Below are 115,343 nucleotides of genomic sequence, written 5' to 3'. Positions count from 1 at the left end.
CTGGAGCAGCATCAAAAGTATAAGTCACTTCAACTTGACCCCATGAAGCAGAGTCGATGATATTTGTAAATTCTGCACTACCACCAGGTACGATGTTAGTAAAAGAACTTGAAGCAGAAATAGCAAAAGTAAAATCTACTGCTGATGTGAAAGCAGAAAAATCAGCTACTGTAATAGTACCAGCTTGAAACTCAGTTAATTGACCGTAATCAAAAACTTCATTTGCTTGATGATCTAGATCAGTTTCAGTGAATACATTACCAAAACCAGCAAATTGATAATCGCCAACTGTAGAAGAAACATCCCAAGCACCATTTAGGTTAAATTGAAATTGGCTTTGTCCATTTTGACCACTGTCATTTGTTGATTGACCTGCAGTATCAATTTGGCTGTAAACATTAATTGAAACACCCGTTAAGTTACCTAAAGAAGAATCAAAAGGGTTAATAGTAACTGTTTCATTAAGACCAAAGCCAATAGCTAAGTCAGTAGTGCTTCCTTGTACGCCATAAGAAGCTGTTTCTACTATTACACCAGCAAATGCTTGTGAGCTAGCAAGTAATAAAGCGCCAGCTGTTAAAAAAGTTTTCATTTTTCGTCCTTTATATTAATAAAGCAGCTCTTTTATGAACCACTAAAATTCATTAATCTTTTGCTTAATTGCAAATGTATATGGTTATTAATAATTAGCGCATATTAAGTAAAAATGTAGCGCCAACCTATCTATAACATGACAAAACAAGCAAGAAACACACCATAAATATTAAGCACCTGATTATAAAGAACATAATTCATATGTTAACCAAAGGTTAATATACTGTTAACCTAGAGTGTAAATATTTACGACACATAAAAGGCTTTTAAATCAGCATATTGTATACATTACCAGCACAATATTAATGTATAAACAGCTTTAATATGATAAATATGAAATAGGTAAACTCATACGATTAGATCAATATTGTGTTTAAAAAAAGAATATTTACATATTTTATTTCATGCTTTTATAAGTAAAAATCAAAGCCTATTTTTGAGTATTATTAACTTTATAATTCATTGAACAAAACATCCCTTTATAATTCATCTAGACGCATTCCATCACTATGGTAAACTTGTGGGGCAATTTACCTATAACAATGAAAAATATGCTTACTGACGATTTATTAGAACAAGCAAAACATGTCTGCCAAACTCGCGGAGCAAGGTTCACAACAGCTCGCGAAGAAGTATTTAAAATACTCGCTGAGCATGAAGGTGCAATAGGCGCTTACGACTTGTTAGATCAACTCAAAAAAATTGATTCATCAGCTAAGCCAGCCACTATTTATAGAGCTTTAGACTTTTTAGGTAAGCAAGGTTTTGTTCACAAAATAGAATCGATTAACGCTTTTGTTATGTGTCACCACTTCAGCGAATGCAGTCATCCTGTTCAGCTACTTATCTGCGATGTTTGTGATTATGTAGAAGAAATACAATCGAATGATCTAGATTCTTCTTTAAGAACAATGGCCGATACTCATGGTTTTTCAATAAGCCACCAAATTGTTGAAGCACACGGCACGTGCAAAAGCTGCCAATAAAACCTGAATAATCCTTTGGGCTTTCGCCTACGTTAAGCTATTATTAGCTATCACCTTATTTTTATCCTTTAATATCATGTATTAAAGGCTTAAAAATGAGGTAAACATATTACGTTCTACTCTGTAAACACTTCATAGGTATATTATGAAATTCACACCCTCTTTGTCACTCCGCTCTATAGTATTGTGTTTGACCATAGCAACATCCCACAACGTTATCGCTCAAAACACGATTGATGACCAAAAGTTTCGCCAGCTAGAAGAAATACTACCAACGCCAAATACTTATAGAACAGCTTCAGGTGCGCCTGGCCACGAATACTGGCAGCAAGAAGTAGATTACGAAATTGAAATTAAATTAAACGATGAGACCCAAGAGTTAACAGGTAGCGAAACGTTAAATTATACTAACAATTCACCTGATACTCTTCGCTACATTTGGATACAGCTTGATCAAAATAGAATGGGCAAAGCCTCAGACTACAAGTTAACTAGTACAGCCCCTGCTAAAAAAATCACTTATAAAGGCTTACGAAGTGCTATTGAAACAGAGAAATTCGATGGCGGTAACCGTATATTAAAAGTTACAGATAAAAGCAATAAAGCATTACCGTATACCATTAACGGTACTATGATGCGCATTGATTTACCTAAGCCATTAAAATCTGGTGCTGACATAGAGTTTAATATTGATTGGACTTATGCCTTACAAGAACAAAAAGTATTAGGTGGTCGTTCAGGCTATGAATACTTTAAAGAAGACGACAATTATTTATATGAAGTAGCAAGTTGGTTTCCAAGAGCCGTTGCTTACTACGATGCAGTTGGCTGGCAAAACAAACAGTTTTTAGGTAACGGTGAGTTCGCATTAGAATTTGGTGATTACGATGTAAAAATTACAGTGCCAGCTGATCATGTTGTTGCTTCTACAGGTGAATTACAAAACCCTAAGAAAGTATTAACGAGCAAGCAAAGAAGCCGTTTAGATAAAGCGAAAACAGCTAAAAAGCCTGTTTTAATCATCACACCAGATGAAGCTTTAGAAAACGAAAAATCTCGTTCTACTAAAGAAAAAACATGGCACTTCAAAGCTAAAAACGTAAGAGATTTTGCGTTTGCATCAAGTCGTAAGTTTATCTGGGATGCTCAAGGCTATAAAGCGGGTGGTACAGATACCATGGCAATGTCTTACTATCCAAATGAAGGTAATCCTTTATGGGAAAAGTATTCAACTGAAGCCATTATCCATACTATGGAACAATATAATAAATACACATTTGCTTATCCTTACCCTGTATCTATTTCTGTAAATGGTCCTGTTGGCGGTATGGAATATCCGATGATCACGTTTAATGGTCCTCGTCCGACACTTGATAAGAAAACAGGTGAAAAAACCTATTCACGTGCAACTAAGTACGGTTTAATTGGCGTTATCATTCATGAAGTAGGACATAACTACTTTCCTATGATTGTTAACTCTGATGAACGTCAATGGACTTGGATGGATGAAGGTTTAAATACGTTTTTACAATTTTTAGCTGAGCAATCTTGGGAAGAAAACTACCCTTCTCGACGTGGCCATGCTGCCAATATGACGTCTTACATGAAAAGCAGTAACCAAGTGCCTATCATGACAAACTCAGAGTCTATTCTACAGTTTGGTAATAATGCTTATGGCAAGCCAGCAGTAGCTTTAAACATATTACGTGAAACTATTATGGGTCGTGAATTATTTGATTTTTCTTTTAAGGAATATGCACAACGTTGGAAATTCAAACGTCCTATGCCTGCAGACTTCTTCAGAACAATGGAAGATGCATCAGCCGTAGATCTTGATTGGTTCTGGCGTGGTTGGTTTTACACAACAGATCACGTTGATATTGCTTTAGGCGACATTCATTTATACCGTCCAAATAGTCAAAACCCAGATACTGAAGAAGCATGGGAACGTGCTTTAGAAAATGAAAAGCCAACGTTTATTTCAGACCTTCGTAACAAAGGTCATTGGTTACGCAGTGATGATAAGCCTGAACTTCTAGATTTTTATAACGAGCACGACAAGTTCACAGCAACAAATGCTGCGCGTAATAAATACAATGCAATGCACAATAAATTAGAAGACTGGGAAAAAGAATTACTGACGAATGAAAGTAACTTCTACATTTTCGACTTTGAAAACATTGGTGGCTTAGTTATGCCAATATTATTAGAAGTTACTTATGCTGATAGCACAAAAGAAAACATTAGAATTCCAGCTGAAATTTGGCGTAAAAATAATGACAAAGTATCTAAGCTCATTATTACTGAGAAAGAAATTACAGGTATAGCGATAGATCCTAACTGGGAAACAGCAGATGTAAATGTGAATAACAATTACTGGCCTGCGCGTCCTATCAAATCTCGTTTCGATTTATATAAACGCAAGAAGAGCGACATGATGCGTGACTATAATAAAGAATTAAAATCGAGTGACGATATAGAAGAAGCTGAAAAAGAATCTAGTAAGTAATGATAAAAAACTTACTGAAATTAGTATCAGTAGTTCTATTATGGGCAGTTGCGTCAATCGCTTCTGCTCATACTTATTTCTTTGGAATGACTGATCTAACCTTAAACGGTTCAACTAAAACAATCGAAATTATTCATCAATTTACAACACACGATGTTGAAAATTCGATTGCAGAACAGCAACAAATTAACTTTTCTCCTGAACATAAAAACTATGAGAGCTTTATTCAATCTTATGTTGAAGCACACTTTTCATTACAACATTTAGATAAGCAAGTGAAGCTCAACTGGATAGGAATAGAAGTTAAAAGTGGCAATATTTATATCTATCAAGAAGCACCATTTGAAAGTTTATTAACGGGTTTATTGGTAAAAAATGACTTACTCGTCAATACTTACCCTAAGCAAATCAACATACTTAACTTTCAAGGTATAAAAATTAAAGGCAGTATCACCTTTAATGCCACTGAAACAACAGCTGTTTTCGAATAAATATAATTGTAAGTACTGATTTACATTTTCTGATTTTCCGTGCAAAATCAGTACTAAAGATTAATAAAGGTCGTGGAAATATTTAATGAATGTAGAGTTTATCAACCCATTTCTATCGTCAATGCTAAACGTGATGTCAACGATGGCGCAGATGGAATTAACCCCAGAAAAACCGAGACTTAAAAAAAGTGAAGTTGCTATGGGTGACGTTTCAGGACTTATTGGAATGGTAAGTGAACAAACTAAAGGCTCTCTTTCTATTACTTTTGAAGGCGCTTTAGCTATTGCTACCATGAAAAAAATGGTGGGCGAAGGTCCAGACGAAGTTAATGAAGAAATTACCGATTTAGTCGGTGAAATCACTAACATGGTTACTGGTGGCGCTAAACGTATGTTAAGCGAGAAAGGCTTTGAATTTGATATGGCAACACCTGTTGTAGTATCAGGTAAAAACCACACAATCAGCCATAAAGCTGATGGTCCTATCGTTATTATTCCATTGTCATGTGATCTTGGTAAAGCTTATATCGAGTTTAGCTTTAACAAATAATCCTAAAAAACCTTTATTAAACGCCTAAAAACCTCATTGATTTCACTGGGGTTTTTTAATATCTGGCTTTTGTAACATTTTAAAACTGAATAACACTTTTATACCAAACGGATTAATTTATTGAGCAACTTAGAGCTACATTAGCAAGCTTAGAACAAGTAAAATTGATTAAACATAGTTATTCTATATTTTTTTAATTTTGTGATGTTATCAGTTTGCTAATGAGCTCCCGAAGGGCGAGAATTTAATCCGTTTGGTATTACACTTATGGTAGATACATTTACTCAAACACTAAGTGTAAATTAACGAAAATAAAAGGAGTCGATATGTGGCAACAAGTTGAGTTTTCATTGCGTGCGAAAAAACGAGGTTTCCATTTAGTCACTCATGACATTATTAACCATTTACCTGAAGTAGCACAGATAAAGGTTGGGGTACTTCATTTATTTATTAAACATTCTTCTGCGTCATTAACGATTAACGAGAATGCTGATCCTACCGTCCGTACAGATATGGAAAAACACTTTAATGTTATGGTGCCAGAGAATGCGCCTTATTATGATCACACTTATGAAGGCAGTGATGATATGCCTGCTCATATCAAAACCAGCTTACTTGGTAATAACATTACTATTCCCATTACTAATGGCGAGTTAAATTTAGGTATTTGGCAAGGAATTTATCTAGGTGAACATAGAAATCATGCTAGCTCGAGAACATTAGTGGCAACAATTAATGGTGAGTAGTTAATCTGAGTAATATCCGAATTCAATAAAGCTAGTATTAAAGATAGTCATGCTATTTTTTAATAGTGATATGGACTCTTCGACTGATATTACATAAAAGCTCATACGGGATCGTGGTAGCGCGCATGGCAATTTGCTCAATTGGTAGTTCAACACCCCATAAGGTTGCTTCGTCTCCAACCTTATCGTTAATTTTTCCAGCTGCGCCCTCACCTAAATCAACAGTTATCATATCCATCGATACTCGGCCAATGATAGGTACGATCCTGCCATTAATATAAATAGGTGTACCATTTTCAGCATGGCGAGGATAACCGTCACCATAACCTATAGCAATAACGCCAATGTAGGTGTCTTTAGCACTTGTCCAAAAACTTCCATAGCCAACAGAATCGCCTTCATTTATACGTCGTATGGAAATAAGACTCGATTTCAGTGTCATCACTGGTTGCAGAGCTTTCTTCTGATCGCTTGGCTGTAACATAGGTGAAACGCCATATAACATTAAGCCAGGTCTTACCCAGTCAAAATGCGTTTCAGGCCAACCACATATACCCGCAGAATTAGCTAACGAGCATTCATGCTTCGAGCTTGTTAATTGTTTAAATACATTAAGCTGAATTGCCGTTGTACTATCATTTAAGTCATCAGCACAACCCAAGTGACTCATTAATATAATGTCACTCTGAACATTTTTACTCTGCTCTAACGCATGATAAAAAGAGGTAAAGTCTGCAGGCGAAATACCTAAGCGATGCATACCTGTATCAATTTTCAGCCAAACTTTAATTGGCGAATCTAGATGAGCTTTATCAATAGCTGCAAGTTGTTCTTTGCTATGAATAATAGTTTCTAAATTATATTCAGACAGTAAGGTGAGCTCATCAGGAGAGAAGAAGCCTTCTAATAAAACGATAGGCTGAAAAATTCCAGCCTTACGCAAAGCAATAGCTTCATCAAGCCTAGCTACACCAAAAGCATCCGCTTGAGGTAAAGCTTTAGCAATACGTTCTAGACCATGACCATAAGCATTCGCTTTTAATACCGCTAATACTTTACTGTTAGGCGCGTAAGATTTAATGATTTTGTAATTATGGGCTAACGCTTGGAAATCAATAATCGCAGTAGCTGTACGTATACTCATTGTTCAACATTCAACATCTAAGGGTTAATCTTCTTCAAGCACATGCGAACCCGCATAGTTATCGAAGCGAGAAAATTGACCTTGGAAAGTTAATGGCACACGCCCGATAGGACCGTTACGTTGTTTACCAAGAATAATTTCAGCCATGCCTTTAAACTCAGAATCATCGTTGTATACCTCATCACGATAAATAAACATGATTAAATCGGCATCCTGCTCTATCGAACCTGATTCACGTAAGTCTGAGTTAATTGGACGTTTATCTGCACGTTGCTCCAAACTACGGTTTAACTGAGAAAGAGCAACAACAGGTACTTCTAATTCTTTCGCTAAAGCTTTAAGAGAGCGCGATATTTCTGCAATTTCTAAGGTACGATTATCAGAGAATTGAGGCGCACGCATCAGTTGAAGATAATCAATCATGATCATACTAATACCACCATGATCTCGATGAATACGTCTTGCTCTTGAACGAACTTCTGTAGGTGTTAAACCGGCAGCATCATCAATAAACATTTTACCTTTTTCCATGAGTAATCCCATGGTTGAAGAAAGGCGTGCCCAATCTTCATCTTGTAATTGACCGGTACGAATTTTAGTTTGATCGATACGACCTAACGAGGCAAGCATCCTCATCATGATCTGATCTGCAGGCATCTCTAAACTAAATATTAAAGCAGGTTTATCTGAGGTCATCGCTGCATTTTCTGCCAAGTTCATCGCGAATGTGGTTTTACCCATAGATGGACGTGCTGCAATAATGATCAAGTCAGATTTTTGTAAACCTGCAGTCATTTTATCTAAGTCAGTAAAGCCTGTAGAAACGCCAGTAACACCATTGGTTGGAGACGAACACAGCTTTTCGATACGGTCGACTGTTTTCTCTAACACTGAGTTAAGTGAAGCTGGACCTTCAGATTTGTTTGTTCTTTTTTCGGCTATCGCAAAAACTTTAGTTTCAGCAAAATCGAGTAAATCTGCACTTGAACGACCTTGAGTATCGTAGCCCGCTTCAGCAATTTCGTTAGCTACGCTGATCATTTCGCGGGTAACCGCTCTTTCTCTTACAATTTCAGCATAAGCAACAATGTTGGCAGCACTTGGCGTGTTTTTCATCATCTCAGCGAGATAAACAAAACCGCCAGCAGAGTCTAGCTTTTGATCGTTCTCTAAACTCTCAGAAAGTGTGATTAAATCTACCGGTTCGCCTAATTCAATTAAAGCCCCAATACATTCAAAAACAATACGATGTGAACGGCTATAAAAGTCGGCAGCAACCACTTTTTCACTCACACGGTCCCATGTTTCATTATCAAGTAACAAGCCACCTAAAACAGATTGCTCGGCTTCTAATGAATGTGGTGGAACCTTAAGCTCATCCATTTGGCTATCGGTTTTAAATTTTCTGTCTTTAAAAAATTTATCGGGCTTACGGTCTGCCATTTACTTACCTTGATGAATGAGGGAATGGGGAAAATTGAATGGTGACTAATGTAGCAGAAATACCTAAAAAGAAGAATATAAGTTATTCGAAATCAGATGATATTTCAGTGCTAAATTTAACTAATACCAAACCTGATGTTATGAATATCATAAATAGCAGACATAAAAAAAGCGCCTAGGGCGCTTTTTTCTAATAATGTTACCTTTATAAGAAAGCTTACTTCTTAGAAAGAGCACCAAAACGTTTGTTGAATTTATCAACACGACCACCAGTCTCAGCAGCTTTTTGCTTACCAGTGTAGAATGGGTGACACTCTGAACATACGTCTAGGTGAAGATCTTTACCTACTGTAGAACGAGTTGTTATAACATTACCACAAGAACAAGTTGCCTTGAACTCTGCATAATTTGGATGAATACCGTCTTTCATGGGGTTTACCTCTGTAAGGCCGTATCGCCACTTGATCAGTCAAATTGCTGCCAAGCACCATACGAGTTAAATAATTTGGATGCGCATAATAATTTAATTATGACTATTACGCAATATATAATGCCGTAAAAACACACAAAAGTAACAAGTTATTATTAATTAAATCTTTTATTCGTTTCAAACTTGGCAATCGTGATTTTAAACGTCAAAATAAAGCATTATTCAATGATAAGTAGTAACTCGTGACACAATCAGGAACTCCATGTTTTGTACAAATAGCTATACCCGTTCCGTTGCGCCAGTTATTTACCTATATTGTACCGCCTAATCTAACCGATACGCCTATCAATATTGGCGAGCGTGTTGCTGTTTCATTTGGTCCTAGGCAAGTTATAGGTGTGGTTTTATCGGTAAGTGAGCACACTGAACAACCAATAGAGAAGCTTAAAAGTATCACCAGTCGTGTTGTTGATAATTTTCACTTTGATGCGCCTTTATTACAATTCTTACAACGTTGTTCTGATTATTATCACCACCCTATTGGTGATGTATTACAGCAAGCTCTGCCTGTACTGTTAAGACAAATCAAACAACCTGATGTATCACTTCCTTTAGTTTGGGCTGCTTCTGAACAAGCTGATAAAAACGTATTAGAAAAGCTAAAAACCAAAGCCGCGAAACAATATTCTCTGTTTCAACTCATCGATAAACATCTCTCTATTACATGGGCAGAGTTACGTACTCTAGGTTATATAAAGTCACAATTAACCTCACTCGAAAAGAAAGGTTTAATTGAACAGCATGAACGCCAACCGACTATTTTTGAATGGATAGATTCAGCCTTAAATACAGACAACAAGCTCACTCTATCAACAGAGCAAGCGATAGTTCTTTCGGCCATTGAACAAACAAATACGCAATTCTCTTGTCATCTTATTGATGGCATTACAGGTAGTGGTAAAACTGAAGTTTACCTACAAGCAATGGAAAATGTACTAGCCGCTAATAAACAAGTGTTAGTACTTGTACCTGAAATTGGTTTAACACCACAAACACTTAACCGTTTTGAACAGCGCTTTAATGTGCCTATTTATTTACATCATTCAGGGTTAAACAATAATGAAAGATTACAAACCTGGCTTGAAGCACAACGAGGTAGCTCAGCCATTGTTATAGGCACACGTTCTGCTATTTTTACTCCCTTGCATCAGCTAGGCATGATCATTATTGATGAAGAACACGACGGTTCTTTCAAACAGCAAGACAGCTTTAGATATAACGCACGTGACATGGCAATTTTAAGAGCGCGTCAGTTAGATATTCCAATTATATTAGGCAGTGCAACACCCAGTTTAGAGTCATTACATAACGCCCTTTCAGGTAAATATCATTATCATCAATTACTCAATCGTGCGGGAAATAGTAGTGCCTCTCAAATTCAGTTAATTAATATTGCTCAGCATCAAATGGAGCATGGCTTATCAGACACATTAAAAAGCGAAATTAAAAAAACGATTGCGAGAGGCGAACAAGTTCTCATATTTTTAAATAGACGAGGATTCGCGCCAGCGATTAACTGCCAAGAGTGTCATTGGATTGCTGATTGTAAACGCTGTAATAAGCCTTACACCTTGCATCAAAGTAAACAGTTATTGATGTGTCACCATTGCGGCAGTCAACGACGTGTACCCGCTCAGTGTGACAGTTGCGGCAGTGTTCGTATAAAACCGTTAGGACAAGGCACTGAACAGCTAGAGCAGCGTATTAGTGATTTATTTCCTGATGTGAGTAGCGTAAGAATAGACAGAGACAGCACACGTAAAAAAGGTGAGTTAGCTAAACTCTTACAAGAAGTAACTGAAAAGAAACATCAAATATTATTAGGCACTCAAATGCTCGCTAAAGGGCATCATTTTCCTGATGTGACGCTGGTTGCGATGTTGGATATTGATGGTGCATTATTTAGTTTCGATTTCAGAGCCGCTGAACACATGGCACAATTACTTGTACAAGTTGCAGGTCGGGCTGGTCGTGAAAGTAAGCCAGGTAAAGTGCTTGTACAAACAGGTTACCCTGAACATCCTCTATTACAAGATTTAGTGAATAATGGTTATAAGCATTTCGCTGAATATGCACTCACGGAACGCAAGCAAGCTTACTTACCACCTTTTGGTTTTCAAGCCTTGTTTAGAGCCGAAGCTAACTACCCTTCTTATCCTGATAAATTTCTTCGTGAAATATGTGCTGTTCGTTATGAAGGATGTGAACTTGCAGGTCCTTTACCTGCAGCAATGGAGAAGCGTGGCGGTAAATATCGTTTCCATCTTATTGTACAATCCAAAAACCGTAAGCATTTACATATGGCTATTAATCAAATGTTACAATTAATACCCAACAACGAATGGCAGTCAAAAGTACGTTGGTCGGTTGATATAGATCCTATTGATTTAAGCTGGTAACAAGTGCCCTTTGGGTTAAAATCCACCTTACATGTAGTTGTTACAATTCATATGAATAAAAGTAGTATCATTTATTCATAAGTCCGTTAAAATTACTTATTATTTTTTCCTGTAAATTATTCTTTCATGGCGCATCAAGATTACGTTTCTCGTCCTAGAAACCCCAAAAAAAGTCCTTATAAAAAGCCTGCGGCTAAACAACAACCACAAGGCGTACCACTAAAGGTTAAACTTATTGGTTTAGTCACACTGATTGTTCTATGTGGGTTTATCTATTTGTTATGGAGCATTAAAGGTGACGACACCGCAGCACCTGTAGTGCAAGAAACGCAAACAGCAGTAACGCCAAAAGCTGAAGAAGTAGTAAAAGATAAAGCCACCTTACCTACTCCACCAAAAGAGAAGTGGGCATATCGCAAAGAATTAGAAGATAAAAAAATTGAAGTTGGCGAATATGATGTTAAGCAAGGTGGTCCATATAAAATGCAATGTGGTTCATTTAAAAGCCTCAAACAAGCGGAAGTATTAAAGGCTAATATTGCCTTTGCAGGTCTTTCTGCACAAATAGGTGCACCCGTTGGCGCTAACTCAACTTATTACAGAGTTTACTTAGGTCCATACGAGAAAAAACGTGATGCAGAAAAAGACAAACACAAACTAAAAAGAAACAAAATTAATTACTGTCAAATTTGGTTATGGAATTAATTCCTCGTCTATACTTGAAATCATCGCCTCACACCCCTACCTCTTGAACATACATAAACATTAAAGATCAGCATACTAGTTACAATAGTATGCTGATTTATAGATTGGATTTAATATGACTACTATCGTTTCAGTACGACGCAATGGCAAAGTAGCTATTGGTGGTGACGGCCAAGTGTCTCTTGGAAATACCGTTATGAAAGGCAATGCACGTAAAGTTCGCCGTTTATATAACAATAAAGTTTTAGCTGGCTTTGCAGGCGGCACAGCAGACGCATTTACCCTATTCGAACGTTTTGAAAGTAAATTAGAACAACATCAAGGCCATTTAACTAAAGCCGCTGTTGAGCTTGCCAAAGATTGGCGTAGTGACCGTGCTTTAAGAAAGCTTGAAGCTTTACTTGTAGTAGCAGACGAAACTGCGTCATTAATTATTACAGGTAACGGCGATGTTGTTCAGCCAGAACACGATTTAATTGCGATTGGTAGCGGCGGAAACTTCGCTCAATCAGCAGCAACGGCACTATTTGAAAATACCGAATTATCAGCGAGAGAGATTGTAGAGAAATCTTTAAAAATTGCTGGCGACATTTGTGTATTTACCAATCATCAACACACCATTGATGAGCTATAAATTTAAGCTTTAAGGAATTAACATGTCGAATATGACACCTCGCGAAATTGTTTCCGAATTAGATAGCCATATTGTTGGTCAAAGCGATGCTAAAAGAGCCGTTGCTATTGCCCTTCGTAACCGCTGGCGTCGTATGCAACTTAATGAAGAGTTGCGTAACGAAGTAACACCAAAAAATATTTTAATGATAGGTCCTACAGGTGTAGGTAAAACTGAAATTGCGCGTCGTCTTGCTAAGTTAGCAAATGCTCCTTTCATCAAAGTTGAAGCAACTAAATTTACTGAAGTAGGTTATGTAGGTAAAGAAGTTGAAACCATCATTCGTGATCTTGCTGATATGGCGATTAAATTAACGAAAGAGCAAGAAATGGCTCGCGTTAAACATTTAGCTGAAGAAGCTGCTGAAGAACGTATTTTAGACATTCTTATTCCTAACCCACGCGATTCATTTGGAAACGATGAAGAAGCTGATAATTCAAGTACTCGTCAAGTTTTCCGTAAGAAATTACGTGAAGGTCAGTTAGACGACAAAGAAATTGAATTAGATTTAGCCGCTCCTCAAGTAGGTGTTGAAATCATGGCTCCTCCTGGTATGGAAGAGATGACTTCACAGCTACAAAACATGTTCCAAGGCATGTCTAACGACAAAACAAGCAAGCGTAAATTAACCATCAAAAAAGCCTTAAAAGCACTTCAAGAAGAAGAAGCGGCTAAGATTGTTAATCAAGACGATATCAAGCAAAAAGCGATTGAATCTGTTGAGCAAAACGGCATCGTATTTATTGATGAAATAGATAAAATTTGTAAGCGTGGTGACTCTTCAGGACCTGACGTTTCTCGCGAAGGTGTACAACGTGACTTATTACCTTTAGTTGAAGGTTCAACGGTAAGCACTAAGCACGGTATGATCAAAACAGATCATATCTTATTTATTGCTTCTGGTGCTTTCCAAATGGCTAAGCCTTCAGACTTAATTCCTGAGTTACAAGGTCGCTTACCTATTCGTGTTGAGTTACAACCTTTAACAACAGAAGATTTTGTCCGTATATTAACAGAGCCAAATGCTTCACTTACTGAACAATATATTGCCTTAATGAATACTGAAGGTTTAACTATCGAGTTCACTGAAGATGGTATAAGCGCTTTGGCTAATGCTGCTTGGCAAGTGAATGAAAGTACTGAAAACATTGGTGCACGTCGTTTACATACTATGATGGAACGCTTGGTTGAAGAAGTATCTTTTAACGCTGATGAACGTTCTGGTGAAGTGATTAAAATTGATAGTGCTTACGTAGATAAAACATTAACTGAGTTAGTTAAGAATGAAGATTTAAGTCGCTTTATTTTATAATTGCTCTTAACTTCTAAATTAAGTACTTTAGATTAATTGAAAATGAGAGAAGCTGCTTTAACTTCTCTCATTTTTTTTACTTTAAGATTCATGAGGCGCCCAAATGACAAACGTATCAAAATTCACCCTTAATGCGGATCAAGATATTTTAGAGATAAGCCTTAAAGACTCTTCAACTGAACAGAGCAACCCACTTTCATTGAGCTGTGAATATTTACGAATATTTTCACCAAGCGAATGTCAAAAAGCTCACTCAGCAAAAGCACCAACACCTAACAACATCCCTCAAGTATTCCACAAAAAAAATGTACAGCTTTCTCATATCGAACCTTTAGGTAAACATGGTCACAGATTTATTTTTAATGATGGTTTTAATGATATTTATTCGACCACTCATCTACTCGAATTATCAGAAACATTTGAAGCTAATTGGTCGTTATATCTTGATGCTTTATCCAGTACCAACAGCAGAGAAGAATCTATTAATTTCAAAGCGGTAACATAGCACTTTACTACAACTAAAAAATAGACAGTTGAACCTAATCTCAAGCCAGTTATACTAAAACTTCTTAGGAACAGCCTCAACCACGCTAGGAAACACCCATGGAATACAATACTACCGAGTTATGCTCTATTTATACTGATTTAGTTGATGTAGTCGAACCCATTTTTAGTAATTATGGCGGACGACACTCTTTTGGCGGAAAAGTAGTAACAATCAAGTGTTTCGAAAATAATGGCTTAATATTACAGCTAGCTTCTACCGACGGTGTTGGACAAGTGATGGTGATTGATGGCGGTGGCTCTACTCGCAGAGCATTATTGAATAGCGATATAGTTGAAACTGCAGCTGAAAATGGCTGGGAAGGTATCGTGTGTTACGGCAGTGTATGTAACGTAGATGCTTTAGAAGAGATTGATATTGGTATTCAAAGCTTAGTGCCTATTCCTGTAGGTGCATCTCCTAGTGAAGCGGGTGAAAGCGACTTAGCCATAAACTTTGGCGGTGTAACTTTCTTACCTGACGATTACTTATATGCTGACAATACCGGGATTATTTTATCACCTGAGCCTTTAGACATAAGTTAAAGCTAGAGTCATTAATTAGGCTTATCTAGCTTTTACCGTTCTTATATTTATATAACCCTATCAAACGGGGTTATATAAATTATTCCACGTAGTGACCCAAGTACTTATATTATCGCTCGTAACGCCAATATCTACTATTTCACCTTGTACTAACTCACCGCCCATTAAAGTAAACGCTTTTTCAGTTGTTCTATTATTTATAGAGGTCCCGATTAATGGTAATTCCATTTTCTTGGTCAACTCAATTAAAGAAGTAATAATTGCATTTTCAGGATCATCCACTTCCTCAGTTATACGCTCACAATCAATTTTAACCTGATGAACTGCCATTTTTCTTATATAACGCAAAGACTCATAGCTTCCTGAAAAGTCTGAAATAGCAATGTTCACATTTAATGACTTAAGCTCATCAATAATGTTTTTTGCTCTTTCACTCGCAGAGAGCACAATTTTCTCTGGCAGTTCAATCACTAAATATTTAGCCGGTACGTTATACATCGTAATTTGTTTTTCAATAAAACTAACTAAATCCGGTTCAAGTAAATACTGACTCAATAGTTTAATTGAAACTCTTTCATAATTTGATGCACGTTGAAGTTTTAAAATTAATTTAAACGCTCTGGTGATCATCTGTTTGGTTAAAAAATAGATTTCACCGCTGTGTTCTGCAGTATCAATAAAGCCTTGAAACTCAATCGGCATATTGTTTTCATTCTGCCATTGTACTAACAATTCAAAACCGACTAATTTTTTATCTTTAAGGTTTGTTTGCGGCTGTACATACCAATATAAATTGTCGTCAACAATATCTTGCTTCAAGCGTTCCATTTGCAATAAATGCGATTCGTTATAAATCATTTCGTCTTTATTAAAATAGCTAATTAGCACTTGATTACTTTCTGCAGTAAGCAAGGCATCTTCTGCATGGGCAACAGTTTGCGATAAACTATTTACGTATTCATTAATAAATGAAATACCAAAAGTTAATTCAAAGTTTAATGAAAAACTTTTAAAACTCATCGCATCTGGAACTGCTGCAGTTAATTCCTGAGAAAGCATTTCAGCAAGAATGTCTTGATCCTTGCTTTTTTCAGGTAATTGTAAAACAACTAAAAAGTGTAAACCACGTAATCTAGCAATACGTACAGGTGCTAATTTACTGCCAAAGTTAATCAAGTTTTTATTAGATTCAACACTTTTTTGTAAACAATAAGCTAATTGTAAAAGCAAAATATCGGAATTTTTATGACCTAATATTTTGTTTACTTGCTGAAAATTAATAGGCTTAAAAACAATAATAGCGAATTTGTCTTTAGAGTGGCTCTTTAACACCTTATGTATACTTTGAAAGGCTTGTTGTTGAGAAGGGAGATTAGTGGCGGTATCACTTGAACTATTCGAGAAATCATTTGTTCCTGAAAATAAGTTGGCTTCTTGTCTTAAGTTTTTACTTTTAGTATTGTAGCGCGTACTTATTCGCCAAAAACTTGCGAAGAAAAACAGCAAGTAAGCGCTTAAACTATTAATCAAAAATAATTGTTCTTCAATATTTTTATTTACCCAGAAAAAAACAATAACTGAAAAATAAATAGCAGGTAATAAAAGAATGAACATCTTAGTCATGCAGGCTTTAACACTAGTTGTAGTGCAATGTATTCTTACTGCGATTAAAGCTAAGGTAATACCGCTGATAAACAACCACAAAATAGCGTTATTTTCTGTGACGTTAAAACTAACAAGAGCAATATATATAGCTGAAAAAGCTAAAACTACAACATGGCTAACCGTTGTCACAATAGGAATTAATTCAGCTTTATTAGACGACCAACTAAAATAAATAAACACGAGATAAAGTGCAGCAAAACTTAATACTATATTTGTATTATCTTGTTCAGAAAAGGCGACAAAATAAATCATCCCAATCAAACTTAATGTTAATAATACAAAAAAGCGTAATTGAAACGCCTCTTTAAACTTATATAACAAAGATATAACGATAACGGGAATACTTATCCCTAAAATAAAAGCGAGATTAATAACGCCATATGTAGATGTAGAAGTGGCTGAATAAGCTGAAAACGAGGTAAAACACAATATACTTAAAACAGCATATAAAGTGGTTTTTAGGTTAGATTTAACCCGATGTGGTACACAAAAATCCATGTTTGATACTCAAATATAAAAAGTGCTTACAGAAATGTTACTTAAAACTTTATTTAAGAGTAGAACTTAGATGCTCATTTGTACAGAGCTAAATAACTATACACCCTTCTTTCATCAATGATGTTAAGGGGTTAACGCCAAATTGATAGGCAAGTTCGGCTGGCTGTTCTATGTCCCAACAAGCAATATCTGCGTCATACCCAACGGCTAATTTACCTTTTGATTCATCAACACCTAAAGCTTTAGCCGCGTTAATAGTTACACCAGCTAATGCCTCTAGTGGCGTAAATCTAAATAAAGTGCACGCCATATTTAACATAAGCTGTATTGAAGTAATCGGTGATGAACCAGGATTAGAGTCGGTAGCAATCGCCATTGGCACGTTATACTTTCTTAACAATTCCATTGGAGGTAACTTAGTTTCACGTAAAAAGTAATAAGCTCCAGGTAGTAAAACGGCTGTCATATTAGCTTCATGCATTGCCTTTACACCATCTTCGCATAAGTATTCGAGATGATCTGCCGACAGCGCTTTGTATTTTGCAGCTAGCTTAGCTCCTTTCATATTAGAAAGTTGTTCAGCATGTATTTTTACAGGCAAATTTAACTTTGCTGCGGCTTCAAAAACTTGTTCAGTTTCCTTTAAAGTAAAACCAATATTTTCACAAAAAACATCTACGGCATCGGCTAAGCCTTTTGCTGCAATATCTGGGAGCATATTATTACAAACCTCATCAATATAACCTTGTGAGTTATTTTGATATTCAGTAGGAATGGCATGTGCGCCTAAAAAAGTTTTTTTAACCGTAACAGGAAGTGCATCAGCTAATTGCTTAGCTACCCTTAACATTTTAGCTTCAGACGCTAAATCTAATCCATAGCCAGACTTAATCTCAACAGTTGTTACGCCTTCATTATGTAACGCTGTTAAACGTTTCTTAGCACTTTTAAACAACTCCTGATAGGTTGCATTACGAGTTGCTGCAACCGTTGAAATAATCCCACCGCCTGCTTTAGCTATTTCTTCATAGCTTTTACCTTGCAAGCGCATCTCAAATTCATTGGCGCGATTACCACCAAAAACAATATGTGTATGGCAATCAATTAAGCCAGGCGTTAACCACTGATGTTTACCATCAATAACTTGTTTAACTGAATACTGAATACCCGCTAAGTCTTTCATGCAACCTAACCAAGCTATTTTTCCTTTTGAGATAGCGATAGCAGCATTTTTAATAATGCCATAATCCAAATAACCTAAATCTTCATCGTCTTTAGAAACGTTTTCTCTTTCAGCTTTATTCTCGCCCGCAGCCATAGTGGCAATGTTTACATTGATCCAAAGTATGTCCCAACAAGGTTTATCTATTTGAATGTTTGTCATTTTATTACTCACTACGTAGCGACTCGATAAGCTTACTTTACTTGATAGCAATAAAAGGATCAACACTTGTATATACAAGTGTTGATTTTTAGTAAATAAAATGAGATTGTATAAATAAGATAGACATTTAAAAACACAGTTTGGGATCAAGATGAAAGCAAAGACGCCAGCAAAAGCACCAATTAAAAAAAAGTCAGCAGCCAAGTTTACTGTTATCAAACAGTTTATCTGCCAGAAAATAGAATCAGGACTTTGGCAACAAAATAAAAAAGTGCCTTCTGAAAACGAACTTGCTGAACAGTTTTCTGTTAGCAGAATGACTGCAAGAAGAGCGTTACAAGAATTAACCGAACAAGGTGTACTTGTACGTTCTCAAGGTGCAGGCACTTTTGTTGCGACCTTTAAATCACAATCATCAATTTTAGAAATTAGAAGTATAGCTGACGAAATTTTTGAACGCGGTCATCAACATAGTTCTGAAACGATAACTTTAGAAAAAGTAGACGTCACCAACGAGCTCGCCATATTATTAAATGTGTCAGCTTCAGACTCTGTTTATTATTCAGAACTATTACATTTTGAGAACGATGAACCTATTCAACTCGAACAAAGATACGTAAATAGTGCTTTGGTACCTGATTATATTAAACAAGATTTTAATCAAATAACTCCGCACGAATACTTAACGCTAGAAGCGCCGCTTACAGAAGCAACACACGAAATTGAAGCCATACTTGCATCGCGATCAGTCGCTGAGCTATTAAAAATCGCAACCACAAAGCCTTGTTTACAAGTTAAACGCAGAACATGGTCAAGTAACGGCGTTGTCAGTTTAGCCATATTAACTTCACCAGGTGACAAGTATCGCTTAGGTAGCCGCTTAGTTTTTTAAAACTAGCCAATAATTTTGAAAGATGAGGATTGAAGAATGACCACGAATGAAAAAAACATCGCGGATAAACGCATTGATACAAGCCGAATTATAAAGGCTGACACTGGCACAACAATCACGACTAAAAGTTGGTTAACTGAAGCGGCTAAGCGCATGCTAATGAACAACCTTGATGCTGAAGTAGCAGAGCATCCTCAATCGCTTGTGGTATATGGCGGTATTGGCAGAGCAGCAAGAGATTGGGAATGTTTTGATAAAATAGTTGAAACCCTTGAGCAGCTTGAAAATTATGAAACCTTACTTATTCAATCAGGTAAGCCTGTAGGTGTTTTTACAACACACGAAGATGCACCACGCGTACTTATTGCTAACTCTAACCTCGTACCTCATTGGGCAACGTGGGAACACTTCAATGAGTTAGATAAGAAAGGCTTGATGATGTACGGCCAAATGACGGCTGGCTCTTGGATCTACATCGGCTCGCAAGGTATTGTTCAAGGAACATATGAAACCTTTGTTGCTATGGCAAAACAACATTTTGGTGGTAGTGCTAAAGGTAAGTGGGTACTTACAGGCGGCTTAGGCGGTATGGGTGGAGCTCAACCTTTAGCAGCAACTATGGCTGGGTTTTCAGCATTGGTTGTCGAGTGTGACGAATCACGCATCGATTTCAGATTAAAAACACGTTACGTTGATAAGAAAGCTACGTCTTTAGATGAAGCCTTAGCAATGATTAATGAAGCTACATCAAAAGGTGAAGCAGTTTCTGTTGGCTTACTTGGTAATGCCGCTGATGTATTTCCTGAATTAGTAAAACGTGGCATAACGCCAGATGTAGTAACCGATCAAACTTCCGCTCATGATCCCCTTAATGGTTACTTACCTCAAGGTTGGACGATGGAAGAAGCTGTTGAGCGTAGAAAAGAAAATGAAGCTAACGTAGTAAAAGCTGCAAAACAATCCATGGCGATACAAGTACAAGCTATGCTTGATTTACAAAAGGCAGGTGCGGCAACAACCGATTATGGTAACAACATTCGCCAAATGGCTTTAGAAGAAGGTGTTACCAATGCCTTTGATTTTCCAGGTTTTGTTCCAGCTTACGTACGTCCATTATTTTGTGAAGGCATAGGTCCATTTCGTTGGGTCGCATTATCAGGTGATCCTGAAGACATTTATAAAACAGACGCTAAAGTTAAAGAACTTATTCCTGATAACCCACATCTACATAACTGGTTAGATATGGCACGCGAGCGTATTGAATTTCAAGGGCTGCCAGCACGTATTTGTTGGGTTGGTCTAAAAGATCGTGCTCGTTTAGCGGTTGCTTTTAACGACATGGTTGCTTCAGGCGAATTATCAGCACCCGTTGTAATTGGAAGAGACCATTTAGATTCTGGCTCTGTTGCTTCACCTAACCGTGAGACAGAAAGTATGAAAGATGGTTCAGATGCCGTTTCTGACTGGCCTTTACTGAATGCTCTACTTTCAACATCAGGCGGAGCAACTTGGGTAAGCCTTCATCACGGTGGTGGCGTAGGCATGGGCTTTAGCCAACATTCAGGTGTAGTTATTGTTGCCGACGGAACGGAAGCAGCTAAAAAGCGCTTAAGTCGTGTACTTTGGAATGACCCTGCCACAGGTGTTATGCGACATGCCGATGCAGGATACGAACTAGCACAAACCTGTGCGCAAGAACAAGGTTTAAACTTACCTATGATCACTAACAATACCCAAAACACAAAACAAGCTTAGGAGATAACCATGACACAAGTAAACACCTTAAACATATCTCCAGGAAAGCTGACTTTACAACAGTTACGTACCGTACAACGTAATGGCTATGATCATTTTACACTTAATGAAAACGCTTTTGAGAACATCAATAAAAGTGCAGAAGCTGTTCAACAAGTTATTAAAGAAAATAGAGTGGTATACGGAATAAATACAGGCTTTGGTTTACTCGCCAGCACACGTATTAAAAATGATGAATTAGAGTTACTACAACGTTCCATTGTTTTATCTCATTCGGCTGGTTTTGGAAAAAACATGGACGAGTCCACCGTTAGATTAATGATGGTATTAAAAATAAATTCATTATCTCGTGGTTTTTCAGGTATTCGTTTACAAGTCATTCAAACCTTAATAACGCTGTTAAATAAAAAAGTTTACCCATGCGTACCCAAAAAAGGTTCAGTTGGCGCATCTGGCGATTTAGCCCCTTTATCTCATATGGTTTTACCTTTATTAGGTGAAGGTGAGATGACTTATCAAAACCAAGTACTTCCAGCCAAAGAAGCTTTAGCTATAGCAGGATTAGAGCCTATAACCTTAGCGGCGAAAGAAGGTTTGGCATTACTCAACGGCACACAAGCCTCTACAGCATTTGCTCTTGAAGGTTTATTTTTATCAGAAGACTTATTCTCAGCAGCAGTTGTTATTGGTTCGATGTCTGTTGAAGCAGCTTTAGGTAGCAGAGCACCTTTTGATGAAAGAGTTCATATTGTACGCGGACAAATAGGGCAAATTGATGTCGCAAAGGCTTACCGACATGTATTAAGTACAAACTCTGAGATTGGATCATCACATGAAAAATGTGAAAAAGTACAAGACCCTTACTCACTTCGTTGCCAGCCTCAAGTAATGGGTGCCTGTTTAACGCAAATAAGACAAGCAGCCGACGTGTTACATATTGAAGCCAATGGCGTTACTGATAACCCTTTAGTATTTGCTAATGAAGGTGACTTTATTTCTGCAGGTAATTTTCATGCAGAACCAGTTGCTATGGCTGCAGATAACTTAGCTTTAGCGATTGCTGAAATAGGTTCGCTCTCTGAAAGAAGAATGGCGTTACTGATAGATTCTCACTTAAGTAATTTACCTCCGTTTTTAGTGGATAATGGCGGGTTAAACTCAGGCTTCATGATTGCTCAAGTAACTTCAGCTGCATTAGCTTCTGAAAATAAATCATTAGCTCATCCCGCTTCTGTCGATAGTTTACCGACTTCAGCAAATCAAGAAGATCATGTTTCTATGGCAACCTTCGCAGGTAGACGCTTGGCAGAAATGAGTGAAAATACTAACGGCGTATTAGCCATTGAATATTTAGCATCTGCTCAAGGTTTAGATTACAGAAGCCCATTAAAAGGTTCACTAATCATAGAAAAAGCTAAACAGATTTTACGTGATCAAGTGAGTTTTTATGATAAAGATAGACACTTTTCACCTGATATTGAAAAAGCCTCAGGTATTATTTCTAATGCGGTATTTAACCAGTTCTCAACTCAAGGTTTATTACCAAGCTTGTAACTAAGTCCTGCTTAAATAACGCGTATAAAACAAAAAGCCAAATCACTATGATTTGGCTTTTTTGATGCTGATTTTTATACTAATTTATTTATAATATTAACCTACTAACTTATAGCGGTTTTACCAACATAACATTACCGTCTACGCCTGTTATAACGCATGGCTTATCAGCTTGAATAGCATCAACAGCACAATCACTTGCTAATCTAGCACTCCAATCAACACCTGAAAAACGTATTTTCCCTGCCACATGAGTAATTTCAGCAGAACTCGGTACCTGCTTACCAATCATATCGCTGCTGGTATCTGAGCCACTGCTTGAGTTTTGAAAAGACTTAAGAGGTTTCCATAACAACAATGCAATCAATGCAGTTAGAACACCAACAGATAAAAGCTCACTCTCCCAACCAGACAATATATTGAGTTGCACGAAAATCCCTGTCAACACACTAGCAATAGCGATAAATAATAAAGGTCCGCTCATTCCAAGTACGGTAAGTTCAACTATAAAACTTATACCCGCTATCAAATAAAGAAATTGAGCATGATGCTCTGAAAAGTAATTAATGAGGTCCATATATAATCCTTAAAAGTTAACTTTAAGATGCACTAACTTGAGGTAACTTTAAAGATCCTGAAACAGCAATAGCTTGCGCTACGGTGTTAGCAATATTGTCACCTGTTTTACCATCAGTTAATACAACTGTACTTTGCGAAGCAATTGCCTTATGAGCAGCAATGGCATCTTGAGCTAAGTTAAGCGTTATAGCGGCTTTACCACTATCAGTATTTGCAGCATCACCTATAGTGGCTAATGCTGCAGCTTCGGCCTCGGCAACTAAGCGAATGGCTTCGGCTTTACCTGTTGCTTCTAAAATTTGTTTTTCTTTATCTGCTTCTGCATTTAATACTTGCTCTGCTTTTGACGCTTCAGCATCTAATACTCGTGCGGCTTTTAAGCCTTCAGCTTCAGTTATCGACGCTGTTTTAACACCTTGTGCTGTTAAGATAACAGAACGTTTTTCTCGTTCTGCTGTCATTTGTTTTTCCATATCTTCACGGATACTTTGTGGTGGACTAATATCGCGAATTTCATATCGAGTAACCATTACACCCCAAGGAGATGTAGCTTCAGTCATTGCTGCTAATATGGTTGCATTAATCATGTCTCTTGATTGAAAACACTCATCAAGTTCCATTGAACCAATAGCATTACGCATAGTTGTCATCGCAAGTTGTGTTACCGACAATTTATAATCGGTAATGTTATTGGTTGCCGCACCAGCATCTATAACCTTCATAAACAAAATGCCATCAAGTTCTAATGAAATGTTATCTTTGGTAATAGCCGATTGAGATGCAATATCTAAAGATTGCTCTTTTAAGTTTCTGTCGGCTGCAACTGATTGAACAAACGGAATAATAAAGTTAAGTCCTGCTGATAAGGTTTTATCGTACTTCCCTAAGGTATAAATTACATAACCTCTGTTTTGTGGAACAAAATAAATGCCCTTCTTTAAGGTATATAATACAACAAGAGTGATCCATAAAATGGGACTTGAGATGAGAGGTAAAAGTAATTCCATGTGCCTGTATTCCTATATTAGTTTATTCTTATTAATGAACTAATATAGGTTAATTATCGGCAACATACTATTTCTTAGGGCATTTTAAAACGAAAATGATGAGCTAAGTTATAAATATTAATAAATAAAACAACGTAAATGGAATTTAGAGAAAATCTAGATAAAGTCGCGAAGAGAATAAAAGTTAAAGTTAAACAAGCTACATCTAATCATTGAACTTATTGAAGGTACTTTTTAAAACGACTCACTAGATAATTAAGTAAGTAATAAAAGCCTACACTTACGCATACAATAAGTAGATGAGTAATAATCGTTTCTAACTCTATATTCTTATCAACTAATATTTGTGCTCCTTTATAAGTGATCATTACAAGATCAAGCAAAGTGATATGCAGTAATAATACGATAAAGAGAGTGAAGCTTTTACTTTTAAACCATCTCATAGCAATTGGAACACTTTTAATTAAATTTCATTTACAAAAATTATGAATGCGATAACCAAGACAGTAAGTCATCATATTGGAAAGTATAAGACAGGAAATTTCTTATTTTATCAGCGTTGATAATTTTATTGGCAACAGATAAATCATTATTCGAGTTAGTATTTACGACCTCAACAAACTCTGGTTTAGCAAGTCCAAGTTCTAGTGCTGCTTGTTCGTAATATTTACGTTTAGCGACATAAGTATGACTTGACCCATTATAAATAGAGCTATGTGCAGGCGCATTGATAAGCCCAAACAATAAACCAACAGCGTCATGTTGGTGAATAAGGTTTGTTGTAGCATCCGGATCAGATAACAAGCGACCACTTTTTAAAAACTTACCAGGGTGTCTATCAGGTCCAACTAACCCCGAAAGTCTTAAAATAATAGTTTCACCTGAAAATTTAAGAGCAGCTTCTTCTGCTTGATGAATAATAGCTGTTTTTTCTGAAGATAAGTTTAATGCACAATCTTCTTTAATATCCCCATCCAATCCATTATATACAGCGGTTGAACTGATCATTATGAGCTGTTTTACATCACCCGATTGTGCAAGTTGAACAATATGTTTAATTTTATCTGCATAATCTTTACGCCCTTGGCGTATTCCTGGAGGTATGGCGATAATAACGCAAGACTGTTTGAATAAAGAAAGTGTAAAGTCAGTAATCGATGGAGAAGAATCAGATAAACTAAAGCATTCAACTTGAGCGCCCAATTGCGATAATTGCTCTACTTTATCTTGGTGCTGAGTAGAAACAACAACTGAATAGTGCTGACTTATTAATTTTTCAGTTAGTGCTTTACCTAACCACCCACACCCTATAATACCTACACTTGTACTCACAGCTTCGCCCATTTAATTAATTTTTCTTATGTTTTTAGATTACGATTTTAGTCACCTTTCTGATGACTTTGGTGCTAATAATTTGATGTTAACAAGTAAGTCTAAAAGTGACAGGTCCATCATTAAGTAATCGTACTTTCATATCAGCACCAAAAATGCCCGTTGGTACTCTAAAACCTAATTCTCTAAGGTTTTTACAAAAATCTTCATACAAACCTTTACTGATTTCAGGAGCAGCAGCATTGGTAAAACTCGGACGTAACCCTTTAGATGTATCTGCGGCTAAAGTGAACTGAGAAACCACTAAAATCTCACCACCAGCTTGCTCAACATTAAGGTTCATTTTTCCATTATTATCTTCAAATATGCGATACCCAGCGACTCTTTGAGCTAAACGCTTAGCTTTAGCTGCATCATCTGTTGGTTCAATAGCCACAAATACTAATAAACCTTTTTCTATTTCACCTGTTATTTCGCCATTTACAGTAACACTTGCTTCAGTGACTCTTTGTAATAATGCAATCATATAACTTTACGAACCCTTCTCGTTTAAAAATTCAGCCATAGTATCAGTCGCTTTACAAAAGGCATCTATGGTTTGTCGTTCAAAGCCACTATGACCTGCACAAGGTAAGGTATGAAGATGTGCATTGTCCCATTGATCTGTAATTTGTTGAGCAATGTATAATTGGCAAACCATGTCATATCGTCCATGGATCAAAACAGCAGGTATATCTTTAATTTTATGTAAGTTTTTCAAAATATAATTTTCAGAAAGAAAAGCATTGTTAATAAAATAATGACTCGATAATTTAGCCATACACAAAGCTTGGTGCGCATCATCTACCTGTAAACTACCAATACTAGGATGCTCTAGACTCGCGAGTCTTAGTTCCCATAAATACCATTTTTTACTGGCTGATATAGCGGCTATCTCATTCTCTGAATGTAATTTTTTATGATAATAAATCAACGGGTCACATTGTTCATCGCCAGACATATTTTTACAGAACTCTTGATAATATTCAGGGAAAAAGCGTTGAACTCCTGCAGGTCTATAGAGCCAATCAAACTCAGTTTGGGTACCTAAAAATAAACCTCTCAATATAAATCCAAGTACTTTCTCAGGATAAGCAATACCATAAACCATTGCTAATGTTGTACCCCAAGAACCTCCAGCAATGAGCCATTGTTTTATGTTTAAATGTTCTCTTATTTTTTCAATATCGGCGACTAAGTCTTTCGTAGTATTATTTTCAATACTTGGAGCAGGGTTGGATTGTCCACAACCGCGCTGATCAAATAAAATGATATGATATAAATTAGGATCAAAATAACGTCTATGATTTTCGCTAGAACCACCACCAGGTCCACCATGTAAATAAATAACAGGAATACCTTTAGGGTTTCCTGATTGTTCTAAGTACAGTTGGTGCCCATCACCTACATCTAAACATTCTTGATGGTAAGATGATATTTTAGGAAACAGTGTTCTAGACATAAATCACCTCAATTATTCATTATTATTTTCAGCAACTTGTTCATCACTAAAATCTTGTAGAGCTACTGTTAATACCGCACCAATTAAAGTAACCAACCATGACAAATACACCCATAAGAAGAGAATAGGAATGGTACCTAAGGCACCATATATAGCTTGATAAGAAGGTAGTTGAGTAACATAAAAAGCAAAACCTTTTTTCGCTATTTCAAATAATATTGCCGCAGTTACTGCACCTGTTAATGCATATTTAAAAACGACCATTTTATTCGGAACAATCATATATAAAACTAAGAACCCTCCTGCTGATGCCAATAAAGGTAATAGCCTTAAAAATATATTAGCAACACCATACACATCGTAATCACCTAATGAAACTAACGAAGCAATATATGAGGTAACAACAATACTACCACCAGCAAGGATAGGTCCTAGGGTTAATACCATCCAATACATAGAAAATGAAGTAACTATTCGTCTTGGTTTATTCACCCGCCATATCTTATTAAACGTTTTATCTATCGCAGAGATAAGAAGTAAGGCAAATACGAAAAGAAAGGAAACAGCGATAGCTGACATTTTAGAAGCGTTATCAACAAAACCAGTGAGATGATGCTGAACAACATCACCTGATGTAGGAACGAAGTTATTATAAATAACACCTTCTACTACTTCTCTAATATCTGAAAATATAGGAAAAGCGGTCATTATAGACAACATCACCACCATAAGTGGTACAAGCGACATTAAAGTTACATAAGATAAATACCCAGCAACAACATGTATTTGTTCATGCTGTACTCTTTTAAACAGATAAAGACCGAACTTTGCGATTATTTTCCAGTGTGCGTAGTTTCTTATTTTTTCGTAAAGATTCATATTTCCACAATTCGATTTTTTAAAAGTGCATTATTAATAGTATGATAGACTTATTATCAGTAACACGAAACGAAATTATACTAAGCGTACAAGATTTTAATGCTAGGTTAACAATAAATACCAATATAAATAGTCACTTCATTTAACAACATAACGTTGTTGAAAGTAATAGAAGTGTTATTAATAATCTGTTGACTAATAAGTTAATCAACTAAGCATTAAGATATTATTTCTGTATAAATAGTTATAATTTTAGTGAATCAATATTATCTATTTTAACGAGGTTTATTTATGTCAGATCAAGGTTCGGGCGGTAATGTTTTAGCTGCTATTTGTAATATTTTCATCCCTGGATTAGGGCAATTAGTACAAGGGAGAGTATTAGCCGCTATACTATTTTTTGTTTTCACTGCCATAGCTTGGGGAACAGCAATAATACTTATTGGTTGGATATTAGGACCTGTAATGCATTTATGGGCAATTATTGATGCGGCAAGATTTAAAGCTTCAAATTAGCGATGAGATAAATTATATCACTTAAGTTATGGCTATAATTTAAGTGATAATTTACATGATATTTTTTCTCGAGTTAAATGGCTCAACATTACTTACACCTTCCCTGCCCTCATCAATAAACACCTGGTAAAGCCAAGTTAACTGTTGCTGTTCATCAGCACTTGCTTTGTTTGCAACCATCTTTTCGAACAGTTGACTTAATTTTCTCATTTCTGCATCTTTCACTTATATCTCCTTATGTAACTGAAAAACAGACACCTTTGAAATTTACAAACTAAATTTAGAGTTTATAAATTTAAGTACTAATTAAAGTGTAGTTGGCTTATCGAGTTCAGCCAGTAAATATGAATAAAAATATCTTCGATAACCAATTTGAATTAGAGACAATCAATTAAACCTCATATTTATACCAAGTTGATTAATTAACGGCTCATTTTTAACGGTTAAAATTAATAATGACGGCGTTATAAAATTTATAAGTAGAATAACTACTGACTAAATTTTATGCTTTGTAATTATCTATTTTTCCTCATGAAAAAGTAGATCACTTAATTAATCAAATTGGTATTACATTTGATCGATTAGAATTTTTACCTGCATAGATACAAGTATTTTTTTGCCGAAATAAGAAATGAAAGAAAGTGATATTTTAGACAAAAAAAAGCCACTACTTTAAAAGTAATGGCTTTTCGAATTCTTAATTATACTTACTTAGGACCACGACCTTCACGTTTACGCTCATTCTCTTTCAAGAATTTCTTACGTATACGAATATTTTCAGGTGTAACTTCAACTAGTTCATCGTTATCAATGAATTCAAGAGCTTGCTCTAAAGACATGATAATTGGTGGCGTTAATGTTTGTGCTTCATCTGTACCAGAAGAACGAACGTTAGTTAATTGCTTACCTTTTAACGCGTTAACTGTTAAGTCGTTATCACGGCTATGAATACCAATGATTTGACCTTCATAAACATCAACACCATGACCGATAAATAAACGTCCACGAGATTGTAAGTTAAATAGTGCGTTTGTTAATGCTTTACCTGTAGCATTAGCAACGATTACACCATTCAAACGTTGACCAATTTCGCCACCTTTATGAGGTCCATACTCTAGGAATGTATGGTAAATCAAACCAGAACCAGACGTTAATGTCATAAATTCTGTTTGGAAACCAATTAAACCACGGCTTGGCATAATAAAGTCCATACGAATACGACCTTTACCATCTGGTGCCATATCTGTTAGTTCAGCTTTACGTACACCCATCTTCTCCATGATAGGACCTTGATGTGCTTCTTCAACATCAATAGTTACTGATTCATATGGTTCTTCAAGTTTACCATCAACTTCACGGATAATAACTTCAGGACGTGATACAGCTAATTCATAGCCTTCACGACGCATGTTTTCAATTAAAATACCTAAATGAAGTTCACCACGACCAGATACCTTAAATTTATCAGCATCATCAAGTTGTTCAACACGTAAAGCAACGTTATGAATAAGTTCTTTATCTAAACGCTCTTTAATATTACGTGAAGTAACAAATTTACCTTCTTGACCACAAAATGGTGAAGTGTTTACTTGGAACGTCATGTTAATAGTTGGTTCATCAACAGATAACGGTGGTAATGCAGCAACTTCATTTGGACAACAAATTGTGTCTGAAATTTTAAGCTCGCCTAAACCAGAAATCGCAATAATATCACCAGCATGAGCAATTTCACTTTCGTGACGCTCTAAGCCTAAGTAACCAAAAACTTTACCTACTTTGCCGTTATGTAGCTTACCGTTAGCACCTTCAATAGTAACTTGTTGATTTGGTTTAACTGAACCACGTGTAATACGACCAACACCTATTACACCTAAGTAAGAGCTGTAATCAATTTGAGATATTTGCATTTGGAATGCGCCATCTGCATCTGCATTAGGAGCTGGCACTTCGTCGATGATTGTTTGGAATAAAGGAGTCATATCTTCGCCAACAACATCTTCTTCTAAAGAAGACCAACCGTTGATAGCTGAAGCATATACAACTTTAAAATCTAACTGATCGTCAGTTGCACCTAAATTATCGAATAAATCAAAAACTTGATCCATTACCCAATCAGGACGAGCGCCTGGCTTATCAATTTTGTTGATAACAACAATTGGCTTTAAACCTTGAGCAAACGCTTTTTTAGTTACAAAACGCGTTTGTGGCATTGGGCCTTCTTGTGCATCTACTATAAGTAGCACTGAATCAACCATTGACATAACACGTTCAACTTCGCCGCCGAAATCAGCATGGCCTGGAGTATCTACGATGTTTACTCGATATTCTCCCCAGTTAATAGCTGTGTTCTTAGCTAGGATGGTGATACCGCGTTCTTTTTCGATATCGTTTGAGTCCATCGTACGTTCCTCTAGGCCGCTTCTCGCGTCTAAAGTACCTGATTGACTTAATAATTTATCGACTAGGGTAGTTTTACCATGGTCAACGTGGGCGATGATCGCAACATTACGTAATTTCTCTAACACGGGCTTCTTGCTCAATAGGCTATAATTGGGCGCGAATTATACAGCAGAGACGATCATAAATATAGTCGAATAACATTAAATATAATTTTCTATTTCTCGAATATGTAATAACGTTATGATAATGTTAATACGTTGCTTTGGACATTAGTGGTGCGTTGCACCAACTAGTTACACACATAGCACCAACACAGTGCGACAAAATACTGCATATATATATAAATCATTATATTTCAATAGCTTATTTCTGGCACGATATTAGCTTTAAATTATCTAAAACAAATACTTGGTATTTGTAAATTTCACAAACTATATTACTGGAGACTATCGATGTCACAAGCAGTTCTAGATTTAATTAAAGAAAACGATGTTAAATTTGTTGATTTACGCTTCACCGATTCAAAAGGTAAAGAACAACACGTTTCTATTCCTCATCATCAAGTAGATGCTGATTTCTTTGAAGACGGTAAAATGTTCGATGGTTCATCTATCGAAGGTTGGAAAGGCATTAACGAATCAGACATGGTTATGATGCCAGATTCTGAATCTGCAGTACTTGACCCATTCACAGAAACTCCAACATTAAATATTCGTTGTGACATTTTAGAACCTGCAACTATGCAAGGTTATAGCCGTGATCCTCGTTCAGTTGCTCACCGCGCTGAAGAGTACATGCGTTCTACAGGTATTGCTGACACAGTGTTAATTGGTCCAGAGCCTGAATTCTTCCTTTTTGATGATGTACGCTTTAGTACTGACATGAGTGGTTCATTCTACAAAATTGATGATAAAGAAGCAGCTTGGAACTCAGGTACTGAATACGAAGAAGGCAACATGGGACATCGTCCTGGTGTTAAAGGCGGTTACTTCCCAGTATCTCCAGTAGATTCATCACAAGATATTCGTTCAGCTATGTGTTTAATCATGGAAGATATGGGCTTAGTTGTTGAAGCACATCACCATGAAGTTGCTACAGCTGGTCAAAACGAAATCGCTTGTCGTTTTAACACTCTTGTTAAAAAAGCAGATGAAGTTCAAATTTATAAGTATGTTGTTCATAACGTAGCTCACGCTTACGGTAAAACAGCTACATTTATGCCTAAGCCTTTAGTAGGTGATAACGGTTCTGGTATGCACGTTCACCAATCTTTAGCTAAAGACGGTGTTAACTTATTCTCTGGCGATAAGTACGGCGGATTATCTGAACTAGCTATCTACTACATTGGTGGCATCATTAAACATGCTAAAGCACTTAATGCATTTACTAACCCAGCAACTAACTCGTACAAACGTCTTGTACCAGGTTTTGAAGCTCCAGTAATGCTTGCTTATTCTGCGCGTAACCGTAGTGCATCGATTCGTATTCCAATTGTTCCATCTCCAAAAGCTGTACGTATTGAAGCTCGCTTCCCAGATCCAGCGGCTAACCCTTACTTAGCTTTTGCTGCATTATTAATGGCTGGTCTTGACGGTATTAAAAACAAGATCCACCCTGGTGATGCTATGGATAAAGATCTTTATGACCTACCTGCAGAAGAAGCAGCACAAATTCCACAAGTTGCTACTTCATTAGGTGAAGCTTTAGACGCTCTTGAAGCTGATAAAGATTTCTTAATTGCTGGTGGCGTTATGGATGCTGACATGATTGATGCATACATTGGCTTGAAGCGTGAAGAAGTTGAATTGTTAAACATGACAACTCACCCTGTTGAATTTGATATGTATTACAGTGTTTAATTAGTTTTTTACACTAATTGATTAAAAAGCTCACTTAGGTGAGCTTTTTTTGTGGCATAAATCTGATAATTTGCTAGATTAGTACAGTAATTAAAGAACGGACTTTTTCATTGTATATATTAAAATCTTTTATCTATTTATTATTAATAATGTCATTACTCATACCGGTATATGCGACTTCAGCAAAAGTGTACGTATGGCGAGATGAATCAGGAGTATTAGTATTTTCAGATAGCCCTAAACCAGGTGCAGAAGAAATAGAAATAAACACCGAAAATCAAAATATATCTTCATCTATAGATACATCAATTCTAGATATAAAACCTAAAAAGCTTATTGATAATTTTGAAGTTGATATTATCAGGCCTACAAATAACTCAACTATTCGAGATAATAGTGGCTCTGTACATGTTTCAGGAAGAATAAAGCCAGTATTTAAACAAGGCCTAACAATTCAACTTATCTTAGACGACATTCCATATAAAGCCCCTCAAACTCACTCTATGTTTGCTTTACGTGATATAGAACGTGGTGAACACCAAATTAAATTAGTTTTATTAAACGCTACAGGCAAGGTTATTGCATCATCTAAATCAGTTACCTTTTATATGCACCGTATGTCAGTTAATAAAGCAAATTAGCTTCAATATGAAGTAATATCGCTTCAATTAAGACAAACTGATGACAGTGCGGCACCATAACAGTGCAGTCAAAGTTGGTTATAATGTTAAGTAATATTTTTGAAATAAAACAGAATAAAATAAAATTCCAACAGGTTTTGCCAAATCATATGATCACGGCAATGATGTTATTGAATAAAAATTTAGTTATTAAATATCTAAATCCCGCCGCAGAAGCAATTTTAGTAAAAAGCCTTAACAGTTTATACGACCAATCTATTGAAGACATTATAAGAAAAACATCAGTTAAGAAAGAACGTTTCTCGCAACTGTTATCATCTGGGCAAGAATTTAACGACGGTGATGTGGTGATCGAATTTATGGATCAAGCTCAAATAACCATAGATCTAACAGCATCCTCCATAGAATTTAATAATGAACCACATATTCTTCTCGAATTTAAACAAATAGATCACCAAAAACAGATCAGCGCAGAAGCTTTCCAACATCAACAATGGGAATCAGGTCGAGATTTAATTCGTGGCTTAGCCCATGAAATCAAAAACCCTTTAGGCGGTTTACGTGGTGCTGCTCAATTATTGGATAATGATTTAGATGGCGAGCAGAAAGAATACACAGCCATGATCATTGAGCAGGCTGATAGATTAACAAATCTAGTTGACCGACTTCTAGGGCCTAATCAATTACCTAAAATAGCTAAACAAAATATTCATGTTGCTTTAGAGAAAGTTATACAGCTTGTTAACTTTAATAACCCTAAAGGCATTAAGCTCTTCAGAGATTATGACCCTTCAATACCCGATATAAAGTTTGATGAAGACAAAATACAACAAGCTATTCTGAATATCGTTAACAATGCGATACAAGCGATTGAAAGTCACAACACCATCTTACTTAAAACTCGAGTTGCTAGTAACCAAATTATTAACGGAAAAAGAGTCAAGCTCGGTGTTCAAATTAGCATAATAGATGATGGACCAGGCATACCAGAAAATATTCAAGGCACACTATTTTATCCCATGGTTTCAGGCCGTAGTAACGGCACAGGACTTGGTTTATCTATTTGCCAAACTCTTATTCATCAGCACCGTGGAAAATTACTCTGTACAAGCCAACCCGGTAAAACTGAATTTACAATATTATTACCCATTTGCGGAGACAAGATATAATGACAACAGAACAGATTTGGATTGTAGATGATGATAGTTCGATACGCTGGGTACTAGAAAAAGCATTCAACAAAGCCAATATATCAGCTGCCTCATTTGAAAGTGCAAGAGACTTACTTACAGCACTAGAACATTCGCAACCTGAAATTATAATATCTGATATAAAAATGCCTGATATAGATGGCATGACGCTACTAGGTCAGATTAATTCAGAATATCCAAATATACCTGTAATTATTATGACTGCGCATTCAGATCTTGATAGTGCCGTAAATGCTTATCAAGGTGGTGCATTTGAATATCTACCTAAACCATTCGATATTGATGAGGCTATCTCATTAAGTAAGCGAGCGCTAACTCACGCTCGTGAACAAAATGCAAAAAATGCTCCCAAAGATTCATCAACGCTTAGTGTTGGAATTATTGGTGAAGCTCCTTCTATGCAAGAAGTCTTTAGAGCTATAGGTCGATTATCTAGATCAAGCATTAGTGTATTAATCAACGGAGAATCAGGTACAGGTAAAGAGCTTGTTGCTCATGCATTACATACACATAGCCCAAGAAAAAACGGACCATTTATACCATTAAACATGGCTGCAATTCCTAAAGACTTAATTGAGTCTGAATTATTTGGTCATGAAAAAGGTGCCTTTACAGGAGCTAATTCGATTCGACAAGGTCGTTTCGAACAAGCCCATAATGGTACTTTATTTTTAGATGAAATTGGTGATATGCCTCTTGATATTCAAACACGATTATTACGTGTTTTAGCTGATGGGCAATTCTATCGCGTAGGTGGTCATTCACCAATCAAGGTAGATGTAAGAATCATAGCAGCAACACATCAAAATCTAGAAAACCAAGTAACTAAAAACGAGTTCCGTGAAGATTTATTTCATCGTTTAAACGTTATAAGAATTCACTTACCAAGCTTGAGTGAAAGAAAAGAAGATATAGCTCAACTCGCTTCTCACTTCTTAATGCAAGCGGCTAACGAGTTAAGCGTAGATCCAAAATCTTTACACAAAGATGCCGAGAAGTTTTTAACGCAATGTGAATGGCCTGGCAATGTAAGACAATTAGAGAACTTATGTCGTTTTCTAACAGTAATGGCAAGTGGTCAAGAAATCTTAATTGAAGATTTACCTAATGAGCTGAAGAATAAAAAAGATGTATCAAGTACATCAGTAGCCAGCTGGCAGCATGCTTTTAGTTTATGGATAGATGAGCAGTTAAAAGCAGGCAACAGCAATATATTAGATACTGCGTTACCTGAATTTGAAAAGATAGCTTTAGAACGTGCTCTTCATTTTACACAGGGGCATAAACAAGAAGCATCTAAAAAATTAGGATGGGGACGAAATACATTAACTCGGAAATTAAAAGACTTAGATCTTAACTAGTCTGGCACTCATCATCGGCGCATTGTTTACAATTATTGCAAAGTTTTAAATTAATAACATGCGCCGCAACAATCAAAGAAGCACCTAGTATTATAAAATAGGGTTCTAAAGCCTCAGAGAAGTCATGTTTTATCCAATAAATAGCTATGCCAAGGAATAGTAAGTAGAAAGGATAAATGCGTCTGTGGTATTTTCTAAAACCTGAAAACAACGCAAAAGTTCCTAAAACAGCGGTAACCACAAGGAAAAAATGCTCCCATTGATGATCAGCTAAAAAACTTAAACCTAATAAAGGCAATGCTGGTAATAACACGGGTAATAATATGCAATGTAATGCACATAAACTCGTTGCTGTAATACCAATACGATCTAACATTTTCACAAAACCCAAATTAAAACTTCATTAATGAGATAATATCACACATGATATGTTATAACATAACTTTATTAAGCTCGATCTATAGTAAAAGTTATAACCTCCTCAATATCCTGTTTATTTAACGCTAGCATTAATAATCGGTCTATACCTAAAGCAACACCTGAACAACTTGGTAAACCCGATTCTAATGCTTGAATAAAGCGTCTATCTATTACCTTTTCTTCAAGACCAAGTTGCTTTCTCTCCAGGTTATCTTTATTGAACCTCTCAACTTGCACTATTGCATCGGTAAGCTCACAAAAGCCATTTACTAATTCAATACCTTTGAAATAACATTCGAAACGATCGGCAACCCTTTCATCACTCATATTCATTTTCGCAAGCGACGCTTGATTAATAGGAAAGTCACGAATAAATATAGGTGTATCAATCCCAACATTAGGCTCTATCAACTCTGAAAGTATAAATTGTAAAAGAGTGTCGATACTGCTTTCATCTTTTAACCAATCACTCATCTTATTATGATTGCTAATAACATCCTTTAACTCTTCTACTGATGTATCTAAAGCATCAATATTGAGATGTTCAAGAAACAGATTTTGATAGGTTATTACTTTAGGCATATCACATTTTAAAATGGCTTGAATTAAATCAGATACCTCAAGGATGAGATCGTCTTGTTGAAATCCAATTCTATACCATTCAAGTATAGTGAACTCAGGGTTATGTATATGACCTTTAGCTTCATGCCTGAAAGCTTTAGAAATTTGATAGATTGATTGATAACCCGATGCTAACAATCTCTTCATGCAAAACTCAGGTGACGTCTGTAAATACAATGTATCTGCATTATTTATCGAACTGTCAGGTAAATAATTGAAGTGAGTGTTAAAAGCCTCAAGGTGAACATCTGTCACTGTTGATCGACCTAGAAGAGGAGTTTCTACCTCAATAACATCAAGATCATAAAAAAACTGTCTTATCTGATTTAAAATATAGGCTTTCTTCTTAGCATCTTCCCAACTTAACGTTGTTTTCCAGGACATTGAATACTCAATAAAATAAATAAGTTAACTACTAAAGTAATGTTAACTTTCTTTTATTGACAAAAAAAGCCTAGGCATCATTATAATCGGTGATTAAGATAACGATGAACATCTATTGTTCAGTAATTATGTACTGTCCCTGCATAAAGAATAATCTTAGATGTATGTAATTAGAGTAATGAAGGAGCAGTTGTCGAGATGTGCAGGAGCGGCGACCTGTTAACGCACACGAATATGCTTATGTATACATGAAGAACAATAATCACTTATGACCAACCAAGTCATTAGGTCCACTTTATTTTACCCACAAAAAAAGGCTATCCGTTAGGATAGCCTTTTCTTTGAAATAGAAGCCTAGCAATGTCCTACTCTCACATGGGAACTCCCACACTACCATCGGCGCTAACACGTTTCACTTCTGAGTTCGGAATGGGATCAGGTGGGGCCATGTCGCTATTGTCGCTAGACAAAAACTGTACTTGTTAAATTAATAACAAGATTTAAAATCTTAGAAAGCTGACGTACAGGATGTACTAATATCGCAATGCCATGGATGGCAGGAGCGATGGACGTCCTATACAATGTTCAATATAAATACATTTTAATCTCTTATTCGCACATTTTATATACGCGATGGTGTATTCCTACACCTACCTCTCGGTAATTTTGTCAAACTTCATACAATTCACTTCATAGCCAAAACTATTTAGGTGTTGTATGGTTAAGCCTCACGGGCAATTAGTATCAGTTAGCTCAAGACCTCGCAGTCCTTACACACCTGACCTATCAACGTTGTAGTCTCCAACGACCCTTTAGGGAGCTTAAAGCTCCAGTGAGAACTCATCTCAAAGCCTGTTTCCCGCTTAGATGCTTTCAGCGGTTATCAGTTCCGAACGTAGCTACCGGGCAATGCTATTGGCATAACAACCCGAACACCAGCGGTTCGTCCACTCCGGTCCTCTCGTACTAGGAGCAGCCCTCTTCAATTCTCAAACGCCCACGGCAGATAGGGACCGAACTGTCTCACGACGTTCTAAACCCAGCTCGCGTACCACTTTAAATGGCGAACAGCCATACCCTTGGGACCGACTTCAGCCCCAGGATGTGATGAGCCGACATCGAGGTGCCAAACACCGCCGTCGATATGAACTCTTGGGCGGTATCAGCCTGTTATCCCCGGAGTACCTTTTATCCGTTGAGCGATGGCCCTTCCATACAGAACCACCGGATCACTATGACCTACTTTCGTACCTGCTCGACGTGTCTGTCTCGCAGTTAAGCTGGCTTATGCCATTGCACTAACCGTATGATGTCCGACCATACTTAGCCAACCTTCGTGCTCCTCCGTTACTCTTTGGGAGGAGACCGCCCCAGTCAAACTACCCACCAGACAGTGTCCCCAAGCCCGATTAGGGCCCTAGGTTAGAACATCACGCATACAAGGGTGGTATTTCAAGGTTGGCTCCAATGTATCTGGCGACACATCTTCAAAGCCTCCCACCTATCCTACACATGTAGGAGCAATGTTCACTGTCAAGCTATAGTAAAGGTTCACGGGGTCTTTCCGTCTAGCCGCGGGTATACGGCATCTTAACCGCAATTTCAATTTCACTGAGTCTCGGGTGGAGACAGTGTGGCCATGATTACGCCATTCGTGCAGGTCGGAACTTACCCGACAAGGAATTTCGCTACCTTAGGACCGTTATAGTTACGGCCGCCGTTTACCGGGGCTTCGATCATCAGCTTCGTCCGAGGACTAACCGAATCAATTAACCTTCCGGCACCGGGCAGGCGTCACACCGTATACGTCATCTTTCGATTTTGCACAGTGCTGTGTTTTTAATAAACAGTTCCAGCCACCTGGTTACTTCGACTCTCCTGTGCTTACACCGCAAGGGTTTCACACGAGAGAGCGTACCTTCTCCCGAAGTTACGGTACTATTTTGCCTAGTTCCTTCACCCGAGTTCTCTCAAGCGCCTTAGTATTCTCTACCTAACCACCTGTGTCGGTTTGGGGTACGGTTCCTATATATCTGAAGCTTAGAAGCTTTTCCTGGAAGCATGGCATCAACAACTTCAACTCCGTAGAGTCTCGTCTCGTATCTCAGTGTTTAAATGAAGTCCCGGATTTACCTAAGACAACCACCTACTTACTTTCACACGGACTACCAACGCCGTGCTTGTTTAGCCTACTCCGTCCCTCCTTCGCAATATATAGAAGTACAGAAATATTAATCTGTTTCCCATCGACTACGCGTTTCCGCCTCGCCTTAGGGGCCGACTTACCCTGCCCTGATTAACATGGGACAGGAAACCTTGGTCTTTCGGCGGGGGAGTTTTTCACTCCCCTTATCGTTACTCATGTCAGCATTCGCACTTCTGATACCTCCAGCATGCTTTACAACACACCTTCAACGGCTTACAGAACGCTCCCCTACCACTTGAACCTAAGTTCAAATCCGCAGCTTCGGTGACTAGTTTAGCCCCGTTACATCTTCCGCGCAGACCGACTCGACTAGTGAGCTATTACGCTTTCTTTAAAGGATGGCTGCTTCTAAGCCAACCTCCTAGCTGTCTATGCCTTTCCACATCGTTTCCCACTTAACTAGTACTTTGGGACCTTAGCTGGCGGTCTGGGTTGTTTCCCTCTTCACAACGGACGTTAGCACCCGTAGTGTGTCTCCCGCATATCACTCATTGGTATTCGGAGTTTGCAAAGGGTTGGTAAGTCGGGATGACCCCCTAGCCTTAACAGTGCTCTACCCCCAATGGTGTTCGTGCGAGGCTCTACCTAAATAGATTTCGGGGAGAACCAGCTATCTCCCGGCTTGATTAGCCTTTCACTCCGACCCACAAGTCATCACCGCATTTTTCAACATACGTGTGTTCGGTCCTCCAGTTGATGTTACTCAACCTTCAACCTGCCCATGGGTAGATCGCCGGGTTTCGGGTCTATACCTTGCAACTAAACGCGCAGTTAACACTCGCTTTCGCTACGGCTCCCCTATTCGGTTAACCTTGCTACAAAATATAAGTCGCTGACCCATTATACAAAAGGTACGCAATCACTAGACTAAATCTAGCTCTCACTGCTTGTACGTATGCGGTTTCAGGTTCTATTTCACTCCCCTCACAGGGGTTCTTTTCGCCTTTCCCTCACGGTACTGGTTCACTATCGGTCAGTTAGGAGTATTTAGCCTTGGAGGATGGTCCCCCCATGTTCAGTCAACGTTTCACGTGTGCCGACCTACTCGATTTCATGGTAAGTTTATTTTCGTGTACGGGGCTATCACCCTGTATCGCTCTACTTTCCAGTAGATTCCACTAACTTACAAACCACTTAAGGGCTAATTCGCGTTCGCTCGCCGCTACTAACGAAATCTCGGTTGATTTCTTTTCCTCGGGGTACTTAGATGTTTCAGTTCTCCCGGTTCGCCTCGTTAAGCTATGTATTCACTTAACGATACCCGCCTTACGACGGGTGGGTTTCCCCATTCGGACATCTCAGACTATAACGGTTTTTATCACCTTATCTGAGCTTTTCGCAGATTAACACGTCCTTCATCGCCTCTAACTGCCAAGGCATCCACCACATACGCTTAGTCACTTAACCATACAACCCTAAATAGTCTCGAAAGATATTCAGTACAAGAAGGTGACAAAACCTTCCCAATTGTAAAGTCTGACATTTTCACGCACACAAAGTGTGTCTTGAATAAGAGTTGATAAAACCTTACGGTTTTATCGGGTTGATTACATTTCCGAGGAGGAAACATAATCACCATTATTACTTCCCGATAAAAGAAGTAACAACAGCTTGGTATTTATAACGTACAAACAACAGCGCGACACCGTTGAGTGCTATATAAATACCGGTATTTATATCAGCTTTCCAGATTGTTAAAGAATCAATTTCCAGTACGCATTCGACTGAAAAATTTGGTTTAAAAAACCAAATTTAAACCATCTCATTTTACACGTTGAGATACGTTAAATTTGGTCTCTTTCTTTAAAGAAGAAGTGGTGGAGCTAAGCAGGATCGAACTGCTGACCTCCTGCGTGCAAGGCAGGCGCTCTCCCAGCTGAGCTATAGCCCCTTATATTGCTATAAGAGCTGTGCACTTCTTCAATTTCGTTATCAGGCAATTTGTGTGAACACTCAGAAAGTACATTTGCATGTAAATTCCATTAAAACGTTTTACTTCAAGATAAGGAGGTGATCCAACCCCAGGTTCCCCTAGGGTTACCTTGTTACGACTTCACCCCAGTCATGAATCACAAAGTGGTGACCGTCCTCCCCGAAGGGTTAAACTAGCCACTTCTTTTGCAACCCACTCCCATGGTGTGACGGGCGGTGTGTACAAGGCCCGGGAACGTATTCACCGTAGCATTCTGATCTACGATTACTAGCGATTCCGACTTCATGGAGTCGAGTTGCAGACTCCAATCCGGACTACGACAAGCTTTGTGGGATTCGCTCCACCTCGCGGTATTGCTGCCCTCTGTACTTGCCATTGTAGCACGTGTGTAGCCCATCCCGTAAGGGCCATGATGACTTGACGTCGTCCCCACCTTCCTCCGGTTTATCACCGGCAGTCTCCTTAGAGTTCTCGCCATTACGCGCTAGCAAATAAGGATAGGGGTTGCGCTCGTTGCGGGACTTAACCCAACATTTCACAACACGAGCTGACGACAGCCATGCAGCACCTGTCACTACTTTCCCGAAGGCACGAAACTATCTCTAGTAACTTAGTAGGATGTCAAGGGATGGTAAGGTTCTTCGCGTTGCATCGAATTAAACCACATGCTCCACCGCTTGTGCGGGCCCCCGTCAATTCATTTGAGTTTTAACCTTGCGGCCGTACTCCCCAGGCGGTCAACTTAGCGCGTTAGCTACGCCACCCACAGATCAAGTCTACAGACGGCTAGTTGACATCGTTTACGGCGTGGACTACCAGGGTATCTAATCCTGTTTGCTCCCCACGCTTTCGTGCCTCAGTGTCAGTCTCTGTCCAGGTAGCCGCCTTCGCCACTGATGTTCCTTCCAATCTCTACGCATTTCACCGCTACACTGGAAATTCCACTACCCTCTACAAAACTCTAGTTTGCCAGTTCAAAATGCAGTTCCCAGGTTGAGCCCGGGGCTTTCACATCTTGCTTAACAAACCACCTACGCACGCTTTACGCCCAGTAATTCCGATTAACGCTTGCACCCCTCGTATTACCGCGGCTGCTGGCACGAAGTTAGCCGGTGCTTCTTCTGCGAGTAACGTCACAGATATAAGTTATTAGCTTATACCCTTTCCTCCTCGCTGAAAGTGCTTTACAACCCGAAGGCCTTCTTCACACACGCGGCATGGCTGCATCAGGCTTTCGCCCATTGTGCAATATTCCCCACTGCTGCCTCCCGTAGGAGTCTGGGCCGTGTCTCAGTCCCAGTGTGGCTGATCATCCTCTCAAACCAGCTAGAGATCGTCGCCTTGGTAAGCCTTTACCTTACCAACTAGCTAATCTCACTTGGGCTAATCAAATGGCGAAAGGTTCCGAAGAATCCCCTCCTTTGGTCCGTAGACGTTATGCGGTATTAGCAGTCGTTTCCAACTGTTGTCCCCCACCATAAGGCATATTCCCAAGCATTACTCACCCGTCCGCCGCTCGTCAGCAGAATAGCAAGCTATTCTCTGTTACCGCTCGACTTGCATGTGTTAAGCCTGCCGCCAGCGTTCAATCTGAGCCATGATCAAACTCTTCAATTATAAATCGTTTGTGTAACCTCATCGCAAGCGATGTGTTACTGCTCAATGAATTCTGTCGTGTTACCTACATAAGTAGATAACTACATAAAACGTATGATTTGATATAAATATCAAATCATACTTTTTTGTGTGACATTCAACATAAGCTGTTTTACGTCTTCCTAAACACTGATATAAATACCAAGTAAAAAGGCCGACTATGTAAAATCAATCTTAATGTGAGTGTTCACACAAATTGCATGATAACTAATTGTTAAAGAAATATTCTCATTGAGAATAAAGAGGTTAATCGCATTCGTTAAGCTCTTGTTGCTGCAGGCCTTGCCTGAAGCGAGATGCGCATTCTACGCAACTCAGTTTTGATGTCAACAACTTTTTGAATTCTTTTTGATTTAATTTCAAATCAAATTCTAAGTTATCTCATGTCTAATTAATCAGTTAAGCTTAACTAAACAGTTCAAAACTCTCACTTGGCTTTCCATATTAAGTGAACTAAGTATTTCCTATACTTACCTTCTCTTGGTTCCCCTTAAGAAGTGGAGCGCATTCTAACGATCTTTTGATTCCAAGCAAGCTTTATTTCGTATTTTCTTTGATTTATTTGTTGTCTGCTCCTTTAATATACACTTTGGGTGTTTTTCTTACATAAACTCCCCGTTTTTGTTTATAACGAAAGTCTTTTATATACGTATTTCATTTAATTGAATAAAAATACCACTATATAGTTGCACATTAAAAAAAGCTGGGTAACATGGAATTGCATTTTATAAATTTAAAAAATAATAATTAGGTATTCATTATGAAATCCCCTCAAGTATCAACAGTAATTACTGCATTAGTTTTTTCAGGTTTAGCGTTCTTTATTTTTAGTTTAATAGAACCCACCCAAACAACAGTCGCTATCGCTATTTTCATTATTGCTTTAGTAAGTCCTTTAATAGGTACTACCAGCTCTTCGGAGAGTGTTGCTTCAGATGATGTTAAAACACTTTATGTAGGAAACCTTCCTTATAGAGCAAACGAAGCTGCGGTTAGAGAATTGTTTTCTACTGTTGGCCAAGTTCATTCGGTTCGTTTAATGAAAGATAAGCATACGGGTAAAAGACGTGGCTTTGGTTTTGTTGAAATGTCAGCGAGTGATACTGACAAAGCTGTTGAAACTTTAAATGACCAAGAGTTCCAACAACGTACTTTAAAAGTTAGAGAAGCTAAAGAACGTCCAGAGAAAGAAGCTGAAGGCGAAACAGAATAAGATTATTTCGCCTGCATAATCCTTGTGTAGGCGAATTACCCTCTCTCAGTATTTTCCTCATTATACTTATTTAAATTTAATTGATTCAATTTCACTTCTTCTCTTCATTCATCTATATCGCTGATTAACCATTTAACACTAGACAAAATAGTTACTCGCGCTAAAATCTGCCCTCATTTTAAAATCAGTATTAAGGTATGTCATGTTTAGTCATATAAATCCCAGTAATTATTCTCAGCAACTAGAGGATAAAAAGAATGACATTGCACAGTTATTTTCAAACTATGACTTACCTAGCTTCGATGTTTTTGAATCTGATCCTATCAATTACCGGTATAGAGCTGAATTTAGAACCTGGCACGAAGGTGACGATCTTTATTACATAATGTTTAATAGTGAAACTAAAGAGAAGTATAAAGTTGAATACTTCCCTGTTGCATCAGAACTTATTAATCAATGTATGTCTCAACTGTTAATTGAAATTAAAGATAATGAGCTGTTAAGACAACGTTTATTCCAGGTCGATTTCTTATCGAGTAAGAGTGGTGAGGTTTTAATTAGTCTTCTTTATCACAAACAATTATGTGAAGAGTGGCAAGTAGAAGCTGAGCAATTAATTGAAAGGTTATCGTCAATAGCGAAAATTAATATTATTGGTAGAGCTAGAAAACAAAAAGTGATCTTACATAAAGATTATTTGATGGAGAAGTTAACTGTAGGAGATCAGTCTTACATTTATCATCAAGTTGAAAATAGCTTTACTCAACCTAATCCCTCAGTTAATGAGAAGATGTTACTTTGGGCTCAAGAAGCAACGCTAGGTTCTACAGGTGATTTAATAGAGTTATATTGTGGTAATGGTAATTTTAGTATTGCCTTAGCAGAAAACTTTGACCGTGTATTAGGTACTGAGATTGCAAAGTCATCAGTTAAGTCAGCTCAAGTGAATATTGCAGAGAACAATATAGATAATATTAATATTGTTAGAATGTCGAGTGAAGAGTTTAGCCAAGCAATGAATAATGAACGTAAGTTCAGACGTTTAGAAGGTTTTGATTTAACCGCATACAATTATGATACGGTATTGGTCGATCCACCTCGAGCAGGTTTGGATCCAGATAGTATTGAGTTAGTAAGTCGCTTTAATAAGATTATCTATATTTCGTGTAATCCACATACGTTACATGAAAATCTATCTCACTTAGTTAAAACGCATAAAATTGAACAGTTCGCTTTATTTGATCAATTTCCTTATACCCATCATGTTGAAACAGGTGTAATTTTAACTAAACTTTAATATTAACTTTTAACAATTCTGTTCGACCATTAAATTCAGTAGCGCCTTTAGCAATAAAGCGTAGCTGCTGAATAGTTCGATTAGCTAGCTGTTGATAGTCTTTCGCATCTATATCTAAAGCATCGGATCCTGCACTGAATACAATAGTCACGGCAGCATTAGCTTGTAAATAAGCAACTTCAGCATCTAACTTATTCACTTGTTGCAAATAATCACATAACTCCATAGTGAAATAACGTATTTCTCGATTTACTGCTGCTCTAAATGCAGGTGAAGTTCCTGAACGTTCTCGTAATAATAATCTAAAGATATTGCCATTGTTCTCTATAAACTCCATAAAAGTAATTACAGATATCTGAATAACTGAACCACCTTTCTCTATTCTTTGGCGTGCTTGTCTCATTAACTGCCTAAGCGTTAGCCCAGCTTCATCTACCAAAGTAAGTCCCAATTCATCCATATCAGAGAAATGACGATAAAAAGAAGTGGGTGCTAAGCCCGCTTCTTTAGCGACTTCTCTTAAACTTAAACTAGAAAAGCTTTTGTCACTACTTAACTGACCTAATGCAGCATCAATTAACTGGCGACGAGTTTTTTCTTTTTGCTGGGCGCGAATACCACTCATTGATAAATAACCTAAATATATAGAGAATTGCAATTATAATACTATTAACTGTGTCTAATATACATATTCCACTTGACGTATGTACAGTGATGAATAAAAATAGTGTACACGCGTACGCTGAATCTTTATTACTATAGCTTGGAAAAATCCATGAATAAACCACCAATAATTTGGTTAAATGTTTTCGTTTTCATCATTACTTTTTTAGTTGCTGCAATAGCAGTGCCTTACAGAGCTATTACACATGGCTTTGATTCTGCAGAAATTATATTCACTATTCTATGCTTTATTTATTGTGGAATGTCGATTACCGCTGGATATCATAGATTATGGTCTCACAGAACTTATCAAGCGCATTGGAGCTTCCGTCTTATTTTCGCTATTGGTGGTGCTTTTGCTCTACAAAATAGTATTTTGCATTGGTCTTCTGATCACCGTGTTCATCATAAACATGTAGATAATAACGATGTGGATCCTTATTCAGCTAAGAAAGGGTTTTGGTATTCTCATATTGGCTGGATGATAAGACGCTATAATCCTGAAACTTACGCTGATTATTCTAATGTTAGAGATTTACAGAAAGATAAAATTGTAATGTGGCAACACAAAAATTATTTATTACTGTCTCTCCTTACTAATTTTGGTATCCCTATTCTATTCGGTGTTATTAACGGCGATATTTTGAATGCTATTTTACTTGTTGGCTTTCTACGTTTAGTTTTAAATCATCACACTACATTTTTTATTAATTCATTAGCTCATATTTGGGGTAAGCAAACTTACACTGATAAAAATACTGCGCGTGATAATGGCTTTTTAGCATTCTTTACCTTTGGTGAGGGTTACCATAATTATCATCACATTTTCGAAAATGATTATAGAAATGGTATTCGATGGTGGGACTTCGATCCTACAAAGTGGTTAATAAAGTCAGGTGAGTATTTAGGGTTAACATCTAACTTGAGAAAAACACCTCAGGAAAAAATTGAGAAAGCACGTATAAAAATGGTTTTACAAAAAAGCCAACGTAAGCTTAAGCATCATCCAAATGGTGATCAGTTACTTGAAGCTTTACAAACTGAATACGATGCTTTAATTTTAAAAATAAATGCGTTTTACGATGTTAGAAAAAATATTCTTACCGCTAAAAGAAATAACATGATTAAGAATGTTGAAGACTCAGATCTATTTTCACAATATAAAGAATTGAAAAACCACTTAATAACCCAACAAAAGAGTTGGCAAATGTTCTTAGCTAAATTAGCTTAATCCTTCAGGTTTAACTATCCTTAATGTTTTATTATAGTTAGCGGCACATAAGAGAGATTGATGAAATACCTATTCTTATTATTGATGTTAAGTTATCAATGTGCCGCAGCTAATACCCACCATATATTTCTAACCACTCAAGCAGAAACAGAGCATAAAAGCATTAACCCTGCCCTTTCACAATGTGGACGCTTAAGAGCTCATCAATTATCTACTTTATTAAGCTATTCGAATATAGAACGTGTATATAGTACAACTGAGCGTAGTGCGATGGAAACGGCTAACCCTTTAGCGAAACTGAATGGCATACCTGTAAAGATATTTACCGATAATCTCTTAGATAGCTTGGCTGTAACAGTAATGAAAGAGTCTAAAAATGTGTTAATAGTTGCCGAACAGGAGGCTGTAAAATTTCTTGTGGAATTTATCAGTAAGCATAAAATCCATCCCCCAGAAAATAATAATCATAAAATCTTGTATCAAATATCCATCATCGATGATCAAAAAATGATAACTATTTTAAAGCAACCTTTAGAATGTTAGCTACAGACCATCAAAATATAGTACTTTAAGCACCATACATTACTTCATTTATTTATTGTCGAGCATATTTTATGGTACGATTTAGCAAAGCCTAATTAGACTATAATCCATTGAAATTTATCTCATCTTTAAAATATATTATCCACTCTGCTTTTTATGGAGTCGTTATAGCTATTGCCTTGATTTTACTATTCCCACATTTAAGAGACAGTAGCTTTTCAGGTATCGAATTTTTTAATCCCCCGGAACCGGTAGTTCAACCTTTGTCTTATGCCAAAGCCGTTCAAAGTGCAGGACCATCAGTTGTTAATATTTATTCTGAAGAAATTCAAACATCTCAAGGATATGGCAGAAAAGCATCAAGCAGCATTAGCTTAGGATCTGGCGTTATAATGGATAGCGCGGGTTATATTTTAACTAACTATCATGTTGTTCAAAATGCTAATTCAATCATTGTATTACTTCAAACAGGTCAATCTCTTTCTGCTGAGTTAATCGGCTTTGATATCTATACCGATTTAGCTGTATTGAAAGTGAATGCGATTAATCTACCTGTGATTCCTCAGCGTGAAGGGTTGATCTCTCGTGCAGGTGATGTTGTATTAGCGATAGGTAACCCTCTTAATTTAGGGCAAACCATTACACAAGGCATTATAAGTGCTACTGGGCGTAATGGCGGAGGTTTAAGTATTACGAGTTATTTAGAGTTCTTACAAATGGATGCTGCCATTAATGATGGTAACTCTGGTGGTGCATTAATTAACACTAATGGCGAGTTAGTGGGTATTAACTCACGTAAATTTATTGATGAAAAGCATAACATTCAAGGTATCTTCTTTGCCGTACCTTATAAACTTGCTCATAAAGTTATGCAGAAGATCATTGCAACAGGAAGAGTAACGCGCGGTTGGTTAGGTGTTTCTACAAACTCAACCAAAGCGGGTGAAAAAGGTATAACGATTGCAGCAATAGATACTAACAGCCCTGCTCAAAAATCGGGTCTTCTACCAGGTGATACCATTTTAAAAATAGCTGATACAGCAATAACATCAGTTGCTCAGGCGCTTGATCTTGTTGCTGAAACTATCCCTGGAACTTCATTAGTGTTTAATGTATCTCGTAAGAAGAAATTGATGGATATATCTGTATTGATTGAAGAGAAAGTTGATACATTTAATTAGGGGCTGTTGATATAAAAAAAGGATAAGAGTTTAAAAACTCATTATCCTTTATTAAGAACTGCTTATTAAGGATCCGTAATTAACGATCCTTCATTTAAATCCGCTAACACGTTTACTCTTAGCAGCGAGTAAACGTTATTAGCTAAAGCTATTAAACACTTATACGTTTTATGTCAGCACCTAGCTTTGTTAATTTATCTTCTATTTGCTGGTAACCACGATCAATGTGATAAATTCTGTCTACTTGTGTCTCAGTAGTCGCCACTAAACCCGCAATAACCAAACTCGCAGAAGCTCTTAAATCAGTAGCCATAACTTGCGCTCCCGTTAAAGTATCAACTCCACAACTTATCGCTGTGTTACCTTCTAATGAAATGTTTGCGCCCATTCTTTGTAACTCAGGAACGTGCATAAAACGATTTTCAAAAATAGTTTCGGTTGTTGTAGCAGTACCTTCAGCAATTGCATTTAGCGTAACAAACTGTGCTTGCATGTCTGTAGGGAAAGCAGGATGAGGTGCAGTACGAATATTTACGGCTGTAGGTCTTTTATTCATCGACAGCTCAATCCAATCATCTCCTGTTTCAATCTCAGCACCCGCTTCTTGCAGTTTACTAAGAACAGCATCTAATGCTTTAGGATCGGTATTCAAACACTTAACTTTACCTTGCGTGACGGCTGCAGCAACTAAAAAAGTTCCTGTTTCAATACGGTCAGGCATAACAGAGTAAGACGAACCTTTTAATTCAGGAACACCTTCAATCGTTAAGGTATCTGTACCAGCACCCATAACTTTTGCGCCCATAGAGTTTAAGCAATCAGCTAAATCTACAATTTCAGGTTCTCTTGCTGCATTCTCAATAATAGTTGTTCCATCAGCTAAAGCTGCGGCCATCATCAAGTTTTCAGTACCTGTTACACTTACGGTATCCATAAAAATAGTAGCGCCCGAAAGCTGCCCTTCATTTTTAGCATTAATGTAACCATTTTCTACATTAATGTCGGCTCCCATCAGTTTTAAACCATGAATATGAAGGTTCACAGGTCGAGCACCAATAGCACAACCACCAGGAAGAGAAACTTCAGCATGACCAAAACGTGCCAGTAAAGGTCCTAACACCAATATTGATGCTCGCATGGTTTTAACTAGCTCATACGACGCTTTACAGTGATCAATCGTACTGGCATCAATTAGAATAGAGTTATCATCAACCCATTTAGCTTTAGCGCCTAACTGATTAAGTAATTTAATCGTCGTTTCGATATCGTTCAGTTTAGGAACGTTATGAAAAGTGATAGGCGTTTTAGATAACAATGCTGACATTAAAATAGGTAATGCCGCATTCTTTGCACCCGAAATTGTTACTTCGCCGCGTAGTGGATTACCACCGTTTATTTTAAATGCGTCCAATATATTCTTCTTTTAAATTAAATTTATAGAGGGAGATTAAACATTTTTTCACGCTGCCATTCGGTCGTGGTAAATGTTTTTATAGTTACTGCGTGTATAGCACCTTCTTTAATTGCTTCTGACAAAGGCGAATAAATTGTTTGTTGTTTTTTAACTCGGCTTAATTCACCAAGAAAATCAGCAATTGCGATAACTTTACATTGAGAGCCGTCAAATTTCACATGAAGTTCATCAAGTTCAACTGCATCGTTTATTAATTTTTCTATATCTGAATTTTCCACAGGACTACCTTAAGTATGTAATTACACTACTGTTAATTACATTTTTATTAAATGTTGGTTGGAAGGAATAAATCAACCGCGCTTAGTTTTGCTAATTTTATCAAATCTTGCGGGATATTGTGAAAACTTATTTCTGACTTTGTTTTATTTGCGGCTTCTACTAGGCATAAAAGCCAAGCAAGACCTGCGGTATCAATTTTATTGATACCCGCTAAATCTATAACAACATTTTTATTATGAAATGCATGCAATGTTTTCTTCTCGAAAGCAACATCAATAGTAAAAATTGAAAGCTCACCTTGAAAAACGGCTATGTCATTTTCATAAGTCCAATCTACACTTGTCATTAATTAATTCCGTCTTTAAAAACGATATCTTTGCTGCTTTTTTCTATCAGCATTTCAGTCACGTGAGGTAAACCTTTCTGACGAATAATACTCGCTAATTCGGCTTGCTTACTATCAAGTAAACTTACACCCTCAGCAACCATATCGTAAGCTCTCCATTCGTTCGTTTTTTTGTTTTTACGTACTCTAAATGAAATATTAATAGGCTCGCGACCTGGTTCAAGTACCGCAGTATTCACAGACACAATCTTTTCATTTTTTAATGTTTTAGCTGGCTCAAATGTCACTTCTTGTTGTTTGTATAAGGTAAATACTTGTGCGTAAGAAGTAATTAAGTAATCTCTAAAAACAGGTACAAAAGCTTTACGTTCTTTCTCTGTTGTATTTTTAAAGTTTTTAGCGCCAATAACTTTATATGCTGAATATTTATAATCAATATACGGCATCAATTCTTCATTCACTATGTCTTTAAGTAAGTTAGGTTTTACTTGAATTGCAGACTGCTCATTAGCAAAGCGCTTAAATGTTTTTTCAGCTACTTTTCTGATCATCAAATACGGGTTCTTCTTATCAACACGTTCACTTGCTTCAGGTTGATTATAAATGCTTACCGATTTTGCAGCAGATATGTTTACATCATTAGCTATAGCTGATGTCGCGATAAATAATGGTAATACTGTTAAAAATTTCTTAATCATAATAAACCTACTCTTACTCTTTCGAGTTAATCGTCGCTTCCTTGGCCGAATAAAAACTGCCCTATAAGCTCTTCTAACACTAACGCAGGCTTGGTATCTTCAATAAAATCGCCTGGTGCTAATGTTGCTACTGATTCATCAATAAATCCTGGTAATAAACCTATGTATTGTTCACCCAATAAACCTGCCGTTAAAATTGACACTGAAGTCGCTTCAGAAAATTTATTGTATTGTGCGTCTAAATCTAGTGTTACTACAGGCGTATAATCTTCCGCATCTAATGCAATATTACTTACTCTACCAACAAGAACTCCGCCGACTTTTATTGGTGAACGTACTTTTAAGCCACCAATATTGTCAAACTTAGCATAAAGTTGGTAAGTTTCTCCGCTACCTGAAAGTCCGCTATTCGCAACCTTTAATGACAACATTAATAAAGCTGCGATACCTAGAGCTGCAAATAGTCCAACCATTACTTCAATTTTTTTAGACAACATGTCTTTCACCAACCAATAATAAAAATGTAAATTCGTTATGTTTACTAATTAGTAAACATCAATGCGGTTAATACAAAGTCTAACGCTAAAACTAATAACGACGACTGAACAACAGTTTCTGTTGTTGCTTTAGCTATACCTTCTGACGTAGGTATACATTCATACCCTTTATAAACAGCTATCCAAGTTACAACAAAAGCAAAACATAAACTTTTTATGATGCCATTCATTATATCTTTACTGAAATCTACTTGTGATTGCATAACAGACCAAAAAGTTCCGCCATCAACACCAAGCCAATCAACACCAACAAGATGGGCACCTAGAATACCGACAGCTGAAAATATAGCAGCTAATAAAGGTAAACTAATAAAACCCGCCCAAAATCTTGGCGCTATAACTCTTCTTAAAGGATCTATAGCCATCATTTCTAAGCTTGAAAGCTGTTCTGTTGCTTTCATTAAACCTATTTCTGCTGTTAATGCAGAGCCTGCTCTACCTGCGAATAAAAGCGCTGCAACTACAGGGCCTAATTCTCTTAATAAAGATAAAGCAACCATAGGTCCTAAGCTTGCTTCTGCACCATATCCAACAAGTATTGTGTAACCTTGTAAGGCCAACACCATACCAATGAATAATCCAGAAACCATAACAATAACTAAGGATAAAACACCAACCGCATAAAGTTGATTAATAAGTAATGGTGTACCCTTTTTAACATTAGGAATATGAACCAAAGCTGAACAAAGCAAAATAATTGCTTTACCAAGACCAATTAATCGATTGATAACCTTACGGCCAAGTAATTGAAATATATTCATGTTTACAGCTCCTTGCCAATTAATTCATCACGATAAGGAGGCGCAGCATAATGAAATGGTACAGGACCATCAGACTCACCTTTGATAAATTGTTGAACAAGAGGAGATGTTTGCGCTGAAATTTCTTCAGGTGTTCCTTGACCTATAATTTTTTGTTCTGCAATGATGTAAATATAGTCAGCAATGCTCATGACTTCTGGTACATCATGAGAAACTACTACAGACGTTAAGCCTAGGGCATCGTTTAAAGCACGAATAAGCCTTACAATAACGCCCATCGAGATAGGATCTTGCCCCGCAAAAGGTTCGTCAAACAGTATTAATTCAGGATCTAATGCAATGGCGCGTGCTAAAGCAGCTCTTCTTGCCATACCTCCTGATAATTCATTAGGATTAAGATGACGAGCACCACGTAAACCAACAGCTTCTAATTTCATTAGTACTATTTTTTCAATGAGGTGTTCTGATAAGTTAGTGTGTTCACGAATTGGGAAAGCAATGTTGTCATATACAGACATATCGGTAAATAAGGCACCACTTTGGAAAAGCATACTCATACTTTTACGTAATTCGTAAAGGTCATTTCTGGAAATTTTAGGAATATCCTGACCTTTAAACATGATACTACCTGACTGCGGTTTTAGTTGTCCGCCAATCAATCTGAGTAACGTTGTTTTACCTATACCACTTGGGCCCATAATGGCCGTTACTTTGCCTTTAGGAATGGATAAACTAATATCATCATAGATGACACGTTCATCGCGTCTAAACGACATGTTTTTAATATCAACAAGATTATCTGACATATTATTAATGGGCATCACAGTTAATTAGTTTAAATACATTAGAATTCTAACCCAGCGCAATAAATACTTCATTAGAAATTAATGATTAAATATGTTTATCACAGGTTTAAAAGCTCGTTGAAGTGTAAATAATTGTAAGACTATTACAGAGTATTTCTGTGCAACCTACTTTTGTTAAAAATACATTATCTCACATTTGCTTAAAAAATTGGCTAATCATTAAGCATTATTGGAATTTTTATCGCTGATTCGATAAAATTTCTTTTTATTTCCTCCTCAACCAGCGACAATTTACACAACTGATGGGAGTCGTTAATGTTTATACAAGTTTTAATTTTATTGGTCGCTCTAGTGGTGCTCGTTTGGAGTGCTGATAAATTCGTATTTGGAGCTTCTTCGCTTGCGAGAAATTTAGGTATTTCTCCAATGATAATTGGTTTAACTATTGTTGCTATGGGATCTTCTGCTCCTGAAATGATGGTTGCGGCAACTGCGTCTCTTCAAGGTAATCCAAATACCGCGATTGGTAACGCCATTGGATCAAACATTACCAACATTGCTCTCGTTTTAGGCATTACAGCTTTTATGCAGCCTCTCACGGTTTCTTCAAGTACGATTAAACGTGAAATCCCACTTATCTTAGCAGTTACTGCTTTAGCTTATTGGATGTTAGCTGATTATAACTTCAGCTTTATCGAAGGTTTGATTCTCATTGTAGGTTTTTTTGCTTACATCATTACCTTACTTGTTATCACCTTAAGAAGATCTAAAACAGCTCCAGTTGATGATCCTATGATTTTAGGCGCAGAGAGTGATGTTCCAGACCCTGTAAGTACAGGAATGTCTGTCGTTTGGTTAGTTATAGGTATGATATTACTACCTGTGAGTGCTTCTTATTTAATTGATTCCGCTGAATTTATTGCTAAATCCTTTGGAATTAGTGACCTAGTTATTGGTTTAACAATCGTAGCTATTGGTACAAGCCTACCTGAACTTGCGGCAAGCATTGCTAGTATCCTTAAAAAAGAGGATGATTTAGCCTTAGGTAATATTATTGGTTCAAACATATTTAATATTTTAGCTGTTTTATCACTTACCGGGCTTATCGCTCCAGGTGATATTGATGCTCACGCAGCAACACGAGATGCTCCGATTATGTTGGGCATAACGCTATTACTATTTGTTCTTTGTTTCAGTAGAAATCGCGGTAGCTTCAGGATAACTAGGCCAAAAGGTTTGCTATTACTCGGTATTTTCGTTGCTTATCAAATATTACTTTTCTCTCAATAAAATTAGATTAACGAGACTATCTCATGAAACAATTTAAACAGCTTGCTATCAATGTTATTGATATTGAAAAACAAGCTATTGAAGAAATCAAACAATACATAAACGACGAATTCGAACTAGCCTGCCAATTAATGTTTGATTGTAAAGGTAGAGTTATTGTTATTGGTATGGGGAAGTCTGGCCATATTGGTGGAAAAATAGCAGCTACGTTAGCTAGTACAGGGACACCTGCTTTTTTTGTTCATCCTGGAGAAGCCAGTCATGGTGATTTAGGCATGATCACACAAGATGATGTAGTATTAGCTATTTCTAATTCGGGTGAAACTGAAGAAGTGCTTTCAATAATGCCAGTGATCAAACGCATTGGCAGCAAGCTCATAGCGATGACAGGCAATAGTAATTCAACTCTCGCCAGCATTTCAGACACTCATGTATGTATTAAAATATCTAAAGAAGCTTGTCCATTAGGTTTAACACCAACATCAAGTACAACAGCAACCTTAGTCATGGGCGATGCTTTAGCTGTTGCTTTACTTAACGCTAGAGGTTTTACCGCTGACGATTTTGCCTTATCACATCCAGGTGGTAGTTTAGGCAAGCGATTATTACTTAGACTTTCTGATGTTATGCACACTGATGAGCGTGTTCCTGTTGTACAAAGCACAGCAAAAATTAAAGATGCATTAGTCGAAATGTCATTAAAAGGTTTAGGCATGACTGCTGTTGTTACTAATAATAAGCTTGTGGGGTTATTTACTGACGGTGATTTACGCAGAATACTAGATCAAAAAATAGATATTCATCAAGATGAAATTACGAGTGTAATGACAGAGAATCCTACGGTAGCCTCAGCCGATATGTTAGCAGCTGAAGCATTAAAGGTAATGGAAGACAAAAAAATTAATGGTCTTATTATCGTAGATGAGAACAACACGCCAATTGGCGCAATGAATATGCATGTACTTCTAAAATCAGGGATCATTTAAATGAATACACTTTATGGAAATGTTTCAGATGAAGTTCTAAACAAAGCCAAAAATATAAAACTTTTTATATGTGATATCGATGGTGTATTTTCAGATGGTCGCATCTATTTAGGAAATGACGGTGAAGAGTTAAAAGCCTTTCATACTAAAGATGGATACGGAATAAAAGCACTAGGAGCAAGCGGTGTTGATGTTGCTGTGATTACAGGGCGACAATCCAATATAGTGCAAACCAGAATGACAGCGCTGAACGTAAAACACATAGTTCAAGGTGAAGAAGATAAACTACCTGCGTTAAAAAACATTCTAAACAAACTAAATTTAAAACCTGAACAAGTTGCTTATATTGGCGACGATATGCCTGATTATGAATGTATGGCTTATATCGGGTTAAGTATTGCAGTCAATGATGCTCACCCTCAGATTTTACAATTAGCACATTACACCACCTTCACTCGTGGAGGTTTTGGTGCTGTTCGTGAAGTGTGTGATTTAATTATGCAAACTCAAAATACACTAGCTAATGCAACTGGCGCTAGTATATGAATAGGCTTTACACCACAGCTTTATTTGCTTTATTAGTAGCCTGCATTGCTTACGGTTTAATAGAATGGAAGCAATCACATCAACAAATAATAAAAACGATAGATACAGAATTAACGCCCGACTTTATTGCTGAATCATTAAAAAGTAACACTTTTAGTGAAACTGGAGCGCTTTCTCATATTATCGATGCACAAAGAATGGAACATTATTCGGGTATAGAAGTTACTCACTTTGAATTTCCGAGCTTGACCTTATACCCAGAAAATAAAGATGTTCCATGGAAAATTAGCTCAAAAGAAGGCACACTGTTTAAAAACAATCGTGTAAGCTTAAAAAATAGAGTGAAGTTAGAATCTACGGATCCTGATAGCTTAATACAGCAAATTCATGGAAAATCGATTGAATTAGACTTAAACACAAACATTATTAGCTCAGAACAAGCCATCGTTATTTTAGGTAATGGCTTTACCGTGTACGGTTCTGGATTAATTGTTGATATAAACACCAAACAGATGACATTAACTGAACATGTGCAAACTATTTACCAAAAAACTCAAAAGTAGCTTATTAATTCTCGTATTATCGTCTTTAGCTAGCTCTACAGCTTTAGCTAAAAAGCTCGATATAAATCAAGAATTAAGTATTGATGCCAGCAAACAATCAGCGGATCTAAAAAATAAAATTTTTAGTTACATCGATAATGTAGTTATCAAACAAGGCACCCTAATTATTAAGGCTGACTTAGTACAAGTGATCACCGATGTTGATACAGGTGAAAAAACCTATATAGCTAAAGGAAAGCCAGCAACGTTTGAGCAAACATTAGACGATGGCAAGCCGATTAACTTACAAGCCAACGAAATTAGATACGAACCTTCTTTAAATACTGTGGTTATTTCAGGTAATGCATTATTACAACAAGACGGTAGTGAAGTAAGTGGTAGCAAAATTACTTATAACGCAGAAACAGAATATGTGAATGCTGAAAGTAATGAGAATGACAAAGTGAAAACAGTTATTCAGCCAAAAACTAAAACCAAAATAAACACAGACAAACCACTCGTTGAGGATATTCAATAAAGCATGGCTACCTCTACTCTAATTGCAAAAGGTTTGGCTAAATCATACAAAAGCCGTAAAGTTGTAAAAAATGTTGGCTTAACCGTTAACGCGGGTCAAATTGTTGGCTTACTCGGCCCAAATGGCGCAGGTAAAACAACCTCTTTTTACATGATTGTAGGTCTTGTACCTAACGATGAAGGCTCTATTGTTCTTAATGATGAAGATGTCACCTTATTACCTATGCATGAACGTGCTAGAAAAGGTATTGGTTACCTTCCTCAAGAAGCTTCAATTTTCAGAAAACTTAGCGTTTATGACAACATCATGGCCATTTTACAAACGCAAAAAGCTTTAAACCAAGTTGAACGCGAAGCAAAGTTAGAGCACTTACTAGAAGAGTTTAATATAGGCCACATAAAAGACAATTTAGGTATGAGTTTATCGGGTGGTGAGCGTCGCAGAGTAGAAATTGCACGAGCATTAGCCGCAGACCCTAAGTTTATATTATTAGATGAACCTTTTGCGGGTGTCGACCCTATCTCTGTAGGTGATATTAAAAAGATTATTCTACACTTAAAAGAACGAGGCATCGGCATACTCATAACAGACCATAATGTTCGTGAAACACTTGATGTATGTGAACATGCCTATATTGTAAGTCATGGTGAATTAATCGCAGAAGGTAATGCTGATGAGATACTTTCAAATCAACATGTAAGAGATGTATACCTTGGCGAACAATTTACGCTATAGTTATCAATAAGTATCAATAATGTTTATATGATTAATAGGATAAATAATACGTAGATGCGCCCTTCTTTACAACTCCGTATAGGACAACATCTAACGATGACACCTCAGTTGCAACAAGCAATAAAGTTGCTGCAACTATCAACGTTAGATTTACAACAGGAAATTCAAGAAGCTTTGGAGAATAACCCGTTGCTTGAAGTTGATGAGAGTTCCCCTAACTCTCAGGATAGTTCCGTTAATAATTTAGAAGATGCATTCTCTGCAAACGCAAAAGCGGATACAGATAAAGGCAGCACTGACGGTTCAGAAGACTCTACTCCCTCTATTGATGAAATATCAACGACTGAAGCGATGAGCAATACCGACATCCCCGAAGAACTTAATATAGATACCACATGGGATGAAAGCTACAGCGCAGGTATTTCTAATACAGGTAGTATTAGCTCTCCTTCTGAAGATTATACCTATCAAGGTGAAACCAAAGATTCTCTACAAGATCATCTTTTGTGGCAAATGGAACTAACTCCTTTTAGTGATACCGATAAAACCATCGCCATAGCCATTATTGAAGCTATTGATGAGTCAGGATACCTAACGGTTTCTTGTGAAGACATTCTCGATTGTGTTGGTATTGAAGATCTTGAATTAGACGAAGTTCAAGCCGTACTAAAACGTATTAATGTTTTTGATCCTGTAGGTGTAGGTGCACGTTCTGTTGCTGATTGTTTACTGATACAACTTAATCAATTTGATACCGCTACACCTTGGCTTAAAGAAAGTAAACAAGTTGTAAAAGAGCATATAGATTTATTAGGTAATAGAGATTACCGTCAATTAATGCGTAAAACGCGTTTAAAAGAAGATCAACTACGCGAAGTATTACGCTTAATTCAATCATTAGATCCTCGTCCTGGCGACAGTGTTGTTAAAAGTGATGAACAATACGTGATCCCTGATGTTTCCGTTGAAAAGAAAAATGGTCGCTGGGTAGTAGAATTAAACCCAGACACAGCACCTAAGCTTTCTGTAAATCAACAGTATGCATCGATGAGCCGCTCAATGAAGTCATCAAACGATACACAATATATACGTTCTAACTTGCAAGAAGCTAAATGGTTTATTAAAAGTTTAGAAAGTAGGAACGATACATTATTAAAAGTGTCAAATTGTATAGTGCAGCGTCAACAGGGCTTTTTTGAACATGGTCCTGAATCCATGAGACCTATGGTTTTAAATGACATTGCTGAAGCAGTAGATATGCATGAATCAACAATTTCTCGCGTAACTACTCAAAAGTACATGCATACCCCAAGAGGGATTTTTGAACTTAAATACTTTTTCTCAAGCCATGTAAGCACTGATAATGGTGGTGACTGTTCTTCTACAGCAATAAGAGAGCTTATTAAGAAACTTGTTGCCGCAGAAATTCCAGCAAAACCATTAAGTGATAACAAAATGGCAGAAATCCTTGCTGAGCAAGGTATCAAAGTCGCGCGTCGTACTGTCGCGAAATATAGAGAGTCATTATCAATACCGCCGTCGAATCAACGTAAGAGCTTAATATAATTTTCCAATATGACTAAAAGAGGACGTTAACTTATGCAAATAAACCTAACAGGCCACCATGTAGATATCACTAACTCTTTACGCGAATATGTTAATACGAAATTTTTAAGGCTAGAACGACATATTGATCAAATTAATAATGTATATGTAGTATTAACAGTTGAGAAAATAAACCAAATTGCTGAAGCAACTGTTCATTTAAAAGGTACAGAAGTTCATGCAACGGCAGACAATCAAGATATGTACGCTTCAATCGATGCTTTAATTGAAAAGTTAGATCGTCAAATTTTGAAGTACAAAGGCAAAACCGCAACCCATTAACTCAGTAGAATAAAGTAGGCTTTAGAAGTAATTATGACTTTGCAAGATATCTTATTACCAGATTGCACATGTTGTGCAATTTCTGGTTCTAGCAAGAAACGAATTTTAGACCAAATTTGCACCATAGCCTCCGACAAAATTTCTGAGCATAGTCCGTACGAGTTATTAGAAAGTTTAGTGTCTAGAGAAAAACTAGGCTCTACAGGAATTGGCAATGGCATTGCAATCCCTCATGGGCGACTGGCAAATGCTAAGTCTGTGGTTGCTGTTGTCGTAACTACTGAAACACCTATTGACTTTGACGCGATAGACAATAAACCTGTCGATATTTTTATTGCCCTATTTGTTCCCGAAGATGCTTGTAAAGAGCACTTAACGACTTTACAAAGTATTGCTAAGTTATTCGGCAATAAGCAAATAGCTAAGCAAGTTAGAAAGTGTCAAAGTAATGAAGAATTGTTCAAGCTTATCCAACAAAACACATAAAAAAGGATCGAACAGCTCAATGAAGTTAATTATCGTAAGTGGACGTTCAGGTTCAGGAAAATCAGTAGCCTTAAGAGTACTAGAAGATTTAGGTTACTATTGTGTTGATAATATCCCTGTAAATTTATTGCCTGCACTCGTGCATACCGTGATCAACGATTACGAAAATGTAGCGGTAAGTATTGATGTTCGTAATTTACCTAACAATCCTCAAGATGTTTCCGAAATATTAGATTACCTACCGAATACCGTTGATTTAAACATTTTATATCTGGATGCTGACGACAGTGATCTTATAAGACGCTTCAGTGAAACCAGAAGATTACATCCGCTAATTAAAAAGAATATAGCGCTTGATCAAGCGATTGCATTAGAGAAGAAGTTACTCGAGCCTATTTCAACACGTACAGGGCTTTATATTAATACTAGCCAACTATCTCCTCATCAGCTTGCCGATTTAGTCAGAGAAAGAATTCTCGGTAAAAAGTCAGGTTCTATGGTGGTAGTATTTGAATCTTTTGGTTTTAAGCATGGCGTACCACAAGATGCTGACTATGTATTTGATGCACGGTTCTTACCTAATCCTTTTTGGGATAAAGAACTAAAAACTTATACTGGATTAGATCAGCCAGTTAAAGACTTTCTTTCTAGCCAACCTATCGTTACTAAGTTTATTTGGCAAATTAATAGCTTTATGATGACATGGTTACCTCATTTAGAGCGTAATAACCGCAGCTATGTAACCATAGCAATTGGCTGTACTGGTGGTAAACATCGCTCAGTTTATATTGCAGAACTGTTGGCTAACAATTTAAGAAAAGAACGTGAAGACGTACAATCTCGTCACCGAGACATCACCATATCAAGTACATAAAATAAGAAAAACAACATTATGATCACATGCGAAAAAACACTTATTATCAGCAACAAACTTGGTTTACATGCAAGAGCAGCAACAAAGCTTGCTCAACTATGTCAAAAGTTCGATGCATCAGTTACTGTTTCGTTAAACGATAACTCTGCTGATGCCAGTAGTATTATGGGATTAATGTTGCTTGCAGGTAGCCAAGGAAAAAGCGTTACCGTAGTCACTGAAGGTGTTGATGCTAAAGCCGCTATTGATAGTATTTGTCAGTTATTCTCAGACAAGTTTGATGAAGAAGAATAATACTTATTATTTATACACCTAGCGCCAAATTCAATCATACCAACATAAAGAAAAAAGCTGATAAAACAATTGAGTTAGGATAGAATATTTATTATCAGTAGCCCCTAATACAGTCATATCCGATACAAATAACACGTACTATTTAATATTAATTTCATATAAATAGTTCAAAATTGATAATCGCAGACTTTACTTCAACTGAACTCAAATTACGGGCTGAGCATACCCACCTAATTCGTACATGAAGGGTTTATGGCAGAAATAGCAGAACAAGAATATAACCAACAAAGACTCCTCGAAGTTAATGCCGCTCTCAGCAGTGGTATGTTTGTGCATGTTCGAAAACTGCTACAGAAGATGCCAGCCTATGATCTAGCCCTTATTCTAGAATCATCACCACCAAAAACTCGTGCTATTTTATGGCAACTTATCGATAACGATAATCATGGTGATGTACTTGAAGAACTAAACGAAGAAGTACGTAAAGGCATACTTAAAAGTATGCGTCCTGAGAAGCTTGCTGCTCTTGCAGAAGGCATGGATGTAGATGATGTTGCTGAAGTATTAAGAACACTACCAGATAGTGCTTATCAAAATGTACTAAGCTCGATGGACTCGCAAGATAGAAGTCGAGTTGAAAAAGCCCTGTCTTATGAAGAAGACACAGCTGGCGGTATCATGAACACAGATACCATCACTATCCGCCCAGATGTTTCAGTCGATGTAGTATTAAGATACTTACGTTTAAAAGGTAAATTACCTGAATCCACCGATTCATTTTATGTGGTTGATCGACATAACAAATTCATAGGTTCAGTTTCATTATCTGTGATCATTACCGCAAAGCCTGATGTTATTATATTAACTTTAGTTAACGACGAGATTGAAGCGGTAAACGTTACAATGCGAGAAACTGAAGTTGCACAATTATTTGAAAGATATGATTGGTTTTCTGCACCCGTTATCGATAAAAAAGGTCATCTATTAGGTCGTATAACCATAGATGATGTTATTGATATAATTCGTGAAGAAGCAGAACATTCTATGATGAGTATGGCGGGTTTAGATGATGAAGCCGATACTTTCGCTCCTGTTTTAAAAAGTACACAACAACGCTCTATCTGGCTAGGTGTTAACTTAATCACCGCATTACTCGCGGTAGCCGTTACCAGTATGTTTGAAGGAATACTTGCCCAATTAGCTATTTTAGCTGTATTGAACTCCCTTGTACCTAGTATGGGTGGTGTAGCGGGTAATCAAACCTTAACACTTGTTATTCGTGGTATGGCGTTAGGTCATGTTGGTGACAGTAACTCTAAAACCTTATTACTTAAAGAACTCGCTGTCGGCTTTCTCAATGGTATTATTTGGGCTGTATTAATTGCAACAGTAGTTGCCGTTTGGAAGCAAGACTTCATGCTAGGCTTAGTTATAGCTTTTGCGATGTTAATGAATATGACTGCAGCAGGTCTCGCTGGGGTATCAGTGCCTTTGTTACTGAAACGTATGAACATAGACCCCGCATTAGCTGGCAGTGTTATATTAACCACAGTAACAGATGTTGTAGGTATATTTGCCTTTTTAGGAACAGCGACCCTACTACTGACTTAGCCAGAAAAAAAAGCGTGCTCACTTAATAGTGAGCACGCTTTATTTTTTAGTCTATTTCTAACTTATAATGAACTTAAGTTAAGCTCCTGCTAAATCAAAGTTCAAGTCTAAACTCAAATCCTAAATAGTTTAGTTACCAGCAACCTGCATTTCATTCATAAGTAACGAGCCCGTTCTAATGCTGCCGCGCATATCCACATCGTCACCTACAGCAACTAAACCTTTAAACATCTCTTGTAAGTTACCTGCAATCGTTACTTCTGCAACAGGGAATGCAATTTCACCGTTCTCAACCCAAAAGCCTGCTGCACCACGAGAATAATCGCCATTTACAACGTTAACGCCTTGCCCCATTAACTCAGTTACTAGAAAACCAGTGCCTAGTTTCTTAAGCATATTATCAAAGTTACCGCCTCGACCTTCACCTTCTGCATTTAATATCCAGTTATGAATACCACCCGCATGACCTGTAGTTTGTAAGCCTAACTTTCTTGCTGAGTAGCTAGTTAATAAGTAAGTTTCTAAACAACCTGCTGTAATAATTTCTCTATCAAGTGTTTTTACGCCTTCACTGTCAAATGTGCTACTCGCTAGTGCACCTTTGATATGAGGACGCTCACTAATATTTAAAAAGTCAGGAAAAACTGACTTTCCAATAGAATCTAATAAGAAAGATGATTTTCTATATAAATTACCACCACTGATCGCTGCAATAAAATGTCCGAAGATAGTATTAGCAATATCCGCTCTAAACATTACAGGAACTTTACCCGTAGGTAATTTTTGTGGATTTAATCGTGATAAAGTTTCTTTTGCCGCTTCAACACCAACAAGTGCTGGCGCATCTAATAAATCGAACTTTCGACTAACGGTATAAGCATAATCACGTTGCATATCATCACCTTCACCAGCGATCATTACACAACTTAAACTATGTCGACTACTTGGATATCCAACAAGCTGTCCATGAGTATTACCATAAACCTTAAAGCCTTCAAACGTATCTAAACTTGCGCCATCTGAATTAGTAATGCGTTTATCGTAAGCTAATGCACTTTCTTCACACGCTTTAGCAATTTCTATCGCTTCATCAGTATTAATGGCTTTATGATGATATAAATCTAAATCTTCCGGCTCCATTGCAAGTAGCGATTTATCAGCTAAACCAGAACAATCATCTACTGAAGTATATTTAGCTATATTTACAGCCGCTTGTACTGCTTGTTGTAATGCGCCTTCTGAAAGGTCAGCAGTGGATGCACTACCTTTACGACCCTCTATGTAAACAGTAAGTCCTAAAGCGCCATCATTGGTAAATTCAACCGTTTCAACTTCGCCCATACGTGTGCCAACACTTAAACCTTGCTGTCTGCTCATCGCGACTTCTGCAGAATCAACACCTAAGGTCTCTGCTAATTCAAGAACTTTAGCTACGCGATTTTTTACTTGTTCAAGTTGATTAATAATGCCGTTTGATTCTGTCATGATGGAATTTATGTCTCTAATGCATTTAATGATTGATGAAATACTAACAAATAAGACTATCTACTATTTTTGGATTGCAGAGGTGTAGTATACTATTGGTAATTTCAATTATATTACTAAACATTATGCCCCAGTCTGCTAACGATATCGACGAATTAGATGAAGATTTAAAAAGTAAATCTGAAATAAAACGTGAAATGCACAGATTACAAGATTTTGGACAAAAAATTGTAGAAATGTCTAAACATCAACGTAGTCGTCTTCCTTTAACAGATGAGTTAAAAGACGCCATGGTTTTGGCTGACAAAATTCTGAATAAACATGAGGCATTGCGTAGGCATATTCGTCATATAGCCAAAATACTCTCTGAAACTGATCTTGAGCCAATATATCAAGCGTTAGATGTTATGGCGAACAAACATCAACAAGAGTCTGTTAAGCACACTAAATTAGAGTCCTTAAGAGATGCGTTGATTGAAGGTGATAATGATGCGATTGAATCATTACTTACAGAGAATCCAGAAATGGAAAGACAAAAGTTACGTCAGTTGATCCGTCAAGCAAGTAAAGAAGTAAAAGCCGAGAAACCAGCAAAATACTTTAAAGAATTGTTCAGCTATCTTAAAAGTCATATCGTTTTTTAATAAAAGCCACTTCATATATAAATAGATTAATTCAATAACGATTAAATGTGATCGTTATTGAATTTCCTCACTACAAATATAATTTAACTAAGCTTGCTTCGATTTAGAAAGAAATTGCTTACTTAATAATACAAGTGCTATTCCTCCTAACACCATCAGTGTTGATATTTGTAAACGAGTTGTCATCGCTTCACTCATAAATATCACTCCGCCGATAGTCGCTATCACAGGAACTAAAAGCTGAACAACTGCCGCTTTAGTTGTTGTTAAACCCGTTAAAGCGGTATACCAAATAGCGTAACCAACCCCTGACATAATAGCGCCCGACAATACAGCAAGCAAAATACCATCATAAGAATATTCAGTCGTTGAAATCGTTAATAATAAAAGGATTAAAACAAACGGGATGGTTCTAAAGAAGTTATAACACGTATCAATTAAAGGAGCCTTAGATCGCTTACCTATTAAGGTATAACCAGCCCATGCAACACCTGAGACCATCATCAAAACAAATCCCACTAGAGAAGGTGTCGTTAATTCTGGATAAATAAGATAAACAAACCCAATACAAGCTAAACCTAAACCTAACCATTCACTCAATAATAATTTTTGTTTTGCGATTAATGCCGACAAGATCAAACAGATTTGTACAGAGCCAAACAAAATAAGCGCTCCCGTACCTGTATCTAAATAGCCGTAAGCATAAGAAAATGACAATGCATAAGAAAATAATAAAGCACTACCTAACCAACTCCCTTTGGAAGTAGATGAGTTGTCGTTATTATCTTGAGAAGAGCCATTAGCATCAGCCTTTTTACTATACTGATGAAAAATCAAAATAAAATAAAGGGCTATACTTCCAGATAATAAGCGAATAATGGTAAAGCCAGCGGGATCAATATATCCCTGCCCTAATGCAATCCTACAGAGAATTGAGTTAGCCGCAAAAGCGATTAAAGAGAGTACAGTTAAAGCAAAAATCATAATGATGTCGTCATTTTTTATTCCGTAATTAATAAATAGACCTTGGGTTTATCAGTTAAATTACAAAGTAAAATAACGTGTAAAGACTTTATATAACTCAGTACCTTGATTCACACTGGCTGAAGCAAAATGAAGAATAGGCAAAACTTCATAATCTAAAGTAATTTGATGTAAAGGCTCGCCGTCTCCATAGTTATCCATACGAAGTATTTGAGCTAAGGGCTGCCCTGCCACTAATGGTTTACCAAATTCGGCAAGATAATCAACCATACCGCCCATAGGTGAATAAAACGCTTTGTAATCTTTCAAATAACAAGCATAACGCGTTAATTCTTCGGGCTTTAATGGTGTTTCTTCAATAACATTTTTATGTTGTAAGTAAGTTAAAATACTTAACGCATCTTGATAAGCTTCAGCCAAGTCAATTTGTTCTTGCGAACCAAGTTCGACAGTAAAACTTTCTTTAACGCATTCAGTAGAGGTTATTGAAAAGTCATTACCTACTTTGTTCAAGGCATCTTGCAATGTCCACCACGAACAAAAAGTAGCTTCATCTAAAGCACCACTAAAAACATTAGGAATTAAAATAGTATGAGGAATATTAAAATATGATGCACTGTCTTGTGCATATTCAGGACAATAAAGATGTTTACTTGAAATAGGCCCAGTATGTAAATCTAAAACAATATCAGCTTGATGAGCTAATCGCTGCAACTGGTAAGCAATCCTCTGCCCTGTTGTTAGCCCAAAATCACTATTTTCGAGTTTTTTATCAATACTTTGAACAAGTTGTTTTTTAAAGGCTGATTGAATAACAGAAGGTGTTTCATTTTTGTATTGTTCAACAAAAGCAGGAATTAGGCTTTCATCAAAGTAATACATACGATTCCAATTCACTCCTGTAATAGGATCAAATCGCCCTAAGGTATATTCACCATTTTTATGGTTACAACCTACAGGGTTTGCATAAGGAACTAAGGTAATATCACCATAAACTTGTGAATCCTTTAATATTTCAAGTAACTGAAATATTACCGCATTACCTTGAACTTCAGCACCATGCATATTAGCTTGAATGTAAACACTAGGCGCTAAGCTATTAATGCCCTTAATGCGATAAACAGGAACCGTTAATTGCGCACCACTCGCCATTTCACCTACATGCATGACTTCTTTAGAAATGTTATTCACTTGCTACCTGTATTTATCTATTACCTTTAGCTAGCTAATATAGCATCTTCTATTTGCACTAATCTATCTTGACCCCAGCAACTTACGTCTTTATATCTAAAACAAGGAACGCCCCACAAGCCAAGGTCGTTTAGTGCTAGGTGATTTTCTTCTGACCACTGTTGCCAATCATTTTCTTTACCATAAGCTATAGCGTCTTCGTAATTAATATCAATTTTTTGACAGATTAATTTGATATTTTTATCGAGTTCTAAATCAATTGGTGTCACATAAATCGCATCAAAAGCAGCTAACATAAATTCATACGACTTACCTTTTAACTGAGCAAATGAAAACAACGAATAAATATTTATCACACCTTGAGTCAGTGGTTTAGCATATTCTTTCAGTAATATATTATTCTTATGAGCAACCCTTGTTGCATCAAGCAACATATAACGTTGTTTATGCTCTGATATAGTTCCGCCTCTCATATTCATTGGGATCATAGGTTTAATCGACAATGGAATTTGATAATGATCTGTTAGCTTTTTTGCTTGGATAAGACCTAAATAAGCAAAAGGACTATTGAGAGAAACAAAAGCTTCAACCGATTCAGCACCTACTTCATTGCGATCATCCAAAAACTGTAAATCATTCTTATTAAAAGTAACCTTGGCTTCTTCTTTATTTAAACCTTTTTCATTTAATAAAAGCTCTAAATGCTCTAAGCGATCGACACCCACAAACCAGTTACCGCAAAAGAATAAACCGCCTGAAGCATGATAACCTCTTCTAAACATTCGACGTTGGTTATTGATCTGCGCGGTTATTACTGGTGTTGATATAGGAAAGTGTTCGGTGAAATTATTAGCCCATGTATCAGTAAATACGGCTAACGCTTGCTCTACTGTTTTAGCATGTAACAACCAAGTCTGTTGACCTGTCACTAATGTTTTCATATCTGGAAATGAAGAAATTTTAATTAAGCCATACTTATCTGCTATGTGATTAGCATCTTTTAATGCCCACTGATTTAATAAAGCAGCATCAACTTCTGAACTTAACGTTGTATTAGTTACTAAATACAGTCTAAAAGTTAAATTAAATCTTTTTTCTATGTCTGATAATACTTGAATAAGCATAAAACTATGCGGATCATTTAAAGCCAGGTACACATCTGCAATAGGTTTATTACCGAATAAAAGCGGCAGATTATAAAATCTATATGTTAAGAAAGACTGACGCATATTGCTTTGTAGCCAATGCACTTTCATCCATGCCTTTATTTTGCTAAAAATAAATTACCCCTTACACCAAACAATAAAATGTTATTTTAACGTTAATATATTGTAAATAACATAAGTTTTTTGTTAACAATCTGAAGAGGCATTAGGATCAGAGTAATTGTTACAGTAGAATAGACGTTTATTCTTCTGTGATACTACTAATTAAACCTTTATGTCTTCAATTATTGTAAACCAAATTCTGTCGAGAAATATTAATATTCTGGAAGCCCAAACTCCCTTATTTATTAATTTGAAAAATGATGTGTTTATTCAAGAATATATCAACCTATATCCTCAAGCAGAACTCTCTTGCTACAACATAAACTTTGAAGAGTATTGTGATTATCAATCTAACAAAAAGGTCCAACGTTTTTTTACTGCTCATTATCAAACAGAAAAAAAACATGACCTCGTAATTATCGCATTTCCTAAGAGTAAAGCAGAGCTAAACTTTACTTTGTCGATGATCGCTCATGCCACAGATGAAAATACCAATATTATTGTTGTGGGTGAAAATAAAAGCGGCATCAAAACCTTAAACAAAGTTACTGAAAAAACACTCATCAATTGCAGTAAATATGATTCGGCTCGTCACTGTATACTTTTTGTTGCGCAGTTATCGAAGAGCATAGCTCCTTTCACATTAGATGACTGGTACGATTATTACTCAGTAGACATTGCAGGCACACAGATCAAAGTGGCCGCACTACCTGGTGTATTTAGTCAAAATGGATTAGACAAAGGCACTAAGATTTTATTGGAAAACTTACCCAATATAAAACCTGGTGATATGTTAGATTTTGGTTGTGGTGCAGGTGTTATTGCTAGCTTTATTGGTAAAAAACACCCAGAAGTTAAATTAAACTTACTCGATGTAAATGCACTCGCGTTAGAGTCATCAATTAAGACGCTTGCCTTAAATAACTTAACTGGCAACGTATTCGCTTCTAACAGTTTATCTGACGTTAAAAATAAATATGATGTAGTTATATCAAATCCACCTTTTCATCAAGGGATTACAACTGACTACAGCGCTACAGAGAGATTCTTAGAAGGTATTAAAGGTTATTTACACAACAATGCCGATGTAATTATTGTCGCTAATAGCTTTTTAAAATATGAGCCTATTATGCAAAAAACAATTGGCAGAACGAATCGTTTACTTTCGCAGCAAGGCTTTACTATTTATCAATGTAAAAAGTGATAATTTCCTTAAAATAACCGATTGAAAGCACTTCTTTTGTAATTATCTTAATAATAATGTAGCAAACTTACGCAAAATGTAAAATTTGTGTTAACTTAAATATATAAGAAGATGGTTAAATTATTTATTACTCAGTAAAATATATTTTATATGGCAAGTACAAGATTGTGTTATTGATTAGTGTTATATAACATAAGGCAAGATAGACCATTAACTAAAAATAAACATACTAATTCTAAATTTATAACTATTATTTAATAAATAAGTACAAAGAATTAACCTGGACGAAATGAAATGCAAAAAACTCACATACTTATCGTTGAAGACGAAGAAGTTACTCGATTTAGCTTACGAAATTTATTCGAAGCTGAAGGTTATATTGTATCTGAAGCCACTGATGGCGAAAGCATGGATCAGCAACTACAACAACATACCATTAACTTAGTCATAATGGATATTAACCTTCCAGGTAAAAACGGTTTGCTCCTTGCGCGTGAGTTAGCAAGTAATCAAGATATGGGATTAATATTCCTTACTGGCCGCGATAGCGATATTGATAAAATCTTAGGCTTAGAAATTGGCGCTGATGATTACCTAACTAAACCATTTAATCCTCGTGAACTTACGATTAGAGCACGAAATATCTTAAGTCGTATTTCAAGCACAAGTACAGAATCAGAAAATGCGGTTATAAGCTTTAACCAATGGACACTAGATGGTAACTCTAGAAAAATGACATCACCTAATGGTGATATTATTTCTATTCCACGTGGTGAATACCGTGCATTACATCTTCTTATTGAAAACGCAGGTCAAATAGTTACAAGACAGCAGCTGATTAAAGAAATGACAGGACGAGACTTACGTTCGAATGACAGAACAGTTGATGTAACCATTAGACGCCTTCGTAAGCATTTTGAATCTATTAAAGGCTCTAAAGAGTTAATTAATACTATTCATGGTGAAGGTTATCGCTTTATTGGTACGCTTGATTAAGCTTTAAAGCGATAGTTAAAAAAATCTGTTACAAGGTCAAAATAAGTAAAGCGTTTAGTATGCTTTACTTAGCCACTCACTAAATTCAGTATTGGCTTGAGTATTTAATTCATCTAATTCAATTATATGCTCTTGCTTAACACTTTCTGATTCTACAATTTTCTCAATCGCAACCAACTTCTTATGCACAAGTAACAAACCAACGCTTCCTGCTGCACCTTTCATTTTATGACAACTTTCTTGCCAAAGCTTTTGCTTTTCTTCACTGACATTGCCACGAATATCATCTATATAAATAGCTGATTGGCTAATGTAAAGTTGTAGCATCTGTTCAACAACCGCTTTACCTAAGTTATCAATATAACCTTGTAATAAATCTAAATCTAAATGCGCTGTGTTATTCACTTTTATCCCTTTACCTTTATTCTTTATTTAGCATATTGTATTAAGTTAGCAAAAAACTCACTGATCATATAGCTTTATCGGCGATAACATCTATAGATATTGATTTTAAATGTACTTTACGTCAAAATAGCCGCGTTTTTCATACAGATCTCTTATATCCCCTTAATAATTGTTATATCCAAGAACATATTAATTATTCATCTGTACCAAAAATGCGATAAACTATGCCACTTAAAATTTGTCGATTTAATAATCACATAATAAGTCATTACAACATTTAGCTATATAGCGGAGTATAAATGCCAACATCAATGCCTGATATTGCCAATCACACTAAAGCACAAACTGAAGGTACTTTAGATTGGGTAGGTATGAGTAATATCGAGATGCCTATGATCGTAGCATCTAAAAACGAAGCGGAACGCATGGTTTCGGCTCATGTTGACGCATTTGTTAATCTAAAAGATCCAAAAGCTAAAGGCATTCACATGTCTCGCTTATATCTTTTAATTGATGACCTATCAAACAATGGTGTTTTAAATTACCAAAGCTTAGTAACAGTGCTTGATGGTTTTATTAGCAGCCATAAAGACTTAAGCGATAATGCAAAAGTACAATTTGCCTTTGATTACCATTTACGTAGAAAGTCGTTAATTAGTGGCAAGCAAGGTTGGAAATCATACCCTGTTACTGTTACTGGTAGACTAAACAAAGGTAAGCTTACTGTTGAGCTTAAAGTTGATATTAGGTATTCATCAACTTGTCCATGTTCAGCAGCTCTCGCTAGACAGCTTATTCAGAAAGCTTTTTCTGATAAGTTTGGCGATGAAAAGCAAGTTGACTTAGATACAGTTCACGCTTGGTTAGGAACAACAGAAGGTGTTGTTGCAACGCCTCATAGCCAACGTTCAGTTGCTGAAGTTAAAGTATTATTAAACGACGAAGCGCAAGAGTTTCCAATTAAATACTTAGTTGACCTTGTTGAAAATTCACTGAAAACGCCTGTTCAAGCTGCGGTAAAACGTGAAGATGAGCAAGAGTTTGCTCGATTGAATGGTCAAAACTTAATGTTTTGTGAAGATGCTGCTCGCCGTTTACAGTACGAAATGAATAAAGCGACAAATATCGATGATTTCTGGCTCAAAATAAATCATCTAGAATCATTACATGCACATGATGCAGTAAGTATTACCACTAAAGGTATCTCTGGCGGATACCAAGCTTAATTAAACAGCAACAAAAAACAGGATTTATATCTTCCGTAAAGAATGAATCCTGTTTTATTTTCCTCAATAATTCATCCCCATTTTGTTGTATAATTACAGCCAGTTAAATAGCATAATTTATAAGAGTTTCCCTTAATATTTTCATTATTCAAATGTTAAAAACAGAATAATTATGTAGTTTTTTTACATATAAATGAACATTTAATCAGCGATTATTTATTGCGCCTTATTTCATGCTTTTATCCATAGATAAAAGCATCCAAAAAACACATTTAATTCATTTAAATACAAAGACTTACTTTTATGTAATTAAGTTACGAGCAAATGCTCTAATTTATATTGACCTTTTTGCTAAAAGTGTTTAATGTAGCGGATTCCTCTTGGTTAAAAAATAGGATGTTTATGCATTTTTTACATAACTTTATCTTTTTTAATTCCAATGTTGCCAAGACGATATAATAATTAGGTATTAGGAGAGACAATATGCAGCTTTATGATCCCAACTTCCAAAAAGACAACTGTGGATTTGGTTTAATTGCTCATCAGCATGGTGAAACGAGCCATAAGCTTATTAAAACCGCTATTCACGCTTTAGACCGTATGCAACACCGTGGGGGTATTGCATCTGACGGTAAAACAGGCGATGGCTGTGGTTTATTAATGCAAAAGCCCGACTCGTTCTTTCGTGCTATTGCTGAAGAAAACAATTGGCAACTAGGTAGTAAATATGCGGTTGGAATGATATTCCTGAACCCTGACCCTATTGAAGCCGCTCTTTCTAAAAGGATTTTCGAAGAAGAATTATCAAGAGAAACCCTTACAGTCGTAGGCTGGAGAGTAGTACCTACAGATAAAACTATTTTAGGTGAAATTGCTGCTGGCAATTTACCTGGTATCGAACAAATATTTATTGATGCTCCAGCTGGGTGGCGTAACCCCGACTTAGAGCGTCGTTTATATATGGCTCGTCGCCGTGCAGAAAAGCGTATTACTGATGATCGTTTTTATGTTGCTAGCTTATCGGGCTCAGTAACTATCTACAAAGGCTTAGTAATGCCTGTAGATTTACCTAACTTCTATTTAGATTTAGCAGATATTCGCTTACAAAGTGCTATTTGTGTATTTCATCAACGCTTCTCAACGAATACCTCACCACAATGGCATTTAGCGCAACCTTTCCGCTTCTTAGCTCATAACGGTGAAATAAACACAATTAAAGGTAATAGACAATGGAGTCGCGCGCGTACTTACCGCTTCCAAACTCCTTTATTACCAGATTTACAAAATGCAGCTCCTTTCGTTAATGAAAGTGGTTCTGATTCATCATCATTAGATAACATGCTTGAGCTATTTTTAGCTGGTGGCATGGATTTATACCGTGCAATGCGTCTACTTATGCCTCCTGCGTGGCAGAATAGTCCTAATATGGATGATGACTTAAGAGCATTTTACGAGTTTAACTCTATGCACATGGAACCATGGGATGGCCCAGCGGGTGTTGTAATGACAAACGGTCGCCATGTTGCATGTAACCTTGATAGAAATGGCTTACGCCCTGCTCGTTACGTTATTACACGCAATGGTTTCATCACACTAGCTTCAGAAGTTGGTATTTGGGACTATGGTGAAGATGAAGTTGTAGAGAAAGGCCGTGTAGGTCCTGGTGAAATGCTTGCTATAGATACCTATACAGGCAAAATATTCAACTCTGCTGCTATCGATGAAAAATTAAAAATTCGTCATCCTTACCGTGAATGGTTAGATAAGAATATCCGTAGTTTAGTTCCTTTTAGTGAATTACCTGCAGAGCTTATTGGCAAACGTATATTTAGCGACAGCGACATAGCGAAATACCATAAATTATTCAATTACAGCTATGAAGAAATTCATCAAGTTGTAAAAACTATGGCTGAGAATGGTCAAGAAGCTACAGGTTCTATGGGTGATGATACACCTATGGCTGTATTGTCTAGCCAATCACGTACTTTGTACGATTATTTCCGTCAGCAATTTGCGCAAGTAACTAACCCGCCGATAGATCCATTACGTGAGCGTTACGTTATGTCTTTAGCGACCTGTGTTGGTCGTGAACATAATGTATTTAATGAAACTACAGGTCATGCTGATCGTATTTCATTTGGCACGCCAGTACTTATGTACACAGGCTTGAAGCAATTACGTGAACTTGATCCTGAGCATTACAGAAGCGACACGCTTTCATTAAATTATGATCAAGCTGAAGGTTTGGAAGCTGCAATCATTCGTTTATCTGATGAAGCAGTTGACTTAGTACGTAATAAAAATAGTGTTTTACTTATACTTTCAGATCGCGAGATTGAAAAAGGTAAACTACCTATTCCTGCAGCTATGGCTGTTGGTGCACTGCAAAAACGTTTAGTCGACGAGCAACTTCGTTGTGACTCGAACATAATTGTTGAAACAGGTTCAGTACGCGACTCACATCAATTTGCTGTACTTCTTGGTTTAGGTGCTACGGCGATTTATCCGTATTTAGCATTTGAAACAATTGAGCAACTTGTTGAACAAGGTCAAATTAGTGGTACCGCACGTGAAGCCGTAACAAGCTACCGTGAAGGTATTAACAAAGGCTTATTGAAAATACTTTCTAAAATGGGTATTTCAACAATCGCAAGTTACCGTTGTGCAGGATTATTTGAAGTTATCGGCTTAAACGATAACATCATGAAGCTATGTTTCCCTGAATTGCCAAGTCGTCTTCAAGGTGCAGATTTTGAAGATATTGAGCAAGACAATATTAACTTAGCGCGTAAAGCATTTTTACCACATCAGAAATTACCTCACGGTGGTTTATTGAAATATGTACACAATGGCGAATACCATGCGTACAACCCTGATGTAGTAAGCACGTTACAAAAAGCAGTTCAAACGGGTGAATACTCTGATTACCAAATATATGCTGACACGGTAAATAACCGCCCACCAGCTATGTTACGTGATTTACTTGCACTAAAAGAAGATACTCAAAGTATTGATCTTAGTGAAGTTGAACCTGATAGCGAAATGTTTAAACGTTTTGATAGTGCAGCAATGTCTATCGGTGCATTAAGCCCTGAAGCTCATGAAGCATTAGCCATTGCGATGAACCGTTTAGGCGGTTACTCGAATTCTGGTGAAGGTGGTGAAGACGAGCGTCGTTTTGGTACAGTGAAAAACTCACGTATTAAACAAATCGCTTCAGGTCGTTTTGGTGTAACTCCACATTACTTAGTGAATGCTGATGTACTACAAATAAAAGTAGCACAAGGCGCTAAACCAGGTGAAGGTGGTCAATTACCAGGTGATAAAGTATCACCATTAATTGCCAAGTTAAGATTTTCGGTTCCAGGTGTAACGTTAATTTCACCTCCTCCGCATCACGATATTTATTCAATTGAAGATTTAGCTCAGCTAATTTTCGATTTAAAACAAGTTAACCCTAAAGCGGTTGTATCAGTTAAGTTAGTATCTGGCCCTGGTGTTGGAACTATCGCTTCTGGTGTAGCTAAAGCTTATGCTGATTTCATTACTATTTCAGGTTACGACGGCGGTACAGCTGCGAGTCCATTAACTTCTGTGAAATACGCAGGTTGTCCTTGGGAGCTTGGTTTAGCTGAAGCTCATCAATCACTTGTTGCTAATGGCTTACGTCATAAAGTACGTTTACAAGTTGATGGCGGTTTAAAAACAGGAATCGATATTGTTAAAGCAGCTATTTTAGGTGCTGAAAGCTTCGGTTTTGGTACTGCGCCTATGGTAACTTTAGGTTGTAAATTCTTACGAATTTGTCATCTAAACAACTGTGCTACAGGTGTTGCAACACAAGATGAAGTACTTAGAGAACAGTACTTCAAAGGTTTACCAGATCAAGTAATGAATTACTTTAAATTTATTGCTCATGACGTACGTCAAATCTTGGCTAAATTAGGTGTTGCAAGTTTAACTGAAATTATCGGTAGAACTGACTTACTTGTTCCTCTTAAAGGGATCACAGCTAAGCAACAAAAATTAGATTTATCACCAATTATTGCTCCTGTTATTGCGGGTCCTAATACGGCTCAATACAAAACAGAAGAAAACGTTGCGTATGATGAAGGTAAACTGAACAAAGAAATGTTAGCTGCTGCTTCTGAAGCAATAGTAAACAGTGCTGGTGGTGAATATAGATTCCCTATCCAAAATATAGATCGCTCTGTAGGTGCTTCACTTTCAGGTGAAATTGCACGTCATCATGGCGACCAAGGTATGGCAGCATCACCAATTAAGATTCACTTATCTGGTACTGCAGGTCAAAGTTTTGGTGTATGGAATGCTGGCGGTTTAGAGCTTTACCTTACAGGTGATGCAAATGATTATGTTGGTAAAGGTATGGCGGGTGGTAAAATATCCATCAAGTCACCAAAAGGTGTAGCATACTTATCGCATGAAACCATGATCATGGGTAATACCTGTTTATACGGCGCTACTGGTGGTAAGTTATACGCTTGTGGTCGTGCTGGTGAACGTTTTGGTGTACGTAACTCAGGCTGTCACGCTGTTGTAGAAGGCACGGGGGATCATACTTGTGAATACATGACTGGCGGTGTTGTCACTGTGTTAGGTAATGTAGGTGTTAACTTTGGTGCTGGTATGACAGGTGGTTTTGCTTACGTACTAGATGAAGCAAATGACCTAGATGTTAGATTGAATAAAGAATCAATTGAAATGCTATCGATTGATAACGACAGTCTAGCAATTCATCAAGAACACTTACGTGGCATTATAAGTGAACACTTTGATGAAACAGGCAGCCTTCGCGCACAAGAAATTTTAAATAACTTTGATGCTTTTGCACCATTATTTAAACTAGTTAAACCTAAAGCTACCGATATTAAAACTCTATTGGGTCATCGTAGCCGTTCATCTGCAGAACTTCGCGTTCAAGCACAATAACCTGAACGCGAATTGAGGAAGAAACAGAATGAGTAAAAATGTTTACCAATTTATAGATGTTAAGCGTATCGATCCTCCTAAAAAGAAAATCGATGATCGCAAAGTTAACTTCGTTGAAATTTATCAGCCATTAGGTACTGAACAAAGTGCAGGTCAAGCTGACCGTTGTTTAGATTGTGGTAACCCATATTGTGAATGGAAATGTCCTGTTCACAATTATATTCCACAATGGTTAGAACTAGTCACTGAAGGTAAGATTTTTGAAGCGGCTGACTTATGTCACCAAACCAATAGCTTGCCTGAAATGTGTGGACGTGTTTGTCCACAAGATAGATTATGTGAATCAGCTTGTACGTTAAATGAAGACTTTGGCGCCGTAACCATTGGTAATATTGAAAAATATATTACTGATACTGCGTTTGCTCAAGGTTGGAAACCTGACTTATCTAATGTTGAAAAGTTAGGTAAAAAAGTTGCCATCATTGGTGCTGGACCTGCTGGTTTATCATGTGCTGACGTACTAACTCGTAACGGTATCGATGCAGTTGTTTATGATAGGCACGCTGAAATAGGTGGATTGTTAACTTTCGGTATTCCTTCATTCAAATTAGAAAAAGATGTTATCAAGAAACGTCGTGAAATATTTGAAGGTATGGGAATCGAATTCAAGTTAAATATTAACGTAGGTGTTGATATTACATTTGAATCGTTAAGCGAAGAATACGATGCAGTATTTTTAGCGTTAGGTACATACACTGATATGACTGGTGGCTTCGAAAATGAAGGTGCTACAGGTGTTTATAACGCATTAGATTTCTTAATTGGCAATACTCAAAACTTAATGGGTATTACTGAAAATGCGAAACCTTACGTTAGCTTTGAAAAGAAAAAAGTTATTGTACTAGGTGGTGGTGATACTGCGATGGATTGTGTTCGTACATCAATCCGCCAAGGTGCAACAGAAGTAACATGTGCTTACCGTCGTGATGAGGCAAACATGCCTGGTTCTCCACGTGAAGTACAAAATGCTAAAGAAGAAGGTGTAAACTTTGCGTTTAACATTCAACCTTTAGATATTGCGACTGATGCAAACGGCAAAGCATGTGGTGTTAAGTTTGTTAAAACTCAACTAAGTGCACCAGACGCTAATGGCAGGCGTAATCCTGAGCCAATTGAAGGGTCTGAATTTATTATGGAAGCTGATGCAGTCGTTATCGCATTTGGTTTCTTACCAAGCCCTCCACAGTGGATGAAAGACGCTGGTGTTGAACTTGACTCAAGAGGTCGTGTTATTGCTGTAGACAATAGTAATTTTGCTCTACAAACAAGTAAAGAAAACATCTTTGCTGGTGGCGATATGGTACTAGGTTCAGATTTAGTTGTTACTGCTGTAGATCAAGGCAGAAAAGCGGCTATAGGTATTCTTGATTACGTTTGTAATTAATACACCAACCTAAACTAAGCTAATAAAAAAGCCTAAATAATTAAATTATTTAGGCTTTTTTAATCCACAATCTTTTTATCATTTAAAGCTTAATAATAATATTGAGCTTTAACTATATTTCACTCTATTGTGATTTTATTTTGATGTACTTTTCTTTGCTTTAGCTTCTGCTTTCTTTGCTTTAGCTTCTGCTTTCTTAGCTTTAGCTGCTTCTTTCTTTGTCATTTTTTTAGCGTCAGTTGTATCTGTTTTAGACTTTGCTTTATCTTTAGTTGAGCTAAGTTTTGAACTTGCTTTGTCTGTTGTCGCCTTGCTTTTAGACTTCATGCCATCCGTTTTAGAGGATGACGTTTCTTTTAAGCTCGATTTTTTAGACGTGGCTGCCTTTTCAAGACTACTTTTACTTTTAGCTGTTCGACAGTAGCCATTAACTGAAGCGCCATCTTTACGTTTATAACCATCAACCCAACTACATGATGAGTTAGATGAACATGCCGATGATGACATGCCTTTACAATCTGCTGCGTTTGCTGATGTTACTGACAAACCTAAACCGATAACTACAGCAACTAAACCTTTAAGTATCCCTTTCATGCTCTTCTCCAATTATGTTAATTAATAAAATAATTTACTTAGTTATATTTCTTATCTTTAGTAAATTAACAAAAATATAACATTTCTGTGTATTTTATCAACAAAACATTGGTTTTAGATATAAAAAAGGCTTAAATGCGTTAACATTTAAGCCTTCGAATGAGCTTATAGGTAAACTAAGTCATGTCAGAAAACGGGTTCTCTGTTGGTAAATCGATACCGATACCAAAATTAGGAATACTCATATTTTCTTTCGTTATAACAATATCATTTTCTTCAATCATGCCATTACCAAAACGATAAATCAGATCAAACTCACCATTATCAGCTTTATCTTGGTAAACTTTTTGAGCTTGCGTCACTTGTTCAGTCTTCTCAAGATAAGCTTTAAATACTTCACTGCCATGACGTTTTTCTAACATAGTTAATGTAACAGCTGGAGAAAGTAAAATAGCTGTAGCATTGTTACCACCAAAGCCTTTAGAGTTAATGAAAGCCACATCCATATCACCACAATCCCAATGTTCTGTAGTAATTTTTAAGTGCTCGTCGTAAACATCATCAGCTACTTTATCAATAGTATTAATACCAGGCATAATATTATGTGCGAATATACCTAATGCCATCGTAAATTGATCGCCACTCGCTGGTGCTATGGTGTGACCTACGTAAGCTTTAGGTGCAGCTATTGGCCAGTCATTAATATCGAAAGTTTTAGCAATGCGATCATAAATTAGCGACTCAGTCACTCTGTTTTGAGGAGTACTTGAACCATGAGCTAAGATGAAGCTACGTTTTTGTACCGACTCTTCACCTAAAATGTTATTAGCTAACGCAACTGATTTAGCCATAGTAATGTAATTACCAGGACCTGGAGCTGTAATTGATTTCTTAACACCATCAGCATTAATAAATACATCAGCAACTGAACCTAATGGCTTAGCACCTAATTCAATCGCTAAATCATCATCCATCAATACAAAAAAGTGTGCTGCTTCACCTATAGTAAAACCACAGTTTTGTCCGAATGGGCGACTTGTACGACGGTGATCAGCTTCGCCTTCAGTAATGCCATCAAGTTTTTTCAAACCTTCTTCATTAGCTAAGGCACTCATGTTACCAAAACCTTCAATAATTTCAGGTGTGATTGGACTTTCGCTACTACCAACAATAGCGACACGAATACGCCCTGCTTTCATATCTTGAATAGCGTTACGTAAGTTATATAAGAAACTTGCACAAGCACCTGTCACTGTAGAAGTAGTACCAACACTGCCCGTTACGTAAGCGTTGATAAAATCAGACGACATACTGTTTAAGCCAAGAGCTAAATTCTTAGTACTAACACGTTCACCATTTAAACGGTTTTTCATCATGCCGCCTAAACCTTCAGCTTGCATTTGACCAAAACCCGAACTTGAATAAGTACCCACTAAATCAGGACTTATTTTGGCAATAATTTCATCCCACGAAAAACCTGTTGAATGAATAGCATCTGACGCGCCAAAAATAGTGGTTTGTAAACCACGTGGCTGGTAACGGCTATTGTACAAATTAGCAGGTTCGAAACCTGTAGGGAGTTGGCCAGCCGCTTTAATTGGATTATTGCGAAAGGTATCGTGTTTAACTTCTAACTCGCCTTCAATCTCAACACGTACTTGTTTATCTTCTAATTCAGTAACTTTCCATGTTGCAGGTAAAGGCGCAGGTAAATCTCTTTTACGCATTTCAAAGCAAATTGCATTATCTGCTTGCTGCATAGTAATTTTTTGATGTGCGTGAGTAGCGTCTGGATCAAAGTGATTTTTTTCAATCTTTCTGATCAAAGTACCTGCTAATATTTGCTCTCCAAAAAGTTTCTCAACATCTTGCTTAGCTACAGCATTACCTTCTAAATCAACTAAACTGCCATCTTCAATTTTTATTAAATTCATTAATGAAGCTAAACCAACAAAAGTTTCTTGTCGTGCTTCTGCATTTAATTTATCTATAACAATACGACGAAAGCCTTGATGAAAAGAAGAACGACCCGATGCATTAACGCCACCCATGCCAACAATAAGAGGTAAAGCAGTCATAAAAAACCTTAAAATAATGATCTAAAAAATTAATTAACCGCATTCTATAGTTAAACGAAAACAACAAACATACAAATAAAGTCAAAAATAATGCAATAATAGCCATATAAAATTTAACCTTGGGTATTTTTTACTTATGTCTCCTAGAAAGTCTAAAAAAGTTAAAGTTGCCTTAATGCTTTACGATCATATGCTATCAACCAGCGTTAGCTTACCCGTTGAAATGTTACGTGCGGGTGAAGCTTTTGCTTTACGAAAAAATAAAGCCGCGAAGCAACTTTCAATAGAAATGGTTGGAGAAAATTTATCGCCTGTCGTTACGCGTGCATTAATTAAATTACAGCCTGACTTTTCTATTGGACTTGCGAGTAAACCTGACTTTATATTTATACCTAGCTTATGGCGCAACCCAAGACCTTTGTTAAAAAAATATCCAAAAATGATCTCTTGGCTGAAAAAAAGCTGGCTAGATGGAGCTACATTAATTGGTGGCGGAACAGGTGTATGTTTTATTGCCGAATCAGGCGTGCTTGATAATCACCCTGCGACAACTCATTGGCATTATGTAGAGCAATTTAAACGCGCTTACCCTCGAGTAAAACTAAAGCCCGATTTTTTTATCACACAATCTGAACGCATGTACTGTGCAGCAAGTTTGAATGCTTTGGCTGATATTGTTGTGCATATTATTCATCAAACTTATGGTGAAGAAGCAGCGCAACACGTAGAGCGTAATTTCTCACATGAAATAAGAAAGCCTTATGAAGAGCAACGTTACTTAGAAGGTGCTGTAGATCGTCATCCTGATGAGCTTATAACGCAAATTCAGTTCTGGATGCGTACTAATTTATCTTCAACGCTATCGATTAACCAATTAGCCAACGACTTCAGCATTAGTCAAAGAACATTCGCACGTCGATTTAAAGTCGCTACAGGTAATACACCTTTAGAATATTGGAAAAAAATGAGGTTAGAAGCTGCACAAGAATTATTGTCGTCGAGTAACTTATCTATTCAGGAAGTGGCTTTTCAAATAGGTTATCAAGACCAAGCCAATTTAACGCGTTTGTTTAAACAAACATTAAAAATAACGCCAAGCGCATATCGAGCTATGGTGAGAAAGAAGTTATTTAGTCAGCAATAGTAATACCAAACGGATTAATTTATTGCTCACTTAGCGAGAATTTAAAGGCTTAGAGGCAAGGCATTGATTGAAGAGAATGGTTATTCCCTTGTCAAAATCAATAACGCGGCATATGAGCCTTTAAATTCTGGCCCTTTGGGAGCTCATTAGCAAACTGATAACATCACAAAATTAAAAAAATATAGAATAACTATGTTTAATCAATTTTGCTTGTTCTAAGCTTGCTAATGTAGCTCTAAGTTGCTCAATAAATTAATCCACTTGGTATAAGTTAAGAATAGAAGAGAAATAACGATAGAGAAAAGCAGACATAAAAAAAGCTCACAAAAGTGAGCTTTTTAAGAGCGTAATAAAAGTTTTATTTAGACGCTCTTGAAACGTAGTCGCCAGTTCTTGTATCAACTTTAACAACTTCGCCAATTTGCACAAATAAAGGTACACGTATTACTGCACCAGTAGATAATGTTGCTGGTTTGCCGCCTGTTCCTGCAGTATCACCTTTCAAACCGGGGTCAGTTTCTGTGATTTCGATTTCTACAAAGTTAGGTGGTGTTACTGAAATAGGCGAGTTATTCCATAGCGTAATAGTACAAACATCGCTTTCAACTAACCATTTTGTTGCATCAGCTACAGCTTTATCGTCTGCAGCAACTTGCTCAAACGTTTCATTATTCATAAAATGCCAGAATTCGCCGTCAGCATACAAGTAAGCTAGTTCTATTTCCATAACGTCTGCGCCTTCAACTGAATCGCCAGACTTAAAGGTTTTTTCAAGAACTTTTCCTGAAATAAGCTTACGGATTTTTACACGATTGAACGCTTGCCCTTTACCAGGCTTAACGTTTTCGTTTTCAAGAATGTTACAAGGTTCACCGTCAAGCATGATTTTTAAACCTGCTTTGAATTGGTTTGTACTGAAATTAGCCATGATAATTGTGCTCTTATATAAATACTGAGATTTTTAATGCCGCAAATAATAACCCAAATAGCCAATAAAATGCACATTTCTTGGCAAAAAGAATTGGCAAATGTTGTAACCGACCCGAAAGAGTTACTCGAATTAGTCTCAATTGATGCAAATAAGTACTTACAACACTTCAAAGCAAGACAGTTATTTCCTGTAAGAGTGCCCCGACCTTTTATTGATAAAATGATAAAAGGCGACATAAACGATCCTTTATTAAAACAAGTCATGCCGTTAAATAATGAATTTTTAGTGACTGATGGCTTTTCAACAGATCCGTTAGAAGAGCACGATACCGTTGCCAAAGGTTTATTACATAAATACAAACACCGCGTGCTTATGATTGTAAAAGCGGGCTGTGCGATTAATTGTAGATACTGCTTTAGACGACATTTTCCTTATCAAGACAACAGCCCAAGTAAAGCGGATTGGCAAGAAGCCTTAACTTATATTGCTGAGCATACAGAAATCAACGAAGTTATTTTTAGTGGCGGCGATCCTTTAATGGCAAATGACGAACATTTACGTTGGTTAGTCGAACAAATTGAAAATATCAGCCACATAAAACGTCTTCGAATTCACACTCGGTTACCTGTTGTTATTCCTCAACGTGTCACGCTAGCATTGGTTAACGTTTTAAAAAGTAGTCGTTTAAAAGCAACAATAGTACTGCATATTAATCATCCAAATGAGATCAATACTGAACTCGATGATGCACTTGCACCTCTCATATCAGCTCGTATTCCATTATTTAATCAAAGTGTTTTACTTAAAGGCATTAATGACGATGCGCAAATATTATCAGCACTTAGTGAAAAGCTATTTGATAGCGGTATTCAACCTTATTACCTTCATATGTTTGATAAAGCTCAAGGGGTTGCGCATTTTGAAGTGGAAGAACAAACAGCCATTAATATAGTGAATGAAACCATGGCTATTCTGCCTGGATTTTTAATGCCTAAATTAGTAAGAGAAATTGCGGGTGAAGCTAACAAAACCCCTATTAATTTGACATAATACGCATAATATATATCTATCAAAAAACAAAGAGCTTAAATTCATGACCAGCACTGTAAATCAACAATTACTCGATAACATTTCATTAGTTTTAAAAAAGTCATTAGCCTCTGATGCGACGCTAGCGGATTTAAGAGAAAAGAAGCAAGCAGGCTTTGAAGCAGTATTTACAAAAGAAGCAGGCTTTGATTGTACAGCCAATACTTTTCAACCGTATGTTGAAGAAGTTGCTGATGAATTTATTTTATGGCAAAAAAACCAAGATCAGAAGTTACTGGTTAACATTGTAAAAAAGATTGAGCAGTTGTTTATCGTATTAGGTAACTTTGAACAGAGTTATAAATAAGCTTTACTGTCTAACTTCATTTCATAACAATAAGCGCTTATGAAATGAAGTCTGTTTACTAAAGACTCATATTAGATTATCGCACTAGTCTCCAATCGTTACCGTGTTATTAAGCCTATTTAACAAAAGTGGAAAAATCATTTGCAGGCATTGGACGTCCTAAGAAATATCCTTGCCCATAATCACACTCAAGTGCCTTTAAAAAATCTAGCTGTTCTTGAGTTTCTATGCCTTCAGCAACAACACGCAAGCTCAACTTTTTAGCCATTAATAAAATAGTTTCAATTAATGTTTCTACTGAAGCGTCTTTACCTATAGCATCAACAAAACTTCGATCTATCTTGATAATATCTACAGGGAATTTTATCAAATAGCTCAATGACGAGTAACCCGTACCAAAATCGTCTATCGCAATTTTGACTCCATATTCTTTCAATTTTTTCAAAACATCCAAGGCTTTTTCAGAGTCGCTTGTTAATAATCTTTCTGTTATTTCAATCGTGATATTTAACTCTTGGCTTAGGTCTTTAATACACACCATCCAACTTTCTAGTGCTTTATCTTTGGTATGGAAAATACGAGGCGAAATATTAATTGCTAGTCCAATATTATGACCATTTTGGTTAATTGAAATAAGCTGTTGCGCCGAATTTTGCAACATAGCTAAATCTATCTTATTAATTAACCCTGACTCTTCTGCCAATTCAATAAATTCTACTGGAGGCACAAATGTTCCATCATCTTTTTGCCATCGTGCTAATGATTCACTCTTACAAACAATATTCGTGTTTAAATCAATAATAGGTTGAAAGTAAGGTGTAATTTTATTGGCATCAACAACTGCAATAAGATCGTTAAGTTGATTATGGCGATATTCCGATCTAACTTGCATTTCTTTTGTATAAAATTGGCAGCCATTTCTTCCACTACCTTTAACTTCATACATAGCTTGGTCAGCTTTTTGAATTAATGAAGCCGCATCAACACCATCTTCAGGGTAAATAGCAATACCAATACTTGCACTACAATATAAAAACTTGTCATCAATATCGTAACTCTTCTGCATAGCCTCATGTATTTTATCGCTGATGTGTATAGCATCTGATAATTTATGAATGTCTGAAATAATAACCCCAAACTCATCACCACTCAATCGCGATACAGTGTCGTAATCACGTACACTATGTTTAACTCTGTTTGCAGCAGAAACTAATAATTTGTCGCCCACTTGATGACCGTGATTATCATTAATATCTTTAAATCTATCTAAATCGATAAAAAGCACAGCTACTTTATTATTTTTTCTGGCTGCTATTTCCATCGCGTTTTCTAAACGATCATTGAATAAAACTCGATTAGGTAAATTAGTTAAGGCATCGTAGGTGGCTTGATGCTCTATGATTTTTCCACTCAGCACTTTATCTGTTACATCTTGCATAGTGCCAGTAATTAAATCCTCTTGCCCTTTATCAGAGATATTCATAATAACTCTAAGCCAGTCTTTAACTTCTTTATCAGACACTAACTCTAAATCAAGCTCAAAGTGTTTATGGGTAAGAAAAGCTTGTACTATGTTGTTTTTGAGTTCATTAAATGAAGAAGCATCAAATAAGTCAGAGACGTCATCTAAAGCAGATGGACGAAAATATAACGGTTTACCCAATAAACGTGATGACTGTTTAGACCAATCAATAAATTTTAAATTTTTATCTAATTTCCATCCGCCAATTTTTGCAACTTGTCCTACATTTTCTAGAAGTTCTTGATTGGTTAAAATAGTTGCTTGAAGTTTAAGTTGCTCATTTTGTTGCCTAATACGAATCACAGCAAAAACACATATAATCAACGTTGACAGAATTAAAATCATTCTAAAAATGATAATATTAATTTCGGTATTACTATTGATTTTATGAGGTGTTGCAGCCAGCTGCCATGTACCAGCGCCAACATTAATTGCTACTTGAATATTATCAGGATCATCAAAGGTAGCATCTTCACCAAAGAACACTGCACCTTTTTTACCTTCAATATCAATGCTGCGTATCGCTAAATTAAAATACTTAGTCGTAGCGAGAATACCAGTACGTTGATATAACATATCCGAATTTAGTGGCGCAGAAATAATGCCCCACAATTTACGCTCGACCCCATTACCAGTATAGATAGGTGCTCTTCCAATAAAAGCATTACCGCCTTGCACCAATTGAATAGGCCCAGCAACCAATAATTGTCCGGTATTAACGACTTGCATTACCATATCTTTTTGAACAAGATTTTCACGATAATCTAATCCTAGCGCACTTTCATTACCCTTTAGTGGATAAATATAGTTAACCACTAAATCTTTTGCTGCAGAAAAGTTGATAAGCATAGGCTCTTTTTTAAAGATTTCTTGTGCATAATGGCGGAAATCATCGTAATCTAAATTAGGTTCAGCAGAGATATAAGCAGAAAAACCACTCAACATAGATAGGTTTTTTTGTAAGTCTCTATCAAGCTTTGCACTAACAGACGTTAACTGTCGGTATAAATTAAGTTTTTTCTGTTGTTCATGTTCATTATTGAGTATGTTCACAATTTTTAAATCAATAACATATGAAAACAACAGAATGCATATTATAGCTAATAGAATGCTGCGCTTATTCCATGAAATATACATGCCGATAAAAAGAAGAATTAAGATGAAGAATAAGATAAAACTAAAAGATAAATTAGTTCTTTGATTGAATGAGTCAAAAAAGAATTCCTCTTCAACTAAATGTGAATTCACTATACCCAATTTTCTTAAGCTGTCATTCATTGCAATCCAACGGTTTGGGTTTACTTCACCAATAGATTGTTCCGGATAGTTTATTAACGAATCAACGATCTCTGCATAGCCCATATTGTAGTCATAAAGATCTTCGTATTTGTAAATATAGCGAGGTAAGTCATTAACGATTCTATTAACGATTTCTTTTTTGTGGTTTAAAGCATATTTCCACCCCTTTTTAGACGCAGAAATAAAATTAGCTACAAGTTCAGGATCTCTTTGGGTTAATTGTAAGGATGTAAATAAAGTATCACCGTAGAAATTCGCACCAAAATCTATTGGATCTAGTTTATTAAGTGTTATTCCTATTTTTTTTGCTTTATAAGCTACATATACGTCATAGCTAAATACAGCATCAGCTTCATTATTAAGTAAAGCATCAATTGGATCTGAAGTAGTGACAAACTCAATTTTATTAAGGTCATAGCCATGAGCCATGAATAACGCTTCAATTTCGGCGCGACCTGAACTAACAGATGTAGCTCCAATACGTAATTTAGATAATTGTGAAAGGTTCTCTATTGGTGTATCAGAAAGTGAATATGCAGCATATTGGCTTCGTTGAAATATAGAAGATAAAACCACTACATCTAAACCATAATCTTTTGCTGTTAGAATATTCACTCCACCTATAGCAAAATCAGCATTACCGTTTTGTATTTCACCCACCGCAGAAACAAATGATCCATCAGGTCGACTTAAAGGCTTTATCTCTAGCTCTATACCAGCATCTTTATAATAGCCTTGCCACAATGCCGCATAATACCCTGCAAATTGGAATTCATGCTCCCACTTAAGCTGTAACACGACTTTATCCGAAGAAAAAGCAGGCGTTACTATGCTGCAGATAAGAATAATTCCGAGAAGAATTTTATGCATTTTTACGAAATCTAAAATCTATTAGTTAAGACAATCGTAACAGAATTTTTCAGTGGTTTCTTTATTATGGAATAAGCTTTAAAACGCTCGATTAAGGTGTTTTGGTAGGAATAGTGACAGGTTCTTTATTAATATTAATAGCTTAACAATATTTTTCACATTGAAATAACATATTCAGTAAGAAAAATATCGTCAAAAAGATAAACGTAATTTGTAATAAGGTGACTCTTCACATTTTTACACCTCAAAAAGTGGTATAAAAATAGACTTAACGCTTTAGTCTATCTTGTCTGGTATGAAGTTATTCTTAAACCATTTATTTATCATACGTTTTTCATAATAAAGATCACTGCTTGATTTATATGCCGAGGATGAAGTCATAAAACCCATATCTTTTAAATCCACTTCACCTGAAGCCGCTAAGCTTTTATCAGCATTGACTAATTCGTAACTGAATTCTAAACGTGGAATATATATATCTTTAACAATACGAATTTGTTGCATGCTAGAAAATCGTACGTCGCCAGCTAAATCGACATTAGTTACATTAATTTTAAGTGTTTTCCCTTCAGGCAGCTTTTGACTTAATTTGGCAAAGTGCTTTTCAAAGCTTTTAAATATTCTTTCTTTAAAGTGTTTTCTGTTTTCATTACCCGAACGTACATCAGTATATTTATCAGGGTCTGTCCAAGTGACTTCAGACTCACCCGCTACTGCACTTCCCACGGTAGTAAGTAGAAATAATGGTATTAAAGATGCTCTTAATATTCTCATGTTGCCTCCGCTAGGGTCTGTTGGTATTCAGGTAACTTTACAGTAACGTTATTACGAGTTGTGATAACGTGTAAATACTCACTCTATAATCAAATCTAGAACTATAAAAAGTATTTAAGAATACTTTATAAAAAATAGCTTAACTCAAATAGAGATGACTTAGTGAGTAGTTTACACACTAAAAATGTAATCAAGTGCGACTAACTGACTCGATAAGCAATCAGCTTAATGCTACTTAACTGATAAAAGTGCTTCTACCTGACACATATTCTGTGCACAAATTTGCGTTAAATTCTTAGATTGAACATCACATTTGTTTTGTGGAATGGATTTACCTTTAAAGTCTTTTCTTAATTCTTTCATTAATAAAGAAGCACCAATAGTATTTACAGCCACAACACAATTTAATCCAACTTCTTTAGTATCGATAAGTACACACTGCTTTGAATTAACGCAGGTGATATTTTTAACGATAATGTTTTTATAGCGCGTTAACTTATCTAAATTTATTTGGTCTTTATCAACTAAAGTTAACTTAGCTGTTGGTGAGTTTTGATCTGTGGCGTTAATTCTTTGTTGATCTAACTTATTTTTGAGAACTGTTGTTGCCGCTTCATTTTCTTTAAGTGCATAACCTAAACTCAGTAATACAACTACAAAACCAAAGCAAACAATACCCATAATTGTTAACCATTTATACATTATTAAGCCCCTTACTTATCGACGGAATACATTCATTATAAATAAAGTAAATATTCCTGCAATCAATCCCCCGCAATACACTGAGCTAGATAGAACTTGTTAACCATTTATACATTATTATGCCCCTTACTTATCGACGGAATACATTCATTATAAATAAAGTAAATATTCCTGCAATCAACCCCCGCAATACACTGAGCTAGACAGAACTTATTAACCATTTATACATTATTAAGCCCCTTACTTATCGACGGAATACATTCATTATAAATAAAGTAAATATTCCTGCGATCAATCCCCACAATACAGAGCTAATTCCTAACATGCTTAACTCAGACGCCGTGACGAGAAAGGTGATCATTGAAGCTTCAAGGTAATTATCATCAGACAGCGACTGTTTAATGCTATTCGTTATTGTGCTGAACAAAGCGATACCTGCCAGCGAAAAAATTAATGCTGCAGGGAATGTAGAAAATACACCGATTAAATATCCCGCAAAGATCCCCATCAGAATATAAAAAACGCCACCAGCAATAGCTGCCCAATAACGTTTCCCAGGATCTTTATCAACATCTTCAGTCATACACAAAGCAGCGGTTATCGCGGCTAAATTTAATGAATATCCGCCAAAAGGTGCTGCAACTATATTTGCCAATCCCGTAAAGCTAAGTACCTTTGATATAGGTGCTTGATAGCCATGTGCTTTTAATACGGCAATTCCAGGAAGATTTTGTGCCGCTATTGTTACAATAAAAAGAGGAATACCAACACCAAGCACACTTTGCATAGTGAAGTGTGGAACTACATATTCGAAGCCAACAAAAGTAAATTCAGCTTCATTAGGAAGAATCAATCCCGTTTTTTGGGCAACGATCACACCCGCAGTTAATACAAACAACATCGTATATTTTGGTAAAAAACGTTTACTCACAAGGTAAACAACAAACATAACAATTATAAGTAAGGGCTGTGTATTCATTTGATCAAACACATCTATTCCAAAATTAACTAATACCCCAGCTAACATAGCTGTCGCTAGTTGAAAGGGAATTTTATTCATTAGTTTTTCAAACCAGCCCGTAATGCCACAAAAGAAAATAAGCGTTGCAGAAAAGATAAACCCAGCGACCGCCTCATTAAGACTTAAACCTTGAGCATTACCAATTAATAATGCAGCACCAGGAGTCGACCAAGCCACTAAAATAGGAATACGATAAAGTAAAGACAAAGTAATGCTGCTAACACCCAGAGATAAACCTAAAACTAAGAGCCAACTCGCGGCAAGACCTGAGTCACCACCAAAGTTAATAACCATTTGATAGATAAGTGCAATAGAGCTCGTAAAACCAATTAAAACAGCAACAAAACCAGCAAGGGTAGCGTTTAATACTCGATTGACTAACAAAGACCAGACTCCCATAATAAAGCGCTTGTATGTTTTAACGTACGCTCGAATAACATTTTTATCTAATAATCATTATATATAACATTGTGCGCAATAACGCACAAGGAGAATTAGTATTAACCTTTCTCATAACATTATCGGCCTTCAATTAAAGTCAGCAAGAAGTAAAAAAGGCTGGAGTTTAGATGCTACGAGCAAACAAACAGGCGTTTCTAAAGCGATGTTAGGTCAAATAGAGCGCGGGGAATCTAGTCCTACCGTGAGTAAGTTATGGGAAATAGCTAATGGCTTTCAACTACCTTTAACCTATTTCTTTGGTGAATTAGAAAGTAATAACATAGAGCCTAAAAAACTCATTACAGAAAAAAGCATCGCCGTTTCTACTTTATTTTCTTTTGATCCTGCAACAAAAAGTGAAATATTGTTATTAACCTTAGAGCCTGCGCATCAACATATATCGGTACCTCATAGCAAAGGCGTGATAGAGCACCTGATTGTAATTGATGGAGAAATGGAATATTTCATCAACAACCAATGGCATCATTTAAAACAAGGTGAGTTTGTTAAGTTTAAAGCCGATGTAGAACATGGTTATCGTAACCTTTCAGATAAACCAGCCACGTTTCATAATATGATTTTTTATACGGGTGAAGAAAAACGCTCGAACTAAGTCGAACATTTTCAACCTTGTTTCGACAATAGATAATTTAACCTGAACTCTGGATAATGAATTTTGTAATTCATTGATTCATATAACTTAAAAATAAGACGATATGATTTCACTAAAAAATATCATTTACTTTTCTCCTAATGTTTGGATTTAGCCCGTATAACAAGACGGTTTTATGTACTAATAGCTGGCTATTAGTAATAAAATCACAGTTTTTTTATTCCCGATAAAAACTAAGTACCTGCATCCATGCAGGCAACGCAGATAGACGGTTAAATAACAATATTAGGCATAATTGCCTATCCAGTTTTCAGGTTAATTTAATATCAGTAAAAAAAAAAAATAAAAAAGCCAGTAATCATTACTGGCTTAATAAAAGTAAACATTGAAAGATAAAGCTAAGTTTATTTCACTGTAACTTTAGCAAACTTACGTTTACCAATTTGGAAAACAGCTGTTGTTCCTGCTTCAATAGAGAGTTTATTATCAACAATCTTCTCACCATCAAGTTTTGCAGCGCCCTGCTTTATCATACGCATCGCTTCAGAAGTACTTGCTACTAAACCAGCATCTTTAAACAAGTTAGCAATAGCGATAGTGCCATCTTCTGAATTTACATCAACTTCAGGAATTTCGTCAGGCATAGCACCTTTTTGAAAACGGTTAATAAATTCTTGATGAGCCGCTTCAGCTGCAGCTGCATCATGAAAACGTGTAATTAACTCTTTCGCTAAGTTAATTTTAACATCGCGAGGGTTAGCACCATTCTCAATATCTGTTTTGTAAGCTTCAATTTCAGCAATCGGCTTAAAGCTTAACAATTCAAAATAACGCCACATTAATACATCTGAAATCGACATCATTTTACCAAACATTTCTGTTGGGCTATCTGTAATACCAATATAGTTGTTTAATGATTTAGACATTTTTTGCACGCCATCTAAACCTTCTAACAATGGCATCATTAATACAGTTTGAGGACGTTGCCCTTCAGACTTCTGTAATTCACGACCCATTAATAGATTGAATTTTTGATCTGTTCCGCCTAACTCAACATCAGCTTCTAAAGCAACTGAATCCCAACCTTGAACAAGTGGATACATAAATTCGTGGATAGCAATCGCTTGACCACCAGCATAACGCTTTTTAAAGTCGTCACGCTCCATCATACGAGCAACCGTTTGGCGAGAAGCAAGTTTTAACATACCCGCAGCGCCTAATTGGTCCATCCAAGTAGAGTTAAAAGCTACTGTAGTTTTAGCGGGATCTAAAATTTTAAATACTTGTTCTTTATACGTTTCAGCGTTGGCTAATACATCTTCTTTAGTTAACGGCTTACGTGTAACATTTTTCCCCGTTGGATCACCGATCATTCCAGTAAAATCACCAATAAGAAATATAACTTCATGACCTAACTGTTGAAACTGACGTAACTTATTTATAAGCACTGTATGTCCAAAGTGCAAGTCGGGAGCGGTAGGATCAAAACCAGCTTTTATTTTTAATGGCTTACCTTTTTTTAACTTTGCAAGTAACTCATCTTCTAACAAGATCTCTTCTGCACCGCGTTTAATTTCTTCAAACGCTTGGCTGACGTCGGTCATTCATGGCTCCAATAGGGATAATTTTTCATATTTTATATACGAATTCTACTGCACTTTTTGCTCAGGATAAAACCCTATAGCTGTTGTATTTGTTTTTTTTTGTTATAGTTACTCATTCGCCTTTCCGTAAAATTTAGACAATAGAAGTTAAACGATTGAATAATATACATAATTACTTTCTAGAGCTGCCAAAGCAACATAAAATTATAATTAGTATTTGTACTATTATATTTGTGCTTTTGCTTATTTTGCCTTCTGAAAAGGCTACTGCAGGTCGTCAAACACAAGATACTGCGCTAGAAGTTGGTAAAAGATATAAATTATCTGTTCCTCAAAATTCGTCTTCTTTAGTGAAAGATGAAAAGTCTGCATCTAACGAAAAGCAAACACCTTCAGTTCAAACTAGTGTTGCAAATGAAACTGCAGCAATCGATGAGATTATTGAAGACGAAATTGATATTTCTGAAAACTATGAATGGGAAACAGCTAAAGTAAAAAGTGGTGACTCTTTAGCAAAAATCCTCAAGCGTTTAGGTTACAGCCCACGCACAACTCACGAGTTGAGTATCGCTAAAGGTAAAGATTCAAAGTTATTACAAAAAATTAATATTGGCGATCAACTTCATATAGCAAAAGATGATAGCGGTAAATTAGTTGCCCTCAACTACCCACTGAATAAAACAGATACTTTATATGTAAACTGGAATGCAGATCATTACGAGTCACATGTAGAAACTAAAACAGTAGAAATTAGAGAAACAACAGCTCACGGTACGATCAAATCAAACTTCTGGAGCGCTGGTATTGCTGCAGGTTTAGATGATTCTCAAATCATTAACTTAGCCAATATTTTTGGTTGGGATATTGATTTTGCATTAGACATTAGATCAGGCGACAGCTTTCATGTTGTTTTTGAAAACAAATACATTGATGGTGAATTTATTGGTGCTGGTAAAATATTAGCTGCTGAATTTATTAACCAAAACGAACCTTTCCAAGCTATACGCTTTAGCGATGGTGAATATTACTCAGCGACAGGAAAGAGTATGCGTAAAGCCTTTTTACGTGCACCTGTGAGCTTTAGATATATTAGTTCTAATTTCAAGCCTAAACGTTTTCATCCAATACAAAAAAGATGGAAAGCACATAACGGTACTGACTATCGTGCTAAAACAGGTACGCCAGTTGTAGCAGCAGGTAATGGTAAAGTTATTCAGTCAGCGTATAACAAATACAACGGTAACTATGTATTTATTCAACACGGTAATGACATTGTCACTAAGTACCTACATTTTTCAAAACGTAAAGTTAAAAAAGGCCAACGTGTAAAACAAGGTGACGTTATTGGTTATGTGGGTTCAACAGGTATGTCTGAAGCACCGCATTTACATTATGAGTTTTTACTTAACGGTGTACACCGTAATCCTAGAACCGTAAAATTACCTAATGCGAATCCTTTAGCTAAAAAAGACAAAGCAGAATTTGCTATTTTAGCTGAGCAACGTTTAGCTGAACTAGCGGGTTCTCATCAAGTTATGCTGAGCATGCAAGAAGAACAATTAAATAAGTAATGACCACAATTAACAATCAGTTTTATATTGGGATCATGTCAGGAACAAGTGCTGATGGTATAGATTTAGCACTTGTTGATTTTTCATCGAATACGCCTGAACTTATTGCGAGCTACTACCAAACCTACGACGAAACTACCTATCAACAAATAACTCAGCTTTATCAACCTGCCATGAATGAAATAGATAAAGCATTTGCCTTAGATATTTTATTAGCAAAACAGTTTGCTGAAGCTATTGAAGCTTTTATTTCCCAAGAAAAAATCGATAGAAAGCAAATTATCGCTATTGGTAATCATGGACAAACCATCCGTCACAGACCAACAATAACAGCTGACATAACTGCCCCATTTACGCTGCAGATCACTTGTAATCAAACTTTAGCCACTTTAACGGGTATTAGAGTTATTGGTGACTTTAGAACTAAAGATATGGTGCTAGGCGGCCAAGGAGCTCCATTAGTTCCTGCTTTTCATAAGGCTTTATTTCCAAACGAATTTCAAGACGTATTTGTTGTAAATATTGGTGGTATTGCTAACGTGACTTACCTACCTGTAGACACTAAAAAGTCGATATTAGGTTTTGATACAGGTCCTGGAAATGCACTTATCGATGATTGGTATAAAACACATAAGCAAGGCAGGTTTGATAGTAATGGCGAATGGGCGCAATCGGGTACTACGAATGCAGCCCTTTTAAAAAATTTCCTCAATGATCCTTATATCAAGTTACCAGCACCTAAAAGCACAGGCAGAGAATATTTTAATCTTGATTGGGTAAACAAAAATATAACTCAGTTTATCAACGCTTCAGCAAAAGACCTTCAACAAGCTGATCTAAAGATTGAAGATATTCAAGCCACATTGACTGAATTAACAGCACAAACAATTAGCGATCAGATCAATGTTTTAAGTACGAAAGCCAACGTATATCTTTGCGGCGGCGGTACCTTAAACACCCACCTTTTTAATCTTATAAAACATAAGCTTAATAACTTTAATGTCACAAGTAGCGATACAATTAACATTAATAGCGATGCGTTAGAAGCATCGGCTTTCGCTTGGTTTGCTTATGCCTTTGATAAAAAAATTCCAGGTAACATTCCAGCAGTAACAGGGGCTAGCAAAGAGACAATATTAGGTATTGAGTTTAACCCGTAAAAAAGACTAGATATAAAAACTTCTCTCCCTATAATGATTGTTCGTTGATTAAAAATCAGACGTGCATTGTTGTAAGATTGTACTACAATTATAACTCAATCTAGTTTGTACGCCTTACTATTCATAGTTAAGCTAAGGGGAAATGATGCAATTTGATGATATTCATGTAGGAATGAAATGTGGCAGCAAAAAAGGTAGCGGAACGGTTACCTCAATTGATGGCTCAACTCGAAGAATTTATATGGCAGACTGTAACGAAAGTAACAGTTTTGAAGTTGAATTCGACGAATTAATCGAAGATCCACAGGCTCATAACCGAGAAGATACTTACTACTAATTTTCTTACAATTTAATATTAAAAGCCTTTGGATAATTATAGTTATTTGAAGGCTTTTTAATTTGGCAAATACCCTTAGTTTACAATTCGTATAAGCAACTGATTTGAATTAACTTTAATTCATTACGAAATAATTTCATTAACACGAAATTTACTCTCAACAAGTTTCCTCCGCAACTTAACTCTCTATATATGATTTACTTATTATAATCATTCTAAAAATTATTTAGCATAAATTAACATACATGGTCTAATTGCGCCCTCTGTTAGGCGGGATCATTCTAGCCTGCTAAATTTTAGTTAATACCGAGTTAAATATCATGTTTCAATACCTTCTAATTTCTTTTGCTGTTCTTGCTTTATTAAGTATTATTTTTGAAGAAATAACACATATTAATAAAGCTAAAACCACTCTATTTTTTGGATGTATTTCATGGGTTGCATTATTTATACATGCACAGCCTGAACAACATTCCATACTGAACCATCACCTAGAAGAAAACCTCTTAGAAATCGCCGTATTATGGTTGTTTTTAATGTCGACAATGACTTTTGTTGCTTACTTAAACGCTAAAGGCGTTATTCAGGTTGCGGTACAAAAGCTTTTCCCCGCTAAGCTTTCTAAACGCAGGCTTATGTTATTAGTTGCGTTATTCTCATTAGTTTTGTCAGCTATATGTGACAACGTTACCGCAACACTAGTAACTTTAACCTTATTACAATCTTTTGATTTAGATAAGAAAACTAAGCTTAAAATGGCTGTGTTAACTATTTTCGCTGTTAACTCTGGTGGTGTGTCTTTGATCACAGGTGATGTAACCACACTAATGATATTTTTAGATGGTCACGTGAAGATATCTGAGTTGTTGATGTTACTTATTCCTGCTGTTGCGAGTGTTTTCTTTTTAGCGATTATTTTGTCTTTTGGTACTAAAGGACAAGCGAATATAACACCGTCAGAACAAAGCTATGACAGAATAGATATTGTTATTGCTGCAATATTCTTTAGCACTATCGTATTAACTATGGTGTTTAATATCCTATTTCAAATCCCGCCAGTGTTAACTTTCTTGTCAGGTCTTTCTATTATGTTTTTAGTGGGAAGAACTTACAAAACAGATACTGAAGAGACTTTGATATTAGATTATGTACGTAAAATAGAATACGACACTTTACTATTCTTTTTAGGCATTTTGTTAATTGTAGGCATGCTAAAAGAAGTTGGCGTTTTAGAATTAATTACTGAAATTTACAACAAATTCGATCCAAATGTTTCAAGCTTTTTAGCGGGTATAGGTTCAGCCTTACTTGATAATGTGCCTTTAACGGCAGCTTTATTAAAAGCTGATCCAGCGTTAACCACACCACAATGGTTAGGACTAACATATGCTGTAGGTGTAGGTGGGTCATTACTTGTTATAGGTTCATCAGCAGGTATTATTGCTATGAGTAAAATGAAAGAAATTACTTTCATGTCTTACTCTAAGTACATCCCTGCTTTATTCGCCGCTTATGTTTTTGGCTATGCTGTAACTATAATGCTGGCACAGCACTTTTATTAAGTCGCTGTTCAATGTTATGAAGTGATTGCTTCTATTATTCTCTTGATGATTTATAGAGAATAATAGAAAGCATTTTTAAATCTGCTTTCTCTTGCCTTATTACCTTAAAACGTGAGCTTAAATCGTTATTTCGCCTGTCATATAACTGACTGCTTGCCCCGTTAAAATTACTCTATCGCCTTTAACTTCACATAAAACAGTGCCGCTTCTTTTAGATACCTGTAAGCCTGTTAATACTTCAGATACAGAATGCGTTATAGACGTTATAGAACGTGATCCAGCGAAAGCCTTATGCCAATAAGGGGCTAATTCACAGTGAGCAGAGCCTGTAACAGGATCTTCGTTTACTCGTAATTTAGGGAAAAAGCTTCGGCTAACAAAATCTACAGCATTATCATCAGCAACAGCGGTAACAACCACGCCGCGTAAATCAAGTGCTAACCATTTTGAAAAATCAGGCTTAAGTGCACGTACTTCCGCTTCGTTATTTAGCACAACAACGTAATCGAATGCTGCCATAATTTTTGCAGGTAAAACGTCATCAGTTGTATTTATGTTTAAACCTAAGCCAGCAAGTAAAGCTTGCGGAGGCTCAATGATACTTGGCATTGATGCAGGAAAGTCCATACTAAAACCTTGTTCATTTTTACTCACAATAAGCTCACCACTTTTAGTGACAAAATTTACTTCTGGTTTAGTATAATCAAGGTATTCATAAAGTACGAAAGCTGCGGCTAACGTTGCATGACCACATAAATCGACTTCTTCCATTGGCGTAAACCAACGTAAACGAATACTACCTTCAGAGATCACAAAAAATGCAGTTTCAGAGAGGTTATTTTCTTCTGCTATTTTTTGCAGTACATCGTCATCTAACCATTGAGTTAATGGGCAAACAGCCGCAGGATTACCTTCAAAAACTTTAGATGCGAACGCATCAATCTGATATATTTTTAATTTCATACGTTTTAATATGCCTGTCTAATCAACAGACGCCCATCCCTAAGTAAATAACAGCAAGTGCTTCATTATAAACCAATTTCACTTGAACGCACGTAAGCTAATTCATACTCGCTAATTATCTGATAAGAAATGTTTCCTCAATAATAACTCAAGTGAAAATAGCATCAATACTTGATATTAAACATCAAAATATAAACACGTACAATTGGCACTACCAATTAATATTTATGAATTTTTAATAAACCAGTTTATCTACACTACCATCAATATAACTCAGCTAAGGGCTTAACATTGACAGGTGTTTAACCCACAGGTTACTATCGATACAATAATAATTTGAAAGCCTCAGCTTCGAGTGAGTTAGCTTCTTATAATATAAGAAGCATTTAATTCTCTAACTTTTAAAAAAACCGTTTTAGGCGAAAAATAAATGAATAAAAACAGCAGCATGAGTAACATGAAGACATTCTTCAAATCACTACTTCCGGGGATATTCTTATTTGGTTTTACTGTAGGGACAGGTAGCGTTACGGCTATGGCTAAAGCCGGTGCAGATTACGGAATGTCTTTATTGTGGACGATATTTATATCTTGCGCGATAACCTATTTCCTCATTCATCTCTTTGGTAAATTCACGCTAGTAACTGGTTTGACCGCATTGCAATCTTTCAAAAAACATATTCATCCTGCTGTCAGTTTATTCTTTATTGTCTCCTTAACGACGCAAGTATGTGGCAGTGTTATAGGTGTAATGGGGATTTTGGCTGACGTATGTTATGAATGGTCGAAAAACTTTATTGATGGTGGTATATCCTCACTCTATTTTGCGATATTTTTTATTACCTTTGTGTATGTCATTTTTCTAATAGGTAAAACTGAAGTTTTTGAAAAAGTATTAGCAATATTTGTCGCGATTATGTCGGTCTGTTTTTTAATTAACTTTATTATTTTAATGCCTCCCGCGATGGAAATTTTAAATGGTATGGTACCTAATGTGCCAGACACAGGTTCTGACAAGAATGCATTCCTTGTAATAGCGTCAATGGTTGGTACGACAGTATTTTCAGGGCTATTTATATTACGTACTATCTTAGTTAAAGAAGCTGGCTGGACAATGGCTGACTTAAAAACGCAAAATAGAGACGCGTTGTTTTCAGCATTTTTAATGTTTATTGTTAGCACGTCAATTATGGCTGCAGCTGCAGGCTCTTTGTTTATTCAAGGCATTACACTCACTAACGTAACTCAAATGATTTATTTATTAGAGCCTTTAGCTGGTGCTGCTGCGGTAGCAATATTCACTATTGGTTTAATTGCTGCAGGTGTATCTTCGCAGTTTCCTAATGTTGCATTATTACCTTGGCTTTTAGATGACTTTCATCAACGTAAACCTAATTTAAAAAGACCAAGCTACCGAATTATTGCTTTAGTTATATCTTCATTAGGTTTAATCGTACCAATTTTCAATGCGAAACCTATTGCTATAATGGTGAGCTCTCAAGCGTTTGGGGCTTTACTATTACCTGCGACTGTTGCTTGTATTTCTTATATGGGTAATAAAAAGTCGCTGATGGGTGAATATAAATTCTCGAATATAACCAATATTTTATTGGCTCTGATTTTCATCTTCTCTTTAGTGATGAGCTATATGAGCTACAGTGGCATAATGTCCACGCTACAAGCGCTTTAAGAATTTTAACCTGAAAACTGGAATACTAACTATGAATCAAATTATCAAGTTCTCCGCTAACCGTGTTTGGCGAACCTATCAGGGCGGTAAATTGCTCGATATGATTGAAGGGAAAGAAACACCTCAAGACTCAAGCTTCCCTGAGGACTGGATTGGATCAACCGTAGAAGCTCGTAATATAGGTCGCGAACATATCACTGAAGGTTTAGCTATGGTAAAAGACGAAGACGGACAGTTAGTGCCTTTTCGTGATTTACTACAGAAAAATCAAGATTATTTTTTAGGTGAAAATTCTGAAGGTAAGCGTTCTATGGACGATATCCCTTTAGTTAAATATTTAGACAGTTCAACACGTTTACATTTTCAAGCTCATCCAACACGTGAATTTGCACAAGAGCGTCTAGGTTTACCACGCGGTAAAACTGAAGCTTATGTGATTATTGAAACTCGTGAAGATATTAGCGATCCATATATTTATGCAGGATTTCAACGTTCTCCTGATCGTGAGCAACTTAAAGAATGGATTGAAACCCAAGATATAGCTTCTATTGAAAGCTGTTTTGATCGTATTCCTGTAAAAACAGGTGATGTATTTCTAATTCCAGGTGGTCGCCCTCACGCTTTAGGTGAAGGCATACTTATGCTTGAAATTATGGAGCCTTCTGATCTAGCCGTTAGGTTTGAATTTGAACGTTGTGGCTATGTTATCCCTGAGCAAGCACGCTTTATGGGTAAAGGTATTGAGACTGCATTAGACGTATTCAATTTTGATCCTGTACCTCCAGAAACTGTTGATGCTGAGTTCCGTTGTGCGCCTAAAGTTATTTCTACAGATGATCAAGGTAACAATCTTGAAGAATTAATAGGTTCAGACAAAACTTCTTGTTTCACTATTAAAAGAGCATCAGTAAAAGGTAGCTTTGCACGTGAAGAAGAAGCCTTCTTTTATGGTGTTGTGGTTGAAGGTGAAGGTACATTTACAGTGGGTGATGAAGTAGTTAACTTGAAGCGTTTTGATCGTTTCTTCTGTCCTGCTGGTGTTAAAGCTTTTGAATATTTATCAGAATCAGGCATGACGGTTTTAGAATGTTACCCTGGTAATATTTAGATAATATTATTTAACTGAATATCAAAAAGGCTTTGTTTTACAACAAAGCCTTTTTATTTGTCTGCGCTAAACAGAATAATTTCAAAACAAATAACCTAAGCTCAGGTTATTTTTTCATATTTTATTTTTTAGGAATTTTAGCTAAACCGGTAACTAAACGCGTAAAAGTTACTTGAGCATAATCGCCATTGGCTTTATCAGTCGCCCAATCACCAGAACCTGCACAATTAGCGTACCAGATGCCAGGAGCATCTTTAGTACTACATTGGTTATATGCACCCGCTTTAAAGAAGTGTAAATCACCAGTATAGCCATGTGGATGATCAAGCTTATCAACGTTGCCATTTGCATCAAGGTTATCAGCTAAATTAATTTTAAAGTTAACCTTACCATTACGTTCATTGCTAAAAGTTAAATACATAGTGTTCTCGTACACATTAACTTCGTAGCTAAAAGCTTCATTAAGCGCAATACCTTGTTCACCTGGCTCTACACCTGAAGTCCATGGTTTACCCCAAACAACATAGCTTATATCTTGTCTGTTTGGATTTTCTTTCTCTAGGTTACGTTCGTAATTCCAAAATACAGAACCATATTCATTACCTGGTAATTTCTTGTAGTAAATTTTTAAGGGTTCGTTGCCCCAACCGTACCCTTCACCTTCAGCAACTAACGCTTTACTTTTACCTGCATGAATTTGTCCAACAACTACCGAGAATGCAGGTGGTTTTTCAGGGTATTTAGCACGTTTCGCTACATGGTTAACTTTAAGAGTAGCCTGTAAGTTTCCACCTACTTGCGCGAACTCGTCAGTTTTTGTGTGTGCTTTTAAGGCAAAGTTATTTGAGTAATCGTATGCTGCAACACCTTCTTTACCCAATAGTTGATGAAGCTCACTACGAGTATTACTTGAATTAGGTGTAGTAAAAGCTTTGTTTGGCACAGCAAACACCATATTGCCTTCATCATCTAAGAAGAAGTAATCAGAATGTTGGTAGCTTTGAATCTCTTTTACGCTAATTTCATCTACTTTCCCGTCGTTATTAATATCGGTAGGAATAGTGATTTTCCATTTACTCAGATCGAATTTATCAGCAGGCACCGTGGCACGTTTTTCAGTAACATCATTTGTTGTATTACATGCCGATAAAGCTAAAGCACCCAGTATTACTATGCCGCAAGGCACTAGTTTATTTTTCAAGTTAGTCATTTAAACTCCATTATTGTTGTTAACCTCAATAAAAAGCTAACATCCTGTAGTTAAAAAGAGGATTGCCACATAAGTAGCAACCCTCTTATTTATTCCAATAAACAGCGGGGACAACCCCTTTAGAACAAAGCCTAGCTACCCGTTAAGTAGTAAGCTCCAGTCCATTTATATACTTTGCCGTTTACTTTCAACTTATGTTTTTTAGACGTTGAAGCATTGGTATTCGCTAAGATGAATACACTTTCATTGCCTTTTACATCTTTAATTAAAACAGCTGTATATTTTGCATCATCGTGTACAACTTTCAGTTCAGAAATACTGCTATTAGAATTTCCTGAAAATTCAGATACAGGATCATAAGACCCATGAGGCTCAATTACTGAAGCAAAAGTAGTATCTTTAGTATCTTTTCTACGTAACATTAACGCTGCGTCTCTGCGAAGGTTAAAGTTAGGATCATTTGCGCCTAATCGTGTTAACAATATTTCATCATTAGAGTCTGTTGCAGTTGTTAACGTGTAAAATCTGCCATCGCCTAACCATGAAAACTGAGTAGTACTAGCTGCTGCTTGGCCTTTACCTTCAAGATATAAATGCTGATAACCATCTGATGCACCTAAAGGGCTCAAGCTTTTAGGTGAATCATACTCAAAGTTAGCTTTAATCATTTGACCCATGTAGTAAAAAGGGAAATCATATTGGTTTTTAGAATCAGAGTTAACTTTCATAATGTCTAAAACAAAAGGCTTTTCAAAAGCTTCAAGCTTGATCATCGCCATTGTTCTATGCATTTTCGTACCAGGATACGCATTAGCTTCTGTAGCACTTACCACTTGAACATTAGGATTTGATGAATCAAAAACATAAAGATCTGAATGGTATTTACTTCCCGTTTCGTAATCACCATTGAAATGTGATTTTTCGTTGATAGTAAGCGTATTATGCGCAACGGTTTGTTTTGCCCAAGTTTTGTTTTCTTTAAGGTAGTTACCACCACCTTTTTGACCAATATTTACAAAGCGCGATAAGCCATAATCTTGTAGTACTTCATCGCCATTCGCATATAAAGAGTACGAAAGTTTATCGTAATGTCCATGACTTAAACCATGAGCAGCATATTTAAAAACTAATGTTAAATCTTCGTTGCCGTATCTTAAAATACCAACACCACCTTGCTTACCATCATGTCCGTCAGAATAATTAACTGATTTTTTAACGAAAGGCTTACCCTTTCCTTCACGAACACCAATAGCAGCCTCAAGACCCGCTTCATTTAATAAAACAGAACCTTGCTTTTCAACTATACCCAGTAATTTTGGATCTTGCTTACCGTAATGATAGGCAATATCAACCGCTGTAACTAATGATGGCGTATAATAAGACATACCTTTTTGACCATCATTTAATGGGAAAAATTCACCATCAGCATCTGATAGGTTAAGTAATGCGTCTACACCTTTTAATAATACGTTATCTTTATGCTGGAACACTTTCATGTCAGGTTTTACGTTTTCCATTCCAATGCCAAAAATTAAGAATGGGTACATTGCATAACGTTGGTAATATGGACCTTCAGTAAAGTAACCTTCTGGCGAGAAAGGGTCTTCAAGGTTAGCTAAGAAGCCTGCTTTTTGGCCTTTAACTTTAATGAAACCACCATCGTTGTCTTTAAGACCAAAATCTAAGCCATCATCTTCAATACCGTATAATGCTCGTTTTAATAACTCTGCATCATCCATAACAAGTGCAATCATACCAACAGCTGCATTGCCCCATGTACTATGGTTATGAATGCGATTATAGAACTGTGGATTTCCAGTTGAAATGTAATCTGCAAATGGACGGAATAAGTTGTCTTGTAATTGTTTATGCTCTGCTTCTGACAAAGTATCGTAGATAGCATCATAGGCTTGGCTCATGTAAACCAACCAATTACTGTCATTCAGACATTGCCAAAAAAGCTTACCACGCGCATAAGAACGCTCTTGTGGATGAGCGGGTAAATCTTGATACATAGCTTCGTATTGAAACAACATATCTTTAATGTAAGTAGCGTATTTATCATCTTGCAGTATTTGATATAAAGCACCTGCTTTTTGCGCAATAATAAAGTTTTGTTTATGTCTTTGATGGGTATAACCACCTGAAAAATCTTTTGGGATTGGCGTATCAATACCTAGCGCTATTTCGGCATCAACTTGCTTTTGAACACTTTTCAACGTTGCATCAAATAAAGGCACTTTACCTAAATTCTTTCTAATTTTTTCTACACCAGACTTGGTCATAATCAAGTTTGGATGTTCGCCAGCCTGAATAGTAAGTGGTATAGACAGTGTTGTTACCATAAGTAACAGGGCTGTGATTTTAGTTTTTATCAACGCCATTTGCTCCAATTTATAATATTTACGATAGGTTATCTTCTAGCCTAGCTCGACTAGTTAATTCTAATGGGTAGAAACATCTAATTGATGACCATATTCATTATATTTAAATGCTAACCCCAGCATAAGCTGGGGTTAGTTTAGTTCTACTGTATAACTTCTATATGATTATATAGTCATATTAGAAAGTATACGTTGCGCCAAATGTAACACGACGGTCAGTAATACCTTGAGCACATTGTAATGCACCTTCGTTAACACAAGATTGAATAATATCAGATCTAGTTAAGTTAACTGCTTCAACACCAAGGTTTAACTGGTCGTTTACATCATAGCTAACACTTGCATTAAGTTGGCCTCTGTCGTGTGTAACAACAGGGAAGCCTAAAGTAGAGTTAAGTGATGCACCCGCTGCTGTATCTTCAGTACGGAACGCTTCACGCCATGTGTAACGTAATCTAGCTGAAAGACCAAACTTCTCGTAGTACAAAGTAAAGTTGTAAGCATTCTCAGAGAAATCAAGTAACCCTTGGTCTAATGTATATTCAACAAACAGTGAATCATCATAAACGCCTTGTGAAGCGTTTAGTATATCGATACCACGAGGATCAGCTACAGTATAAACGGTTGAACCACCTTTAAAGTCTTGAATCGTGTAGTTTGCTTGGATACCAAAACCAGATGCCCAACCTAAATCATCTTCAAAGCTAGAAAGGTCATACTGAAATGCCATCTCTATACCCGTTTGAGTTAATGTAGCAGGGTCATTTACAATTGATTCTCTATCAACACATAAACCAACAGTGTCCGCATCGCCTAATGAGTTAGGGATAACAGCTGGGTTATAAATGCCACCATCAGCACAAGCTAAATCGAAGTAACGATTACCGTTTGCATCAGTAGGGGCTGTATCTAAGATCGAGCTAAAAATATTAGTACGTTCTTTCTTGAAGTAACCAATACTAACAACAGCAGCTTCTGCAAAATACCATTCAGCTGAAATATCTAACGATGTAATTTCTTCAGGCTCTAGCTCTGGATTACCGATTTCTACAGCTTGGTTTTCGTTAACTCCGTAAGATACAGAAGTGTTCAAATTACCAAAATCAGGACGACGAATATCTTTACCCCAAGCCATACGTAATACAACGTCTTCGTGCACATCAGCAACAATATTTATACGAGGCAATACGTAACTATAATCACCTTTGTTATTCACTTGAGAAACAACACCATCAATTTCAGTATTACCAATTGAAGAAATATCTGTTTCTATATAACGAACACCAAAATTACCGCGAAGCATTTCATATTCAAAATTTGCCTGAGCATATAATGCACTTGTGTCTTCTTCAACTTTAAACGCAGCCGTTGCACTAGGTTCTTGATTTAAATAATCGACACCATTACTAAAAGTAATACCATCGGCTTCCATATTTGCACGATGAGTGTCCATTGCAGTATGAAGAGTATCAATAACACTTTGTGGATTATTGTAAGCTAGATCAGGGTCAATGATAATAAAATCAGTCATTGCTAATGCACGACCATCATTTTCTCCAAAGTTATTTTGACCTAAAACTAATAAATCAGAAAATAATGCGCCACTAGGGCTATCAATCATTTTACTGAAACCACCAATTCTATCCGAAACAGTTACAGCTTCATGCTCTGTTTCGTTATAACGGAAACCAACATCAACAGATGTAATAACGCTATCATCAAAGAAGTATGTTGCATCAACACGGAAAGATGTATCGCTGTTCTCTGTGCTACTATCACTAAAGTCAACTTGATCTAATACAACATTATTTGGATCGGTTAATTGCGCTGTAGTTGGTGCATAAATAGAATCTTCATTGATCCCAAATGATAATAGTTCACCTGTTAAGTCATAAGCAAACGGTACTGAGTTATCATTACTGGTGTTTGAGGTAATGTTACCTTCAGAATCAAGACCATCAAGTGGAGCATTTGGATTAATAAAGTTTAACTGTGTGTTTAATTTTGGTTTAGTTGTTTTAGAACTAGCGTGTGATAATTCTGCACTAACAAATAAATCACTAGTTGCTTGCCATTCACCACCCAATCTAAACTGTTTACTTTTAGATAAACGTGCTTCGGTATCACTGTTAAAGCGTAAGTTTGGATCATCATCATCAACTCCAAGCATTGGTTCAATAACGCCTGTTTGTGCTGCTTGAATGCTACCAAAATTAACACCACTAAGTGAACCTAAGTTAACTGTTTCAAACGATGATGGTACCGATTGATTAAGTACTGAATTAATACCTGAAGCTTGTACTCGAGAACTATCTTGACGAACTTCTTGATCAGTTATTATTGCATCAACGAAGAATTTCATATCATCATTCGGAGCATACTCAATAGTACCTGCGAAATTTTTAGTTTCATATTCAAAGTTTTCAATTTCTTGGTTAAGAAATTGAATACCTAGGAAATCATAATCTTGAGCAGCAGGTCTATCCGCTGCTTGATCTTCTAATTCACCACTACGAACAACATTAGCATTAACATTTTCAACCAAGCTACCATCACGGTCAACACGTGGTCTAAATGCTGTAGCTTCTTGTCTAGTGATACTAGCACTTACAACAACACCAAATTTACCGCCATTGTCTAATTCCCAGTTATCTCCATAAGCACCAGAAAGACGAGGTTGAACACCGTCAGTTGTTAAACTACTGTCTTCACCTTGAACACGGATAGAGCCTAAAGTTTGAGATAACTCTAAAGGACGAATAGTACGTAAGTTTACAGTACCACCCACTGAACCTTCAGTCGTTTTAGCTTCACCCGCCTTAATAACTTCAACACCAGCAATTATACCTGCCGATAAATCTTCAAAACTCATACCACTGCGGCCATCACCAGTACCTACTGTTGATGCACCATTAATTTCTACACGGTTATCATTACTACCACGGATTTGAACGCCAGTACCTATACCTGCTGTACGAGTAATTTGGATACCTGTAACGTTCTCAAGTACTTCTGCTAAATTTTGATCAGGAAGTTTACCGATATCTACTGCTTCAATAACTTCAATTAGGTTAGTTGTGTCGCGCTTTTCGGCAAGTGCGTTGGTAAGAGAGCTACGTATGCCTGTAACTTGAATAACTTCTACAGCTTCTTCAGCTTGAGCATTTTCTGCTGCATTTACTGATGCAGTCATGTTTAAAGCAGAAGCTGCAACTACAGCTAAGCTTATTTTAGATAATCTGTATTTCATTTTGTATCCCCGGCTGTTGCGTTAATAAAGTGAAACCTTTATTTAACACCACATTGTTAATTTATAATTATTGATCTTGTAACATCAAGATGACATAAAATTGCCAACAACTTTCTTGTATTGTCAGGACAAAATATTTCACGAAAAGCAATATTGGTCAACCTTTTTCATTAAAAAATAAATTGGACAATCCAATATTGGTTAACTCAAAACGCATTCCAATGTTATATTTTACTGTTTTTTTGGTATTACCAATATACGCTAATTTATATATCCAAAATAGAAAACAATTTAACATTAATAATTTACATCTATAAAGATCAATAGATTAAGTCGATTAATAATTCAACGTTCATCAAAAATAAAAATTTATTTATTACTACACTTAGGTATAGCAATGATTTTAATAATTACAGTAAAAGTAATGAAATTTATTTTATATATCAATCAAGCATAACGTATTACGGAAAATGAGAAAATTAGTCTAAATACCCTGAACTGAAAATATCTATATGATTAAGTAATAAGCGAGCCTTACTTACAAAATAGACAATATAAGGTTCAGCTAACTTCAAAACATGAATTTTTTAGATATATATTTGGATATATAAACTGACTTAGGTCAATAAATAACTTAACCAATATTCAACCTGTATTACCAACTTACATAAACCTATCAACACTAAGTAATCTCACTCATTATTGATTAAAAAATGCTTAATGCTTTGAATAGATCATTAGTTAGCCCTAAGAAGTACTACAAGCTTTAATAATGACTAATAAACCCTATGTTGATATATATGTGTGCGTCTTACCATTTGAGTCAGTAAAAGCGGATAACGGAAGGGTTAACAGGCTAAGTTAGGTTGATAGTTAAACTGAATTTCTATTTAAATTAACTTTTGGTATTTTTAGTAATACTTATTACCAAATACATAACCTACTTTTTCCATACGCATCCTGGTAAGCACACATCACACTTTGGTATTACAACCCTAAGAAGAAAGAAACAAAATACACTTATCCATTTATAAATGTTGGAAGCTTTCAATAATTGCCTACGATGAGAGTTATTAGAAGTTCAAGTTCAGTATGATATTCGTCTCTATTTTTTAAAATTCAGCTATATTTCCTTTAACCTATCGATTAATTATAGAGCATTAGTTCACTATGTTTTGATTTGTATATATTAATGTAATCCTATGGTAAGTTATTTAGATAAAACGTTTTACTAAGTTAGCTGAAATAATATTTAATATAGTTATCATGAGGTTAAGATGGAAGTTTCCAATATTGAATACATAGTGATTTTTGCTTACCTTATACTCATTATTGTCGTTGGGCTTGTTTTTAAAAAATTCTCATCCAATACCGATGATTATTTTAAGGGGGGAAGCAAAGGCACTTGGTGGTTGGTTGGAAGCAGTGCTTTTATGAGCGCTTTCAGTGCATGGACCTTCACAGGTGCGGCTGGTATTGCATACGAATCTGGCTTTTCGGCTATGTTCATCTTTTTTGGTAACGTGCTCGGCTTCTTCGTTAACTACCTATTTATGGGTCCTTGGTTACGACAGATGAGGGTTACCACATTTCCTGAAGCGATAGCGGCTCGTTTTGGTAATGGTACTCGTGATTTTTATGCATATTATGAAGTGCCTGTTCGTATTCTTTATTCTGCGATGGCACTTTATGGCTTAGGGATATTCTGCTCCGCTGTATTTGGTTATGATATTAACCATGTCATAGTTGTTTGCGGCATTGTAGTGCTGTTCTATTCTGCAACTGGCGGACGCTGGGCAGTCATGGCAACTGACTTCCTGCAAGGCCTAATTTTAGTCCCCCTCACCTTAATCGTTGCTTACCTTTGTTTAGATGCATTGGGAGGTATTGATAATCTATTTTTGAAAATAGAAGAGCAGGGATTAACCGAAGAATATAGCATGGTTAACTCTGCCACTCTCTTTGGCGGTGCTTACACTTGGGGCTGGGCAAGTGCCATGATGGTTAAACAGTTTATCGTATTTAACTCAATGAATGCCGCACCACGTTACTTCTCAGTAAAAGATGGGAAAGAGGCTAAAAAAGCCGCCTTATTATGTGCTGTGCTTATGTTATTTGGCAGTTTCATCTGGTTCTTACCACCGATCACCGCTCGACTTTTATATCCCGAATTAGTCATAGCATTCGATATTGCAAAACCCGCTGAAGCAAGTTATGCCGTTGCAAGTATTGCGTTGTTACCTGTTGGTTTAGTTGGATTGATCGTTGTTGCCATTCTTGCAGCAACCATGAGTTCGATGGATACAGGTTTAAATACCAATGTCGCTATTCTCATAAAAGATATATATCCAAAAATCGCTCGTAAACTTCGTTGGAAAACAAAGAGCGAATCACAACTGTTAAGCCATGGTCGAACGTTAACATGGGCAATGGGAACAATCGTCGTTATTCTCGCGCTATATTTTGCTCAACAAGATGGTTCTGGCATTTTTGAAATTATGCTACAAGTCGGTACTTTATTATCTACCCCTATTACAATCCCACTCCTATTAGGTATGTTTATTAGACAAACACCATGGTGGTCAGCATTACTGTCTATTGGTTGCGCCCTATCTTTCTCAGCATTAGCTTATTTTGAAGTTCCATTAGTTTATTTAGGCTTCTCACAAGCTTATAGCGATGCTTTTGAATGGAGTTTCCAACAGCAATTTTTTGGTGTTATGGCAACAGGTACGTTTGGTTTCTTAATTTCAATTCCATTTGCGCCAGCTAAAACTTCAGAGCATAGGGTTAAAGTAGATAGATTCTTTAAGAACATGAAAACCCCTATCGATTTTGCAAATGAAGTGGGTGAAGGAAATGATGATCAACAACTTACTATCATTGGTCGGTTTGGCGCTGCGGTAACCGCCTTTGTCGCGTTGTTACTTATAATACCAAACCCTTTAGAAGGTCGATTAGCTATTTTAGCTTTAGCGATAATGATCGGTACCATTAGCATATTAATGCTTAAGGCTGGCAATAAAGCTAAAGCGACACCTATTACATAACACCATATAAATACAGCCTATAAACTTATGGGCTGCGAAGAATATATAACTTTTAAACAAGGTTTAACCATGAATTATTTATTAATTAACGATCAGCTTGAACTGTTAAAACAAGATTTAAAAACAACACGTAAAGAACACTTCACTCGCCTAATTGAGCAATGCCGTTTATATGAAGGCCAAGCGTTATCTAAAGAGCATCCACCAACAAGTATTACGTACATTGGTATGGCTGCGGCAAACTTAAGTTTGGCTTATTTATTAACAGAGCAAGACCATTACCTTCAAGAAGCTAAACGTTGGATATTTACAGCGGTTGACTACGATGTGTGGGGTTATGGCTTTTTAGTAGATGTAGATTTAAGTGCCTCTTGGATGTTGTTTGGTTTAGGCTTGTCTTACGATTGGTTAAAAGATCATTTAACAGAAGAAGAAAGAACTAAGTTTTTAAACAAACTGATCCTGCAAGGGAACAAAATATTCGATTATGGCCAAGAGAACTTAGGTCATTGTTGGTCTACTAATTACTGGCAAAACCATAACTGGATCAATTACTCGGGTTTACTAACAACAGCTTATGCTATCCGTAGCGAGCACTCTGGTTCTGAAAAATGGATTGATGAAATTCAAGACAACTTCGACAAAGTGTTTAACTACTTACCTGAAGATGGTTCAAATTACGAAGGCACTGGTTACTGGAATTTCGCAATGAAGTTCTTCTTAGTGGCTGCCGACCTTATCCGTAAAGATGCTGGTACTAATCACTTCGAATCAGAGTTTATGAAAAACACCTTTAATTACCGTCTATATCAATGTGCGCCAAACTGGGAAGAAAACATCAATTTTGCAGATGTACATGATAGAAGAAGCTCACACACAATATGTTCATACTATAAAATAGCCTCTGAATATAACAACAATCAAGCACAGTGGTTAGGTGAAATGGTACGCACTAAATTCTTATTTAGAGAAGCGTATGAAAGTAAAATTTTCCCAGGTATTTTACCTGAAGCATTCTTAGAACTAATTTGGTTTAACCCTGAAATTGAAGAAAAGTCACCTGAAGATTTACCACTCAATAAATATTTTGAGGATCTAGGTTTAGTCGTTATGCGATCAAGCTGGGATACTGATGCAACGCATCTTTCATTCAAATCAAGCCCAGCTGGTGGCCATAAACAATGGGAAGAAAGCTGGAAGTTAGATGAAGCAAACAACTGGAAAACTCGTAGCCTTACGCATTACCATGTTGATTTTAACCATTTCATTCTTATTCACAATGATGCGTCATTAGTGATTGATGAAGGTTATAACCGAACCTCTAAAGCAGAAATCCATAACCTTATCACTGTTGATGGTACGGGTTGTGTCGGTGAGAAAATTTGGGAAGAAGGTGATTTAAGTGATCCAGTTCGCTTCGACTTAAACTGCAAAGGTATTCATAACGTTTGGAGAGATGTACCTAAAGAAGCTATCGCTAAAGTTGAAGCCTATTCAAGCGAAGACGGTTATGCCTATGTTGTGGGTGAATCAAGCCGTATGTATTACCCAGAGATGGAGTTAACCCGTAATGCTAGACACATTGTAAACAGTGAATGTGGTTACTTTATTTTATTAGACGAATTAGAGAGTGATTTAGAACATACTTATACTTGGCGTATTCATTCTGAAAAGTTTGCCGATAAAGTAAGCGATGACCATTTTGAAATTGTAAATGGTAAAGGTGCCTTAAACGTATTTACAGCATTTCCGAAAGCCCGAGCAACTCACGTTGATGAAACTATCGTTGAAGAAATAATGACACCGCAACGTCCTGACGATATTAGACGCATCAGCTTAAAAACATTATTAATTGAAACCCCTGAAAAAAGTAAAAATGCTTACTTTCTTAATGTATTCCAACCAAAAGATACGTTAAAGGGTGATAACAGCGATAATATTTCGGTTAAATCGATTGAAGGTGAACAATGTATTGGTGTTGAAATAACATCAAAATCACACATTGAAACCTTCTTATTCTCTAGCGAAAACAACATTGATTACAACGGTATTACCTCTCAATCTAAATGGATTTCTATCCTAAAAGATAAAGCGGGCAACCTGGTTAAA

96 protein-coding genes, 1 tRNA gene and 3 rRNA genes (2 of these 100 cut by a window edge) are annotated in these 115,343 nt (G+C 36.5%); 54 read left to right on the top strand and 46 right to left on the bottom strand.

Going from position 1 to position 115,343, the window contains the following annotated elements; translation table 11 throughout:
* Positions 1-592 carry the 5' portion of a choice-of-anchor E domain-containing protein gene (locus ACPUVN_RS18770; RefSeq protein WP_426358801.1) on the bottom strand. The gene continues 95 nt to the left of window position 1, outside the view, so 592 of the gene's 687 nt are visible here — the first part of the coding sequence; it begins with the start codon at positions 590-592; its stop codon lies beyond the left edge, outside the window.
* Between the two features lie 553 nt (positions 593-1,145).
* Between ACPUVN_RS18770 and zur the strand changes: the two genes are divergently transcribed.
* The 5 genes from zur (at position 1,146) to ACPUVN_RS18745 (ending at position 5,876) form a co-directional block, all read left to right on the top strand.
* Entirely contained in the window at positions 1,146-1,580 is a 435-nt protein-coding gene (gene zur / locus ACPUVN_RS18765) for a zinc uptake transcriptional repressor Zur (protein ID WP_426360513.1), read from the top strand.
* A gap of 145 nt (positions 1,581-1,725) precedes the next feature.
* Positions 1,726-4,089 carry a M1 family metallopeptidase gene (locus ACPUVN_RS18760; protein WP_426358802.1) on the top strand — a complete coding sequence of 788 codons (2,364 nt, stop codon included), beginning with the start codon at positions 1,726-1,728 and terminating at the stop codon, positions 4,087-4,089.
* On the top strand, positions 4,089-4,580 hold the full coding sequence (locus ACPUVN_RS18755) for a DUF6702 family protein (protein ID WP_426358803.1): 492 nt from the start codon (positions 4,089-4,091) through the stop codon (positions 4,578-4,580). Before ACPUVN_RS18760 ends, ACPUVN_RS18755 begins: the two co-directional genes overlap by 1 nt.
* A gap of 85 nt (positions 4,581-4,665) precedes the next feature.
* The gene (locus ACPUVN_RS18750) at positions 4,666-5,130 is read left to right on the top strand and encodes a chemotaxis protein CheX (RefSeq protein WP_426358804.1); all 465 of its coding nucleotides are present in this window, start codon (positions 4,666-4,668) and stop codon (positions 5,128-5,130) included.
* 326 nt (positions 5,131-5,456) lie between these two features.
* Positions 5,457-5,876, top strand: a complete 420-nt coding sequence (locus ACPUVN_RS18745; protein ID WP_426358805.1) for a secondary thiamine-phosphate synthase enzyme YjbQ — start codon at positions 5,457-5,459, stop codon at positions 5,874-5,876.
* Positions 5,877-5,928: 52 nt separating this feature from the next.
* Here ACPUVN_RS18745 and alr read toward each other — a convergent pair whose 3' ends face one another.
* The 3 genes from alr to rpmE all read right to left on the bottom strand — a co-directional run bounded on the left by alr (position 5,929) and on the right by rpmE (position 8,893).
* Positions 5,929-7,014, bottom strand: a complete 1,086-nt coding sequence (gene alr / locus ACPUVN_RS18740; protein WP_426360514.1) for an alanine racemase — start codon at positions 7,012-7,014, stop codon at positions 5,929-5,931.
* A gap of 30 nt (positions 7,015-7,044) precedes the next feature.
* On the bottom strand, positions 7,045-8,463 hold the full coding sequence (gene dnaB, locus ACPUVN_RS18735; RefSeq protein WP_426358806.1) for a replicative DNA helicase: 1,419 nt from the start codon (positions 8,461-8,463) through the stop codon (positions 7,045-7,047).
* 217 nt (positions 8,464-8,680) lie between these two features.
* Complete coding sequence (gene rpmE / locus ACPUVN_RS18730; RefSeq protein WP_426358807.1) at positions 8,681-8,893, bottom strand: 50S ribosomal protein L31; 213 nt, start codon at positions 8,891-8,893, stop codon at positions 8,681-8,683.
* A gap of 242 nt (positions 8,894-9,135) precedes the next feature.
* Between rpmE and priA the strand changes: the two genes are divergently transcribed.
* The 6 genes from priA to rraA all read left to right on the top strand — a co-directional run bounded on the left by priA (position 9,136) and on the right by rraA (position 15,131).
* On the top strand, positions 9,136-11,352 hold the full coding sequence (priA, locus tag ACPUVN_RS18725; protein WP_426369627.1) for a primosomal protein N': 2,217 nt from the start codon (positions 9,136-9,138) through the stop codon (positions 11,350-11,352).
* A gap of 126 nt (positions 11,353-11,478) precedes the next feature.
* Complete coding sequence (locus ACPUVN_RS18720) at positions 11,479-12,057, top strand: SPOR domain-containing protein (RefSeq protein ID WP_426358809.1); 579 nt, start codon at positions 11,479-11,481, stop codon at positions 12,055-12,057.
* Between the two features lie 115 nt (positions 12,058-12,172).
* Positions 12,173-12,691 carry an ATP-dependent protease subunit HslV gene (gene hslV / locus ACPUVN_RS18715; RefSeq protein ID WP_426358810.1) on the top strand — a complete coding sequence of 173 codons (519 nt, stop codon included), beginning with the start codon at positions 12,173-12,175 and terminating at the stop codon, positions 12,689-12,691.
* Positions 12,692-12,713: 22 nt separating this feature from the next.
* The gene (gene hslU, locus ACPUVN_RS18710; RefSeq protein ID WP_426358811.1) at positions 12,714-14,042 is read left to right on the top strand and encodes an ATP-dependent protease ATPase subunit HslU; all 1,329 of its coding nucleotides are present in this window, start codon (positions 12,714-12,716) and stop codon (positions 14,040-14,042) included.
* Between the two features lie 103 nt (positions 14,043-14,145).
* Complete coding sequence (locus ACPUVN_RS18705; RefSeq protein WP_426358812.1) at positions 14,146-14,547, top strand: gamma-butyrobetaine hydroxylase-like domain-containing protein; 402 nt, start codon at positions 14,146-14,148, stop codon at positions 14,545-14,547.
* Between the two features lie 98 nt (positions 14,548-14,645).
* Positions 14,646-15,131, top strand: a complete 486-nt coding sequence (gene rraA, locus ACPUVN_RS18700; RefSeq protein ID WP_426358813.1) for a ribonuclease E activity regulator RraA — start codon at positions 14,646-14,648, stop codon at positions 15,129-15,131.
* 60 nt (positions 15,132-15,191) lie between these two features.
* Here rraA and ACPUVN_RS18695 read toward each other — a convergent pair whose 3' ends face one another.
* Both ACPUVN_RS18695 and hutI read right to left on the bottom strand, forming a co-directional pair.
* Positions 15,192-17,294: an EAL domain-containing protein gene (locus ACPUVN_RS18695; protein WP_426369626.1), complete on the bottom strand. Its 2,103-nt coding sequence runs from the start codon at positions 17,292-17,294 to the stop codon at positions 15,192-15,194.
* A gap of 88 nt (positions 17,295-17,382) precedes the next feature.
* On the bottom strand, positions 17,383-18,678 hold the full coding sequence (gene hutI / locus ACPUVN_RS18690) for an imidazolonepropionase (protein ID WP_426369625.1): 1,296 nt from the start codon (positions 18,676-18,678) through the stop codon (positions 17,383-17,385).
* Positions 18,679-18,829: 151 nt separating this feature from the next.
* Here hutI and hutC point away from each other — a divergent pair, with 151 nt between their 5' ends.
* The 3 genes from hutC to hutH are packed head-to-tail and all read left to right on the top strand — an operon-like array spanning position 18,830 to position 22,879.
* Entirely contained in the window at positions 18,830-19,570 is a 741-nt protein-coding gene (hutC, locus tag ACPUVN_RS18685) for a histidine utilization repressor (protein ID WP_426369624.1), read from the top strand.
* Positions 19,571-19,606: 36 nt separating this feature from the next.
* A complete protein-coding gene (gene hutU, locus ACPUVN_RS18680) occupies positions 19,607-21,325 on the top strand; it encodes a urocanate hydratase (protein WP_426369623.1) in 1,719 nt (572 codons plus the stop codon).
* 9 nt (positions 21,326-21,334) lie between these two features.
* Positions 21,335-22,879, top strand: a complete 1,545-nt coding sequence (hutH, locus tag ACPUVN_RS18675; RefSeq protein WP_426369622.1) for a histidine ammonia-lyase — start codon at positions 21,335-21,337, stop codon at positions 22,877-22,879.
* Positions 22,880-22,988: 109 nt separating this feature from the next.
* Here the strand turns inward: hutH and ACPUVN_RS18670 are convergent, their stop codons facing one another.
* The 7 genes from ACPUVN_RS18670 to ACPUVN_RS18640 form a co-directional block, all read right to left on the bottom strand.
* A complete protein-coding gene (locus ACPUVN_RS18670) occupies positions 22,989-23,456 on the bottom strand; it encodes an NfeD family protein (protein ID WP_426369621.1) in 468 nt (155 codons plus the stop codon).
* Between the two features lie 22 nt (positions 23,457-23,478).
* Positions 23,479-24,465 carry an SPFH domain-containing protein gene (locus ACPUVN_RS18665; protein ID WP_426358819.1) on the bottom strand — a complete coding sequence of 329 codons (987 nt, stop codon included), beginning with the start codon at positions 24,463-24,465 and terminating at the stop codon, positions 23,479-23,481.
* A gap of 218 nt (positions 24,466-24,683) precedes the next feature.
* On the bottom strand, positions 24,684-24,908 hold the full coding sequence (locus ACPUVN_RS18660) for a hypothetical protein (protein ID WP_426358820.1): 225 nt from the start codon (positions 24,906-24,908) through the stop codon (positions 24,684-24,686).
* A 40-nt stretch (positions 24,909-24,948) separates the two neighbouring features.
* Positions 24,949-25,797: an NAD(P)H-binding protein gene (locus tag ACPUVN_RS18655; RefSeq protein WP_426358821.1), complete on the bottom strand. Its 849-nt coding sequence runs from the start codon at positions 25,795-25,797 to the stop codon at positions 24,949-24,951.
* An 88-nt stretch (positions 25,798-25,885) separates the two neighbouring features.
* Positions 25,886-26,323, bottom strand: a complete 438-nt coding sequence (gene dtd / locus ACPUVN_RS18650; RefSeq protein WP_426369620.1) for a D-aminoacyl-tRNA deacylase — start codon at positions 26,321-26,323, stop codon at positions 25,886-25,888.
* Positions 26,324-26,329: 6 nt separating this feature from the next.
* Positions 26,330-27,298, bottom strand: a complete 969-nt coding sequence (pip, locus tag ACPUVN_RS18645) for a prolyl aminopeptidase (RefSeq protein WP_426358823.1) — start codon at positions 27,296-27,298, stop codon at positions 26,330-26,332.
* A gap of 12 nt (positions 27,299-27,310) precedes the next feature.
* Entirely contained in the window at positions 27,311-28,177 is an 867-nt protein-coding gene (locus ACPUVN_RS18640; protein ID WP_426358824.1) for a virulence factor BrkB family protein, read from the bottom strand.
* Positions 28,178-28,468: 291 nt separating this feature from the next.
* On the opposite strand from ACPUVN_RS18640, the gene ACPUVN_RS18635 reads away from it, so the two are divergent.
* Positions 28,469-28,693 (top strand): hypothetical protein, encoded by a 225-nt coding sequence (locus tag ACPUVN_RS18635; RefSeq protein WP_426358825.1) that lies wholly within the window; start codon positions 28,469-28,471, stop codon positions 28,691-28,693.
* A gap of 51 nt (positions 28,694-28,744) precedes the next feature.
* On the opposite strand, the gene ACPUVN_RS18630 is transcribed toward ACPUVN_RS18635, so the two are convergent.
* Together ACPUVN_RS18630 and typA are read right to left on the bottom strand one after the other, a co-directional pair.
* Entirely contained in the window at positions 28,745-28,918 is a 174-nt protein-coding gene (locus tag ACPUVN_RS18630) for a hypothetical protein (protein WP_426358826.1), read from the bottom strand.
* A 482-nt stretch (positions 28,919-29,400) separates the two neighbouring features.
* A complete protein-coding gene (gene typA, locus ACPUVN_RS18625; protein WP_426358827.1) occupies positions 29,401-31,218 on the bottom strand; it encodes a translational GTPase TypA in 1,818 nt (605 codons plus the stop codon).
* Positions 31,219-31,545: 327 nt separating this feature from the next.
* Here typA and glnA point away from each other — a divergent pair, with 327 nt between their 5' ends.
* From glnA to glnG, 4 genes are all read left to right on the top strand, one after another.
* Entirely contained in the window at positions 31,546-32,952 is a 1,407-nt protein-coding gene (glnA, locus tag ACPUVN_RS18620) for a glutamate--ammonia ligase (RefSeq protein ID WP_426358828.1), read from the top strand.
* 149 nt (positions 32,953-33,101) lie between these two features.
* Positions 33,102-33,593, top strand: coding sequence for a DUF4124 domain-containing protein (locus ACPUVN_RS18615; protein WP_426358829.1), 492 nt, complete (start codon positions 33,102-33,104; stop codon positions 33,591-33,593).
* A gap of 83 nt (positions 33,594-33,676) precedes the next feature.
* Positions 33,677-34,762: a nitrogen regulation protein NR(II) gene (glnL, locus tag ACPUVN_RS18610; protein ID WP_426369619.1), complete on the top strand. Its 1,086-nt coding sequence runs from the start codon at positions 33,677-33,679 to the stop codon at positions 34,760-34,762.
* Entirely contained in the window at positions 34,762-36,165 is a 1,404-nt protein-coding gene (gene glnG, locus ACPUVN_RS18605; RefSeq protein WP_426358831.1) for a nitrogen regulation protein NR(I), read from the top strand. The genes glnL and glnG overlap by 1 nt, the downstream gene beginning before the upstream one ends.
* Here glnG and ACPUVN_RS18600 read toward each other — a convergent pair.
* From ACPUVN_RS18600 to ACPUVN_RS18575, 6 genes are all read right to left on the bottom strand, one after another.
* Positions 36,158-36,541, bottom strand: coding sequence for a MerC domain-containing protein (locus ACPUVN_RS18600; protein ID WP_426358832.1), 384 nt, complete (start codon positions 36,539-36,541; stop codon positions 36,158-36,160). The genes glnG and ACPUVN_RS18600 overlap by 8 nt on opposite strands.
* A 71-nt stretch (positions 36,542-36,612) precedes the next feature.
* Complete coding sequence (epmA, locus tag ACPUVN_RS18595) at positions 36,613-37,590, bottom strand: elongation factor P--(R)-beta-lysine ligase (RefSeq protein ID WP_426369618.1); 978 nt, start codon at positions 37,588-37,590, stop codon at positions 36,613-36,615.
* Between the two features lie 352 nt (positions 37,591-37,942).
* Positions 37,943-38,057: ribosomal RNA gene (gene rrf / locus ACPUVN_RS18590) — 5S ribosomal RNA — on the bottom strand.
* A 250-nt stretch (positions 38,058-38,307) separates the two neighbouring features.
* Positions 38,308-41,203: ribosomal RNA gene (locus ACPUVN_RS18585) — 23S ribosomal RNA — on the bottom strand.
* A 408-nt stretch (positions 41,204-41,611) separates the two neighbouring features.
* A tRNA-Ala gene (locus ACPUVN_RS18580) sits at positions 41,612-41,687 on the bottom strand.
* 112 nt (positions 41,688-41,799) lie between these two features.
* Positions 41,800-43,346: ribosomal RNA gene (locus ACPUVN_RS18575) — 16S ribosomal RNA — on the bottom strand.
* The 16S, 23S and 5S rRNA genes sit together here with 1 tRNA gene alongside, the layout of an rRNA operon.
* A gap of 799 nt (positions 43,347-44,145) precedes the next feature.
* Here ACPUVN_RS18575 and ACPUVN_RS18570 point away from each other — a divergent pair.
* Complete coding sequence (locus ACPUVN_RS18570; protein ID WP_426358834.1) at positions 44,146-44,598, top strand: RNA recognition motif domain-containing protein; 453 nt, start codon at positions 44,146-44,148, stop codon at positions 44,596-44,598.
* Positions 44,599-44,800: 202 nt separating this feature from the next.
* Entirely contained in the window at positions 44,801-45,895 is a 1,095-nt protein-coding gene (gene trmA, locus ACPUVN_RS18565; RefSeq protein ID WP_426358835.1) for a tRNA (uridine(54)-C5)-methyltransferase TrmA, read from the top strand.
* Here trmA and fabR read toward each other — a convergent pair.
* Positions 45,885-46,520 carry an HTH-type transcriptional repressor FabR gene (fabR, locus tag ACPUVN_RS18560; RefSeq protein WP_426358836.1) on the bottom strand — a complete coding sequence of 212 codons (636 nt, stop codon included), beginning with the start codon at positions 46,518-46,520 and terminating at the stop codon, positions 45,885-45,887. The genes trmA and fabR overlap by 11 nt on opposite strands.
* A 150-nt stretch (positions 46,521-46,670) precedes the next feature.
* Between fabR and ACPUVN_RS18555 the strand changes: the two genes are divergently transcribed.
* The 3 genes from ACPUVN_RS18555 (at position 46,671) to ACPUVN_RS18545 (ending at position 49,513) form a co-directional block, all read left to right on the top strand.
* Positions 46,671-47,789 (top strand): acyl-CoA desaturase, encoded by a 1,119-nt coding sequence (locus tag ACPUVN_RS18555; protein WP_426369617.1) that lies wholly within the window; start codon positions 46,671-46,673, stop codon positions 47,787-47,789.
* 60 nt (positions 47,790-47,849) lie between these two features.
* The gene (locus ACPUVN_RS18550) at positions 47,850-48,332 is read left to right on the top strand and encodes a histidine phosphatase family protein (protein WP_426358838.1); all 483 of its coding nucleotides are present in this window, start codon (positions 47,850-47,852) and stop codon (positions 48,330-48,332) included.
* A gap of 179 nt (positions 48,333-48,511) precedes the next feature.
* Positions 48,512-49,513 (top strand): trypsin-like peptidase domain-containing protein, encoded by a 1,002-nt coding sequence (locus tag ACPUVN_RS18545; RefSeq protein ID WP_426358839.1) that lies wholly within the window; start codon positions 48,512-48,514, stop codon positions 49,511-49,513.
* Between the two features lie 151 nt (positions 49,514-49,664).
* Here ACPUVN_RS18545 and murA read toward each other — a convergent pair whose 3' ends face one another.
* The 7 genes from murA to mlaF are packed head-to-tail and all read right to left on the bottom strand — an operon-like array spanning position 49,665 to position 54,374.
* Positions 49,665-50,924 carry a UDP-N-acetylglucosamine 1-carboxyvinyltransferase gene (gene murA, locus ACPUVN_RS18540; protein WP_426358840.1) on the bottom strand — a complete coding sequence of 420 codons (1,260 nt, stop codon included), beginning with the start codon at positions 50,922-50,924 and terminating at the stop codon, positions 49,665-49,667.
* A 23-nt stretch (positions 50,925-50,947) separates the two neighbouring features.
* Positions 50,948-51,205 (bottom strand): BolA family protein, encoded by a 258-nt coding sequence (locus tag ACPUVN_RS18535; RefSeq protein ID WP_426358841.1) that lies wholly within the window; start codon positions 51,203-51,205, stop codon positions 50,948-50,950.
* Between the two features lie 47 nt (positions 51,206-51,252).
* Positions 51,253-51,552: an STAS domain-containing protein gene (locus tag ACPUVN_RS18530; RefSeq protein ID WP_426358842.1), complete on the bottom strand. Its 300-nt coding sequence runs from the start codon at positions 51,550-51,552 to the stop codon at positions 51,253-51,255.
* A complete protein-coding gene (locus ACPUVN_RS18525) occupies positions 51,552-52,250 on the bottom strand; it encodes an ABC transporter substrate-binding protein (RefSeq protein WP_426358843.1) in 699 nt (232 codons plus the stop codon). Before ACPUVN_RS18525 ends, ACPUVN_RS18530 begins: the two co-directional genes overlap by 1 nt.
* Before the next feature lie 26 nt (positions 52,251-52,276).
* A complete protein-coding gene (gene mlaD, locus ACPUVN_RS18520) occupies positions 52,277-52,747 on the bottom strand; it encodes an outer membrane lipid asymmetry maintenance protein MlaD (RefSeq protein ID WP_426358844.1) in 471 nt (156 codons plus the stop codon).
* A gap of 44 nt (positions 52,748-52,791) precedes the next feature.
* On the bottom strand, positions 52,792-53,568 hold the full coding sequence (gene mlaE / locus ACPUVN_RS18515; protein ID WP_426358845.1) for a lipid asymmetry maintenance ABC transporter permease subunit MlaE: 777 nt from the start codon (positions 53,566-53,568) through the stop codon (positions 52,792-52,794).
* A gap of 2 nt (positions 53,569-53,570) precedes the next feature.
* Positions 53,571-54,374, bottom strand: a complete 804-nt coding sequence (gene mlaF, locus ACPUVN_RS18510; RefSeq protein ID WP_426360515.1) for a phospholipid ABC transporter ATP-binding protein MlaF — start codon at positions 54,372-54,374, stop codon at positions 53,571-53,573.
* 315 nt (positions 54,375-54,689) lie between these two features.
* On the opposite strand from mlaF, the gene ACPUVN_RS18505 reads away from it, so the two are divergent.
* The 12 genes from ACPUVN_RS18505 (at position 54,690) to mgtE (ending at position 64,163) form a co-directional block, all read left to right on the top strand.
* Positions 54,690-55,664 carry a calcium/sodium antiporter gene (locus ACPUVN_RS18505; RefSeq protein WP_426358846.1) on the top strand — a complete coding sequence of 325 codons (975 nt, stop codon included), beginning with the start codon at positions 54,690-54,692 and terminating at the stop codon, positions 55,662-55,664.
* Between the two features lie 23 nt (positions 55,665-55,687).
* Positions 55,688-56,650 carry a KpsF/GutQ family sugar-phosphate isomerase gene (locus ACPUVN_RS18500; RefSeq protein ID WP_426358847.1) on the top strand — a complete coding sequence of 321 codons (963 nt, stop codon included), beginning with the start codon at positions 55,688-55,690 and terminating at the stop codon, positions 56,648-56,650.
* Positions 56,651-57,196: a 3-deoxy-manno-octulosonate-8-phosphatase KdsC gene (gene kdsC / locus ACPUVN_RS18495; RefSeq protein ID WP_426358848.1), complete on the top strand. Its 546-nt coding sequence runs from the start codon at positions 56,651-56,653 to the stop codon at positions 57,194-57,196.
* On the top strand, positions 57,193-57,759 hold the full coding sequence (lptC, locus tag ACPUVN_RS18490; protein WP_426358849.1) for an LPS export ABC transporter periplasmic protein LptC: 567 nt from the start codon (positions 57,193-57,195) through the stop codon (positions 57,757-57,759). Before kdsC ends, lptC begins: the two co-directional genes overlap by 4 nt.
* Positions 57,725-58,276, top strand: coding sequence for a lipopolysaccharide transport periplasmic protein LptA (gene lptA / locus ACPUVN_RS18485; RefSeq protein ID WP_426358850.1), 552 nt, complete (start codon positions 57,725-57,727; stop codon positions 58,274-58,276). The genes lptC and lptA overlap by 35 nt, the downstream gene beginning before the upstream one ends.
* A gap of 3 nt (positions 58,277-58,279) precedes the next feature.
* Positions 58,280-59,011, top strand: a complete 732-nt coding sequence (lptB, locus tag ACPUVN_RS18480) for an LPS export ABC transporter ATP-binding protein (protein WP_426358851.1) — start codon at positions 58,280-58,282, stop codon at positions 59,009-59,011.
* Positions 59,012-59,065: 54 nt separating this feature from the next.
* The gene (locus ACPUVN_RS18475) at positions 59,066-60,577 is read left to right on the top strand and encodes an RNA polymerase factor sigma-54 (protein WP_426369616.1); all 1,512 of its coding nucleotides are present in this window, start codon (positions 59,066-59,068) and stop codon (positions 60,575-60,577) included.
* Positions 60,578-60,610: 33 nt separating this feature from the next.
* A complete protein-coding gene (gene hpf / locus ACPUVN_RS18470; RefSeq protein WP_426358852.1) occupies positions 60,611-60,898 on the top strand; it encodes a ribosome hibernation promoting factor in 288 nt (95 codons plus the stop codon).
* Between the two features lie 33 nt (positions 60,899-60,931).
* Positions 60,932-61,384, top strand: coding sequence for a PTS IIA-like nitrogen regulatory protein PtsN (ptsN, locus tag ACPUVN_RS18465; RefSeq protein WP_426358853.1), 453 nt, complete (start codon positions 60,932-60,934; stop codon positions 61,382-61,384).
* 19 nt (positions 61,385-61,403) lie between these two features.
* On the top strand, positions 61,404-62,258 hold the full coding sequence (gene rapZ / locus ACPUVN_RS18460) for an RNase adapter RapZ (RefSeq protein WP_426358854.1): 855 nt from the start codon (positions 61,404-61,406) through the stop codon (positions 62,256-62,258).
* 18 nt (positions 62,259-62,276) lie between these two features.
* Positions 62,277-62,552 carry an HPr family phosphocarrier protein gene (locus tag ACPUVN_RS18455; protein ID WP_426358855.1) on the top strand — a complete coding sequence of 92 codons (276 nt, stop codon included), beginning with the start codon at positions 62,277-62,279 and terminating at the stop codon, positions 62,550-62,552.
* A gap of 252 nt (positions 62,553-62,804) precedes the next feature.
* Positions 62,805-64,163 (top strand): magnesium transporter, encoded by a 1,359-nt coding sequence (gene mgtE, locus ACPUVN_RS18450; protein ID WP_426358856.1) that lies wholly within the window; start codon positions 62,805-62,807, stop codon positions 64,161-64,163.
* Positions 64,164-64,292: 129 nt separating this feature from the next.
* Here the strand turns inward: mgtE and pmbA are convergent, their stop codons facing one another.
* Positions 64,293-65,648 (bottom strand): metalloprotease PmbA, encoded by a 1,356-nt coding sequence (gene pmbA / locus ACPUVN_RS18445; protein WP_426369615.1) that lies wholly within the window; start codon positions 65,646-65,648, stop codon positions 64,293-64,295.
* Positions 65,649-65,773: 125 nt separating this feature from the next.
* Between pmbA and yjgA the strand changes: the two genes are divergently transcribed.
* The gene (gene yjgA, locus ACPUVN_RS18440) at positions 65,774-66,292 is read left to right on the top strand and encodes a ribosome biogenesis factor YjgA (protein WP_426360516.1); all 519 of its coding nucleotides are present in this window, start codon (positions 65,774-65,776) and stop codon (positions 66,290-66,292) included.
* Positions 66,293-66,379: 87 nt separating this feature from the next.
* Here the strand turns inward: yjgA and ACPUVN_RS18435 are convergent, their stop codons facing one another.
* The 3 genes from ACPUVN_RS18435 to ACPUVN_RS18425 are packed head-to-tail and all read right to left on the bottom strand — an operon-like array spanning position 66,380 to position 69,723.
* Positions 66,380-67,276 (bottom strand): DMT family transporter, encoded by an 897-nt coding sequence (locus ACPUVN_RS18435; protein ID WP_426358858.1) that lies wholly within the window; start codon positions 67,274-67,276, stop codon positions 66,380-66,382.
* 60 nt (positions 67,277-67,336) lie between these two features.
* Positions 67,337-68,467, bottom strand: coding sequence for a succinylglutamate desuccinylase/aspartoacylase family protein (locus ACPUVN_RS18430; RefSeq protein WP_426358859.1), 1,131 nt, complete (start codon positions 68,465-68,467; stop codon positions 67,337-67,339).
* Positions 68,468-68,493: 26 nt separating this feature from the next.
* Positions 68,494-69,723 carry a DsbA family protein gene (locus ACPUVN_RS18425; protein WP_426369614.1) on the bottom strand — a complete coding sequence of 410 codons (1,230 nt, stop codon included), beginning with the start codon at positions 69,721-69,723 and terminating at the stop codon, positions 68,494-68,496.
* A gap of 184 nt (positions 69,724-69,907) precedes the next feature.
* Here ACPUVN_RS18425 and ACPUVN_RS18420 point away from each other — a divergent pair, with 184 nt between their 5' ends.
* Both ACPUVN_RS18420 and arcA read left to right on the top strand, forming a co-directional pair.
* Entirely contained in the window at positions 69,908-70,939 is a 1,032-nt protein-coding gene (locus ACPUVN_RS18420) for a methyltransferase (protein ID WP_426358862.1), read from the top strand.
* Between the two features lie 294 nt (positions 70,940-71,233).
* Positions 71,234-71,935 carry a two-component system response regulator ArcA gene (arcA, locus tag ACPUVN_RS18415; RefSeq protein WP_426369613.1) on the top strand — a complete coding sequence of 234 codons (702 nt, stop codon included), beginning with the start codon at positions 71,234-71,236 and terminating at the stop codon, positions 71,933-71,935.
* A gap of 54 nt (positions 71,936-71,989) precedes the next feature.
* On the opposite strand, the gene ACPUVN_RS18410 is transcribed toward arcA, so the two are convergent.
* A complete protein-coding gene (locus tag ACPUVN_RS18410; RefSeq protein WP_426358864.1) occupies positions 71,990-72,340 on the bottom strand; it encodes an Hpt domain-containing protein in 351 nt (116 codons plus the stop codon).
* Positions 72,341-72,639: 299 nt separating this feature from the next.
* On the opposite strand from ACPUVN_RS18410, the gene folE2 reads away from it, so the two are divergent.
* From folE2 to ACPUVN_RS18395, 3 genes are all read left to right on the top strand, one after another.
* Complete coding sequence (gene folE2 / locus ACPUVN_RS18405; RefSeq protein ID WP_426369612.1) at positions 72,640-73,566, top strand: GTP cyclohydrolase FolE2; 927 nt, start codon at positions 72,640-72,642, stop codon at positions 73,564-73,566.
* A 483-nt stretch (positions 73,567-74,049) separates the two neighbouring features.
* The gene (gene gltB / locus ACPUVN_RS18400; protein WP_426358866.1) at positions 74,050-78,516 is read left to right on the top strand and encodes a glutamate synthase large subunit; all 4,467 of its coding nucleotides are present in this window, start codon (positions 74,050-74,052) and stop codon (positions 78,514-78,516) included.
* A gap of 28 nt (positions 78,517-78,544) precedes the next feature.
* A complete protein-coding gene (locus ACPUVN_RS18395) occupies positions 78,545-79,960 on the top strand; it encodes an FAD-dependent oxidoreductase (RefSeq protein ID WP_426358867.1) in 1,416 nt (471 codons plus the stop codon).
* Positions 79,961-80,095: 135 nt separating this feature from the next.
* Here the strand turns inward: ACPUVN_RS18395 and ACPUVN_RS18390 are convergent, their stop codons facing one another.
* Together ACPUVN_RS18390 and ACPUVN_RS18385 are read right to left on the bottom strand one after the other, a co-directional pair.
* Positions 80,096-80,554 (bottom strand): hypothetical protein, encoded by a 459-nt coding sequence (locus ACPUVN_RS18390; protein ID WP_426369611.1) that lies wholly within the window; start codon positions 80,552-80,554, stop codon positions 80,096-80,098.
* 176 nt (positions 80,555-80,730) lie between these two features.
* Positions 80,731-82,632, bottom strand: coding sequence for a beta-ketoacyl synthase (locus tag ACPUVN_RS18385; protein WP_426358869.1), 1,902 nt, complete (start codon positions 82,630-82,632; stop codon positions 80,731-80,733).
* Between the two features lie 136 nt (positions 82,633-82,768).
* On the opposite strand from ACPUVN_RS18385, the gene ACPUVN_RS18380 reads away from it, so the two are divergent.
* Entirely contained in the window at positions 82,769-83,776 is a 1,008-nt protein-coding gene (locus ACPUVN_RS18380; RefSeq protein ID WP_426358870.1) for a GlxA family transcriptional regulator, read from the top strand.
* A gap of 358 nt (positions 83,777-84,134) precedes the next feature.
* Here the strand turns inward: ACPUVN_RS18380 and efp are convergent, their stop codons facing one another.
* Positions 84,135-84,704: an elongation factor P gene (efp, locus tag ACPUVN_RS18375; protein ID WP_426358871.1), complete on the bottom strand. Its 570-nt coding sequence runs from the start codon at positions 84,702-84,704 to the stop codon at positions 84,135-84,137.
* Positions 84,705-84,740: 36 nt separating this feature from the next.
* Here efp and epmB point away from each other — a divergent pair, with 36 nt between their 5' ends.
* Both epmB and ACPUVN_RS18365 read left to right on the top strand, forming a co-directional pair.
* Positions 84,741-85,757: an EF-P beta-lysylation protein EpmB gene (epmB, locus tag ACPUVN_RS18370; RefSeq protein WP_426369610.1), complete on the top strand. Its 1,017-nt coding sequence runs from the start codon at positions 84,741-84,743 to the stop codon at positions 85,755-85,757.
* 43 nt (positions 85,758-85,800) lie between these two features.
* The gene (locus ACPUVN_RS18365; protein WP_426358873.1) at positions 85,801-86,103 is read left to right on the top strand and encodes a hypothetical protein; all 303 of its coding nucleotides are present in this window, start codon (positions 85,801-85,803) and stop codon (positions 86,101-86,103) included.
* Positions 86,104-86,218: 115 nt separating this feature from the next.
* Here the strand turns inward: ACPUVN_RS18365 and ACPUVN_RS18360 are convergent, their stop codons facing one another.
* From ACPUVN_RS18360 to ACPUVN_RS18345, 4 genes are all read right to left on the bottom strand, one after another.
* Entirely contained in the window at positions 86,219-89,722 is a 3,504-nt protein-coding gene (locus tag ACPUVN_RS18360; protein WP_426369609.1) for an EAL domain-containing protein, read from the bottom strand.
* 348 nt (positions 89,723-90,070) lie between these two features.
* Positions 90,071-90,568 (bottom strand): DUF3016 domain-containing protein, encoded by a 498-nt coding sequence (locus ACPUVN_RS18355; protein WP_426369608.1) that lies wholly within the window; start codon positions 90,566-90,568, stop codon positions 90,071-90,073.
* A 231-nt stretch (positions 90,569-90,799) separates the two neighbouring features.
* On the bottom strand, positions 90,800-91,270 hold the full coding sequence (locus ACPUVN_RS18350) for a hypothetical protein (RefSeq protein ID WP_426358876.1): 471 nt from the start codon (positions 91,268-91,270) through the stop codon (positions 90,800-90,802).
* A 244-nt stretch (positions 91,271-91,514) separates the two neighbouring features.
* On the bottom strand, positions 91,515-92,675 hold the full coding sequence (locus ACPUVN_RS18345; protein WP_426369607.1) for a benzoate/H(+) symporter BenE family transporter: 1,161 nt from the start codon (positions 92,673-92,675) through the stop codon (positions 91,515-91,517).
* A gap of 109 nt (positions 92,676-92,784) precedes the next feature.
* Here ACPUVN_RS18345 and ACPUVN_RS18340 point away from each other — a divergent pair, with 109 nt between their 5' ends.
* Positions 92,785-93,345: a helix-turn-helix domain-containing protein gene (locus tag ACPUVN_RS18340; protein WP_426370586.1), complete on the top strand. Its 561-nt coding sequence runs from the start codon at positions 92,785-92,787 to the stop codon at positions 93,343-93,345.
* Between the two features lie 404 nt (positions 93,346-93,749).
* Here the strand turns inward: ACPUVN_RS18340 and tyrS are convergent, their stop codons facing one another.
* Entirely contained in the window at positions 93,750-94,949 is a 1,200-nt protein-coding gene (gene tyrS / locus ACPUVN_RS18335) for a tyrosine--tRNA ligase (RefSeq protein WP_426358878.1), read from the bottom strand.
* Positions 94,950-95,197: 248 nt separating this feature from the next.
* Here tyrS and ACPUVN_RS18330 point away from each other — a divergent pair, with 248 nt between their 5' ends.
* From ACPUVN_RS18330 to nhaD, 4 genes are all read left to right on the top strand, one after another.
* Positions 95,198-96,520, top strand: coding sequence for a peptidoglycan DD-metalloendopeptidase family protein (locus ACPUVN_RS18330; RefSeq protein ID WP_426358879.1), 1,323 nt, complete (start codon positions 95,198-95,200; stop codon positions 96,518-96,520).
* Positions 96,520-97,680 (top strand): anhydro-N-acetylmuramic acid kinase, encoded by a 1,161-nt coding sequence (locus ACPUVN_RS18325; RefSeq protein WP_426358880.1) that lies wholly within the window; start codon positions 96,520-96,522, stop codon positions 97,678-97,680. The genes ACPUVN_RS18330 and ACPUVN_RS18325 overlap by 1 nt, the downstream gene beginning before the upstream one ends.
* 142 nt (positions 97,681-97,822) lie before the next feature.
* A complete protein-coding gene (locus tag ACPUVN_RS18320; RefSeq protein ID WP_426369606.1) occupies positions 97,823-98,017 on the top strand; it encodes a hypothetical protein in 195 nt (64 codons plus the stop codon).
* A 320-nt stretch (positions 98,018-98,337) separates the two neighbouring features.
* Entirely contained in the window at positions 98,338-99,579 is a 1,242-nt protein-coding gene (nhaD, locus tag ACPUVN_RS18315; protein WP_426369605.1) for a sodium:proton antiporter NhaD, read from the top strand.
* A gap of 117 nt (positions 99,580-99,696) precedes the next feature.
* Here nhaD and ACPUVN_RS18310 read toward each other — a convergent pair whose 3' ends face one another.
* On the bottom strand, positions 99,697-100,542 hold the full coding sequence (locus ACPUVN_RS18310) for a PhzF family phenazine biosynthesis protein (RefSeq protein ID WP_426369604.1): 846 nt from the start codon (positions 100,540-100,542) through the stop codon (positions 99,697-99,699).
* 448 nt (positions 100,543-100,990) lie between these two features.
* Between ACPUVN_RS18310 and ACPUVN_RS18305 the strand changes: the two genes are divergently transcribed.
* Positions 100,991-102,232 (top strand): Nramp family divalent metal transporter, encoded by a 1,242-nt coding sequence (locus ACPUVN_RS18305; protein ID WP_426370585.1) that lies wholly within the window; start codon positions 100,991-100,993, stop codon positions 102,230-102,232.
* 31 nt (positions 102,233-102,263) lie between these two features.
* Complete coding sequence (locus ACPUVN_RS18300) at positions 102,264-103,340, top strand: class I mannose-6-phosphate isomerase (protein WP_426358884.1); 1,077 nt, start codon at positions 102,264-102,266, stop codon at positions 103,338-103,340.
* A 121-nt stretch (positions 103,341-103,461) separates the two neighbouring features.
* Here ACPUVN_RS18300 and ACPUVN_RS18295 read toward each other — a convergent pair whose 3' ends face one another.
* From ACPUVN_RS18295 to ACPUVN_RS18285, 3 genes are all read right to left on the bottom strand, one after another.
* Positions 103,462-104,550, bottom strand: coding sequence for a polysaccharide lyase family 7 protein (locus ACPUVN_RS18295; RefSeq protein WP_426369603.1), 1,089 nt, complete (start codon positions 104,548-104,550; stop codon positions 103,462-103,464).
* Between the two features lie 131 nt (positions 104,551-104,681).
* Entirely contained in the window at positions 104,682-106,934 is a 2,253-nt protein-coding gene (locus ACPUVN_RS18290; protein WP_426369602.1) for an alginate lyase family protein, read from the bottom strand.
* Between the two features lie 178 nt (positions 106,935-107,112).
* Complete coding sequence (locus ACPUVN_RS18285) at positions 107,113-110,184, bottom strand: TonB-dependent receptor (protein ID WP_426369601.1); 3,072 nt, start codon at positions 110,182-110,184, stop codon at positions 107,113-107,115.
* Between the two features lie 1,277 nt (positions 110,185-111,461).
* Between ACPUVN_RS18285 and ACPUVN_RS18280 the strand changes: the two genes are divergently transcribed.
* Together ACPUVN_RS18280 and ACPUVN_RS18275 are read left to right on the top strand one after the other, a co-directional pair.
* The gene (locus ACPUVN_RS18280; protein WP_426358888.1) at positions 111,462-113,234 is read left to right on the top strand and encodes a sodium:solute symporter family transporter; all 1,773 of its coding nucleotides are present in this window, start codon (positions 111,462-111,464) and stop codon (positions 113,232-113,234) included.
* A gap of 69 nt (positions 113,235-113,303) precedes the next feature.
* Positions 113,304-115,343, top strand: partial view of a DUF4962 domain-containing protein gene (locus ACPUVN_RS18275; protein ID WP_426369600.1) — the 5' portion only. 27 nt of this gene lie beyond the right edge of the window; 2,040 of the gene's 2,067 nt are visible here — the first part of the coding sequence; it begins with the start codon at positions 113,304-113,306; its stop codon lies beyond the right edge, outside the window.

The organism is Pseudocolwellia antarctica, assembly GCF_049933045.1.
GTDB lineage: Bacteria > Pseudomonadota > Gammaproteobacteria > Enterobacterales > Alteromonadaceae > Pseudocolwellia.
Note: the sequence above shows the minus strand (reverse complement) of the source record. Positions and strands in the feature narration are given on the sequence as shown.

Coding starts and splice junctions, on each gene's coding strand:
- zur (WP_426360513.1), top strand. CDS start 1,146: ATGCTTACTGACGATTTATTAGAACAAGCAAAACATGTCTGCCAAACT.
- ACPUVN_RS18760 (WP_426358802.1), top strand. CDS start 1,726: ATGAAATTCACACCCTCTTTGTCACTCCGCTCTATAGTATTGTGTTTG.
- ACPUVN_RS18755 (WP_426358803.1), top strand. CDS start 4,089: ATGATAAAAAACTTACTGAAATTAGTATCAGTAGTTCTATTATGGGCA.
- ACPUVN_RS18750 (WP_426358804.1), top strand. CDS start 4,666: ATGAATGTAGAGTTTATCAACCCATTTCTATCGTCAATGCTAAACGTG.
- ACPUVN_RS18745 (WP_426358805.1), top strand. CDS start 5,457: ATGTGGCAACAAGTTGAGTTTTCATTGCGTGCGAAAAAACGAGGTTTC.
- dnaB (WP_426358806.1), bottom strand. CDS start 8,463: ATGGCAGACCGTAAGCCCGATAAATTTTTTAAAGACAGAAAATTTAAA.
- rpmE (WP_426358807.1), bottom strand. CDS start 8,893: ATGAAAGACGGTATTCATCCAAATTATGCAGAGTTCAAGGCAACTTGT.
- ACPUVN_RS18720 (WP_426358809.1), top strand. CDS start 11,479: ATGGCGCATCAAGATTACGTTTCTCGTCCTAGAAACCCCAAAAAAAGT.
- hslV (WP_426358810.1), top strand. CDS start 12,173: ATGACTACTATCGTTTCAGTACGACGCAATGGCAAAGTAGCTATTGGT.
- hslU (WP_426358811.1), top strand. CDS start 12,714: ATGTCGAATATGACACCTCGCGAAATTGTTTCCGAATTAGATAGCCAT.
- ACPUVN_RS18705 (WP_426358812.1), top strand. CDS start 14,146: ATGACAAACGTATCAAAATTCACCCTTAATGCGGATCAAGATATTTTA.
- rraA (WP_426358813.1), top strand. CDS start 14,646: ATGGAATACAATACTACCGAGTTATGCTCTATTTATACTGATTTAGTT.
- ACPUVN_RS18695 (WP_426369626.1), bottom strand. CDS start 17,294: ATGGATTTTTGTGTACCACATCGGGTTAAATCTAACCTAAAAACCACT.
- hutI (WP_426369625.1), bottom strand. CDS start 18,678: ATGACAAACATTCAAATAGATAAACCTTGTTGGGACATACTTTGGATC.
- hutC (WP_426369624.1), top strand. CDS start 18,830: ATGAAAGCAAAGACGCCAGCAAAAGCACCAATTAAAAAAAAGTCAGCA.
- hutU (WP_426369623.1), top strand. CDS start 19,607: ATGACCACGAATGAAAAAAACATCGCGGATAAACGCATTGATACAAGC.
- hutH (WP_426369622.1), top strand. CDS start 21,335: ATGACACAAGTAAACACCTTAAACATATCTCCAGGAAAGCTGACTTTA.
- ACPUVN_RS18670 (WP_426369621.1), bottom strand. CDS start 23,456: ATGGACCTCATTAATTACTTTTCAGAGCATCATGCTCAATTTCTTTAT.
- ACPUVN_RS18665 (WP_426358819.1), bottom strand. CDS start 24,465: ATGGAATTACTTTTACCTCTCATCTCAAGTCCCATTTTATGGATCACT.
- ACPUVN_RS18660 (WP_426358820.1), bottom strand. CDS start 24,908: ATGAGATGGTTTAAAAGTAAAAGCTTCACTCTCTTTATCGTATTATTA.
- dtd (WP_426369620.1), bottom strand. CDS start 26,323: ATGATTGCATTATTACAAAGAGTCACTGAAGCAAGTGTTACTGTAAAT.
- pip (WP_426358823.1), bottom strand. CDS start 27,298: ATGTCTAGAACACTGTTTCCTAAAATATCATCTTACCATCAAGAATGT.
- ACPUVN_RS18640 (WP_426358824.1), bottom strand. CDS start 28,177: ATGAATCTTTACGAAAAAATAAGAAACTACGCACACTGGAAAATAATC.
- ACPUVN_RS18635 (WP_426358825.1), top strand. CDS start 28,469: ATGTCAGATCAAGGTTCGGGCGGTAATGTTTTAGCTGCTATTTGTAAT.
- glnA (WP_426358828.1), top strand. CDS start 31,546: ATGTCACAAGCAGTTCTAGATTTAATTAAAGAAAACGATGTTAAATTT.
- ACPUVN_RS18615 (WP_426358829.1), top strand. CDS start 33,102: ATGTCATTACTCATACCGGTATATGCGACTTCAGCAAAAGTGTACGTA.
- glnL (WP_426369619.1), top strand. CDS start 33,677: ATGTTAAGTAATATTTTTGAAATAAAACAGAATAAAATAAAATTCCAA.
- glnG (WP_426358831.1), top strand. CDS start 34,762: ATGACAACAGAACAGATTTGGATTGTAGATGATGATAGTTCGATACGC.
- ACPUVN_RS18600 (WP_426358832.1), bottom strand. CDS start 36,541: ATGTTAGATCGTATTGGTATTACAGCAACGAGTTTATGTGCATTACAT.
- epmA (WP_426369618.1), bottom strand. CDS start 37,590: ATGTCCTGGAAAACAACGTTAAGTTGGGAAGATGCTAAGAAGAAAGCC.
- ACPUVN_RS18570 (WP_426358834.1), top strand. CDS start 44,146: ATGAAATCCCCTCAAGTATCAACAGTAATTACTGCATTAGTTTTTTCA.
- trmA (WP_426358835.1), top strand. CDS start 44,801: ATGTTTAGTCATATAAATCCCAGTAATTATTCTCAGCAACTAGAGGAT.
- fabR (WP_426358836.1), bottom strand. CDS start 46,520: ATGAGTGGTATTCGCGCCCAGCAAAAAGAAAAAACTCGTCGCCAGTTA.
- ACPUVN_RS18555 (WP_426369617.1), top strand. CDS start 46,671: ATGAATAAACCACCAATAATTTGGTTAAATGTTTTCGTTTTCATCATT.
- ACPUVN_RS18550 (WP_426358838.1), top strand. CDS start 47,850: ATGAAATACCTATTCTTATTATTGATGTTAAGTTATCAATGTGCCGCA.
- ACPUVN_RS18530 (WP_426358842.1), bottom strand. CDS start 51,552: ATGACAAGTGTAGATTGGACTTATGAAAATGACATAGCCGTTTTTCAA.
- ACPUVN_RS18525 (WP_426358843.1), bottom strand. CDS start 52,250: ATGATTAAGAAATTTTTAACAGTATTACCATTATTTATCGCGACATCA.
- mlaD (WP_426358844.1), bottom strand. CDS start 52,747: ATGTTGTCTAAAAAAATTGAAGTAATGGTTGGACTATTTGCAGCTCTA.
- mlaE (WP_426358845.1), bottom strand. CDS start 53,568: ATGAATATATTTCAATTACTTGGCCGTAAGGTTATCAATCGATTAATT.
- mlaF (WP_426360515.1), bottom strand. CDS start 54,374: ATGTCAGATAATCTTGTTGATATTAAAAACATGTCGTTTAGACGCGAT.
- ACPUVN_RS18505 (WP_426358846.1), top strand. CDS start 54,690: ATGTTTATACAAGTTTTAATTTTATTGGTCGCTCTAGTGGTGCTCGTT.
- ACPUVN_RS18500 (WP_426358847.1), top strand. CDS start 55,688: ATGAAACAATTTAAACAGCTTGCTATCAATGTTATTGATATTGAAAAA.
- kdsC (WP_426358848.1), top strand. CDS start 56,651: ATGAATACACTTTATGGAAATGTTTCAGATGAAGTTCTAAACAAAGCC.
- lptC (WP_426358849.1), top strand. CDS start 57,193: ATGAATAGGCTTTACACCACAGCTTTATTTGCTTTATTAGTAGCCTGC.
- lptA (WP_426358850.1), top strand. CDS start 57,725: ATGTGCAAACTATTTACCAAAAAACTCAAAAGTAGCTTATTAATTCTC.
- lptB (WP_426358851.1), top strand. CDS start 58,280: ATGGCTACCTCTACTCTAATTGCAAAAGGTTTGGCTAAATCATACAAA.
- ACPUVN_RS18475 (WP_426369616.1), top strand. CDS start 59,066: ATGCGCCCTTCTTTACAACTCCGTATAGGACAACATCTAACGATGACA.
- hpf (WP_426358852.1), top strand. CDS start 60,611: ATGCAAATAAACCTAACAGGCCACCATGTAGATATCACTAACTCTTTA.
- ptsN (WP_426358853.1), top strand. CDS start 60,932: ATGACTTTGCAAGATATCTTATTACCAGATTGCACATGTTGTGCAATT.
- rapZ (WP_426358854.1), top strand. CDS start 61,404: ATGAAGTTAATTATCGTAAGTGGACGTTCAGGTTCAGGAAAATCAGTA.
- ACPUVN_RS18455 (WP_426358855.1), top strand. CDS start 62,277: ATGATCACATGCGAAAAAACACTTATTATCAGCAACAAACTTGGTTTA.
- mgtE (WP_426358856.1), top strand. CDS start 62,805: ATGGCAGAAATAGCAGAACAAGAATATAACCAACAAAGACTCCTCGAA.
- pmbA (WP_426369615.1), bottom strand. CDS start 65,648: ATGACAGAATCAAACGGCATTATTAATCAACTTGAACAAGTAAAAAAT.
- yjgA (WP_426360516.1), top strand. CDS start 65,774: ATGCCCCAGTCTGCTAACGATATCGACGAATTAGATGAAGATTTAAAA.
- ACPUVN_RS18435 (WP_426358858.1), bottom strand. CDS start 67,276: ATGATTTTTGCTTTAACTGTACTCTCTTTAATCGCTTTTGCGGCTAAC.
- ACPUVN_RS18425 (WP_426369614.1), bottom strand. CDS start 69,723: ATGAAAGTGCATTGGCTACAAAGCAATATGCGTCAGTCTTTCTTAACA.
- ACPUVN_RS18420 (WP_426358862.1), top strand. CDS start 69,908: ATGTCTTCAATTATTGTAAACCAAATTCTGTCGAGAAATATTAATATT.
- arcA (WP_426369613.1), top strand. CDS start 71,234: ATGCAAAAAACTCACATACTTATCGTTGAAGACGAAGAAGTTACTCGA.
- folE2 (WP_426369612.1), top strand. CDS start 72,640: ATGCCAACATCAATGCCTGATATTGCCAATCACACTAAAGCACAAACT.
- gltB (WP_426358866.1), top strand. CDS start 74,050: ATGCAGCTTTATGATCCCAACTTCCAAAAAGACAACTGTGGATTTGGT.
- ACPUVN_RS18395 (WP_426358867.1), top strand. CDS start 78,545: ATGAGTAAAAATGTTTACCAATTTATAGATGTTAAGCGTATCGATCCT.
- ACPUVN_RS18390 (WP_426369611.1), bottom strand. CDS start 80,554: ATGAAAGGGATACTTAAAGGTTTAGTTGCTGTAGTTATCGGTTTAGGT.
- ACPUVN_RS18385 (WP_426358869.1), bottom strand. CDS start 82,632: ATGACTGCTTTACCTCTTATTGTTGGCATGGGTGGCGTTAATGCATCG.
- ACPUVN_RS18380 (WP_426358870.1), top strand. CDS start 82,769: ATGTCTCCTAGAAAGTCTAAAAAAGTTAAAGTTGCCTTAATGCTTTAC.
- efp (WP_426358871.1), bottom strand. CDS start 84,704: ATGGCTAATTTCAGTACAAACCAATTCAAAGCAGGTTTAAAAATCATG.
- epmB (WP_426369610.1), top strand. CDS start 84,741: ATGCCGCAAATAATAACCCAAATAGCCAATAAAATGCACATTTCTTGG.
- ACPUVN_RS18365 (WP_426358873.1), top strand. CDS start 85,801: ATGACCAGCACTGTAAATCAACAATTACTCGATAACATTTCATTAGTT.
- ACPUVN_RS18355 (WP_426369608.1), bottom strand. CDS start 90,568: ATGAGAATATTAAGAGCATCTTTAATACCATTATTTCTACTTACTACC.
- ACPUVN_RS18350 (WP_426358876.1), bottom strand. CDS start 91,270: ATGTATAAATGGTTAACAATTATGGGTATTGTTTGCTTTGGTTTTGTA.
- tyrS (WP_426358878.1), bottom strand. CDS start 94,949: ATGACCGACGTCAGCCAAGCGTTTGAAGAAATTAAACGCGGTGCAGAA.
- ACPUVN_RS18325 (WP_426358880.1), top strand. CDS start 96,520: ATGACCACAATTAACAATCAGTTTTATATTGGGATCATGTCAGGAACA.
- ACPUVN_RS18320 (WP_426369606.1), top strand. CDS start 97,823: ATGATGCAATTTGATGATATTCATGTAGGAATGAAATGTGGCAGCAAA.
- nhaD (WP_426369605.1), top strand. CDS start 98,338: ATGTTTCAATACCTTCTAATTTCTTTTGCTGTTCTTGCTTTATTAAGT.
- ACPUVN_RS18310 (WP_426369604.1), bottom strand. CDS start 100,542: ATGAAATTAAAAATATATCAGATTGATGCGTTCGCATCTAAAGTTTTT.
- ACPUVN_RS18305 (WP_426370585.1), top strand. CDS start 100,991: ATGAGTAACATGAAGACATTCTTCAAATCACTACTTCCGGGGATATTC.
- ACPUVN_RS18300 (WP_426358884.1), top strand. CDS start 102,264: ATGAATCAAATTATCAAGTTCTCCGCTAACCGTGTTTGGCGAACCTAT.
- ACPUVN_RS18295 (WP_426369603.1), bottom strand. CDS start 104,550: ATGACTAACTTGAAAAATAAACTAGTGCCTTGCGGCATAGTAATACTG.
- ACPUVN_RS18290 (WP_426369602.1), bottom strand. CDS start 106,934: ATGGCGTTGATAAAAACTAAAATCACAGCCCTGTTACTTATGGTAACA.
- ACPUVN_RS18285 (WP_426369601.1), bottom strand. CDS start 110,184: ATGAAATACAGATTATCTAAAATAAGCTTAGCTGTAGTTGCAGCTTCT.
- ACPUVN_RS18280 (WP_426358888.1), top strand. CDS start 111,462: ATGGAAGTTTCCAATATTGAATACATAGTGATTTTTGCTTACCTTATA.